The 112,639-nt window shown below is 63.2% G+C and carries 109 protein-coding genes, 1 tRNA gene and 1 pseudogene (1 of these 111 running past the window's edge); 40 read left to right on the top strand and 71 right to left on the bottom strand.

The features are described from left to right. A protein-coding gene (locus tag JV551A3_RS08455) for a hypothetical protein (protein WP_133970876.1) crosses the window boundary here: on the bottom strand, window positions 1–45 show its beginning. Its footprint begins 393 nt before the window's first position; 45 of the gene's 438 nt are visible here — the first part of the coding sequence; it begins with the start codon at window positions 43–45; the stop codon falls past the left edge of the window. Window positions 46–155: 110 nt separating this feature from the next. On the opposite strand from JV551A3_RS08455, the gene JV551A3_RS08450 reads away from it, so the two are divergent. Beyond that, the gene (locus tag JV551A3_RS08450; protein ID WP_133970875.1) at window positions 156–596 is read left to right on the top strand and encodes a universal stress protein; all 441 of its coding nucleotides are present in this window, start codon (window positions 156–158) and stop codon (window positions 594–596) included. 125 nt (window positions 597–721) lie between these two features. Here JV551A3_RS08450 and JV551A3_RS08440 read toward each other — a convergent pair whose 3' ends face one another. Continuing rightward, window positions 722–2,650 (bottom strand): ATP-binding cassette domain-containing protein, encoded by a 1,929-nt coding sequence (locus JV551A3_RS08440; RefSeq protein WP_114171999.1) that lies wholly within the window; start codon window positions 2,648–2,650, stop codon window positions 722–724. 221 nt (window positions 2,651–2,871) lie between these two features. On the opposite strand from JV551A3_RS08440, the gene JV551A3_RS08435 reads away from it, so the two are divergent. Further along, window positions 2,872–4,797 carry a transglycosylase SLT domain-containing protein gene (locus tag JV551A3_RS08435; RefSeq protein WP_112252129.1) on the top strand — a complete coding sequence of 642 codons (1,926 nt, stop codon included), beginning with the start codon at window positions 2,872–2,874 and terminating at the stop codon, window positions 4,795–4,797. Between the two features lie 129 nt (window positions 4,798–4,926). Here the strand turns inward: JV551A3_RS08435 and JV551A3_RS08430 are convergent, their stop codons facing one another. Both JV551A3_RS08430 and JV551A3_RS08425 read right to left on the bottom strand, forming a co-directional pair. Beyond that, complete coding sequence (locus tag JV551A3_RS08430; RefSeq protein WP_133970874.1) at window positions 4,927–5,730, bottom strand: MOSC domain-containing protein; 804 nt, start codon at window positions 5,728–5,730, stop codon at window positions 4,927–4,929. Window positions 5,731–5,786: 56 nt separating this feature from the next. Further along, a complete protein-coding gene (locus JV551A3_RS08425; protein ID WP_133970873.1) occupies window positions 5,787–6,722 on the bottom strand; it encodes a chemotaxis protein CheV in 936 nt (311 codons plus the stop codon). 350 nt (window positions 6,723–7,072) lie between these two features. Here JV551A3_RS08425 and JV551A3_RS08420 point away from each other — a divergent pair, with 350 nt between their 5' ends. The 3 genes from JV551A3_RS08420 (at window position 7,073) to JV551A3_RS08410 (ending at window position 9,503) form a co-directional block, all read left to right on the top strand. Beyond that, window positions 7,073–7,582: a histidine kinase gene (locus tag JV551A3_RS08420; protein WP_133970968.1), complete on the top strand. Its 510-nt coding sequence runs from the start codon at window positions 7,073–7,075 to the stop codon at window positions 7,580–7,582. 375 nt (window positions 7,583–7,957) lie between these two features. After that, window positions 7,958–8,854: a sensor histidine kinase gene (locus JV551A3_RS08415; RefSeq protein WP_133970872.1), complete on the top strand. Its 897-nt coding sequence runs from the start codon at window positions 7,958–7,960 to the stop codon at window positions 8,852–8,854. After that, a complete protein-coding gene (locus tag JV551A3_RS08410) occupies window positions 8,844–9,503 on the top strand; it encodes a response regulator (RefSeq protein WP_112252124.1) in 660 nt (219 codons plus the stop codon). Before JV551A3_RS08415 ends, JV551A3_RS08410 begins: the two co-directional genes overlap by 11 nt. On the opposite strand, the gene yegS is transcribed toward JV551A3_RS08410, so the two are convergent. Further along, window positions 9,487–10,374, bottom strand: coding sequence for a lipid kinase YegS (yegS, locus tag JV551A3_RS08405; RefSeq protein WP_133970871.1), 888 nt, complete (start codon window positions 10,372–10,374; stop codon window positions 9,487–9,489). The two genes, JV551A3_RS08410 and yegS, sit on opposite strands and share 17 nt — an antisense overlap. A 387-nt stretch (window positions 10,375–10,761) precedes the next feature. Between yegS and JV551A3_RS08400 the strand changes: the two genes are divergently transcribed. Further along, window positions 10,762–11,988, top strand: coding sequence for a glycosyltransferase family 4 protein (locus JV551A3_RS08400; protein ID WP_133970870.1), 1,227 nt, complete (start codon window positions 10,762–10,764; stop codon window positions 11,986–11,988). Window positions 11,989–11,997: 9 nt separating this feature from the next. On the opposite strand, the gene JV551A3_RS08395 is transcribed toward JV551A3_RS08400, so the two are convergent. Together JV551A3_RS08395 and moaB are read right to left on the bottom strand one after the other, a co-directional pair. Next, a complete protein-coding gene (locus JV551A3_RS08395) occupies window positions 11,998–13,185 on the bottom strand; it encodes a molybdopterin molybdotransferase MoeA (RefSeq protein ID WP_133970967.1) in 1,188 nt (395 codons plus the stop codon). 22 nt (window positions 13,186–13,207) lie between these two features. Continuing rightward, window positions 13,208–13,747, bottom strand: coding sequence for a molybdenum cofactor biosynthesis protein B (moaB, locus tag JV551A3_RS08390; RefSeq protein ID WP_025338313.1), 540 nt, complete (start codon window positions 13,745–13,747; stop codon window positions 13,208–13,210). A 188-nt stretch (window positions 13,748–13,935) separates the two neighbouring features. Here moaB and JV551A3_RS08385 point away from each other — a divergent pair, with 188 nt between their 5' ends. Next, the gene (locus JV551A3_RS08385) at window positions 13,936–14,157 is read left to right on the top strand and encodes a YgdI/YgdR family lipoprotein (protein WP_025338312.1); all 222 of its coding nucleotides are present in this window, start codon (window positions 13,936–13,938) and stop codon (window positions 14,155–14,157) included. Between the two features lie 80 nt (window positions 14,158–14,237). Further along, a tRNA-Pro gene (locus JV551A3_RS08380) sits at window positions 14,238–14,314 on the top strand. 190 nt (window positions 14,315–14,504) lie between these two features. On the opposite strand, the gene mqo is transcribed toward JV551A3_RS08380, so the two are convergent. From mqo to JV551A3_RS08365, 4 genes and pseudogenes are all read right to left on the bottom strand, one after another. Then, window positions 14,505–16,079, bottom strand: a complete 1,575-nt coding sequence (gene mqo / locus JV551A3_RS08375; protein WP_133978568.1) for a malate dehydrogenase (quinone) — start codon at window positions 16,077–16,079, stop codon at window positions 14,505–14,507. 307 nt (window positions 16,080–16,386) lie between these two features. Continuing rightward, entirely contained in the window at window positions 16,387–17,091 is a 705-nt protein-coding gene (locus tag JV551A3_RS31350) for a methyl-accepting chemotaxis protein (RefSeq protein WP_372239047.1), read from the bottom strand. 228 nt (window positions 17,092–17,319) lie between these two features. Further along, window positions 17,320–17,430 (bottom strand): annotated as a pseudogene (locus tag JV551A3_RS31345) (hypothetical protein); the annotation flags it as partial. Between the two features lie 760 nt (window positions 17,431–18,190). Next, the gene (locus tag JV551A3_RS08365) at window positions 18,191–19,954 is read right to left on the bottom strand and encodes an ABC transporter transmembrane domain-containing protein (RefSeq protein ID WP_133970867.1); all 1,764 of its coding nucleotides are present in this window, start codon (window positions 19,952–19,954) and stop codon (window positions 18,191–18,193) included. A 212-nt stretch (window positions 19,955–20,166) separates the two neighbouring features. Between JV551A3_RS08365 and JV551A3_RS30630 the strand changes: the two genes are divergently transcribed. After that, window positions 20,167–20,340 carry a PA1571 family protein gene (locus JV551A3_RS30630; RefSeq protein ID WP_166674232.1) on the top strand — a complete coding sequence of 58 codons (174 nt, stop codon included), beginning with the start codon at window positions 20,167–20,169 and terminating at the stop codon, window positions 20,338–20,340. A gap of 112 nt (window positions 20,341–20,452) precedes the next feature. Here the strand turns inward: JV551A3_RS30630 and pdxB are convergent, their stop codons facing one another. Beyond that, on the bottom strand, window positions 20,453–21,595 hold the full coding sequence (pdxB, locus tag JV551A3_RS08360) for a 4-phosphoerythronate dehydrogenase PdxB (protein WP_133970866.1): 1,143 nt from the start codon (window positions 21,593–21,595) through the stop codon (window positions 20,453–20,455). Window positions 21,596–21,655: 60 nt separating this feature from the next. Continuing rightward, complete coding sequence (tusA, locus tag JV551A3_RS08355) at window positions 21,656–21,898, bottom strand: sulfurtransferase TusA (protein WP_016500764.1); 243 nt, start codon at window positions 21,896–21,898, stop codon at window positions 21,656–21,658. A 206-nt stretch (window positions 21,899–22,104) separates the two neighbouring features. On the opposite strand from tusA, the gene JV551A3_RS08350 reads away from it, so the two are divergent. The 3 genes from JV551A3_RS08350 (at window position 22,105) to JV551A3_RS08335 (ending at window position 25,467) form a co-directional block, all read left to right on the top strand. Next, window positions 22,105–22,509 carry a hypothetical protein gene (locus tag JV551A3_RS08350; protein WP_133978566.1) on the top strand — a complete coding sequence of 135 codons (405 nt, stop codon included), beginning with the start codon at window positions 22,105–22,107 and terminating at the stop codon, window positions 22,507–22,509. 82 nt (window positions 22,510–22,591) lie between these two features. Beyond that, window positions 22,592–23,773: an integrase core domain-containing protein gene (locus JV551A3_RS08345; protein ID WP_133978564.1), complete on the top strand. Its 1,182-nt coding sequence runs from the start codon at window positions 22,592–22,594 to the stop codon at window positions 23,771–23,773. Between the two features lie 386 nt (window positions 23,774–24,159). After that, window positions 24,160–25,467, top strand: coding sequence for a PQQ-dependent sugar dehydrogenase (locus JV551A3_RS08335; RefSeq protein ID WP_133970575.1), 1,308 nt, complete (start codon window positions 24,160–24,162; stop codon window positions 25,465–25,467). Window positions 25,468–25,512: 45 nt separating this feature from the next. On the opposite strand, the gene JV551A3_RS08330 is transcribed toward JV551A3_RS08335, so the two are convergent. The 5 genes from JV551A3_RS08330 to JV551A3_RS08310 form a co-directional block, all read right to left on the bottom strand. Further along, the gene (locus JV551A3_RS08330) at window positions 25,513–26,046 is read right to left on the bottom strand and encodes a C40 family peptidase (RefSeq protein WP_013971371.1); all 534 of its coding nucleotides are present in this window, start codon (window positions 26,044–26,046) and stop codon (window positions 25,513–25,515) included. 139 nt (window positions 26,047–26,185) lie between these two features. Beyond that, entirely contained in the window at window positions 26,186–26,839 is a 654-nt protein-coding gene (locus JV551A3_RS08325) for a C40 family peptidase (protein WP_133970574.1), read from the bottom strand. A gap of 127 nt (window positions 26,840–26,966) precedes the next feature. Then, the gene (hda, locus tag JV551A3_RS08320) at window positions 26,967–27,674 is read right to left on the bottom strand and encodes a DnaA regulatory inactivator Hda (protein ID WP_112251127.1); all 708 of its coding nucleotides are present in this window, start codon (window positions 27,672–27,674) and stop codon (window positions 26,967–26,969) included. A 307-nt stretch (window positions 27,675–27,981) separates the two neighbouring features. After that, window positions 27,982–29,055 carry an AI-2E family transporter gene (locus JV551A3_RS08315; RefSeq protein ID WP_133970573.1) on the bottom strand — a complete coding sequence of 358 codons (1,074 nt, stop codon included), beginning with the start codon at window positions 29,053–29,055 and terminating at the stop codon, window positions 27,982–27,984. Between the two features lie 12 nt (window positions 29,056–29,067). Then, complete coding sequence (locus JV551A3_RS08310) at window positions 29,068–30,135, bottom strand: DUF2066 domain-containing protein (protein WP_133970572.1); 1,068 nt, start codon at window positions 30,133–30,135, stop codon at window positions 29,068–29,070. A 617-nt stretch (window positions 30,136–30,752) separates the two neighbouring features. Here JV551A3_RS08310 and purM point away from each other — a divergent pair. From purM to JV551A3_RS08290, 4 genes are all read left to right on the top strand, one after another. Beyond that, the gene (gene purM / locus JV551A3_RS08305) at window positions 30,753–31,811 is read left to right on the top strand and encodes a phosphoribosylformylglycinamidine cyclo-ligase (RefSeq protein ID WP_087501448.1); all 1,059 of its coding nucleotides are present in this window, start codon (window positions 30,753–30,755) and stop codon (window positions 31,809–31,811) included. Continuing rightward, window positions 31,811–32,464, top strand: a complete 654-nt coding sequence (purN, locus tag JV551A3_RS08300; RefSeq protein ID WP_133970571.1) for a phosphoribosylglycinamide formyltransferase — start codon at window positions 31,811–31,813, stop codon at window positions 32,462–32,464. The genes purM and purN overlap by 1 nt, the downstream gene beginning before the upstream one ends. An 8-nt stretch (window positions 32,465–32,472) precedes the next feature. Then, a complete protein-coding gene (locus JV551A3_RS08295) occupies window positions 32,473–33,183 on the top strand; it encodes a DUF3108 domain-containing protein (RefSeq protein WP_133970570.1) in 711 nt (236 codons plus the stop codon). Between the two features lie 321 nt (window positions 33,184–33,504). Then, window positions 33,505–33,687: a hypothetical protein gene (locus JV551A3_RS08290; RefSeq protein WP_133970569.1), complete on the top strand. Its 183-nt coding sequence runs from the start codon at window positions 33,505–33,507 to the stop codon at window positions 33,685–33,687. 45 nt (window positions 33,688–33,732) lie between these two features. Here the strand turns inward: JV551A3_RS08290 and JV551A3_RS08285 are convergent, their stop codons facing one another. The 7 genes from JV551A3_RS08285 to JV551A3_RS08255 all read right to left on the bottom strand — a co-directional run bounded on the left by JV551A3_RS08285 (window position 33,733) and on the right by JV551A3_RS08255 (window position 42,194). Next, a complete protein-coding gene (locus JV551A3_RS08285; RefSeq protein WP_112251119.1) occupies window positions 33,733–34,272 on the bottom strand; it encodes a DUF2058 domain-containing protein in 540 nt (179 codons plus the stop codon). Between the two features lie 26 nt (window positions 34,273–34,298). Continuing rightward, a complete protein-coding gene (gene mazG / locus JV551A3_RS08280) occupies window positions 34,299–35,132 on the bottom strand; it encodes a nucleoside triphosphate pyrophosphohydrolase (RefSeq protein WP_133970568.1) in 834 nt (277 codons plus the stop codon). 124 nt (window positions 35,133–35,256) lie between these two features. Next, a complete protein-coding gene (gene relA / locus JV551A3_RS08275; RefSeq protein WP_133970567.1) occupies window positions 35,257–37,497 on the bottom strand; it encodes a GTP diphosphokinase in 2,241 nt (746 codons plus the stop codon). A gap of 96 nt (window positions 37,498–37,593) precedes the next feature. After that, complete coding sequence (gene rlmD, locus JV551A3_RS08270) at window positions 37,594–38,952, bottom strand: 23S rRNA (uracil(1939)-C(5))-methyltransferase RlmD (RefSeq protein ID WP_133970566.1); 1,359 nt, start codon at window positions 38,950–38,952, stop codon at window positions 37,594–37,596. Next, on the bottom strand, window positions 38,953–39,852 hold the full coding sequence (gene cysM, locus JV551A3_RS08265) for a cysteine synthase CysM (RefSeq protein ID WP_023662461.1): 900 nt from the start codon (window positions 39,850–39,852) through the stop codon (window positions 38,953–38,955). It abuts the gene before it with no gap. A gap of 236 nt (window positions 39,853–40,088) precedes the next feature. Continuing rightward, window positions 40,089–41,471: a sensor histidine kinase gene (locus JV551A3_RS08260; RefSeq protein ID WP_133978561.1), complete on the bottom strand. Its 1,383-nt coding sequence runs from the start codon at window positions 41,469–41,471 to the stop codon at window positions 40,089–40,091. Between the two features lie 3 nt (window positions 41,472–41,474). After that, window positions 41,475–42,194 carry a response regulator transcription factor gene (locus tag JV551A3_RS08255; protein ID WP_133970564.1) on the bottom strand — a complete coding sequence of 240 codons (720 nt, stop codon included), beginning with the start codon at window positions 42,192–42,194 and terminating at the stop codon, window positions 41,475–41,477. A 193-nt stretch (window positions 42,195–42,387) separates the two neighbouring features. On the opposite strand from JV551A3_RS08255, the gene JV551A3_RS08250 reads away from it, so the two are divergent. From JV551A3_RS08250 to JV551A3_RS08235, 4 genes are all read left to right on the top strand, one after another. After that, window positions 42,388–45,144: a response regulator gene (locus JV551A3_RS08250; RefSeq protein ID WP_133970563.1), complete on the top strand. Its 2,757-nt coding sequence runs from the start codon at window positions 42,388–42,390 to the stop codon at window positions 45,142–45,144. Window positions 45,145–45,339: 195 nt separating this feature from the next. Then, window positions 45,340–46,329 carry a 2-hydroxyacid dehydrogenase gene (locus JV551A3_RS08245; RefSeq protein WP_133970562.1) on the top strand — a complete coding sequence of 330 codons (990 nt, stop codon included), beginning with the start codon at window positions 45,340–45,342 and terminating at the stop codon, window positions 46,327–46,329. A 31-nt stretch (window positions 46,330–46,360) separates the two neighbouring features. After that, window positions 46,361–46,798 carry a hypothetical protein gene (locus JV551A3_RS08240; protein ID WP_133970561.1) on the top strand — a complete coding sequence of 146 codons (438 nt, stop codon included), beginning with the start codon at window positions 46,361–46,363 and terminating at the stop codon, window positions 46,796–46,798. Next, window positions 46,795–47,199 carry an META domain-containing protein gene (locus JV551A3_RS08235; protein WP_112251099.1) on the top strand — a complete coding sequence of 135 codons (405 nt, stop codon included), beginning with the start codon at window positions 46,795–46,797 and terminating at the stop codon, window positions 47,197–47,199. The genes JV551A3_RS08240 and JV551A3_RS08235 overlap by 4 nt, the downstream gene beginning before the upstream one ends. A gap of 120 nt (window positions 47,200–47,319) precedes the next feature. Here the strand turns inward: JV551A3_RS08235 and JV551A3_RS08230 are convergent, their stop codons facing one another. After that, window positions 47,320–47,784, bottom strand: coding sequence for a TlpA disulfide reductase family protein (locus JV551A3_RS08230; RefSeq protein WP_133970560.1), 465 nt, complete (start codon window positions 47,782–47,784; stop codon window positions 47,320–47,322). Between the two features lie 85 nt (window positions 47,785–47,869). Between JV551A3_RS08230 and arsC the strand changes: the two genes are divergently transcribed. The 3 genes from arsC to JV551A3_RS08215 are packed head-to-tail and all read left to right on the top strand — an operon-like array spanning window position 47,870 to window position 49,231. Then, window positions 47,870–48,223 carry an arsenate reductase (glutaredoxin) gene (arsC, locus tag JV551A3_RS08225; RefSeq protein ID WP_112251095.1) on the top strand — a complete coding sequence of 118 codons (354 nt, stop codon included), beginning with the start codon at window positions 47,870–47,872 and terminating at the stop codon, window positions 48,221–48,223. Then, a complete protein-coding gene (gene wrbA, locus JV551A3_RS08220; protein ID WP_025338005.1) occupies window positions 48,220–48,825 on the top strand; it encodes an NAD(P)H:quinone oxidoreductase in 606 nt (201 codons plus the stop codon). Before arsC ends, wrbA begins: the two co-directional genes overlap by 4 nt. Then, entirely contained in the window at window positions 48,818–49,231 is a 414-nt protein-coding gene (locus JV551A3_RS08215) for a DUF2069 domain-containing protein (RefSeq protein ID WP_133970559.1), read from the top strand. The genes wrbA and JV551A3_RS08215 overlap by 8 nt, the downstream gene beginning before the upstream one ends. A 115-nt stretch (window positions 49,232–49,346) precedes the next feature. Here the strand turns inward: JV551A3_RS08215 and JV551A3_RS08210 are convergent, their stop codons facing one another. Both JV551A3_RS08210 and ttcA read right to left on the bottom strand, forming a co-directional pair. Further along, a complete protein-coding gene (locus JV551A3_RS08210) occupies window positions 49,347–50,018 on the bottom strand; it encodes a DNA-3-methyladenine glycosylase I (RefSeq protein WP_133970558.1) in 672 nt (223 codons plus the stop codon). 4 nt (window positions 50,019–50,022) lie between these two features. Then, window positions 50,023–50,847, bottom strand: coding sequence for a tRNA 2-thiocytidine(32) synthetase TtcA (gene ttcA / locus JV551A3_RS08205; RefSeq protein WP_012270926.1), 825 nt, complete (start codon window positions 50,845–50,847; stop codon window positions 50,023–50,025). A 262-nt stretch (window positions 50,848–51,109) separates the two neighbouring features. Here ttcA and JV551A3_RS08200 point away from each other — a divergent pair, with 262 nt between their 5' ends. Together JV551A3_RS08200 and JV551A3_RS08195 are read left to right on the top strand one after the other, a co-directional pair. Then, window positions 51,110–51,709: a Yip1 family protein gene (locus JV551A3_RS08200; RefSeq protein WP_012270925.1), complete on the top strand. Its 600-nt coding sequence runs from the start codon at window positions 51,110–51,112 to the stop codon at window positions 51,707–51,709. Window positions 51,710–51,842: 133 nt separating this feature from the next. Continuing rightward, on the top strand, window positions 51,843–52,337 hold the full coding sequence (locus JV551A3_RS08195; RefSeq protein WP_112251091.1) for a SprT family zinc-dependent metalloprotease: 495 nt from the start codon (window positions 51,843–51,845) through the stop codon (window positions 52,335–52,337). Window positions 52,338–52,524: 187 nt separating this feature from the next. Here the strand turns inward: JV551A3_RS08195 and fpr are convergent, their stop codons facing one another. Then, window positions 52,525–53,304 (bottom strand): ferredoxin-NADP reductase, encoded by a 780-nt coding sequence (gene fpr, locus JV551A3_RS08190; protein ID WP_079229370.1) that lies wholly within the window; start codon window positions 53,302–53,304, stop codon window positions 52,525–52,527. A gap of 121 nt (window positions 53,305–53,425) precedes the next feature. Between fpr and finR the strand changes: the two genes are divergently transcribed. Then, window positions 53,426–54,352 carry a LysR family transcriptional regulator FinR gene (finR, locus tag JV551A3_RS08185; RefSeq protein WP_133970557.1) on the top strand — a complete coding sequence of 309 codons (927 nt, stop codon included), beginning with the start codon at window positions 53,426–53,428 and terminating at the stop codon, window positions 54,350–54,352. On the opposite strand, the gene JV551A3_RS08180 is transcribed toward finR, so the two are convergent. The 4 genes from JV551A3_RS08180 to JV551A3_RS08165 all read right to left on the bottom strand — a co-directional run bounded on the left by JV551A3_RS08180 (window position 54,349) and on the right by JV551A3_RS08165 (window position 56,576). Beyond that, window positions 54,349–54,714 carry a diacylglycerol kinase gene (locus JV551A3_RS08180; protein WP_004375479.1) on the bottom strand — a complete coding sequence of 122 codons (366 nt, stop codon included), beginning with the start codon at window positions 54,712–54,714 and terminating at the stop codon, window positions 54,349–54,351. The two genes, finR and JV551A3_RS08180, sit on opposite strands and share 4 nt — an antisense overlap. 73 nt (window positions 54,715–54,787) lie before the next feature. Beyond that, a complete protein-coding gene (gene erdR / locus JV551A3_RS08175; protein WP_112251088.1) occupies window positions 54,788–55,438 on the bottom strand; it encodes a response regulator transcription factor ErdR in 651 nt (216 codons plus the stop codon). A gap of 78 nt (window positions 55,439–55,516) precedes the next feature. Beyond that, window positions 55,517–56,227, bottom strand: coding sequence for a tRNA-uridine aminocarboxypropyltransferase (locus tag JV551A3_RS08170; protein WP_133970556.1), 711 nt, complete (start codon window positions 56,225–56,227; stop codon window positions 55,517–55,519). A 163-nt stretch (window positions 56,228–56,390) separates the two neighbouring features. Further along, window positions 56,391–56,576, bottom strand: a complete 186-nt coding sequence (locus JV551A3_RS08165; protein WP_133978559.1) for a hypothetical protein — start codon at window positions 56,574–56,576, stop codon at window positions 56,391–56,393. Between JV551A3_RS08165 and JV551A3_RS08160 the strand changes: the two genes are divergently transcribed. Next, window positions 56,575–56,994 carry a quorum-sensing-regulated virulence factor family protein gene (locus tag JV551A3_RS08160; protein WP_112251085.1) on the top strand — a complete coding sequence of 140 codons (420 nt, stop codon included), beginning with the start codon at window positions 56,575–56,577 and terminating at the stop codon, window positions 56,992–56,994. The genes JV551A3_RS08165 and JV551A3_RS08160 overlap by 2 nt on opposite strands. A gap of 12 nt (window positions 56,995–57,006) precedes the next feature. Here JV551A3_RS08160 and JV551A3_RS08155 read toward each other — a convergent pair whose 3' ends face one another. Then, on the bottom strand, window positions 57,007–57,216 hold the full coding sequence (locus JV551A3_RS08155; protein ID WP_133970554.1) for a hypothetical protein: 210 nt from the start codon (window positions 57,214–57,216) through the stop codon (window positions 57,007–57,009). Window positions 57,217–57,377: 161 nt separating this feature from the next. Between JV551A3_RS08155 and JV551A3_RS08150 the strand changes: the two genes are divergently transcribed. Next, window positions 57,378–58,496 carry an LOG family protein gene (locus JV551A3_RS08150; RefSeq protein ID WP_133970553.1) on the top strand — a complete coding sequence of 373 codons (1,119 nt, stop codon included), beginning with the start codon at window positions 57,378–57,380 and terminating at the stop codon, window positions 58,494–58,496. Between the two features lie 204 nt (window positions 58,497–58,700). On the opposite strand, the gene recX is transcribed toward JV551A3_RS08150, so the two are convergent. From recX to JV551A3_RS08125, 4 genes are all read right to left on the bottom strand, one after another. Continuing rightward, entirely contained in the window at window positions 58,701–59,171 is a 471-nt protein-coding gene (gene recX / locus JV551A3_RS08140; RefSeq protein WP_085619270.1) for a recombination regulator RecX, read from the bottom strand. A 21-nt stretch (window positions 59,172–59,192) separates the two neighbouring features. Next, window positions 59,193–60,260 carry a recombinase RecA gene (recA, locus tag JV551A3_RS08135; protein WP_015269214.1) on the bottom strand — a complete coding sequence of 356 codons (1,068 nt, stop codon included), beginning with the start codon at window positions 60,258–60,260 and terminating at the stop codon, window positions 59,193–59,195. A 103-nt stretch (window positions 60,261–60,363) separates the two neighbouring features. Further along, window positions 60,364–60,846, bottom strand: coding sequence for a CinA family protein (locus JV551A3_RS08130; protein WP_133970551.1), 483 nt, complete (start codon window positions 60,844–60,846; stop codon window positions 60,364–60,366). A gap of 381 nt (window positions 60,847–61,227) precedes the next feature. Then, the gene (locus tag JV551A3_RS08125) at window positions 61,228–61,881 is read right to left on the bottom strand and encodes a glycosyltransferase family 25 protein (protein ID WP_133970550.1); all 654 of its coding nucleotides are present in this window, start codon (window positions 61,879–61,881) and stop codon (window positions 61,228–61,230) included. A gap of 302 nt (window positions 61,882–62,183) precedes the next feature. Between JV551A3_RS08125 and mutS the strand changes: the two genes are divergently transcribed. Together mutS and fdxA are read left to right on the top strand one after the other, a co-directional pair. Continuing rightward, window positions 62,184–64,757, top strand: a complete 2,574-nt coding sequence (gene mutS / locus JV551A3_RS08120; RefSeq protein WP_166674221.1) for a DNA mismatch repair protein MutS — start codon at window positions 62,184–62,186, stop codon at window positions 64,755–64,757. Between the two features lie 140 nt (window positions 64,758–64,897). Further along, window positions 64,898–65,221 carry a ferredoxin FdxA gene (gene fdxA / locus JV551A3_RS08115; RefSeq protein WP_004375459.1) on the top strand — a complete coding sequence of 108 codons (324 nt, stop codon included), beginning with the start codon at window positions 64,898–64,900 and terminating at the stop codon, window positions 65,219–65,221. Between the two features lie 638 nt (window positions 65,222–65,859). Here the strand turns inward: fdxA and rpoS are convergent. The 8 genes from rpoS to JV551A3_RS08075 form a co-directional block, all read right to left on the bottom strand. Continuing rightward, entirely contained in the window at window positions 65,860–66,867 is a 1,008-nt protein-coding gene (gene rpoS, locus JV551A3_RS08110; RefSeq protein ID WP_013971277.1) for an RNA polymerase sigma factor RpoS, read from the bottom strand. 108 nt (window positions 66,868–66,975) lie between these two features. Then, complete coding sequence (locus JV551A3_RS08105) at window positions 66,976–67,833, bottom strand: peptidoglycan DD-metalloendopeptidase family protein (protein WP_112251071.1); 858 nt, start codon at window positions 67,831–67,833, stop codon at window positions 66,976–66,978. A 220-nt stretch (window positions 67,834–68,053) separates the two neighbouring features. Then, entirely contained in the window at window positions 68,054–68,692 is a 639-nt protein-coding gene (locus tag JV551A3_RS08100; protein WP_015269209.1) for a protein-L-isoaspartate(D-aspartate) O-methyltransferase, read from the bottom strand. A 35-nt stretch (window positions 68,693–68,727) separates the two neighbouring features. After that, window positions 68,728–69,477, bottom strand: coding sequence for a 5'/3'-nucleotidase SurE (gene surE, locus JV551A3_RS08095; protein ID WP_085626450.1), 750 nt, complete (start codon window positions 69,475–69,477; stop codon window positions 68,728–68,730). Continuing rightward, window positions 69,465–70,523, bottom strand: a complete 1,059-nt coding sequence (gene truD / locus JV551A3_RS08090; protein WP_085593278.1) for a tRNA pseudouridine(13) synthase TruD — start codon at window positions 70,521–70,523, stop codon at window positions 69,465–69,467. The genes surE and truD overlap by 13 nt, the downstream gene beginning before the upstream one ends. Then, window positions 70,520–70,993 carry a 2-C-methyl-D-erythritol 2,4-cyclodiphosphate synthase gene (gene ispF / locus JV551A3_RS08085; protein WP_015269207.1) on the bottom strand — a complete coding sequence of 158 codons (474 nt, stop codon included), beginning with the start codon at window positions 70,991–70,993 and terminating at the stop codon, window positions 70,520–70,522. Before ispF ends, truD begins: the two co-directional genes overlap by 4 nt. Window positions 70,994–71,194: 201 nt before the next feature. Further along, the gene (gene fghA, locus JV551A3_RS08080) at window positions 71,195–72,049 is read right to left on the bottom strand and encodes an S-formylglutathione hydrolase (protein WP_133970549.1); all 855 of its coding nucleotides are present in this window, start codon (window positions 72,047–72,049) and stop codon (window positions 71,195–71,197) included. An 8-nt stretch (window positions 72,050–72,057) separates the two neighbouring features. Next, entirely contained in the window at window positions 72,058–73,170 is a 1,113-nt protein-coding gene (locus tag JV551A3_RS08075) for an S-(hydroxymethyl)glutathione dehydrogenase/class III alcohol dehydrogenase (RefSeq protein WP_016712915.1), read from the bottom strand. A 107-nt stretch (window positions 73,171–73,277) separates the two neighbouring features. Between JV551A3_RS08075 and JV551A3_RS08070 the strand changes: the two genes are divergently transcribed. Next, complete coding sequence (locus JV551A3_RS08070; protein ID WP_133970548.1) at window positions 73,278–74,174, top strand: LysR substrate-binding domain-containing protein; 897 nt, start codon at window positions 73,278–73,280, stop codon at window positions 74,172–74,174. A gap of 132 nt (window positions 74,175–74,306) precedes the next feature. On the opposite strand, the gene ispD is transcribed toward JV551A3_RS08070, so the two are convergent. The 23 genes from ispD to rpsB form a co-directional block, all read right to left on the bottom strand. Continuing rightward, on the bottom strand, window positions 74,307–75,014 hold the full coding sequence (gene ispD, locus JV551A3_RS08065; protein ID WP_085619276.1) for a 2-C-methyl-D-erythritol 4-phosphate cytidylyltransferase: 708 nt from the start codon (window positions 75,012–75,014) through the stop codon (window positions 74,307–74,309). Next, a complete protein-coding gene (gene ftsB / locus JV551A3_RS08060; protein ID WP_004375443.1) occupies window positions 75,011–75,292 on the bottom strand; it encodes a cell division protein FtsB in 282 nt (93 codons plus the stop codon). The genes ispD and ftsB overlap by 4 nt, the downstream gene beginning before the upstream one ends. 168 nt (window positions 75,293–75,460) lie before the next feature. Continuing rightward, window positions 75,461–76,750, bottom strand: a complete 1,290-nt coding sequence (eno, locus tag JV551A3_RS08055; protein ID WP_025337986.1) for a phosphopyruvate hydratase — start codon at window positions 76,748–76,750, stop codon at window positions 75,461–75,463. Window positions 76,751–76,903: 153 nt separating this feature from the next. Then, entirely contained in the window at window positions 76,904–77,749 is an 846-nt protein-coding gene (gene kdsA / locus JV551A3_RS08050) for a 3-deoxy-8-phosphooctulonate synthase (protein ID WP_019097123.1), read from the bottom strand. Between the two features lie 3 nt (window positions 77,750–77,752). Continuing rightward, window positions 77,753–79,381: a CTP synthase gene (locus tag JV551A3_RS08045; protein WP_112251065.1), complete on the bottom strand. Its 1,629-nt coding sequence runs from the start codon at window positions 79,379–79,381 to the stop codon at window positions 77,753–77,755. Window positions 79,382–79,650: 269 nt separating this feature from the next. Beyond that, window positions 79,651–80,934 carry a tRNA lysidine(34) synthetase TilS gene (gene tilS / locus JV551A3_RS08040; protein ID WP_133970547.1) on the bottom strand — a complete coding sequence of 428 codons (1,284 nt, stop codon included), beginning with the start codon at window positions 80,932–80,934 and terminating at the stop codon, window positions 79,651–79,653. Between the two features lie 141 nt (window positions 80,935–81,075). Beyond that, on the bottom strand, window positions 81,076–82,023 hold the full coding sequence (locus JV551A3_RS08030; RefSeq protein ID WP_133970546.1) for an acetyl-CoA carboxylase carboxyltransferase subunit alpha: 948 nt from the start codon (window positions 82,021–82,023) through the stop codon (window positions 81,076–81,078). 107 nt (window positions 82,024–82,130) lie between these two features. After that, window positions 82,131–85,655 (bottom strand): DNA polymerase III subunit alpha, encoded by a 3,525-nt coding sequence (gene dnaE, locus JV551A3_RS08025; protein ID WP_133970545.1) that lies wholly within the window; start codon window positions 85,653–85,655, stop codon window positions 82,131–82,133. Window positions 85,656–85,842: 187 nt separating this feature from the next. Beyond that, entirely contained in the window at window positions 85,843–86,466 is a 624-nt protein-coding gene (rnhB, locus tag JV551A3_RS08020; RefSeq protein WP_133970544.1) for a ribonuclease HII, read from the bottom strand. Between the two features lies 1 nt (window position 86,467). After that, window positions 86,468–87,595 (bottom strand): lipid-A-disaccharide synthase, encoded by a 1,128-nt coding sequence (gene lpxB, locus JV551A3_RS08015; RefSeq protein WP_133970543.1) that lies wholly within the window; start codon window positions 87,593–87,595, stop codon window positions 86,468–86,470. Window position 87,596: 1 nt separating this feature from the next. Continuing rightward, complete coding sequence (lpxA, locus tag JV551A3_RS08010) at window positions 87,597–88,373, bottom strand: acyl-ACP--UDP-N-acetylglucosamine O-acyltransferase (protein WP_112251055.1); 777 nt, start codon at window positions 88,371–88,373, stop codon at window positions 87,597–87,599. After that, complete coding sequence (gene fabZ, locus JV551A3_RS08005) at window positions 88,370–88,810, bottom strand: 3-hydroxyacyl-ACP dehydratase FabZ (protein ID WP_028634990.1); 441 nt, start codon at window positions 88,808–88,810, stop codon at window positions 88,370–88,372. The genes lpxA and fabZ overlap by 4 nt, the downstream gene beginning before the upstream one ends. A gap of 114 nt (window positions 88,811–88,924) precedes the next feature. Further along, window positions 88,925–89,980, bottom strand: a complete 1,056-nt coding sequence (gene lpxD, locus JV551A3_RS08000) for a UDP-3-O-(3-hydroxymyristoyl)glucosamine N-acyltransferase (protein ID WP_133970542.1) — start codon at window positions 89,978–89,980, stop codon at window positions 88,925–88,927. A gap of 1 nt (window position 89,981) precedes the next feature. After that, window positions 89,982–90,485 (bottom strand): OmpH/Skp family outer membrane protein, encoded by a 504-nt coding sequence (locus JV551A3_RS07995; protein ID WP_112251053.1) that lies wholly within the window; start codon window positions 90,483–90,485, stop codon window positions 89,982–89,984. Window positions 90,486–90,529: 44 nt separating this feature from the next. Next, complete coding sequence (gene bamA / locus JV551A3_RS07990) at window positions 90,530–92,890, bottom strand: outer membrane protein assembly factor BamA (RefSeq protein WP_112251051.1); 2,361 nt, start codon at window positions 92,888–92,890, stop codon at window positions 90,530–90,532. 75 nt (window positions 92,891–92,965) lie between these two features. Next, window positions 92,966–94,318 carry an RIP metalloprotease RseP gene (gene rseP / locus JV551A3_RS07985; protein ID WP_133970541.1) on the bottom strand — a complete coding sequence of 451 codons (1,353 nt, stop codon included), beginning with the start codon at window positions 94,316–94,318 and terminating at the stop codon, window positions 92,966–92,968. Between the two features lie 71 nt (window positions 94,319–94,389). Beyond that, complete coding sequence (gene ispC, locus JV551A3_RS07980) at window positions 94,390–95,580, bottom strand: 1-deoxy-D-xylulose-5-phosphate reductoisomerase (protein WP_133970540.1); 1,191 nt, start codon at window positions 95,578–95,580, stop codon at window positions 94,390–94,392. Beyond that, window positions 95,577–96,392: a phosphatidate cytidylyltransferase gene (locus JV551A3_RS07975; protein ID WP_133970539.1), complete on the bottom strand. Its 816-nt coding sequence runs from the start codon at window positions 96,390–96,392 to the stop codon at window positions 95,577–95,579. Before JV551A3_RS07975 ends, ispC begins: the two co-directional genes overlap by 4 nt. Continuing rightward, window positions 96,392–97,147: a polyprenyl diphosphate synthase gene (uppS, locus tag JV551A3_RS07970; protein WP_015269194.1), complete on the bottom strand. Its 756-nt coding sequence runs from the start codon at window positions 97,145–97,147 to the stop codon at window positions 96,392–96,394. The genes JV551A3_RS07975 and uppS overlap by 1 nt, the downstream gene beginning before the upstream one ends. A gap of 15 nt (window positions 97,148–97,162) precedes the next feature. Continuing rightward, window positions 97,163–97,720, bottom strand: a complete 558-nt coding sequence (gene frr, locus JV551A3_RS07965; RefSeq protein ID WP_013971251.1) for a ribosome recycling factor — start codon at window positions 97,718–97,720, stop codon at window positions 97,163–97,165. Continuing rightward, window positions 97,717–98,460 carry a UMP kinase gene (pyrH, locus tag JV551A3_RS07960; protein ID WP_056796398.1) on the bottom strand — a complete coding sequence of 248 codons (744 nt, stop codon included), beginning with the start codon at window positions 98,458–98,460 and terminating at the stop codon, window positions 97,717–97,719. The genes frr and pyrH overlap by 4 nt, the downstream gene beginning before the upstream one ends. A 180-nt stretch (window positions 98,461–98,640) precedes the next feature. Beyond that, a complete protein-coding gene (gene tsf, locus JV551A3_RS07955; protein ID WP_112251043.1) occupies window positions 98,641–99,504 on the bottom strand; it encodes a translation elongation factor Ts in 864 nt (287 codons plus the stop codon). Window positions 99,505–99,690: 186 nt separating this feature from the next. Continuing rightward, window positions 99,691–100,428 carry a 30S ribosomal protein S2 gene (gene rpsB / locus JV551A3_RS07950; RefSeq protein WP_003252287.1) on the bottom strand — a complete coding sequence of 246 codons (738 nt, stop codon included), beginning with the start codon at window positions 100,426–100,428 and terminating at the stop codon, window positions 99,691–99,693. A 412-nt stretch (window positions 100,429–100,840) separates the two neighbouring features. On the opposite strand from rpsB, the gene map reads away from it, so the two are divergent. From map to dapC, 3 genes are read left to right on the top strand one after another with little or no spacing between them, the layout of a single operon-like run. After that, complete coding sequence (map, locus tag JV551A3_RS07945) at window positions 100,841–101,623, top strand: type I methionyl aminopeptidase (RefSeq protein ID WP_133970538.1); 783 nt, start codon at window positions 100,841–100,843, stop codon at window positions 101,621–101,623. Between the two features lie 41 nt (window positions 101,624–101,664). Continuing rightward, on the top strand, window positions 101,665–104,367 hold the full coding sequence (locus tag JV551A3_RS07940; protein ID WP_133970537.1) for a [protein-PII] uridylyltransferase: 2,703 nt from the start codon (window positions 101,665–101,667) through the stop codon (window positions 104,365–104,367). 30 nt (window positions 104,368–104,397) lie between these two features. Continuing rightward, window positions 104,398–105,594: a succinyldiaminopimelate transaminase gene (gene dapC / locus JV551A3_RS07935; RefSeq protein ID WP_133978557.1), complete on the top strand. Its 1,197-nt coding sequence runs from the start codon at window positions 104,398–104,400 to the stop codon at window positions 105,592–105,594. Between the two features lie 301 nt (window positions 105,595–105,895). On the opposite strand, the gene JV551A3_RS07930 is transcribed toward dapC, so the two are convergent. Beyond that, entirely contained in the window at window positions 105,896–107,542 is a 1,647-nt protein-coding gene (locus JV551A3_RS07930) for a Na+/H+ antiporter (protein WP_133978555.1), read from the bottom strand. Between the two features lie 248 nt (window positions 107,543–107,790). On the opposite strand from JV551A3_RS07930, the gene JV551A3_RS07925 reads away from it, so the two are divergent. The 6 genes from JV551A3_RS07925 (at window position 107,791) to JV551A3_RS07900 (ending at window position 111,610) form a co-directional block, all read left to right on the top strand. Continuing rightward, complete coding sequence (locus tag JV551A3_RS07925; RefSeq protein ID WP_133970534.1) at window positions 107,791–108,069, top strand: type II toxin-antitoxin system RelE/ParE family toxin; 279 nt, start codon at window positions 107,791–107,793, stop codon at window positions 108,067–108,069. 8 nt (window positions 108,070–108,077) lie between these two features. Next, entirely contained in the window at window positions 108,078–108,377 is a 300-nt protein-coding gene (gene graA, locus JV551A3_RS07920; protein ID WP_133970533.1) for a type II toxin-antitoxin system antitoxin GraA, read from the top strand. Window positions 108,378–108,502: 125 nt separating this feature from the next. Continuing rightward, entirely contained in the window at window positions 108,503–108,850 is a 348-nt protein-coding gene (locus JV551A3_RS07915; protein WP_025337970.1) for an ArsC family reductase, read from the top strand. A gap of 31 nt (window positions 108,851–108,881) precedes the next feature. Continuing rightward, window positions 108,882–109,916 carry a 2,3,4,5-tetrahydropyridine-2,6-dicarboxylate N-succinyltransferase gene (gene dapD, locus JV551A3_RS07910; protein ID WP_025337969.1) on the top strand — a complete coding sequence of 345 codons (1,035 nt, stop codon included), beginning with the start codon at window positions 108,882–108,884 and terminating at the stop codon, window positions 109,914–109,916. Window positions 109,917–109,997: 81 nt separating this feature from the next. Continuing rightward, window positions 109,998–111,203, top strand: a complete 1,206-nt coding sequence (locus JV551A3_RS07905; RefSeq protein WP_133970532.1) for a cysteine desulfurase — start codon at window positions 109,998–110,000, stop codon at window positions 111,201–111,203. Next, entirely contained in the window at window positions 111,200–111,610 is a 411-nt protein-coding gene (locus JV551A3_RS07900; protein WP_085618290.1) for a SufE family protein, read from the top strand. The genes JV551A3_RS07905 and JV551A3_RS07900 overlap by 4 nt, the downstream gene beginning before the upstream one ends. 111 nt (window positions 111,611–111,721) lie before the next feature. On the opposite strand, the gene tcdA is transcribed toward JV551A3_RS07900, so the two are convergent. Further along, window positions 111,722–112,531 carry a tRNA cyclic N6-threonylcarbamoyladenosine(37) synthase TcdA gene (tcdA, locus tag JV551A3_RS07890; protein WP_166674220.1) on the bottom strand — a complete coding sequence of 270 codons (810 nt, stop codon included), beginning with the start codon at window positions 112,529–112,531 and terminating at the stop codon, window positions 111,722–111,724. Between the last annotated feature and the right edge of the window lie 108 nt (window positions 112,532–112,639).

Raw genomic sequence — 112,639 nt, 5'->3', positions numbered from 1 at the left:
GCTGAGAATCAGCGCGAGGATTGACACCACCAGCAATACCGTCATATCTGTAGTTCCCATAAAACGTTGCAAATGAGCTGGTTAGCCATTTTTCACGGAAGACCCGCCCGAAAGCGACCATACTTCTTCTATCGCGATTGTCAGGAGTTCCGCTCATGTCCTACGAACATCTTCTGGTCGCCGTCGACCTGACCGAAGAATGCGACCCGGTGATCAAACGTGCCATGGCGCTGGCTGCACCGTCGAATGCCAAGGTTTCACTGGTACACATCGTCGAGCCGATGGCCATGGCATTCGGTGGTGATGTGCCAATGGACCTGTCGCAGCTGCAACAGCAGCAGTTCGACCAGGCCAAGGAGCGCATGGACCGGCTGTTCAACAAATACCCGGACATCCACCGCGGCGACTCGCACCTGACCTATGGCCAGCCGCGCCAGGAAATCCATCAGCTGGCCAAGGATCAGAAGTGCGACCTGATCGTGGTCGGCAGCCATGGCCGTCACGGCCTGGCGTTGCTGCTGGGCTCCACGGCCAATGACGTGCTGCATGGTGCACCGTGCGATGTGCTGGCGGTGCGCTTGCTGAAGAAAGAATGATTTGATCTGTACCGGCCTCTTCGCGGGTAAACCCGCTCCCACAGGTACCGCACAGACCTGAAAATCTGTGGGGGACCTGTGGGAGCGGGTTTACCCGCGAAGAGGCCGGGCCAGGCTAACGCCGGTCAGCCTTCCAGCTCGGCCCAGCGCTCCACCAGCACATCCAGCTCCGCCTGCAGCTTCTCGATCTTCGCCAGCACCGCCGAAGTTTCTGCAATCGGCCGCTGATAGAAGCCCGCCGCATTCACTTCTTCCTGGGCCTCGGCCATGCGCTGTTCCAGCGCGTCGATCTGCCCTGGCAGCATCTCCAGCTCGCGCTGCAGCTTGTAGCTGAGCTTCTTCTTCGATGCTTCTTCCGCCACCGGCGCAGCCACTGGCGCCGGCTTGGCCTCGACCTTCTCCACCACCGCGCTGTTGAGCGCAGACTTGCCGCCCTTGCTTTCGGTCACGCCCAGCAGCTTCGGCGAACCGCCCTGGCGAATCCAGTCCTCGTAACCACCGACGTACTCGCGCACCTTGCCCTCGCCTTCGAACACCAGGGTGCTGGTGACGACGTTGTCGAGGAACGCCCGGTCGTGGCTGACGATCAGCACGGTGCCCTTGTAGTTGGACAGTACTTCCTCGAGCAGCTCGAGGGTTTCCACATCCAGGTCGTTGGTCGGTTCGTCGAGCACCAGCAGGTTGGCCGGCTTGCTGAACAGCTTGGCCAGCAGCAGCCGCGCGCGCTCGCCACCCGACAGCGCCTTAACCGGCGTACGGGCGCGCTGGGGGCTGAACAAGAAGTCACCGAGGTAACTCAGCACATGGCGGTTCTGGCCGTCGATCTCGATGAAATCGCGGCCTTCGGCCAGGTTGTCGATCACGGTCTTTTCCAGCTCGAGCTGGTGGCGCATCTGGTCGAAATAGGCCACTTCCAGCTTGGTGCCGCGCTCGACCTTGCCGCTGGTCGGCTCCAGGTCGCCAAGCATCAGCTTGAGCAGGGTGGTCTTGCCGGTACCGTTGGCGCCCAGCAGGCCGATGCGATCCTCACGCTGCAGGACCATGGAGAAATCCTTGACCAGCATCGGCCCCTCAGGGTGATGGAAGCTGACGTTTTCCAGCACCATCACCTGCTTGCCGGACTTTTCCGCCGCCTCGATCTGGATGTTGGCCTTGCCCTGGCGCTCGCGGCGTTCGCTGCGCTCCACGCGCAGCGCCTTGAGCGCACGCACGCGGCCTTCGTTGCGGGTACGACGGGCCTTGATGCCCTGACGGATCCACACCTCTTCCTGGGCCAGGCGCTTGTCGAACAGCGCGTTGGCGGTTTCCTCGGCGGCCAGCGCGGCCTCCTTGTGCACCAGGAAGCTGGCGTAGTCGCCGTTCCAGTCGATCAGCCCGCCGCGGTCCAGCTCGAGGATGCGGGTGGCCAGGTTCTGCAGGAAGGAACGGTCGTGGGTGATGAACAGCACGGCGCCGTTGAAGCTGCGCAGGGCCTCTTCGAGCCAGGCGATGGCACCGATGTCCAAGTGGTTGGTCGGCTCGTCGAGCAGCAGCAGGTCGGGCTCCGACACCAGCGCCTGGGCCAGCAGCACGCGGCGGCGCCAGCCACCGGACAGCTCGGCCAGGGTCTTGTCGGCCGGCAGCTGCAGGCGGCTGAGGGTGCTTTCCACCACTTGCTGCAGGCGCCAGCCGTCACGGGCTTCCAGCTCGTGCTGGACATGCATGAGTTTTTCCAGGTCTTCATCGCCCTGGATGTTCAGGCTCAGGTGATGGAACTGCGCCAGCAACTCGCCCACGCCATCCAGGCCTGCGGCCACCACGTCGAACACCGTGCGCTCGTCGGCCACCGGCAGCTCCTGCGGCAGCTCGCCGATCTTCAGGCCCGGGGCACGCCAGATTTCGCCGTCGTCGCCTTTTTGCTCGCCCTTGACCAGGCGCAGCATGCTCGACTTGCCGGTGCCGTTGCGGCCGATGATGCACACCCGCTCGCCACGAGCGATCTGCCAGGACACGTGGTCCAGCAGCGGCATGGCACCGAATGCGAGGGACACATCGCTGAATTTGAGCAGGGTCATGTTGGTCTCCATAAATCGGGCGCGCATTCTACCTGACTTGGCCTGCGACGGCATCCGCCTGACCAGCCGGCGAAGGCTTTGCGACATCCGGTCGAACTTAATATCCGGATACAAGCACAGTGCTTTCACCCGCCGCCGGCAAACAGCTAAGCTAAGGCAATAGCTTCCATCAGTGCTGGCTCCGCCGTCACTTCCCCATGGTTCAACTGCCCGGACGTATCATGCGCAGCCGCCTGTTACAAATTGCTTCCTGCCTGCTGCTCAGCGCTGCCACCTGCGCCGCGCAGGCCGCCGACCTTACCCTGCAACGTCAGTACTATGACGAGGCCAAGCGTGCACTGGCCAAGGGCGACAAAGGCCCCTACCTGCGCTATGCCCAGGCCCTCAGCGACTACCCGCTGACGCCCTATCTGGCCTACGACGAACTCACCGCCCGCCTGAAAACCGCCAGCAACCAGGAAATCGAAGGCTTCCTCGCCAAGCATGGCGACCTGCCCCAGGCCAACTGGATGAAACTGCGCTGGTTGCGCTGGCTGGCCGAACGTGGCGAATGGAACACCTTCGTCAAGTACTACGACCCCAAGCTCAACTTCACCGAACTGGACTGCCTCAACGGCCAGTACCAGCTCAGCCACGGCCTGCGCGCCGAGGGCTTTGCCACGGCCGACAAATTGTGGAACGTCGGCAAGTCGCAACCGGCCACCTGCGACACGCTGTTCGGCATGTGGGCGGCCGAGGGCCAGCTGACCGAGGCCAAGCGCTGGCAACGCACCAAGCTGGCGACCCAGGCGCGCAACTACGGCCTGGCCAACAACCTGGTCAAGACCCTGACCACCCTCGCCCCGCAGGGGCGCCTGCTGGTCGATGTGGCGCAGAAACCCGAGCTGCTCAACCAGCCGTCGCGCTTCACCCCGGTCAACGAAGCCATGTCCGATGTGGTCAGCCTGGGCCTGCGCCGCCTGGCCCGGCAGGACCCTGAGCGGGCCATGGCGCTGCTCGACGACTACGCCCAGCGCATGCACTTTTCCCGTGACGAGAAGGTGGCCATCGCCCGCGAAATCGGCCTGACCCTGGCGCGCCGCTACGACCCGCGCGCACTCGACCTGATGACCCGCTACGACCCCGAACTGCGTGACAACACCGTCAGCGAATGGCGCCTGCGCCTGCTGCTGCGCCTGGGCCGTTGGGAAGACGCCTATGAGCTGACCCGCCGCCTGCCCCAGGACCTGGCCAGCAGCAGCCGCTGGAAGTACTGGCAGGCGCGCAGCCTGGAGCTGGCGCAGCCGAACAATCCACAGGTCCCGCTGCTGTACAAGACCGTGGCGCGCGAGCGTGACTTCTACGGCTTCCTCGCCGCCGACCGGGCACAAACCCCTTACCAGCTGAACAACAAGCCGCTGGTGCTCAGCCCACAGTTGGTCAACAAGGTACGCAACACCCCAGGCATTCGCCGTGCCCTGGAGTTCCACGCCCGCGGCCAGATCGTCGAAGGCCGCCGCGAGTGGTACCACGTCAGCCGCCACTTCAGCCGCGACGAAATGGTCGCCCAGGCACGCCTGGGCTACGACCTGCGCTGGTACTTCCCGGCCATTCGCACCATCAGCCAGGCGCAGTACTGGGACGACCTGGACATTCGCTTCCCGATGGCCCATCGCGACACCTTGGTGCGCGAGGCCAAGGTCCGCGGCCTGCATTCGAGCTGGGTATTCGCCATTACCCGCCAGGAAAGCGCATTCATGGAGGATGCCCGCTCCCCGGTAGGTGCCAGCGGCCTGATGCAGTTGATGCCGGCCACGGCCAAGGAAACCGCGCGCAAGTTCAGCATTCCGCTGGCATCACCGGCGCAAGTGCTCAACCCGGACAAGAACATCCAGCTGGGCGCTGCCTACCTGAGCCAGGTGCACAGCCAATTCAACGGCAACCGGGTGCTCGCCTCGGCAGCCTACAACGCCGGGCCCGGGCGGGTGCGGCAGTGGCTCAAAGGCGCCAAGCACCTGAGCTTCGATGTGTGGGTGGAGTCGATCCCGTTCGATGAAACGCGCCAGTACGTGCAGAACGTGCTGTCGTATTCGGTGATCTACGGGCAGAAGCTGAACTCGCCGCAGCCGCTGGTGGATTGGCATGAGCGGTACTTCGATGACATGTGATTGCTACTGAGCCTGTGCCGGCCTTTTCGCGGGTAAACCCGCTCCCACAGGGTCCTCACATTTCTTGAGGGGAGTGGAGTACCTGTGGGAGCGGGCAAGCCCGCGAAAGGGCCGGCACAGACAATACAGCTATTCCAGAATCTCGACCTGCATCCCTACCTCCAGCCACCCGCTGCCATCCACCGCCAGGTTCTGCCCGAACAGCACATCCCCTTCCCTTTCGCGGAAGGTCCTGAGAGTGGCCATCGGCTCACGGTCCTCGCTGCGCTCGCCAGTAGCCGGGTCGATAGTGGTGAAGATGCAGCGCACACTGGGCTTGAGCACGCGAAACTCCAGGCTGCCGATACGAATCCGCTTCCAGCCATCTTCTGCAAACGGCTCGCCCCCCTGCACAACCAGGTTGGGCCGAAAGCGCAGCATCTCCATGGGCCGGCCGACACGCCGGTCGAGTTCATCCAGCGAACCCTGGCCGATGAGCAACAGTGGAAAACCGTCCGGAAACGCCGCCCGGTCACTGTTGAAGCCATAGCCATTGGGCAGATAACGCGCACGCTGCTCCGGGCAATGCACCAGGCGCACGGCCTTGCCCAGCAACTGGCTCAGCCAGGCCGCCGCCGCATCGCCCGCATCCGGCACTCGCAAGGTGTCGCGCCAGATGGTCACACCACGCAGGGCGTCATCGGCAGGTGGCACAGGCACTCGCAACGGTGCCTGCCCAGGCGCTTCCAGCAGCAACTGGCCGCTGTCATCATCACTTGCCTTGATCTGGCCCAGCTGAGGCCAGGCGCGCTGGGTAAGGAAGCGTCCGTTTTCTTCCTCCACCACCATCCAGCGCCGGTCGCCCTGCAACCCCAGCAACCCCACCGGTGATGCCTGCAGGCGTTGCGCCTGCCCCGACTTCACCGGGTACCGATACAGCTCACTGAGAAACATCCCTGCCGCCTCGCGTCATGCCAAAACGCCAAGCTTATACCCAGCAGGGGCCGGGATCACGCGGTAGCGACATCCAGCAACAGGCGTTGCTTGACCACTTCGACCAGGCGATCGGGCTGGAACTTGGACAGGAAGTTGTCGCAGCCCACCTTCTTCACCATCGATTCGTTGAAACTACCCGACAGCGAGGTGTGCAACACCACGTACAGCTGGCGCAAACGGGCATCGCCACGGATCTCGGTGGTCAACCGGTAGCCGTCCATTTCCGGCATCTCGGCGTCGGTGAACACCATCAGCAGCTTCTCGCACACGTTCTCGCCTGCATCGGCCCACCCCTTGAGCAGGCGCAGCGCCTTCAAGCCATCACTGGCCACGTGCAGTTTCACGCCCAGCTGGGACAGGGTGTCGCGCAATTGCGCAAGGGCCACGCTGGAGTCGTCCACCAGCAGCACTTCGCGGCCGCGAGCCCGGGCCAGCACCGGGTCGGCGAGCTTGTCGCCGGAAACCCGGGCGTTGTACGGCACGATCTCGGCCAGCACCTTTTCCACATCGATCACTTCCACCAGCTTGTCATCGACCTTGGTGATGGCCGTCAGGTAGTGCTGGCGTCCGGCGCTGGACGGCGGCGGCATGATCGCTTCCCAGTTCATGTTGACGATGCGGTCGACACCGCCCACCAGGAAGGCCTGCACCGAGCGGTTGTACTCGGTGACGATGATGGTGCTGTCCGGCCCCGGCTGCAGCGGGCGCATGCCGATCGCCTGGGACAGGTCGATCACCGGCAGGGTCTGGCCGCGCAGGTTGACCACACCGCAGACGAAAGCGTGGCGCTGGGGCATCAGGGTCAGCTTGGGCAGTTGCAGCACTTCCTGCACCTTGAACACGTTGATCGCGAACAGCTGGCGGCCGGCCAGGCGAAACATCAGGATTTCCAGGCGGTTCTCACCCACCAGTTGCGTGCGTTGGTCTACCGTGTCGAGAATGCCAGCCATTGGAAAGCCCCCAGGCTTGAGTCGGAAAAAGTGAAATCATCTACCCTGTATCGGCGGCTTCACCCACACCTTGACCCTTTCGGGAAAATGCCGTGAAGGCAATTGATATCACTTTACCATCATGCTTTACTGCGAGAAGCGCAGGTTATTGAGCGGAACGGCAAAAGTTCCCCACCTGAGCCCCTTATCAGGGAAACCCTTAGCCACAATCGGGCGCAACCTGATGTTCGCGATATCCTTTAGCCATTAATGTGACGCCATTCTCATTGCATGAATGGAGTCAGGCTTTTGTTAGCTATCGTTTTGGCGTGCCCGTCCCCTGCGCCTGCCCCACGCGCGGGTGCATCATGATGGACAGCGCCTTGTCGTTCGATACCGCCCTGCAGGGGTTCCTGCTGGATGCCCAGGTCCTGCTGACCCAGGCCCAGGAATGCCTGCAGCACCTGGAACTGATCGACAACGACCCGGATGCTTGCCACTGCCTGGACAATGCCCTCGACAACCTCGCTCGACAGGCCGCACACCTGGGCCTGCGCGAAGTGGCCCACTACACGACCGCCCTGCAGCAGCTGCTGGCACCGGCCTGCCAGGGCGGTTGCCTGCAGCGCGAAGCCCTGCCCGCGTTAGAGGCCTGCCTGACCTTGCTGGCCTGGCAGCTGGAATTGGTCGACCCTTGCACCGGGCGGCTCAACCTGGACATTGGCGAGCAGCTGGTGCTGCTGGGTGAACTGGCCAAGGCCGTGCAGCAACCGTTCGCACAACCCTGCACGTCCTGCAAGGAGCACGGCAGCGTGTGCATGCACCCGCATTCCGAGACGGCAGGCAGCACGCACTCCGGCCGCTCATCCAGCACCTATTGAACTGGCGCAAGATGCAGCCGGGCCCGTTTACTCAAGCCCACTCTGGTCGTACTTGGAAAGTTCCAGAAGTTTTCCAGGTTGCCATGGGCCAAGTTGAATCAACAGCGCGCAAGTTGCATGGCAAGTGCCTGTTGTGTGATCAAGCCGAGTGGCACATTGCTACCCTTCAGCGCCCGCCCCGCAAGCGTTTCATAGCGTTTCCCGACCGCGACCAATGCACTGCGAAGTGGTAATATGCGCCCCCACTAACGCTTGCACCCTGCAACAAGGTGGCAAGATCACGTGCTCGAAAGTAAATAGCAAGTACTGCTACAAAGCCTCTGACATGGATAGTGCAAGGCCTCCATCAGCAATACTTCAGTGGCTCCCCTACCTATGTTTCCACACTTGAAGACTTCCTTGCGGTGCTGCTCCCGCGCCACCCTGCTGCGCTGGGCGACGGTCGGGCTGTGCGTGGCCTCGCTGGTCGCCAACCTGATGCTGTACCTGGCCGACCAGGCGATTCCGGCCAGCCTGCTGGTGCTGCAGCTGGCCGCCACGCTGGGCGCAGCCGTGCACCTGGCCCTGGGCGCCAGGTCGATCAACCTGCGTCCGGCGGAACTGGCCGAGCGCATGCTCAAGGTCCAGGAGGACGAGCGCCAGCACCTGAGCCGGGAACTGCACGACGACATCGGCCAGCTGCTCACCGCCGCCAAGCTGCAGCTGCAGTGGCTGCAAAAGCGCATGCCCGATGAGCTTCAAGGCCACTGCGACGCCCTGCGCAGCACGCTGGATGACACGTTGAGCAACGTGCGCGATGTCTCCGCCCTGCTCAACCCACGGCAGTTGGCCAGCCTGGGCCTGGAAGCCAGCCTGCGCGCGCACCTGGTGCGCACCCTGGGCAACAGCGGCGTGCACTGGAGCCTGGCGTGCAACCAGCGCCTGGGGGGCATCGACGAAGCGGTGGCCATGGCGGTGTTCCGCATTACCCAGGAAGCCGTGACCAACATGCTGCGCCACGCCCAGGCACGCAACCTGGTAGTCCGCCTGCAGCGCACCCCCGAGGGGTTGGCGTTGTCGATCCACGACGATGGCCGCGGCTTCGTGCCCGCCAGGCAACCGGCCGAAGCAGGTCAACGGGGCCTGGCCGGCATGCAGGAGCGGGTAACCGCGTTACGGGGCAGCCTGGACATCACCAGCCAGCTCGGCCTGGGCACGCACATCGAGGCGATGTTCCCATGGCCACCGCGCACCCAGCAACGCGCCAGGAGTACTGCTACCCATGACCTGTAAACTGCTGCTGGTAGACGACCACTCGCTGATCCGCGCCGGGGTGCGCGCGCTGGTCTGCGACATCCCCGGCTATGACGTGATCGGCGAAGCCGACGACGGCAGCCAGTTGCTCGAACAGGTGCGCACGCTGACGCCGGACATCGTCTTGCTGGACATCTCCATGCGCTCGACCAGCGGCCTGGACGCCCTCACCCAACTGCGCGCCAGCGGCAGCACCTGCAAAGTGCTGATCCTGTCGATGCACACCGACCCGGACCTGATCATGCGCGCCCTGGAAAGCGGCGCCCACGGCTACTTGCTCAAGGACACCAGCGCCACCGAACTGGAGCAGGCCCTGGCGGCGGTGCGCAACGGCGAACGCTACCTCAGCCCAGCCATCGCCCATACGGTCATCAACCAGGCACTGCAGCACAACAGGCAGGGCAAGCAACCCGCTGGCGAGCGGCATAACCTCACGGCGCGGCAGCTGGAAATCCTGCGCCTGATCGTGCGCGGCAAGTCCACCCGGGAAATCGCCACCGGCTTGGGCCTGTCGATCAAGACAGTGGAAACCCACCGCTCGCAAGTCATGAAACGCCTGCAGATCCATGACGTGGCCGGCCTGGTGCTGTTCGCCGTGCGCGAGAAAATCATCAGCCTGGACGACTGAGCAACGGCGACCCGTCTGGCAGGTGCAGGCGCAGTGCAGCGCGCCTGGCCTGGAAGCGCAACGTGTCGGCCTGCACCGGCTCGCCATCGAGGTTGATGTCCAGCCCCTGCGAGCACTTGATATCGACCCAAGGCAACCGGGCCCTGACGAACAGCCCGTTACCGGCCAACAGCTCACGCAGCGCCCCAACCATCTCCTGTGGTGCCGGCAGGATGGCGATGTCGAGCAAGCCGTCGTCCACCAGGGCTTCGGGGCATAGCACCTGCCCACCCCCGGCCTGGCGGCCATTGCCGATCCCCAGCGCCAGCAGGTCACCCTGCCATTCGAAGCCCGGCCCTTGCAGCTCCACCGAGGCTGCCTGCAGTTCGCTGAAGCGCGACAACCCGGTGAACAGGTAGGCGGCCCCGCCCAGCACCTTCTTCAGGTCTTCGGAGGTATTGGCCGTGACCTGGCTGCCAAAACCGCCGGTGGCCATGTTGAGGAACAACTGGTCGCCGGCCTGGCCCAGGTCTATCGGTTTTGCGGGTATGTTCAGCAAGGCCAGGGCGGTGGCAGGCTCCAGGGGTATGCCGGCGGCCTTGGCAAAATCGTTGGCCGTGCCCAGCGGCAACAACGCCAGGCTGGCCTCGGTACCGGCCAGCCCCATGGCCTCGGCGACATCACGCAGCGTGCCATCCCCGCCTCCGGCGACGATATGGCCGTAACCGGCGGCCAACGCCTCGGTGACCAGGCGCTGGGCATCACCGGCCTCCCAGGTGACCCGCACATCCAGCACCCAGCCGCTGTCGCGCAAGCCATGCACGGCACTGCGCAAGTCTTCGTTCATGGCCTGCTTGCCATGCAGGATCAGCATTGCCTTGCGCCCTTGCATGTGTGCGCCTCCGTGAAGTGATCAACCCAGATCTCGACCCTTTGCAATCGCGGATCGTTGCATGCGTCCCAAAAAATAGCAGGCCAACGCGGTCGATTGTAGGAGCGGCCTTGTGTCGCGACAGGGCCGCAGCGCGGCCCCGGCAATGTGCGCGGCGAAGCTGAAAACGTGGGGCCGCTTCGCGCTCCTGTCGCGACACAAGGCCGCTCCTACAATTGATCGCGCTTGACCGACAAGCGTTGGCCTGTCTTTTCCCCACACCTGACAATGCCCGGCTATGCTCAGCAGATACGTTTTCTTGCCATGGACGCGCCCCGGCAGTGGTTTCACCACTGCCGCCAAAGGGCGCGTCTTGCTATCCGCAGCCTTTAGCGAGGATTTCGGGTCATGCGCATTCTCTGGACACTGCCATATCTGCCCTGGCCGACCACCAGCGGCAGCAAGACCCGGCAATACCACCTGATACGCGCACTGGCCCAGCGGGGCCACCGGATTACCCTGCTGGTGCAATCGAAGATGCCCCTCGGCGATGCCGCCCGCGATGCCCTGGAACCGCTACTGGAACGCCTGATCGTGCTACCCCGCCGCCCTCTGCACAGCCCGCTCAACCTGCTGGCCTCGCCAATCATCGCCTACCCCATGCGGGCAATCATCAATGGCCTGGCTCCTTGCCTGCGGCACCGCTTCGAGCAATTGCTGGACGAGCCCTGGGATGTGATCCAGATCGAGCACAGCTACAGTTTCCAGCCCTTCGAAAAGGCCCTGCAGGCACGCGGACTGCCATACATGCTCAGCGAGCACACCCTGGAATCGGTGATGGGTGGCGCCAGCCACGATCGCCTGCCGCTGTGGCTGCGCCCGCTCAATGCCTTCGACCGCTGGCGCTATCGACGCTGGGAGCAGCGGGTATTGCGCCAACCCACCGAACTGGTGGCGGTCAGCGCCCACGATGCCGAGCTGATCGCGCAGATCAGCGGGCGCCCGGTGAACGTGGTGGTCAATGGCGTGGACTGTGATTTCTATCAGCACGTGCAACCTGCGCTACACAGCCAGCGCCTGCTGTTCGTTGGCAACTTCGAGTATGGCGCCAACCTGGAGGCCATCGAATGGGCGCTGGAAGACATCATGCCGCAGGTCTGGATGAGCAACCCGGCAGTGCGCCTGGCGATCGCCGGGCATGCCATGCCGGCCAGCTGGAAACTGCACTGGAGCGACCCGCGCATCGAATGGTTCGGCTACCGCCCAGACCTGCGTGAACTGCAGCGGCGTTCGGCACTGTTCTTCGCACCGCTGCGCTATGCCGGTGGCTCCAAGGTGAAAATCCTCGAAGCGATGGCCGCCGGCTTGCCGGTGATCACCACCGACAAAGGTGTTTCAGGCCTGGCTGCGAACAACGGTGAGCACTACCTGGGCAGCGGGGATGGCGACCAGCTGGCCCTGCTGATCACCCAGTTGCTCAACCAGCCCTGGCGCATGAGCCAGTTGAGCGATGCCGGGCGCCAGTTCGCCCGCCAGCGCCACGACTGGAGCGTGGCCGCCCAGCAACTGGAGAACGTGCACATGCGCCTGGCTCAGGCGGCACCAGTCGCGGCCGTGCCGCTGGCCAGTGCCTGACCGATCCGCTCAGCCAAGCAGTTCGCTGAACGGGATGAACGGCACGCTGTCACCCTGCTTCGGCGTACTGCCTTCACGAACTTCGACCAGCCCATCGGCCCAGGCCGCACTGCGCAGCACGCCAGAACTCTGGTTCTTGTAGATGCGCACCTGCCCTTGTTCGATGCGGGCGCGCAGGTATTCGCGGCGCGTGCCGGGCTTGGGCCAGTCAAAGCCGGCCGGCATGTCGAAGCGCAACGGCGTGACATCGGTCACGCCCTGACGCCGCAACAGGTAGGGTCGTGTCAGCAGGCCGAAGGTGACCAGGGTCGAGGCCGGGTTACCCGGCAGGCCGATTACCGGCACACCCTGGAAGTGGCCGAAGGTCAGCGGCTTGCCCGGCTTGATCGCCAGCTTCCACAAGGCCAGCTCGCCAGCTTCGCGCAGGGCGGCGCCGAGGTAGTCGGCCTCGCCTACCGAGACACCGCCGGTGGACAGGATCAGGTCGACATCGCCCAGTTCGGCCAGGCAGGTGCGGGTGCGTGCCAGGTCATCCGGCAGGATGCCCGCATCGACCACGTCGCAGCCCAGCCGCTGCAACCAGCTCACCAGCAGCCGACGGTTGCTGTTGTAGATCTGCCCCGGCCCCAACGGCAGGCCGGGTTCGACCAGTTCGTCACCGGTGGACAGCACCGCTACCCGCACCTTGCGCACCACATCCAGGCGGCCGTGGCCCAAGGTCGCGGCCAGGCCCAGCTCGATCGGCCCCAGCCGGGTGCCGGCGCTCATCACCTGTTCGCCCTTGCGGGTTTCCTGGCCCTGAGGACGAATGTTCTGCCCGGTCTTCAGCGCTTCGAGAAAACGTACCCGGCCATCCTCCGTCACTTCGGTGTTTTCCTGCATCTCGACGCAGTCGGCACCTTCGGGCAGCGGTGCCCCGGTGAAGATGCGCGCACAGGTGCCCGGTTGCAGCGGCTGCGGCGCATGGCCGGCAAAAATCCGCTGGCTGACCGGCAGTGGTTCGCCCTGCCAGTCGGCCAGGCGCAAGGCGTAACCATCCATGGCGCTGTTCGGCCAAGGCGGCAGGTCGAGCGAGGCCACCAGGTCGGTGGCCAGCACTCGGCCCTCGGCCTCGGCCAGTGGCAGGTTTTCGGTGTCGCGGATCGGTGCCGCCTCGGCCAATGCCAGCAGCTGCTCCAGGGCCTGTTCCACCGGCATCAGCGGCCGGGCCTGGCGCACCTCAGCCACGGCTGTCGCAGGCCGCTGCCTGCTTCAGGTGCGGCACGAAGTTGCACGGGCGATGGCGGGCATCCAACTGCTCGGCGAGGATACCGTCCCAACCAGTGCGCACCGCGTTGGTCGAACCCGGCAGGCAGCACACCAGGGTACCGTTGGCCAGCCCGGCCAGGGCGCGCGACTGCACGGTGGAGGTGCCGATGTCGGCCACGGAAATCTGCCGGAACAGTTCGCCAAAGCCTTCTACCTGCTTGTCCAGCAGGCAGGCCACGGCCTCGGGCGTACTGTCGCGACCGGTAAAGCCCGTGCCGCCGGTGATCAGCACCACCTGCACGCTGTCATCGGCAATCCAGGTGGCGACTTGGGCGCGAATCTTGTACAGGTCGTCTTTGAGCAGCACACGCTCGGCCAGGCGATGGCCAGCTGCGCTCAGCCGGTCGACGAACAGCTGGCCGGAGGTATCGGTGTCGAAGGTACGTGTGTCGCTGACCGTGAGCACGGCGATGTTCAACGGCACGAAGGGGGTATCTGCCTTGGCTTTCATGGGGGTCCGTCACAACAGGATGGGATGGCCGCAGTTATAACACAGCGCGCGCCCATCACAGCGTGACGCCCATGGCCCTTGCCCTCGATCAATGCCACGGTTTTGCCGCTATGCTGCACTGTAGACGGAACTTGCGTGGACGCCCTGCGTCTTAATGTCATCTAGCACCATCGCACTGGAGAAACACGATGATTCAACGGACCCTACCCGCCTTCCTGCTCGCCTTGGGCCTGGGCGCCCTCGCTGGCTGCGCATCGCCAACCGTCATTACCCTGAACGACGGTCGCGAAATCCAGGCCACCGACACACCGAAGTTCGATGAAGACTCGGGCTTCTACGAATTCGAGCAGCTGGACGGCAAGCGCACGCGCCTGAACAAGGACCAGATCCGCACCGTGAAAGAGCTCTGATCGCAGCCTGTTTTTTGCAAAGGCCCTTTCAACAACAAGGGCTTGCGTGCAAAAAAAGTATGCAGTAGGATTTCTTTCATCGGAGTGTAGCGCAGCCAGGTAGCGCGTCTCGTTCGGGACGAGAAGGCCGCAGGTTCGAATCCTGTCTCTCCGACCAGATCCTCATCAAAAAGCCCGCCTTGTGCGGGCTTTTTGTTGTGCATTGAAAAGTCCCTGTAGGAGCGGCCTTGTGTCGCGATGGGCCGCAAAGCGGCCCCAGATCCCGGCATCGCTGCACCTATCGCCGGGGCTGCTTCGCAGCCCTCTCGCGACGCAAGGCCGCTCCTACAAAGGGCTGCGTCAACCGGTCATAACGCGTGCTCAGCCTCCACAGGCACATACAGCAACTGCAGGCGCTCGCTGCTCCATGCCCGGGTCTGGTTGGTCAGCGCCAGGTTGTTGTTCAGCTTCTGTCCATAGCTCGGCACGATTTCCTTGAGCCTGGCCTGCCAGGCTGGCGACTGGATACGGTCCTTGAAGGTCTTTTCCAGCACGGTCAGCATGATCGGCGCCGCGGTCGAGGCGCCCGGCGAAGCGCCCAGCAATGCAGCGATGCTGCCGTCCTGCGCCGCCACCACTTCAGTACCGAACTGCAGCACACCGCCCAGTACCGGGTCCTTCTTGATCACCTGCACCCGCTGGCCGGCCTGCAACAGCTTCCAGTCTTCGTTCTTGGCGTTGGGGAAATACTCGCGCAGCGCGTTCATGCGGTCATCGAAACTGAGCATCAACTGCCCCATCAGGTAGGTGCTGAGGTCGATGTTGTCGATACCGGCATTGACCATCGGCAGCACGTTGTGGCTGTTCAGCGAGGCGAACATGTCCAGCAGCGAGCCGTGCTTGAGGTACTTGGTGGAGAAGGTCGCGAACGGGCCGAACAACAGCACCTGCTTGCCATCGATCATCCGCGTGTCCAGGTGTGGTACCGACATCGGCGGTGCACCGACCGAGGCCTTGCCGTACAGTTTGGCCTGGTGGCGGGCGACCAGGTCGGGGTTGTCGGTCATCAGGAACTGGCCACCGACCGGGAAGCCGGCATAGCCTTCGGCTTCGGGGATGCCCGACTTCTGCAGCAGCTTCAGCGCACCACCACCGGCACCGATGAAAACGAAGCGCGCGTTGACGAGCTTTTCCTCGCCGCCGTTGGCCAGGTCGGCCACCCGCACACGCCAGGTGCCGTCATCGTTGCGCACGATATCGCGCACTTCATGGCGCAGGTTCAGCGACACATTGGGGTTGCGGGTCATCGCCGCGAACAACTGGCGGGTGATTTCGCCAAAGTTAACGTCGGTACCGATGGCCATGCGCGTGGCGGCAATTTTCTGCTCCGGGTCACGGCCTTCCATCACCAGCGGTGCCCATTTGCGGATCTGCTCGTGGTCTTCGGAAATTTCCATGCCGCGGAACAGCGAGCTGTGCTGCAAGGCGTCGACGCGCTTGTGCAGGAAGGCAACGTTGTCATCACCCCACACAAAGCTCATGTGCGGCACGTTGTTGATGAACGACTTCGGGTTGCTCAGCACGCCCTGTTCGACCTGGTAAGCCCAGAACTGCTTGGAAACCTCGAACTGCTCGTTGACCCCCACGGCTTTGCTGATGTCGATGCTGCCGTCCTTGCCGACGCTGGTGTAGTTCAGCTCACAGAACGCGGAGTGGCCGGTACCGGCGTTGTTCCAGGCGTTGGAGCTTTCTTCGGCTACCTGGTCCAGGCGTTCGTAGACGTCGACCTTCCAGGAAGGCTCCAGTTCGGTGAGGTAGGTGCCCAGGCTGGCACTCATGATGCCACCGCCAATCAGCAACACGTCGACGGTCTTTTCCGGCTCCGCGGGTTTGGAGCAGCCGATGACGCCCAGGCAGAGGAACGTCAGCAGGAATTTCTTCATTGATGTTATCCAGTTGTTGTGTACACGCGCGGCGCCTTGAGCAGGGAACGTGCCAACTGGGGTTGGGGCAGTGAATACAGGGGGCAGGTGACGGCCAGGATGGCGAAAAACCGCCAGAGGCCATGGAATGAAGCAGTGGAAGTGGCGGGTTTCCCCAGTAGCCAACCTGGCGCCGCACCGTTGTGGGAGCGGCCTTGTGTCGCGAAAGGGCCGCGCAGCGGCCCCAGGATATCAGCGTCCGTGCAGAGATTGCCGGGGCCGCTTTGCGGCCCTTTCGCGACACAAGGCCGCTCCCACAAGAGCAGCGTCAGGCGGTAAGGCGGGAGGTGACTTCGCCCAGCTGCCCCGACAACCCATGCAGGCGCTGCCCCGCCTGTTCGGTATGCTGCACCGCCTGCTGATTGGCCGTGGCGATGCGGGTGATTTCGATCAGGTTGCGCGAAATGTCCTCCGCCACGCTGGTCTGTTCTTCTGCCGCCGTGGCGATCTGCCGATTCATGTCGCGGATCGCCTCCACCGCCAGGGTGATGCGCTGCAGCATCTGCCCGGCCTGCTGCACCTGCTCGGCACCTTCCTCACTGCGCTGCTGGCCGCTTTCGATGGCCTTGACCGCCTCCACCGCCCCCGACTGCACCGCTTCGATGATCTGGTGGATTTCGGCAATCGACGCCGCCGTGCGCTGGGCCAGGCTGCGCACTTCATCGGCAACGACGGCAAAACCACGCCCGGCCTCGCCGGCACGGGCTGCTTCGATGGCCGCGTTGAGCGCCAGCAGGTTGGTCTGCTCGGCAATGCCGCGGATCACTTCGAGCACTTTGCCAATGCGTGTGCTGTCATGCTCCAGATCGCGAATCACCGCCGCCGTGCCGGCAATTTCGCGGTTGACCACGCCGATGATGTCGATGGTCTGCTGCATCACCTGCTCGCCCGCCTGGGCACTGTGGTCGGCGTCGTCCGCCGCGCGAGCGGCCTCGGCGGCGTGGCGGGCGACTTCCTGGGCGGTGGCGGACATCTCGTGCATGGCCGTGGCCACCTGGTCGGTGCGCTGGAACTGGTCGTGGGTACCACGGGCCATGTCACCGGCAATGCTGCGCAACTGGCCGCTGGCGCCTTCCAGTTCCTGGGCGTTGTCCTGCAGCCGGCCTACCGTGTCGGCGAGAAAGTCGCGCAGGGTGTTGGCGGCCCGCGCCAGGCGGCCCAGTTCGTCCTCGCGGCGGCTGTCTACCCGGGCGGCAAAGCGGCCCTGGCTAAGCTGCGCGACATACTCGATCAACTGGCGGATCGGCTCGATCAGGCTGCGGTTGACCAGCCACAGGCTGAGCAGCCCCACCAACACGGCTGAAGCCAGCATCACCAGCAGGCCCAGCCATACCGTGCGTTCGGCGCCAGCACTGAGGCTGGCGGCATGCTGACGGGCTTCGGCACGCAGTTGCTCGACCAGTTCGCTCATCTGCGCGCTGGCAGCACGGTCCACACCTTTTACCGCCTGGTCGCCAGCCACCGGATCGCCGCCTGCCGCCAGGAATGCCTGGCGCCCCTGCGCATAGGCCTGGCCCAGTTGTCGGTGGCTGTCACGCAGTTGCTGCAGCGGCGCTTCAAGCCTGGCGTCGCTGCTGTCGATCAATTGCCCGAGCAGTTGCTGCACCTGCTGCTCGCGAGCCTGGAACTGCTGCCAGTACTTGTCCATGTCAGCCGGCTGGCGCCCGCGCAACAGCACGTTCTTCCACTCCTGCACCTGGATCTTGAACTGCAGGTTGGCTTCGTCGATCAATTGCGAGGCCCGCAGCGGCCCGTCAACCAGCTCGGCGTAGCCGCGCACGCTGGAAGAGAGGAACTGGAAGCACACCAGGGCGATCAGCAACATCGCCACTAGACTGCCACCGAGCAGTGAGAGAATTTGCACTCTGAGGGATTTACGCAGCATCTTGGATCTCGGAAAACAGGAGGAAGACCGGGGGCCGCGCAAGCAATAGGGTGCAACGCAGCCCGGTTGCTGGCAGGCCAAAAAAAGGCTGCCATCAAGCAATGGCAGCCAGGTCGAGCACTTACGCAACAGTTGAGCTAGATACTCTCAGGCAAATACTACAGAAATGTTACAACGCCACTACAAGCTACCCCGTGGTGAACTGCAAGGCTGCCAGCCGGGCATACAGCGGGCTCTCTTCGATCAACTGGCGATGCGTCCCCACTGCCACCAGCCGGCCCTTGTCGATGACCGCGATACGGTCGGCATGCTGCACTGTAGCCAGGCGATGGGCGATCACCAGGGTGGTGCGCCCGGCCATCAGGCTGGGCAGCGCCTGCTGGATCAGGTGTTCGCTTTGTGCGTCTAGTGCGCTGGTGGCTTCATCCAGCAACAGGATCGGCGCATCGACCAGCAATGCACGGGCGATGGCCAGGCGCTGCCGCTGCCCGCCGGACAGGCCGATGCCACCCTCGCCCAGCGGTGTCTGGTAGCCCTGCGGCAATTGCCGGATGAATGCGTCGGCATGGGCACCCCGGGCCGCTGCCTCGACCTCGGCCAGGGTCGCCCCGGGCCTGCCATAACGGATGTTGGCCTCGACCGTGCCGCGAAACAGCGAGGGGTTCTGTGCCACCAGGGCGAACTGCTGGCGCAGTTGTTCGGGGTCGAGCTCGGTGATAGCCCGGCCATCGAGCAGGATGCGCCCTTGCTGAGGGTCATAGAAGCGCAGCAACAAATCGAACAAGGTCGACTTGCCCGCCCCCGAGGGGCCCACCAGCGCCACGGTCTGCCCCGGCTCGATGGCCAGGCTCAGGCCATCGACAGCCGCCACCGACGGCCGTGACGGGTAGGCGAACACCAACTGCTGCAACTCGATACGCCCGCTGGCCCGCTGCTGGGGCAGCGCCTGCGCCACAGCGGGCGGCAGGATCGCACTGCGTGCAGCCAACAGTTCGGCAATGCGCTCGGCCGCGCCCGCCGCTCGCTGCAACTCGCCGATCACCTCGCTGAGTGTGCCGAAGGCACTGCCGACGATCAGGCTGTAGAACACGAAGGCAGCCAGTTCGCCTGCGGAAATGCGCCCGGCGATCACGTCCATGCCGCCGACCCACAACATCACCCCCACCGCTCCCAGTACCAGCACGATCACCAGGGTGATAAGCCAGGCACGCTGGGCAATCCGCTGCCGGGCCACGGCAAACGCCGCTTCGACCGTGTCGGCGAACAGTTCGCGGTCATGCGGCTGGTGGTTGTAGGCCTGCACGGTCTTGATCTGCCCGAGGGTCTCGGCCACATAGCTGCCCACATCGGCCACCCGGTCCTGGCTCTGCCGCGACAGGCTGCGTACCCGGCGACCGAACAGCAGGATCGGCGCCAGCACCAGCGGCAGGGCCACCACCACGATACTGGTGAGCTTGGGGTTGGTGATGAACAGCAACACCACGCCACCGATGACCATCAGTGCGTTGCGCAGGAACATCGACAACGAAGAGCCGATTACCGATTGCAACAAGGTGGTGTCGGCGGTCAACCGCGACTGGATCTCGGAGCTGCGGTTGTCTTCGAAAAAACCAGGATGCAAGCCGATCAGGTGGTCGAACACGGCCCGACGGATATCGGCCACGCAGCGCTCGCCGATCCACGACACCAGGTAGAAGCGGCTGAAGGTACCCACCGCCAAAGCCACCACCAGCAACAGGAACAGGCCAATGGTCTGGTTGAGCTGATGCGCGGAGCGGGTCATGAAGCCCTGGTCCACCAGCAGGCGGATGCCCTGGCCCATGGACAGGGTGATGGCGGCGGTGACTACCAGGGCCAGCAAGGCCAGCAGCACCTGCCGACGGTATGGGCGGACAAACTGCCAACCCAGGCGCAAGGCGCGGCGTTGACGCGGGGAAACCGATTCGGGCATGGCGCTGACCACGATAGAGGGAAACCGCAGCCTATCACTCATCCACGCCTGTGGAACCCTTGCCGGGTTGCTATAGCCTATCGGTCTAACCAAGCTATGGAGCTTTACTGCCGTTTCTGTTGGACTGTGCCTGCCGTGACCCTGCGGGCACTGTCACAGGCCAGTCACGGCACAGGGTTAACCTGCGCTTGAACCTGATGAGGAGACAATACATGAGCTTGCAGCATGGCAGCGACAACCAGAAGCCCCGGACCACCCCACCGCCGCAGGTGTGCGGTTCGATCATCGATGCCCAGGGGCGCGAAGTACCGATCACCGAGCAGATGATCCAGCAGGCCTGCAAGGCCCTGGAAGAAAGCCGGGTCGAGCGCGTACGCAAAGGTTGATCGGCGAATTCTTGCAACCCGGCGCTTGCGCCGGGTTTTTATTTGCCTGAATCCTGTGCTGGCCCTTTCGCGGGTAAACCCGCGAAGAGGCCGGCACAGCTTCAACAGGCTGTCAGACCAACACCCCACCCAAGGCACTGACCAGCTGCGCCAACTGCGGCGATTCCCCGCGCAAGCGCACCGCCAGCCCTTCGATCTCACGCCGTGGCGGGTACTGCTTGCGCAATTGGTCGAACGCTGCACGCTGTTGCTGCGGGTCGTCGCTGAGGCTGCGACGGAAATCTGCATCGTCGCGGCGTGGGTCGTACACCGCGCGGCACAAGGTGGCCAAGGCCCAGGCCGGGTCGGTGCTGGCATCCAGCTCGATCTGCGCCAGCGGCGGCCGCGGTAGCAGGTCGGCCAGTTGCACCTGTTCATCGACACCGAGGAAGCGGCACAGCGCCTGGTAGATCTGCGCCGTACCACGCTGGCGGCCGTCGAGGCTGTAGCCGGCAATGTGCGGCGAAGCCAGTGTGCACAGGTCGGCCAGTTGCAGGTCGACTTGCGGCTCGCCTTCCCACACATCCAGCACTGCATGCACATCTTCGCGGTCCAGCAGCAGTTCGCGCAGGGCCGCGTTGTCTACTACCGGGCCACGGCTGGCATTGACCAGCCAGGCACCCGGGCGCAACTGCGCCAGCTGCGCCTGACCTAGCAGGTGCCAGGTCGGGTGCTCGCCGCCACGCTGCAAGGGGGTGTGCAGACTGATGACATCGCATTGTTGCAGGATGGTTTCGAGGCTGACGTAGTCGCCGCCCTCGGCGGCCTGGCGCAGCGGGTCGCATACCAGTACCTTCCAGCCCAGGCCGTGCAGCACCCGCACCAGGCGGCCACCCACCTCGCCCGCGCCGACCACGCCATATACGCGCTCAGGCAGTGCCACGCCATCCAGTTCGGCCAGAGTCAGCAGGCTACCCAGCACGTAATCGACCACACCGCGGGCATTGCAGCCCGGTGCGCTGCTCCAGTGGATGCCGGCTTCGGCAAAGTAGTCCAGGTCGAGGTGGTCGGTGCCGATGGTGCAGGTGCCGACAAACCGTACGCGGCTGCCTTCGAGCAACTGGCGGTCGACCTTGGTCACCGAGCGCACCAGCAGGATGTCGGCGTCCCTTACGCTGGCGGCATCGAGGCTTCGGCCGGGGTAACGGCGGATTTCACCGAAACCCTGGAAGAAGGCATCGAGCAGCGGGATGTTCTCGTCTGCAACTATCAGCATGGCGCTCTCCTGTCTGGGGAACGCAGTGTAGGCGCAACGCCGGGCGTGTTCCAGAGCGGCTCAGTCGGCTTTCTTGCGGATCCAGTACAGGAAGGTACCGGCGTCTTCCTGCTGCTGCAGCAGTTCGTGGCCGAGGAAGTTGCAGAACTTGGGGATGTCGCGGCGGGTCGAGGGATCGGTGGCGATGACCTTGAGCAGGCCACCAGCGGCCAGATCGCGCACATGCTGGTGCAGCATCATCACCGGTTCCGGGCAGTTCAGTCCGGTGGCGTCGAGGATGGCGTCGGGGGTGAAATCGGTCATGGGGCACTCCGCAAATGATCGCTATTGTCGCGCATCGCGCGACAAGGTCCAAGCACCGCCCGTGAAGACGCTGAGCCTTGCTCTCGCTCTCGCTCTTGATCTTGATCTTGATCTTGATCTTGATCTTGATCTTGATCTTGATCTTGATCTTGATCTTCGCGACTTCAGGAGGCCGAGCAGAGGTCTTGCGGAGGGAGGTGACGGGCATGGATGCCCGTCAAGCGCTGAGGCCCCATGGATGGGGCCTGCAGCGCGTACTCCCGGGAGCAAGACCGGCGCGAGGGAACCCCGGAGCGCAGCGCAGGGGCCGGATGATGGGAGCGCAGCGTTTTTTGGTTACTTTTTGCCGCGTTTGGCAAAAAGTGACTCGCCGTAAGGGCGAAAAGGTGAGTATGCGTCGCCATCATAAATGGACTATGCGCGATATCAAGACCAGTACTTTTCCGCTCTTCAGCTCTTCAGCTCTTCAGCTCTTCGCCTTCAAGCGTGGGCATCAACAACAAGGTCAACATTCATTTTCGAAGGTGGCGCTTAATCACCTTTCCGCCCTTACGGCGGGTCACTTTTTGTCAAACGCGACAAAAAGTAACCAAAAAACGCTGCGGGTATGACTCACCCACATGGGTTACAAATCAGTTCACGCACATAGGTAACAGTCTTTAACTGGCAAGGTCGGTTTTCGAGGATCTGACCATGCCGTGGCGAGAGCTAACACCTATGGACCTGAAAATGCTTTTCATCGCCGACTACCTGCAGGGGCCGCCTAGCTTCAGCGCCCTGTGTGAAGCCTACGAGATCAGTCGAAAGACCGGCTACAAATGGGTCGAGCGATACGAGAAAGAGGGCCCCGCAGGCTTGGAGGAACGCAGCCGACGCCGGTTGACCCAGGACTGGGTTGTACCCGTCGCGGTCCGCGAGACCATTGTGGAACTGCGCGGTCAGGGGGAGACGGTACCTGGGCCAAAAAAAATCCAGGCAGCGTTGCAGGAGCGCTTTCCTGATCAGGCTCCACCCTCAAAGACCGCAATCTACAACATCCTCAAGAAAGCCGAACTGATTAAGCCGCGGCGCCTACGTCAGCGCGTGGCCATCTATCCCAAGCCACTGGAAAAAGCGGAGTCGCCCAATCAGCTGTTCAGTGCGGACTACAAGGGCCAGTTCCTCACGGGGTCAGGTGTCTGGTGCTATCCGTTGACGATCATGGATCACGCCAGTCGCTTCTTGCTTGCCTGTCACAGCATGGCGAACACGAACTTCCTGGAAACGCAGGCGGTATTCACTGAGGTATTCCGTGAAAATGGGCTACCTGAGCGTATCCGAACCGACAACGGCGTACCGTTCGCCAGCAAAGGACGCGCAGGTCTTTCCCAACTGTCGATCTGGTGGCTGCGTCTGGGCATCATTCCCGAGCGCATCGCACCTGGTAGGCCTGAGCAGAATGGCAGGCATGAACGCATGCATCGGACACTCAAGAGCACGCTTCCATCGCCACCGGCAGTGGCAGTGGCATGGGAGGCTCAACAACGGCACTTTGATCGGTTTCGGCAGCATTACAATTACGAACGGTTGCACGAAGCCTTGAAACAAAGAACGCCGGCGTCCTGTTATCACCCATCACCGCGCCCATTCCCTGAAAAGCTACCTGAGATGACTTATCCCAGCCATATCGAGAGCTTGCCAATTGACGGTTGCGGCATCGTCAGCCGCCGTGGCTTGAGGATCTATGTAGGTTACGTGCTGAAGCATCAGACCATTGGGCTGGAGCAAATTGGAGACGGGCTCTGGGATGTTATTTTCGGTCCAATCGTCCTCGGTAGGATCGATGTGCGTGATGCCATTGATGGCTATGTGACGCTGAAAGTGTCACCTATGTGAGTGAACTTTTATGTAACCCATGTGGGTGACCCGTACATGGCTCCTATCATCCGGCCCCTCCGCTGCGCTCCGGGGTTCCCTCGCTACGGGCCTGCTCCCGGGAGTACGCGCTGCAGGCCCCATCCATGGGGCCTCAGCGCTTGACGGGCATCCATGCCCGTCACCTCCCTCCGCAGTCCCTTCGCTCGGCCTCCTGAAGTCGCAATCGGCGGCGCTTGAACTATCGCGCGCTTAGAAGCAAAAGCAAAAGCAACGGCAACGGCAACGGCAACGGCAACGGCAACGGCAACGGCAACGGCAACGGCAACGGCAGTTGGATGGTTCCGGGAACCTGGCGAATGCCGCCGACCTCTCAATTCATAGGCCCTGTTAGGAGGACGCCGCCCATGAAACACCTGACGCCTTGGTTATTGGCCGCCAGCCTGACTGCCTGCGGCGAAACCGCCCTGCTGAATGTACTCGACGGCAGTGGCCCAACCCCCCAGTTGCCCGATCCAGTCAAGACTACCCTCCCCACCGTGAATATCGCCCCGGCAGTGGGCTGGCCAAAGGACGACAAGCCCGAGGCAGCACCAGGCACTCAGGTGAAAGCGTTCGCTAGCGGACTGGACCACCCTCGCTGGCTTTACCTGTTGCCCAACGGCGACGTCCTGGTGGCCGAAACCAATGCCCCGCCCAAGCCCGAAGATGGCAAGGGCCTGCGCGGCTGGGTCATGAAGAAGGTAATGAAGCGGGCAGGTGCAGGCGTGCCCAGCGCCAACCGCATTACCCTGCTGCGTGACGCCGACCACGACGGCGTGGCAGAAATCCGCACAACCTTCATCGAAGACCTCAACTCACCGTTCGGCATGGCCCTGGTCGGCAAGGACCTCTACATCGCCAACACCGACAAGCTGCTGCGCTTTCACTACGAGCCCGGTGCCATGCAAATTCGCAATGAAGGCCAGCCGGTAGTCGAGTTGCCAGGCGGGCCGCTCAACCACCACTGGACCAAGAACGTGATCGCCAGCCCCGATGGCAAGAAGCTTTTCGTGACGGTCGGCTCCAACAGCAACGTAGGCGAAAACGGTCTGGAAAAGGAACAGGGGCGCGCCGCGATCTGGGAAGTTGACCCAGCCAGCGGCCAGCACCGCCTGTTCGCCACCGGCCTGCGCAACCCAAACGGCCTGGCCTGGGAGCCACACAGCGGTGCGTTGTGGACGGCAGTCAACGAGCGTGACGAGATCGGCAGCGATCTGGTGCCGGACTACATCACCTCCGTGAAGGACGGCGGTTTCTATGGCTGGCCCTACAGCTACTATGGCAGGCATGTGGACGAGCGCGTGCAACCGCCAGCGCCTGACAAAGTGGCCCAGGCGCTGGTACCCGACTATGCCGTGGGCCCACACACGGCTTCGCTGGGGCTGGCATTCGCCGAACCGAATGGGCTACCACCGCCGTTCGAACAAGGGGCGTTCGTGGGCCAGCATGGGTCGTGGAACCGCAAGCCGCACAGTGGCTACAAGGTGATTTTCGTGCCGTTCGACCCATCAGGAAAACCCTCGGGCAAGCCTGTGGACCTGCTTACCGGGTTTCTGGATGAGCATGGCAAGGCCAAGGGCCGCCCGGTCGGGGTAATCAATGATGGGCGTGGCGGTGTGCTGGTAGCCGATGATGTCGGCAATGTGGTCTGGCGGGTGAGCAAGGCGCTGTGAGCCCGCACTGCCAACAGGATTGGGGCCGCTTTGCGGCCCTTGCATTCAGGGGTTCTGCGCCAGATGCCCTTGCGGGATGACGCGCTTGGCCTGCAGGTAAGCCTTGGCCCAGTAGCTGTTGGACAGGTAGTCCAGGCGCACCGTGCCGCCGCTGGAAGGTGCATGCACGAAGCGCCCTTCCCCGACATAAATGCCAGCATGGCTGACCTGCGAGCCACCACTGGTGGCGAAGAACACCAGGTCACCGGACTGCAGCGACTTCGCATCCACGGTCGGTGCGCGCATGACGATCATCTCACGCGTAGAACGCGGCAGGCTTATGCCAGCAGCATCACGGTAAACGTACTTGATCAGGCCACTGCAATCGAAACCGGAGTCCGGCGTGTTGCCACCCCAGCGATAAGGCGTGCCCACCAGGCCGATAGCACGCATCAGCACGTCATCGGCAATCGGCGAAGGGCTGGGTTGGCTATAGGTTACCTGTGGCTGTACCACAGGGGCCGGCGCAGGCGCACGGCTGGAGCAGGCAGCCAGCAAGGCTGCCAGGGAGAGAAATGCGAAGCGCGCCATCTTTACCATGGCCAGAACATCCTGTCTGAGTCCGCTGGGCCGCAGCCGAAAAGAGTTGAGAATTTAGATTAGACGTTTTCTATAAATGCGCACGGCGGCCAGCTTTTTTCAAAGCATCGCCGCCGTGGCAGGATATATCATTTTGCTATCAGTTGCGCGCGATATTGGTGGTCGGCGCCATGGCCAAGGCACGCTTGGCTTCGATGAAGGTCTTGCTCCAGTAGCGATCACCGAGACTGTCGATGCGCACACCACCGCTGCGGCGGCTGCTGGAGTGGATGAACTGGTTGTCACCCAGGTAGATACCGGCATGGCTGACGCGGCCGCGGCCATTGGTGCTGAAGAACAGCAGGTCACCTGGCTTGAGCTTGTTGCGGGCAACTTTTGGCGCATCGACGTTGATCATTTCACGCGTGGAACGCGGCAGGGTCACGCCTGCTTCTTCGCGGAACAGGTAGCCGATGAACCCACTGCAGTCGAAGCCGGACTTCTCCGAGGTACCACCGAAGCGGTAGCGGGTGCCGATCAACGACATGCCGCGCTCGAGAATGCTGTCAGCCAGCGCTGGCAGCTGGTAAGGCTTGCTGCTGGAGAAAGACTGCAGGTCATCTTCGGTGGCCAGCTCTTCCGGCTCGCCGAATACCGACGAGGACGAGGCTTTGGCCTTGAACGCCGATTGTGCGGCGATCGGGGAGTGATCCTGGGGCTGCGGCTCTGAATGAGATGCTGGGCCTTGGGCCGCGCAGCCAAAAAGCAGGGTCACGAGTGCGAGTGGCACGAGGGGTGCGAAGCGCTTCAGCATGGGCACGACCGTGTCTGTAATCCTTTAGAAGGGTGAAACTATGCCCTCTATCATGGCCATTTGCAAATTTTATCGAAAAAGATGTGACTTTTTTGTTTTGCCGCTCTGGCCCAACGTTTTCAGGGGCTTACCAACCCAGGGTTTCCTTGAGGAAAGGAATGGTGAGCTTGCGTTGCGCCTGCAACGAGGCCTGGTCGAGGCGTTCGAGCAGGTCGAACAGCGCACTCATGCTGCGTGCGCCGCGGGTGAGGATGAAGTGGCCGACTTCATCGGTGAGGTGCAAGCCACGGCGCGATGCACGCAGTTGCAGGGCGCGCAGCTTGTCTTCGTCGGACAGGCCACGCATCTGAAACACCAGGGCCAGGGTCAGCCGCGACTTCAGGTCGGGCAGCTTGATCGGCAGTTCGCGCGGCGATGCCGAAGCAGCCAGCAGCAGGCGCCGGCCACTGTCACGCAGGCGGTTGAACAGGTGGAACATGGCCTCTTCCCAGTCAGCCTTGCCGGCGATCACGTGCAGGTCATCGATGCACACCAGTTCGTACTGGGCCAAGTAGTCGAGCAGCCCTACGCCACGATCGAGCAATTGCGCGAGCGGCAGGTAGACGGCGGGTTCGCCGCGTTGCTGGAAGCGATGGGTGGCAGCCTGTAGCAGGTGGGAACGGCCAACACCTTGCTTGCCCCACAGGTAGATAAGGCTCTCGGTCCAGCCGGCGTCGGCTTCGCATAACCGCTCGACGTAGCCCAATGCCGCAGCATTGGCGCCCGGATAGTAGTTGATGAAGGTGGCGTCATCGCGCAGGCGCACACCCAGGGGCAACTGGATCGGTGGTTTCATGCTCGCGGGCGGTCGACAGGACCGCAGGGGGCCTTTGGTGAACAATCTGCAAAGTCTATACCCGCAGCGCGGGGCGCACAATCACGGCAGCGGATAGCCCAAGTAAAATCAACAGGTTGCGCTGATTGGAGCTGCTTGGCAACTTTGTGGGAGCGGCCTTGTGTCGCGAAAGGGCTGCGCAGCAGCCCCTGGGTTTCAGCGGTGCTGCACCATTTTTGGGGCTGCTGCGCAGCCCTTTCGCGACACAAGGCCGCTCCCACAGGTCCGCGCCGGATTCAAGGCATGCGCAGTATCAGAGCACCGAGGATCACAACTCCGGGTCGATATCCCCAGCATACAGGTCCGATTCCTTGTACAGGTCATGCACATGTCGCAGCAGCACCATGATCACCGCCGCCACCGGCAGCGCCAGCAATACCCCGGTAAAGCCGAACAGCTCACCGCCGGCCAGGATCGCGAAAATCACCGCCACCGGGTGCAGGCCGATACGATCGCCGACCAGCAGCGGGGTCAGCACCATGCCTTCCAGCGCCTGGCCGACCATGAACACCGCGACGATGGCCAGCATCGGGTACAGATCGCCACCAAACTGGAACAGGCCAGCCACCAGGGCCGCGCCGATGCCGATGATGAAGCCCATGTAAGGCACGATGGCCGCCAGCCCTGCGAGCATGCCGATCAGCAGGCCCAGTTCCAGCCCCACCAGCATCAGACCCGCCGAGTAGATGATGCCCAGCGCCACCATCACCAGCAGCTGCCCACGCACGAACGCGCCCAGCACTTCGTGGCACTCTCCTGCCAGGCCGAGCACTTGCGCCTCACGCTGACGCGGCAACAGGTTGCGCAGCTTGCCCATCATCAGGTCCCAATCTCGCAGCAGGTAGAAGCCCACCACCGGGATCAGCACCATGTTGGCCAGCCAGGCCATCAACGCCAGGCCCGAGGCGGTGGCATGGGACAGCAGCACACCGACGATATCGGTGGTCTGGCCCATGTGCGTGCTGATGGCGGCCTTGATCTTGTCGAACTTCCAGAAGCCGTCAGCCAGGCCCAGGCGGCTCTGCACCCAGGGCAGCGCCACGTGCTCGAGCCAGTCGAGCATCTGCGGCGCCAGCTCGTACAGGCGCACCAGCTGCTTGGCCAGCATCGGTATCAGCACCAACAGCAAGGCCAGCAGCACCAGGGTGAACAGGCCGAACACCACGACTACGCCCCAAGTGCGCGACAGCCCCAGGCGCTCCAGGCGGTCGACCAGCGGGTCGGCCAGGTAGGCCAGCAGAATGCCGACCAGAAACGGGGTAAGAATGTTGTGCAGGCTGTAAAGCAGCACGGCGACCAGCAGGGCAACGCCCAGCCAGATCCAACGACGCATGTCGGTCACGGTGTGCTCCCCTTACCAGCGAAAACGCAGACCGTCGAACGGCTTGGGTGCTGGCTGGGCCGGCACTGGTTGCCCGGCCCCGGCAGCGTCTGCCGGCGCTGGAGGCGCCTGCACTGCGGGCGCCTGCTCTACCGGTACTTCCTGCAGCTTGGCCAGGCCAAGCTGGGCGCGCAGTTGTTCGCGGTTGGCGGTCACGTCGTAGGTCAGGGTGCTGCCCTCGGCCATTTGCAAGCGCGGGCCAAAGGGTTCAAGCACGCGGGCCAGTTCGGCGTAGCGCTGCAGGTTCATCCCCTGCACTTGCACCTGCAACTGGCTGCTGGCACCTGGGCGAGTGACGTAGCGCGGCGCCAATCGGCTGCTGAGCGCCAGCATCACGGCGTCGGCCAGCGCTGCCGGGTCGGCACCCTCGGCAGTACCTTGCTCACTCTGGTCGCCCAGCCACAGCTGCCACTTGCCCTGCCACTTGCCGTCGGTTTCCCGGGCATGCACCGCCAGCAAGGCATCGGCGCCGTAGCGCCCCGAGGCTTCGCGCAGCGCCCCAGGGTCGCTGCCTTCGATCTGCTCGGCATTGGCCACAAGTTGCTCCTGCAGGTCGGCCAGCGGCAGGCGCAACGGCAAGCCACGGTGCTGGGCGGCACGGCGCAGGGGTTGGGCGCTGGCCTGGCCGTCACCGACCAGGTTGCTGCCTTCGACACTGTCGTTCAGCCACCAGCCGAGGATCGAGGGGCGGTTGCTGCCCCACAAGGCCAGGCCGGCCTTGCGCAAGGCCCGTTCGGTACTGCCAGGGTCGAACTCGACCAGCACCGATTCGGGTGGCCCTGCTTCGCTGGCGACCTGGTTGATGATTTGCTGCGGGTCCTTGCGCAGCGCGGCCAATGCCGGGCTTTGCGCCGCCTTGGGGTCGCCGGTCAGGCGCGTTACCAAGGTATCGAGGGCCTGGGTGGTAGCCGCGGCACGGGCCTCGGCGCCCTGCCCGGTGACCGGCTCGCGCACCTGATAAAGGCCGGAGACATTTTCAGCCTGGGCAGTGGCCGAGATCAGGGCCAGGCAACCGACTGCCAGAATATTGAAGAAACGCATGGAGGATTCCTGTCCACTTACCGCAATGCCTATACCTTATACATGGGGGCGCAAGGTAACCAGTCGCGAGGATGAAAGATTGGGTGCGGAGATTGGCGGGGAGATGTGAAGGGTCTGACAGGTGTTCGCCGCAACAGGTTCAGCGCCTGCGCGTGTATGACGCAGCCCTTGTGGCGCCTGCGAGATCGAGCGCCGCCCGCGCGGCGCTTCGCAGCACAAGGCTGCTCCTACATCTGTTTCGGGCCAGTAACGCCTGTGCCAGCGCACGCGACCGCCTTGTTTGCCCGGCACGATATCGCGGTGGACGCCAAGGGGCCGCGCGCCTTTGCCTCAGGAATAATTGGCCCGAAACAGATGTAGGAGCAGCCTTGTGCTGCGAAGCGCCGCGCGGGCGGCGCTCGATCTCACAGGCGCCACACCTCTCATGGCGAACACCCCCAACTTTTTACCCATTTTCATGCCCTGCCCGTCGGCCTGAGGATGGCCGCTGCCCGGCAACCCTGATAAAATCGCGCGCCTTCACAGACCACTGACGTTTCAGGCAGCCGCCGCTTACCAGCCGGCCTTGGCCGTCATGGTCGTTTTTAAGAATCCCTCCCTCCTAAAGGCCTGGATCAATGAGCAAGCAACCCTCCCTGAGCTACAAGGACGCCGGTGTAGACATCGACGCCGGCGAAGCACTGGTCGAACGCATCAAGGGCGTGGCAAAACGCACCGCACGCCCTGAAGTCATGGGTGGCCTGGGCGGCTTCGGCGCCCTCTGCGAGATCCCGGCCGGCTACAAGCAGCCGGTGCTGGTCTCCGGCACCGACGGCGTCGGCACCAAGCTGCGCCTGGCACTGAACCTGAACAAGCACGACAGCATCGGCCAGGACCTGGTCGCCATGTGCGTCAACGACCTGGTAGTGTGCGGCGCCGAGCCGCTGTTCTTCCTCGACTACTATGCCACCGGCAAACTGAACGTCGACGTGGCCGCCACCGTGGTCACCGGCATCGGTGCCGGTTGCGAACTGGCCGGTTGCTCGCTGGTCGGTGGTGAAACCGCCGAAATGCCTGGCATGTACGAAGGCGAAGACTACGACCTGGCAGGCTTCTGCGTCGGCGTGGTGGAAAAGGCCGAGATCATCGACGGCTCCAAGGTTGCCACCGGCGACGCACTGATCGCCCTGCCGTCCTCGGGCCCGCACTCCAACGGCTACTCGCTGATCCGCAAGATCCTCGAAGTGTCCGCTACCGACATCGAGAACACCCAGCTGGGCGGCAAGCCGTTGACCGACCTGCTGATGGCGCCGACCCGCATCTACGTCAAGCCGCTGCTGCAGCTGATCAAGAACACCGGCGCGGTCAAAGCCATGGCCCACATCACCGGTGGCGGCCTGCTGGACAACATCCCGCGCGTATTGCCGGCCAACGCCCAGGCAGTCATCGACGTGGCCAGCTGGCAGCGCCCGGCAGTGTTCGACTTCCTGCAGGAAAAAGGCAACGTCGACGAGCATGAAATGCACCGCGTACTGAACTGCGGCGTCGGCATGGTCATCTGCGTGGCCCAGGATCAGGTAGAAGCTGCCCTGAACGAACTGCGCGCCGCTGGCGAGCAGCCATGGGTGATCGGCCACATCGCCGAAGCCGCCGAGGGCGCTGCCCAGGTCGAGCTGCAGAACCTCAAGGCACACTGATGCCAAGCAAGACCTGCAATGTAGTGGTACTGCTGTCGGGCTCCGGCAGCAACCTGCAAGCCCTGATCGACAGTTGCCAAGACCAGGACAGCCCGGTGCGCATCCGTGCGGTGGTTTCCAACCGCGCCGATGCCTACGGCCTGCAACGCGCCGCGGCGGCCGGTATCGACAGCGTCGTGCTCGAGCACACCCAGTTCGACGGCCGTGAAGCCTTCGATGCCGCGCTGATGGCGCGCATCGACGGTTTCGCCCCGGACCTGGTAGTGCTGGCCGGCTTCATGCGTATCCTCAGTGGCGACTTCGTGCGCCACTATCAGGGCCGCCTGCTCAACATCCACCCGTCGCTGCTGCCCAAGTACAAGGGCTTGCATACCCACCGCCGGGCGCTGGAGGCAGGCGACGCCGAGCACGGCTGCAGCGTACACTTCGTGACTGAGGAACTCGATGGCGGCCCATTGGTCGTACAGGCTGTGGTACCGGTGGTGCCCGACGACACCGTCGAAAGCCTGGCCCAGCGGGTTCACCGCCAGGAACACCTGATTTACCCGCTGGCGGTGCGCTGGTTCGCCGAAGGGCGCTTGCGCCTTGGCGAACAGGGTGCATTACTGGATGGCCAGCCCCTGGCGGCCAGCGGTCACTTGATTCGATCCTAGGAGAATTTATGCGTCGCGCCCTGCTCTTGGCTCTCGCCGTGCTCGCCCTGCCCCTCCAGGCAGCTGATCTGAAGCCTTTCTCGGCCAGCTATACCGCAGACTGGAAGCAACTGCCCATGAGCGGCACCGCCGAGCGCAGCCTGGTCAAGAATGCCAACGGTACCTGGGACCTTAACTTCAAGGCTTCCATGATGATCGCCAGCCTGACCGAGCAAAGCACCCTGCGCCTGGACAACGACACCCTGCTGCCGCAGAAGTACCACTTCGAGCGTGGTGGCCTGGGCAAGGCCAAGAAGGTCGACCTGACCTTCGACTGGAACAGCAAGAAGGTCACCGGCAGCGACCGTGGCGACGCCATCAGCCTGCCGCTGAACCGTGGCGTGCTGGACAAATCGTCCTACCAGTTGGCCCTGCAGCATGATGTGGCCGCTGGCAAAAAGAGCATGACCTACCAGGTGGTCGACGGTGACGAGATCGACACCTACGACTTCCGCGTGCTGGGCACCGAAAAGGTCACCACCAAGACCGGCCAGGTCGATGCGGTGAAGGTCGAGCGCGTGCGCGACCCAAGCCAGAGCAAGCGCATCACCGAGCTGTGGTTCGCCAAGGACTGGGACTACCTGCTGGTGCAACTGCGCCAGGTCGAGACCGATGGCAAGGAATACGTGATCGTGCTGCAGGATGGCACGGTGGATGGCAAGCTGGTGAAGGGCAACTGAGCCAGCGCTGCCAGTAGCACCCGAAGCCCCGCCTTGTGCGGGGCTTTTTTCTGACCTCTCAAAGCTCCTGCGATTCCTGTGGGAGCGGCCTTGTGTCGCGAAAGGGTCGCGCAGCGGCCCCCAGGATCCCTGACCTGACTCAAGATTGTCGGGGCCGCTCTGCGGCCCTTTCGCGACACAAGGCCGCTCCCACGCTTGACCGCGCTCCGGCTTCCATGAAACTTGTTTCATCCCAGTTTTATTTACTTAGCCTGCTAACAAACTCTATAAAGAGGGTGTGCGACACAGTGTCGCAGCCAACTGAAGCAGTGGAGTTTAACGATGACAGTCCAAGTAACCGAACGCGACGAATCGAAAATGTCCCACGAAGGCCTGGCCGCTGGCGTGCGGATCTGGGATGTGCACCAACAGGGCCAACTGGTGGGAATGTTCCACAACGAACATGACGCGCACCAGTACCGTACAGAGCTGGAAGACCTGGAAAACCAGCGCGCCACGCAATGACCCCATCTTCAAATGAAAAACCCCGCCTAGGCGGGGTTTTCATGGTTACCACATCAGATCATCCGGGATCTTGTAGGCCGCGTACGGGTCGTCTTCGTCCGCTTCCTCGACATGGGTGTTCAGCAGCAGGATGCGGCTTGGGTCGCGCTCCTGGATCTTCACCGCCGCTTCACGCGGGATGACTTCGTAACCACCGGCATGCGCCACCACAGCCAGCGCGCCATTGCTCAGCTTGGTCCGCATCAGGGCATTGACGGCAATGCGCTTGACCTTCTTGTCGTCGACGAAGTTGTAGTAGTCCTCGGTGCTCAGCTTCGGCAGGCGAGTCGCTTCGATCAACTGCTTGATCTGCGCGGCGCGGGCTTTCTGCTCGGCTTTTTCCTGCTGCTGGCGGTTCAGTTCCTGGTCACGCTTGGCTTTCTCGGCCATGGCTTCCTTGGCCAGGCGCTGTTGGGTGTCGTCCACCTCGACCTGGCCTTTGTGCTCCAGGCGTTTCTGTTTCTTCTCGGCCTTGTTGGCCTGGGAAACCTGTTTCTGGTTGACCAGACCGGCTTTGAGCAGTTGGTCGCGAAGGGAAAGGCTCATGAATGTTCACTCACTTATGCAACAGCTCAGCTGCAGCTGGGCAGGTTCTTTTCCTGACGTTTGGCTTCGCCCCAAAGGGCGTCCAGTTCGTCAAGGTTACAATCTTCGATGGATCGCCCACTGTCGCGCAATGCCTGTTCGATGAAGCGGAAACGCCGCTCGAACTTGCGATTGGCACGGCGCAAGGCGTGTTCCGGGTCCTGCTTGAGGTGACGGGCCAGGTTGACGGCGGCGAACAGCAGGTCGCCGACTTCATCCTCGAGCGCATCGGCATCGCCATCGGCCATGGCTTGCAGCACTTCGTCCAGCTCTTCGCGGACCTTGTCCAGCACCGGCAATGCCGCAGGCCAGTCGAAACCGACCGTGGCCGCGCGCTTTTGCAGTTTGGCTGCCCGCGACAACGCCGGCAATGCCGCTGGTACGTCGTCGAGCAACGACAGCTGTTCGGGCTGGCTCTTTTCCGCGCGCTCTTCAGCCTTGATTTCTTCCCAGCGTGACTTGACCTGGGCCTCGCTCAGGCTGGGGGTGTCCACCGGCGCGTACAGCTCGCCGGTGGGGAATACATGCGGATGCCGGCGAATGAGCTTGCGGGTGATGCTGTCGACCACGCCGTCGAACTCGAAACGCCCCTCCTCGCGGGCCAGCTGGCTGTAGTAGACCACCTGGAACAGCAGGTCGCCGAGCTCACCTTGCAGGTGCTCGAAGTCGCCGCGCTCGATGGCGTCGGCAACCTCGTAGGCCTCTTCGATGGTGTGCGGGACGATGCTCGCGTAGTTCTGCTTCAGGTCCCACGGGCAGCCGTACTGCGGGTCGCGCAGGCGGGCCATGAGGTGCAGCAGGTCGTCGAGGGTGTAGGTCATGTAAGCAGGTCCTTCGGCGATGGCTTCTTCGCGGGTGAACCCGCTCCCACAGGAAAAGTGCACATTTGAAGACTTGCACCATCCCTGTGGGAGCGGGTTTACCCGCGAAGCAGGCGCCGCGGTCTCAAGGGGTACGATTACGCCGCGTCTCGATGATGTTCGGCAACTGCGAGATCCGCCCCAGCAGGCGCCCCAGCGCGTCCAGGCCCGGAATCTCGATGGTCAGCGACATCAGCGCGGTGTTGTCTTCCTTGTTCGAGCGGGTGTTCACCGCCAGCACGTTGATCTTCTCGTTCAGCAGCACTTGTGACACATCACGCAGCAAGCCCGGGCGGTCATAGGCACGGATGACGATGTCGACCGGATAAGTCTGCACAGGGATCGGCCCCCAGCTGACCTGGATCATGCGCTCCGGTTCCTTGCCCGCCAACTGCAGCACCGAGGCGCAGTCCTGGCGGTGGATGCTAACGCCGCGGCCCTGAGTGATGTAGCCGACGATGGCGTCGCCCGGCAGCGGCTGGCAGCAGCCGGCCATCTGCGTCAGCAGGTTGCCGACACCCTGGATCTGGATGTCACCACGCTTGCCGGTACGCGGCCCGGTAGGCTTGCGCGGTACCAGTTCGATCTGCTCGATGCGCTCGGGCTCCAGCAACTGCTGGGCGGCGTTGACCAGGTGCGCCAGGCGCAGGTCGCCGGCACCGAGCGAGGCAAACATGTCCTCGGCGGTCTTGACGTTGGTCTTCTCGGCCAGGCGCTCGAAATCCACCTGCGGCAGGCCCAGGCGGCTGAGCTCGCGTTCAAGCAAGGTCTTGCCGGCGGCGACGTTCTGGTCACGAGCCTGCAGCTTGAACCAGTGCACGATCTTGGCCCGCGCCCGCGAAGTGGTGACGTAGCCCAGGTTGGAGTTCAACCAGTCACGGCTGGGGTTGCCGTGCTTGCTGGTAATGATCTCGACCTGCTCGCCGGTCTGCAGGCTGTAGTTGAGCGGTACGATGCGCCCGTTGATCTTGGCGCCGCGGCAGTTGTGGCCGATTTCGGTGTGCACGCGGTAGGCGAAGTCCAGCGGCGTGGCACCCTTTGGCAAGTCGATGGCGTGGCCGTCCGGGGTGAACACATAAACCCGGTCCGGCTCGATGTCGACCCGCAACTGCTCGGCCAGGCCACCGATGTCGCCCAGCTCTTCGTGCCACTCCAGCACCTGGCGCAGCCAGGAGATCTTCTCTTCGTAATGGTTGGAACTGGGCTTGACGTCGGTGCCCTTGTAGCGCCAGTGGGCGCAAACCCCAAGCTCGGCTTCCTCGTGCATGCCGTGGGTACGGATCTGCACTTCCAGCACCTTGCCCTCGGGGCCGATCACCGCGGTGTGCAGCGAGCGATAGCCGTTCTCCTTGGGGTTGGCGATGTAGTCGTCGAACTCCTTGGGGATGTGCCGCCACAGGGTATGCACGATGCCCAGCGCGGTGTAGCAGTCGCGGATTTCCGGCACCAGCACGCGTACCGCGCGCACGTCGTAGATCTGGCTGAATTCCAGGCCTTTGCGCTGCATCTTGCGCCAGATCGAATAGATATGTTTCGCCCGGCCGCTGATGTCAGCGTTGACGCCAGTGGCCAGCAACTCGTTCTGCAGCTGGTTCATCACCTCGCTGATGAAACGCTCGCGGTCCAGGCGACGCTCGTGCAGCAGCTTGGCGATCTGTTTGTACTGGTCGGGTTCGAGGTAGCGGAAGGACAGGTCTTCCAGCTCCCACTTGATGTGGCCGATACCCAGACGGTGCGCCAGCGGCGCATAGATATCGAACACCTCGCGCGCGACACGCAGGCGTTTCTCGTCGTCGGCTGCCTTGACCGCACGAATCGCGCAGGTGCGCTCGGCCAGCTTGATCAGCGCCACGCGCACATCGTCGACCATGGCCACGAGCATCTTGCGCAGGTTCTCGACCTGCGCCTGCGAGCCCAGCACCAGCGACTGGCGCGGGCTGAGGCTGGCGCTGATGGCGGCCATGCGCAGCACCCCGTCGATCAGCTTGGACACCACCGGGCCAAAGCGCTGGCTGACCTCGGCCAGCGTCACCTTGCCCTCGCGCACCGAGCGGTAGATGACCGCCGCCACCAGGGAATCCTGGTCGAGCTTGAGGTCGGCGAGGATTTCAGCGATCTCCAGGCCCGCCTGGAAGCTGGACGTACCGTCCGCCCAGGAATGCTTGGCCGGGTTGCCCTTTTTCTCGACCTCATGGGCAAACTCGCAGGCCTCTTTCAACGCTGCGCGATCCAGTGCCGAATCGACGCTTACCACATGGTCCAACCATGCTTCGAGATTGATACTGCCGTCGGTGTTGACCGGCTGGTGCACTCTCACCTGTACCATCTTTGTTTTACCTTTCCATACAGCACACCACTCGGGTGCGCTGGCGATCACCGTGCGGCCACCATTCCGTGGAGACCGCACCAAGGGGCCAGTCAGCTAGCCCGCTTCGAATAACGCCATGGCCTCGACATGCGCCGTCTGAGGAAACATGTCGAGAATCCCGGCCCTTTTTAACCGGTACCCCTGGCCGACCAGTACCTGGGCGTCTCGCGCCAGCGTGGCCGGGTTGCACGATACATAGACCAGCCTTCTGGCCTTGAGGCGGGCGATGCCTTGCACCACCTCGAAAGCACCGTCGCGCGGTGGATCCAAGAGTACCGCAGAAAAGCCCTCGGCGGCCCATCCGGCGCCCGCCAAAGGCTGCGATAAATCGGCCTGAAAAAACCGTGCGTTATGCACATTGTTGTTCCGGGCATTGGCCGCGGCCCGATCGACCATGGCCTGCACGCCTTCCACTGCCACCACCTCGCGCGCCTGACGGGCCAGCGGCAAGGCGAAGTTGCCCAGGCCGCAGAACAGGTCCAGCACGCGCTCGTCGGCCTGGGGTGCGAGCCAGGCCAGGGCCTGCTCGATCATCGCCGTGTTGACCTGGGCATTTACCTGCACGAAGTCACCTGGGCGCCAGGCCAGTTCCAGCTGCCAGGGCGCCAGGGCAAAACCCAACTGGGCGGCCGGGTCCACTGGCGCCGGCTCTCCTTCGCCCTGCAGCCACAGCTGGGCGTTGGCCTGCTCGCAGAACGCCTGCAGCCTGGCCAGGTCTTCCGTGGGCAACGGCGCGACATGGCGCACCAGCAGCGCCTCGGCAGTACCGCTGAACAGTTCCACATGGCCCAGCGCCTGAGGCTTGCTCAGCGAGCGCAGTACGGTCGGCAAGTGGCGCAGAATCGATTGCAAGGGCTGTACCAGCACCGCGCAATCGTCGATGGCAATGATGTCCTGACTGGCTTCGGCACGGAAACCGACCTCCAGCTGGCGCGCCTTGACGTCCCAGCGCACGGCCACGCGGGCGCGGCGTCGGTAGCCGAACTCGGGCCCGCTCAGCGGTGCTGCCCACTCCTCGGGCTGCACGCCGGCCACCCGCTGCAGCTGTTCGGCCAGCGTGCGCTGCTTGAGCGCCAGCTGTGCTTCGTGCGGCAGGTGCTGCAGGTTGCAGCCTCCGCAGCGCTCGTAATAACGGCACGGAGCCTGACGGCGTTCGGGGCTGGCCTGCAGCAGGCGCTCCAGGCGGGCCTCGACCACTTTGCCACGGGCATTGAGCACCCGCGCCTCTACAGCCTCGCCGGCCAGGGCGCCACTGACGAACCAGGTGCGCCCTTCGTGGAAGGCAATGCCCCGGCCATCACCGGCCAGGCGCTCGATTTCCAGGCGCTGTTTCTTGCCCACCGGGACCTGGGGGCTGCGGTTGCCGCCGGCCGGCTGAAAGCGCAGGCCGCTGTTGCTTTTCTTCTTGGACATTTAGCTCGGGTCGAACAGGCCGGTGGACAGGTAACGGTCGCCGCGATCGCAGATGATCGCGACCATCGTCGCATTTTCCACCTCGCGGGACAGACGCAGCATGGCTGCAACTGCACCACCGGAAGACACACCGCAGAAAATGCCCTCTTCACGGGCAAGGCGGCGGGTGGTTTCCTCGGCTTCCTGCTGCGACATGTCGACCACGCGGTCGACGCGGCTGGCATCGAAGATTTTCGGCAGGTATTCCTCGGGCCAGCGGCGGATGCCTGGAATGGCCGAACCTTCCATTGGTTGCAGACCGATGATCTGTACCGCCGGGTTCTGTTCCTTGAGGTACTGCGAGCAGCCCATGATGGTACCGGTGGTACCCATGGAGCTGACGAAATGGGTGATGGTGCCCTGGGTCTGCTGCCAGATCTCGGGGCCAGTGCTGTTGTAGTGAGCGATGGGGTTGTCGCCGTTGGCGAACTGGTCCAGTACCAGGCCACGGCCTTCGGCCTGCAGCTTCTCGGCCAGGTCACGGGCGCCTTCCATGCCCTCTTCCTTGGTCACCAGGATCAGCTCGGCGCCGTAGGCGGTCATGGCGGCCTTGCGCTCGGCGGTGGAGTTGTCGGGCATGATCAGGATCATCTTGTAGCCCTTGATCGCCGCAGCCATCGCCAGGGCGATGCCGGTGTTGCCGGAGGTGGCCTCGATCAGAGTATCGCCGGGCTTGATCTGGCCGCGCAGTTCGGCGCGGGTGATCATCGACAGTGCCGGGCGGTCCTTTACCGAGCCGGCGGGATTGTTACCTTCGAGCTTGAGCAGGAGGGTGTTACTGGTTTCGCCAGCAATACGCTGCAGGCGAACCAGGGGCGTATTGCCGACGCAATCGGCGATGGTTGGGTACTGCAGGGTCATGGCGTATTTCACAATCCGGACGGCAGGGGTGCCTATCATACCGGCAAACCCTTCTCGGCCATATCACGCAATCTGTGGTGAATATAGCTACAAGCTATATATGGGCCTAGCATGTAAGCACGGCCTTTGTAGGAGCGGCCTTGTGTCGCGATGGGGCGCGCAGCGGCCCCGGCAAAATATGCTGCGAAGCTGAAACCAAGGGCCGCTGCGCGCCCCATCGCGACACAAGGCCGCTCCTACAGGGACCGCGTTAAATTCAAGCGCTGTGGTGAGGCCGGCACATGTAATGGCAAGCGCATCCACAACCGCAGCCCGCGCTTGCCATTCTCCGCCCACAAGGTGCCGCCCTGGCGCTGGATGGCACTACGGGCAATGCTCAGCCCCAGGCCGAAACCGCCATCACCGGGCCGCGAACCGTCCAGCCGCGAGAACGGCGCAAAAATCCGCTCCAGGTCTTCTTCAGCCACGCCACCACCCTCGTCTTCCAGCCACAACCTCCAGTACCCGCCTTCACGTTGCCCACCGAGGCGCACCACACCATCGGCCGGCGAATGACGAATGGCGTTGCGCAACAGGTTTTCCAGCGCCTGGGCCAGGTGGTTGAGGTTACCCTGCACCCAGCAGTCGGCCGGCACTTCGCAGCGCAGCCGCGCCAGCGACCAGCCGCTTTCATAGCTGGCATTCTCGGCCAGCAGCTCCCACAGCGCCTGCACCTCGATCGGCTCCAGGTTCATCGGCGCACGTTCGGCGTCCTGCCAGGCCAGTTGCAGGGTGTCCTCGACCAGTTGCTGCATGCAGTCCACCTCCCGCGTCAGGCGTTCACGCAGGCGTTGCAGGTCGGACTCGCCATCGCAGGCCACACGCAGCCGGCTCAGTGGCGTTCGCATTTCGTGGGAAAGGTCACGCAGCAACTGCTGCTGCATGGTTACCGTGCCCTGCAGCCGCTCGGCCATCTGGTCGAAGGCTCGGGCCAGTTCGCCCAGCTCGTCATGCCGGGCGATGGTGCGTGGGTCGAGGCGCGCCGACAGCTGGTCGGCGCGCCAGGCATTGGCCTGCTCGCGCAACTGGTTCAATGGCACGATCAGCATGCGGTAAAGACCCACGCACAACAGCAGGGTGAACAGGCCGGGGATGATGCCGTTGGTGACGATGCGCCACAGCATGCGGTATTGGCCGGGGTTGAAGCGCTGCGGCAGTTCGATCACCAGCATGCCCTGCTCCGGTGCTCCCGGGAACGGGATACGCAACCATGGCTGATCGACACTGCGCCGGCTCATCGGCCAGTCGACACCACGCAGGCGGGTGAGCCGCTGCATGATCTGCGGGTCGAGGCTGGCGCTGTCCAGCGGCCGCAGGTTGAGGTCGAGCACGCCAACCCAGCCGCGTTCGCGCTGGTGCATCGCCGTCACCCACCTGTCCAGCCCCGCCCGCCCGCCACTGCGCCAGGCCTGCTCGGCTTCGGCAGCATAGCCACGCAAGGCCTGCCGCGCCGGCTCCGAGAGGAAAGCGTTCTGGGTTTCCATGTGTCGGCCCCAGGTGTAGCTGAGGCCGATCATCAGCAGGCAGAACCCCACCAACAGGATGGCCAGCTTCCAGAACAGCGAATGGCGGTCGAGCATGGGTCACTCCGCCTCGCTGGCGCTGAGTACGTAGCCCTTGCCCCACACGGTGCGGATCTGCCGTTCGTGATAGCCGATGCCCTTGAGCTTGCGACGGATCTGGCTGACGTGCATGTCCAGGCTGCGGTCATGCCGCGAATAGCCTCGCTGCAGCACTTGCTGGTAGAGGAACGGCTTGCTCAGCACTTCGTCGAGGTTGCGGTTGAGGATGTCGAGCAGGCGGAATTCGCTGGGGGTCAGCCCGGCCAGGCGACCATCCAGGCGCACGTCGCACAGTCCCTCGTCGTATTGCAGTTCGCCACTGGCGGCATGCGCCTGCGGGGCTTGATGGCGCCGCTCGAGGGCAACGCGACGCAGGATGGCTTCGATGCGTACCTGCAGCTCGGCCATGCTGAACGGTTTGGGCAGATAGTCGTCGGCACCTCGCTGGAAACCGCTGATGCGGTCGGCCTCGGCACCCAGCGCCGACATCAGGATCACCGGCGTGGCGCTACGCTTGCGCAACTGCGCCAGGGCATCCAGACCGTTGAGCCCGGGCAGCAGGATGTCCATGAGCACCACATCGAAAGCCTGGCGGCCTGCCGTTTCCAGGCCCTCCAATCCATTGCGGCACCACGTCACCTGGAAACCACCGCGCTGCAGCTCTTCGTGCAGGTAGGCACCGAGAACGGGGTCATCCTCGATGGCAAGGATGTTGGAGTTGTGAATAGCTACAGGATTCATTGGCAACTGCCATGCATTCTCAATTGCGTGATTATTGAGTATCCAGCGCCTGCCAGGCAACCGCCCTGCGACCAATGCCCCTGCAAGGGCGCAAAACACATACTAAAGAGGTGCAATAGCACGGCAGGCGGAGTAACTTCCCGGCTTGGCCGTCATTGCTTGACGGTGACCAGGCACATGACAGGAGGCGAGTGTGCTCGATCGCTTGGGAATTCGCAGCCGGGTCCTGCTGCTGGCTCTGCTGCCGGCCGGCCTGATGGCCCTGGTGCTGGGTAGTTACTTCACCTGGCTGCAACAGAACGACCTGCGCACCCAGCTGCTGCAACGCGGCAAGATGATCGCCGAGCAACTGGCGCCGCTGGCCGCGCCTGCCATGGCCAAACTGGCACCGGCGCAACTGGAGCGTATTGCCGCGCAAACCCTGGAGCAGGCGGATGTGCGCGCGGTCGCCTTCCTGGCCCCGGACCGCACGCGCCTGGCCCACGCCGGCCCGAGCATGCTCAACCAGCCGCCCAGCGGCGGCACCGGCACCCAACTGCTGCAACGCAGCGGCAATGACGCCACCCGCTACCTGATGCCGGTGTTCGGCCACCATCGCGACCTGGCCACCGATGCCGTGCCGGCCGAAACCGAACGCCTGCTGGGTTGGGTCGAGATCGAGCTGTCCCACGACGGCACCCTGCTGCGCGGCTACCGCAACCTGTTCACCAGCCTGCTGCTGATTCTCGCCTGCCTGGTGCTCAGCGGCTTGCTGGCACTGCGCATGAGCCGCACCATCAACGACCCGATCAAGCGCATCAAGCACGCGGTCAACCAGCTCAAGGACGGCCACCTCGAGGAACGCCTGCCGGCCATGGGCAGCCATGAACTGGACGAGCTGGCGCGCGGCATCAACCGCATGGCCGAAACCCTGCACAACGCCCACGAAGAGCTGCAACACAGCATCGACCAGGCCACCGAGGACGTGCGCCAGAACCTGGAAACCATCGAGATCCAGAACATCGAGCTGGACATGGCGCGCAAGGAGGCCCTGGAGGCCAGCCGCATCAAGTCGGAATTCCTGGCCAACATGAGCCACGAAATCCGCACCCCGCTCAACGGCATCCTCGGTTTCACCCACCTGCTGCAGAAAAGCGAGCTGACACCACGCCAGCTGGACTACCTGAGCACCATCGAGAAGTCCGCCGACAACCTGCTCGGGATCATCAACGAGATCCTCGATTTCTCCAAGATCGAGGCCGGCAAGCTGGTGCTCGACAGCATCCCCTTCAACCTGCGCGACCTGATCCAGGACACCCTGACCATCCTCGCTCCCGCTGCCCACGCCAAGCAGCTGGAGCTACTCAGCCTGATCTACCGCGATACCCCGTCGTCGCTGATCGGCGACCCGTTGCGGCTCAAGCAGATCCTTACCAACCTGGTCAGCAACGCCATCAAGTTCACCCGCGAGGGCACCATCGTCGTGCGCGCCATGCTCGAAGACGAGCACGAAGACAGTGCGCAACTGCGCATCAGCGTGCAGGACACCGGCATCGGCCTGTCGCCGCAGGATGTGCGTACGCTGTTCCAGGCGTTCAGCCAGGCCGACAACTCGCTGGCCCGCCAGCCTGGCGGCACTGGCCTGGGGCTGGTGATTTCCAAGCGTCTGATCGAACAGATGGGTGGCGAAATCGGCGTCGACAGCACCCCGGGCGAGGGTTCGCAGTTCTGGATCAGCCTCAACCTGCCCAAGGCCCACGACGGTGTCGAGGACCTGCCGCTGCAACCGCTGCTGGGCCGCCGCGCAGCCATCGTCGACGGCCACGAACTGGCGCGCCAGGCGTTGGAACACCAGCTGGAGGACTGCGGCCTCAGTGTCAGCCTGTTCCCCACCTTCGACCAGCTGCTGCAGGGCGTGCAAGCTGCCAGCCAGGCCGGCCTGCCATTCGACTTCGCCGTGCTCGGGGCCAACCTTGGCAACCTGTCGCCCGAGCAGCTGGGCCATTACCACCAGCAGCTCGAACGCTACCATTGCCAGTGCGTGGTGCTGTGCCCGACCACCGAGCAGGCGCTTTACCATCCGTACCTGCCCAACGGCCATGGCCAGTTGCTGTCCAAGCCGACCTGCACGCGCAAACTGCGCCGCCTGTTGCTGGAACTGCTACAACCGCGCCGCCCGCAGGGCGAGGTGAACAGCGTCAACGGCCAGCGCCAGCCGAAAATCCTCTGCGTCGACGACAACCCCGCCAACCTGTTGCTGGTGCAGACCCTGCTCGAGGATATGGGCGCCGAGGTGCTGGCCGTCGACAACGGCTATGCGGCGGTGCAGGCGGTGCAGGACGAGCCGTTCGACCTGGTGCTGATGGACGTGCAGATGCCGGGCATGGACGGCCGCGCCTGCACCGAGCAGATCCGCCTGTGGGAAAACACCCAAAGCAGCAACCCTCTGCCGATCGTCGCCCTCACCGCCCACGCCATGGCCAACGAAAAACGCGCGTTGCTGCACGGTGGCATGGACGACTACCTGACCAAGCCGATCAGCGAACGGCAACTGGCCCAGGTGGTGATGAAATGGACCGGCCTGAGCCTGGGCGCACCACAGCAGGAACGCCTGGCCGAGCAACTGGACAACGGCGATGACCTGAAGGTGCTGGACCCCGAGGAAGGCCTGCGCCTGGCCGCCGGCAAAGCAGACCTGGCGGCCGATATGCTGAGCATGCTGCTGACCTCGCTGGAAGCCGACCGCGAAGCCATACGCGCAGCCCGCGAGGCCGACGACCGCAACGGCCTGATCGAACAGGTACACCGCCTGAACGGCGCTTCGCGTTATTGCGGCGTGCCGCAGTTGCGGGCCGCGTGCCAGCGCAGCGAAACCTTGCTCAAGCAGGAAAACCCGCTGGCACAACAGGCACTGGATGAACTGGATGCGGCGATCAACCGCCTGGCTGCCCAGGCCAGATTGAGCGCCTGAAACCCGAGCACATTCTTTGTAGGAGCAGCCTTGTGTTGCGAAGAGGCCGGTGCAGGCGCCATTGATGTATCGCCTGTGCCGACCTCTTCGCAGCACAAGGCTGCTCCTACAAAAAAATGACCTGGCCGGCATGGATCAATAGCGGGCAGACATCGCTGGCTACAATCCCCAGACCACTGCAAAGGAAGCCCCACCATGCGCGCCCTGTTGTTCAGCAGCCAGCACTACGACCAGGAAAGCTTCACCCGGGCCGCCAGCGGCACAACCCTGGACCTGCACTTCCAGCCCGCCCGCCTGACCCTCGACACCGCTGCCCTGGCCGATGGCTACGAGGTGGTCTGCGCCTTCATCAATGACGAACTCGACGCCCAGGTGCTGCAGCGCCTGGCCACAGGCGGCACACGCCTGGTCGCCCTGCGTTCGGCCGGCTACAACCATGTCGACCTGGCCACTGCCCAACGCCTGGGCCTGACCGTGGTGCGCGTACCGGCCTATTCACCGCACGCCGTGGCCGAACACGCCGTGGCGCTGATCCTGGCCCTGAACCGGCGCCTGCACCGGGCCTACAACCGCACCCGCGAGGGTGACTTCACCCTGCACGGGCTTACCGGTTTCGACCTGCATGGCAAGACCGTCGGGGTGGTTGGTACCGGCCAGATCGGCACCGCGTTCGCCCGCATCATGGCCGGTTTCGGCTGCCAGTTGCTGGCCTATGACCCCTACCCCAACCCGGAGCTGCTGGCCCTGGGCGCGCGCTACCTGCCATTGCCCGAGTTGCTGCGCGAAGCCCGCGTCATCAGCCTGCACTGCCCGCTGACCGAGCACACCCGGCACCTGATCAATGCACAAAGCCTGGCCCAGTTGCAGCCCGGCGCCATGCTGATCAATACCGGCCGCGGCGCGCTGGTCGACACTCCGGCGCTGATCGACGCGCTGAAGAGCGGCCAGCTCGGCTACCTGGGCCTGGACGTCTACGAAGAAGAAGCCCAGCTGTTCTTCGAGGACCGCTCCGACTTGCCTCTACAGGACGACGTACTGGCCCGCCTGTTGACCTTCCCCAACGTGATCATCACCGCCCATCAGGCGTTTCTCACCCACGAGGCACTGGATGCCATCGCCGCGACCACGCTGGACAACATCAACCGCTGGGCGGCAGGCAATCCACAGAATCTGGTGATGGGTTAGTGCTAGGATACGCGGCATTTCTGGAGGACCCATGGTCGAGCACGATTTCCGCTACACCCTTTTCAACCCGCAACACACGCTTATCGAGTGCCGCGCCCTGGTGCCGGGCCGCTATCAGGTCACCGGCAACGGCGGCTCGATGCACATAGGCGACACCCTGCTGGTCACCCTCAAAGGCAGCAAGGACTTGTCCATGCGCCTGACAGTGGAGAGCGTGCGCCACCTGATCAACCCGCGCGGCCAGTGGGTTGCCGTGGCCAGCGGCCCAGTGTTCAACGAGCTGGAAATCCTCACCTGGCAGGTCGCGTGCGACAGCTGCGACGCCGTGCTGGACTTCGAGTTCGCGGTGGACGCCAAGCTGGGCAAGAAAGCCCGCCAGCCTGCCGCCAGCGCGCGCGTAGCTGAGCTGGACTGGGCCAGCCGTGGCGAAAAACACTTGTGCCCGCGTTGCCAGGAGAGCGCCGAGTGAAGAATCTGCTGACCGGCGTGCTGATTGCCAGCGGCCTGCTCGGCTGCGCCGCGGAACCTTCCAAACTGCAGCAGGAGCGCAGCTACGTGCTGGAGTGGATTGGCGAGCGACCACTGATCGATTACAGCCACCTGACCCTGACCCTGGCCAGCGATGGCCGTGCCTATGGCAACGGCGGCTGCAACCACTGGTTCGCGCCGTACACACTGGACGGCGAGCACCTTAGTTTCGGCAAGGTCGGCAAGACCCGCAAGCTCTGCGCACCGGCGTTGATGGAGCAGGAAAAGCGCTTCCTGCAGGCGCTGGAAACGGTGCAGCGCTGGGATGTGTCGCCTATCGAGCAGGTGCGTTTCTGGCCGGCCGAAGGCAAGCCGCTGCGCTTCTGGCCTGAGGAAGGCTGAGGATCATTGGGGGGCCGCTTTGCGGCCCATCGCGACACAAGGCCGCTCCTACAGGAGATCGCATCACCCTGTAGGAGCGGCCTTGTGTCGCGATGGGCTGCAATGCAGCCCCAAAATGCATCAGGCGCCCTTCAAGGCCTTGATCTTGGCCTGCAGCCCTTCCAGGGTCTGCTCGCCCATCAGCTGCTCCCGCACCTTGCCCTTGTCATCGATGATGTAGGTAACCGGCAATGCCTCGCTACGTGGCAAGTCATAGCGTTCGGCCGGGTCCTGCGCCAATACGGTGAAAGCGATGCCCAGGGTTTCGGCAGCCTGCTTGAGCTCCTGCCCCTGCAAGCCGTCGAAGTTCACCCCCACCACCTTGATACCGTCGGCCGCCCACTGCTTGGCTGCCGCGTTCAGTTCAGGGATTTCGGTACGGCACGGTCCGCACCATTCGGCCCAGTAATTGAGCACCAGCCAGTGCCCATCGAGTTGTTCGGCCTTAATCGTATTACCGTGTTGGTCCACGCCATAATCGGCACCGCAACCACCGAGCAACAGGCTCGCGGTGATGGCCAGTACTGCTGCCAGACGCCTTGCCATGGGTCAATCCTTCTCGAGTTTTAAAGCAAATTGGTCAGTCGCTGCGGTTAGAATAGCCGCCACACCCTGCTGGATGCGACCCGACATGACCGACCTCACGCTCTATCATAACCCGCGCTGCTCGAAATCCCGCGGCGCCCTGGAACTGCTCGAAGCTCGCGGCCTGGCGCCGACCGTCGTTCGCTACCTCGAGACCCCGCCCGACGCCGCCACCCTGAAGGCCCTGCTCGGCAAGCTGGGCATCGCCCCGCGCCAGCTGCTGCGTACCGGAGAGGACGAGTACAAGGAGCTCAACCTGGCCGACCCGGCGCTGACCGACGCACAACTGATCGAGGCCATGGCCCGCCACCCCAAACTGATCGAGCGGCCGATCCTGGTCGCCGGTGACAAGGCCGTGGTTGGCCGCCCGCCCGAGAAAGTACTGGAGATCCTGCCGTGAGCCAGCCCTATATCCTGGTGCTGTATTACAGCCGCCATGGTTCGACCAGCGAGATGGCCCGGCACATCGCCCGCGGCATCGAGCTGGCCGGCATGGAAGCCCGCCTGCGCACGGTGCCGGCGATTTCCACCGAGTGCGAAGCGGTGGCCCCGGACATCCCGGCCAGTGGCGCGCTGTACGCCACCCTGGACGACCTGCGCCACTGCGCCGGCCTGGTACTGGGCAGCCCGACCCGCTTCGGCAACATGGCGGCGCCGCTCAAGTATTTCCTGGATGGTACCAGCAGCCTGTGGCTGGGCGGTGAACTGGTCGGCAAGCCGGCAGGCGTTTTCACCTCCACTGCCAGCCTGCACGGCGGGCAGGAAACCACTCTGCTGTCGATGATGCTGCCCCTGATGCACCACGGCATGCTGGTGATGGGCCTGCCGTACAGCGAATCGGCACTGCTCGAGACCCGTGGTGGCGGCACCCCGTATGGCGCCAGCCATCATGCTGGCGCCGATGGCAAGCGCGAGCTCGACCAGCACGAGATCGCCCTGTGCCGCGCCCTTGGCCAACGCCTGGCGACCACCGCCAAGGCCCTGGAGGCCGCACGTGGCTAAGAAGCCCAAGGTGTTGCCGGCGCTGGAATGGTTGGCACCGCGCCTGCGCCTGACGCGGGCGCTGAGCCTGGCGTTCTTCTTCGGCTTGATCGCCCTGCTGGTAGTGAACAACCTGTGGTTCGCCAACCTGCACGGGGCGCGGGTCGAGGTGATCCTGGCAATCGAACTGGTGCCGTTGCTGCTGTTGCTGCCGGGCATGCTGACCGGCAGCGCCCGGGCACATGCCTGGACCTGCTTCGTGGTGAATATCTATTTCATCAAGGGCGTGCTGGCGGCGTTCGACCCGGCGCGGGCGGTATTTGGCTGGGTAGAAGTGCTGGTGAGCCTGGGGCTGTTCATTGCCGGGCTGCTGTATGTGCGCTGGAAGTTCCAGCATGAGCGGCGCATGGCGGGCGAAGGGGCGTAAATTCTGGGGCCGCTTTGCGGCCCTTTCGCGACACAAGGCCGCTCCTACAGGGTATCGCGTATTCCTGTAGGAGCGGCCTTGTGTCGCGATTGGGCTGCAAAGCAGCCCCAAGATCTCAATGGTTGACGGTATGCGCCAGCATCACCGACAACTGGCACAGCGGCCGCCCACTCTCTGCATGCCACTGGTTGAAAGCCTGCTGCACCAAGGCCAGGTCCCGCTGGCTGGTCGGCGGCTTGTCGATCACCTTCTGCGCAATCAACGCCGCAGCCATGTCATCGGTAGGGATGAACGTGTCCTTGCCGACCATGCGCAAGAAGCGCGGTGCCGACAACCCGCCCAGCTGGTTACCATGCTTGGCCAGGTACTTCCACAAGCCGACGATGTCGGTCACCGGCCAGTCGGCGATGAACGCACCAAAGCTGCCCTTCTCCTTCGCGATATCAAGCACCATCTGCGCATTGCGCGGCACGCTCTTGAGCTTGCCCAGGTGGCGGATGATGCGCTCGTCGTGCATGAGCCGTTCGAGGTGTTCGGCGCCCATCAACACCACCTTCTCCGGGTCGAAGCCGAAGAACACCTGCTCGAACGCCGGCCACTTGGCATCCACCAGGCTGTGCTTGAGCCCGGCGCGGAACACGCGCAGGGCCAAGGTCGACAGGTAGCGGTCGTCACTGATATCACGCAGCTGCGCCGGCGTGCGCGGCTGCGGCAGGAAGGCTTCCAGGGCCTGGGCCGAGCCGAAGCGGTTCAGGCAGTATTCGTGCAACCACTGGTAATCGCGCATGGGCTCAGATGTTCAGCACGTCAAGGAAACGCGGGGTGGCGTTTTCGTCGATCTTCAGGCTGGTGAAATCGAACAGGTTGCGGTCGGCCAGCTGCGACGGTGCAACGTTCTGCAAGGCGCGGAAGATGCTCTCGGTACGCCCCGGGTGCTTGCGTTCCCACTCCACCAGCATGTCCTTGACCACCTGGCGCTGCAGGTTTTCCTGCGAGCCGCACAGGTTGCACGGGATGATCGGGAATTCCTTCATGTCCGAGTAGGCCTGGATGTCCTTCTCGCTGCAGTAGGCCAGCGGGCGGATCACCACGTTGCGGCCATCGTCGGCGCGCAGCTTCGGCGGCATGCCCTTGAGCGCGCCGTTGAAGAACATGTTGAGGAAGAAGGTTTCGACGATATCGTCGCGGTGGTGCCCCAGCGCCATCTTGGTCGCGCCGATTTCGTCGGCAAAGGTGTACAGGGTGCCACGGCGCAGGCGCGAACACAGCGAGCAGGTGGTCTTGCCCTCGGGGACCAGCTCCTTGACCACAGAATAGGTGTCCTTCTCGACGATGTGGTACTCGACGCCCAGTTCCTTGAGGTAGGCCGGCAGCACATGCTCGGGGAACCCCGGCTGCTTCTGGTCCATGTTCACCGCAACGATCTCGAACTTGATCGGTGCCACCTTCTGCAGGTGCAACAGAACGTCGAGCATGGTGTAGCTGTCCTTGCCGCCGGACAGGCAGACCATGACCTTGTCGCCATCCTCGATCATGTTGTAGTCGGTGATGGCTTCGCCGGCGAGACGACGCAGGCGTTTTTGCAGTTTGTTCTGGTTGACCGAGAGGGTGCCCATAGCGCTTGGATCCGCGAGGTGTGACAAAAGCCGGCTATTTTACGCACAAACGCGGCGGCGCTGTAGGCATTCCGATAAAGACTTCATCGTAATCAACAGCGCGCCTTACAGCGCAATTTGCTCTAAAAAGCACGGTTTATGCCGGTAACGGCTTCCTATACTGCGACATAAGGCCACATTACCGCTTGCTTCGGTGTTCCGGCCTGGCGCCGCTTGCGCTCCATCTGGGGGGCGTTTGGCAACATTGAGAGGAGTGATCGGCATGATTCATCACGTTGTGGGGCTGTTTACCCATCCCGACCAGGAATGGCGGGAAATTCGTGGCGAAGAAGAAACCATCAGCCACATGTACCTGACGCATACCCTGATCCTGGCTGCGATCCCCGCCATTTCGGCGTTCATCGGTACCACCCAGGTCGGCTGGGTGATCGGCGACCGGCCAGCGGTGATGCTGACCATGGAAAGCGCCATCTGGATGAGCATCATGTCGTACCTGGCGATGCTTGCCGGGGTGGCGGTAATGGGGGCGTTCATCCACTGGATGGCCCGCACCTACGATGCCAACCCGTCAATGGCACAGTGCATCGCCTTTGCCACCTACACCGCCACCCCGTTGTTCATCGGTGGCCTGGCGGCGCTGTACCCGCACCTGTGGCTGGGCATGCTGATCGGCACTGCCGCCATCTGCTACACGGTGTACCTGCTGTACGTCGGCTTGCCGACGTTCATGAACATACCGTCTGACGAAGGCTTCCTGTTCTCCAGCTCGGTGCTGGCGGTAGGCCTTGTGGTACTGGTGGCGATCATGGCCGCCACGGTGATCATCTGGGGACTGGGCGTGGGGCCCGTCTACACCAACTAGAAACAGACCCGACCAACACTGGGGCATCAAACCTGGGGCCGCCGCAAGGCGGCCTCTGGCTGTGCGCTGACCGGTGGCTCGGCAGCTTGCCCGGGGTTGCGGCATAATGCCCGGTCAGGAGAACCACCCCGCCATGCCCGAGCTGCTCAGACAACGCGTCGAAACCTGTTACCAGCAAGCTGAAACCTTCTTCAAACGCCCCTTCCCGCGCCCGGAGGTCAGCTTCAAGCTGCGCGGGCAAAAAGCCGGTGTCGCCCACCTGCACCAGAACCTGCTGCGCTTCAACCTGCAGCTTTACCGCGAGAACCAGGAAGACTTCCTGCGCCAGACCGTGGCCCATGAAGTGGCGCACCTGGTGGCCCACCAGCTGTTCGGCGACCGTATTCAGGCCCATGGCGAGGAGTGGCAGCTGATCATGCGCGGGGTGTATGAACTGCCGCCCAACCGTTGCCACAACTACGAAGTGCAACGGCGCGTGGTGACCCGCTACATCTACCGCTGCCCATGCCCGCAGAGCGACTTCCCATTTACCGCGCAGCGGCACAAGCTGGTGCGCCAGGGGCGGCGTTACCTGTGCAAGCGGTGTCGGGAGATATTGGTGTACAGCGGCGAGACGCGCGTGGAATAGATTGTGTCTTGCCTGTTCCGGCCCCTTCGCGGGTAAACCCGCTCCCACAGGGACACCACTGACGTCAGGCCTTGTGCTATCCCTGTGGGAGCGGGTTTACCCGCGAAGAGGCCAGTGTTGGCGACACATGAATCACAGGCACAAGAAAGGCGACCCTAGGGTCGCCTTCTTTGCATCAGCCTGCGCCTTACTTCTCGACGAAGGCACGCTCGATCAGGTAGTCACCCGGCTCGCGCATGCGCGGGGAGACCTTCAGACCGAAGCTGTCCAGCACTTCGCTGGTCTCGTCGAGCATGCTCGGGCTGCCGCAGATCATCGCGCGATCGTCCTCCGGGTTGATCGGTGGCAGGCCGATGTCGCTGAACAGCTTGCCGCTGCGCATCAGGTCGGTCAGGCGGCCTTGGTTTTCGAACGGTTCACGGGTAACGGTCGGGTAGTAGATCAGCTTGTCGCGAACCGACTCGCCGAAGAATTCGTTCTGCGGCAGGTGCTCGGTGATGAACTCGCGGTAGGCCACTTCGTTCACGTAGCGCACACCGTGCACCAAAATCACTTTCTCGAAGCGCTCGTAGGTTTCCGGGTCCTGGATGACACTCATGAACGGCGCCAGGCCAGTGCCGGTGCTCAACAGGTACAGGTGCTTGCCCGGTTTCAGGTCGTCGAGAACCAGGGTACCGGTAGGCTTCTTGCTGATGATGATCTCGTCGCCTTCCTTCAGGTGCTGCAGCTGCGAGGTCAGCGGACCGTCCGGCACCTTGATGCTGAAGAACTCCAGGTGCTCTTCCCAGTTCGGCGAAGCGATGGAATAGGCGCGCATGAGCGGACGGCCGTTGTCCTGTTGCAGGCCGATCATCACGAACTGACCGTTCTCGAAGCGCAGGCCCGGGTCACGGGTGCACTTGAAGCTGAACAGGGTGTCGTTCCAGTGGTGCACACTGAGGACACGTTCGTGGTTCATGTTGCTCATTTAATGGGGCTCCTGAAGAAAGACGCGGCGCGCGCAAGACGCGCAGTTGCGCGATAGTTTAGGGGCAGCGACAATATCTGTTAACTGGATTATCAAGATATGTGTTATCGGTTATATAGATATGCGATTTACACTTCGTCAGCTGCAAGTCTTCGTTGCCGTGGCCCAGCACCAGAGCGTTTCGCGCGCCGCCAGTGTGCTGGCCTTGTCGCAGTCGGCCGCCAGCACCTCGATCACCGAGCTTGAGCGCCAGTCCAGCTGCCAGCTGTTCGACCGCGCCGGCAAGCGCCTGAGCCTCAACGCCCTGGGCCAGCAACTGTTGCCGCAGGCCGTGGCCCTGCTCGACCAGGCCAAGGAAATCGAAGACCTGCTCAACGGCAAGTCCGGTTTCGGCTCGCTGGCGGTCGGCGCCACGCTGACCATCGGCAACTACCTGGCCACCTTGTTGATCGGCAGCTTCATGCAGGTGCACCCGGAAAGCCAGGTGAAGCTGCACGTACAGAACACTGCGCATATCGTGCAACAGGTGGCGCATTACGAAATTGATCTGGGTCTGATCGAAGGTGATTGCAACCACCCGGACCTGGAAGTGCAGCCCTGGGTCGAGGACGAACTGGTGGTGTTCTGCGCGCCGCAGCACCCGCTGGCCAAGGCGGGCCGCGCCGATGTACAGACCTTGTCTCAGGAAGCGTGGATCCTGCGCGAACAGGGCTCAGGCACGCGCCTGACCTTCGACCAGGCCATGCGCCACCACCGCACCAACCTCAACATCCGCCTGGAGCTGGAACACACCGAAGCGATCAAGCGCGCGGTGGAGTCGGGCCTGGGCATCGGCTGCATCTCGCGCCTGGCTCTGCGTGACGCCTTCCGCCGCGGCAGCCTGGTGCCGGTGGAAACCCCGGAGCTGGACCTGATGCGCCAGTTCTACTTCATCTGGCACAAACAGAAGTACCAGACGTCGGCCATGCGCGAATTTCTCGAACTGTGCCGCAACTTCACTGCGGGCTTCACACGCAGTGACGAGATCGTGTTGCCACCGATCGCTTAAAGCAGAATCACGCCCCACACCAGCGCCACCATGGTCAGTGCCACCAGTTGCGCGGCGCTGCCCATGTCCTTGGCGTTTTTCGACAGTGGGTGGCGCTCGAGCGAAATGCGGTCGATGGCTGCCTCCACCGCCGAGTTGAACAGTTCGACGATCAAGCCCAACAGGCACACGGCGATCATGATCGCCCGCTCCGCACGGCTGACCGGTAGCCAGAAAGCGATCGGGACCAGCAGCACATTGAGCAGTACCAGCTGGCGGAACGCGGCCTCGCCCTTGAAAGCGGCGCGCAGGCCGTCCAGCGAATAGCCGGCGGCGTTGAAGATACGTTTGAGGCCGGTCTGGCCCTTGAATGGCGATGTCATGTATGTCACTTCACAACGGAAAGGCCAGCAGACTAGACCGGCACGGGTCAAAAAAGCGTGAAGCCACACGCACTCAGCTGCTGGCAACCGATTCAAGTTGTTGCAGCAGCAACGCCGCCTGGGTCCGGGTACGCACACCCAGCTTGCGGAAGATCGCGGTCACGTGGGCCTTGATGGTCGCTTCCGAAACGCTCAGCTCATAGGCGATCTGCTTGTTCAGCAGGCCTTCACAGACCATGGTCAGTACGCGGAACTGCTGTGGCGTGAGGCTGGCCAGCCCTTCGCTGGCGGCCTTGGCCTCGGCCGAGACATCGACCTTTTCGAACGCCTGTGGCGGCCACCAGACCTCGCCATCGAGCACTTTGCGCACCGCATCCTGAATAACTTCCAGGGTGCTGGACTTGGGAATGAAGCCACTGGCACCAAACTCGCGGGACTTGACCACCACTGCGGCCTCTTCCTGCGCCGATACCATCACCACGGGTATCTGCGGGTATTGCCCGCGCAGCAGCACCAGCCCGGAAAAACCATAGGCACCCGGCATGTTCAAGTCCAGCAACACCAGGTCCCAGTCGGCTTTTTCGCTCAGGCGGGTTTCCAGTTCGGCAATGCTGGCGACTTCAACCAGGCGTACATCCGGGCCCAGGCCGAGGGTAACGGCCTGGCGCAAGGCGCCACGGAACAGCGGGTGGTCATCGGCAATCAGGATTTCGTAAGTGGCCATCGATCTGGGGATCCTGTTCTGTGTCGGGCACTCGGGTAAGGGTCATTATGAACCAAAGCAGGGGTTGTGCCCCTTGGACTATAGGAAGGTATGCAAACGCTGGTGGGTGTCGTCCTGCTCGTCCAGCGGCAGGCGCCGCTTGCCGCTCAGGTAATGCAGGCTGAACACATCCAGGTAGGCGTCCAGCGCCTGCGAGGCCTGGGTATCGCCAGCCAGGTCCAGGCACATGGCCGCGACTTCCGCAGTGCAGAAGTGATCATCGCGCTTGGAGCGGCGCAGCCGGTAGCGGGACATCTGCTCGGCCTGCAGGCTCAACACCGGGAAGCGGTCAAGGTATGGGCTTTTGCGGAACATCTTGCGCGCTTCGGTCCAGGTGGCATCCAGCAGGATGAACAGCGGGCGCTTGCCCGGCTCGCGTACCACTTCGCTGACTACTCGCTCCTGGGCAACGAATTCGCCGGGAAAGACGATATAGGGCTGCCAATGCGGATCGTCCAGCAACGCCAGCAAGCCTTCGTCGACCGAAGTGCGCAGCCAGCCAAAGGCCGAGGTGTCCTGGATCAGGTCGGCGATCAGCCAGCCGGTATTGGTGGGCTTGAGCGGCTCGGTGTCATGCATCAGCAGGCACACGCCGGACTCGGCCTGCACCCGAGGCTTCCAGGCGCACAGGCAATGAGTGGCAATGACCCGGCAGTCGGGGCAGCGCTCGGCACGCGAACCACGGGCGATGAAAGGCTTGTTGCTGCGCGCCAGGCGTTCGGCGCGCAGGCGCGCTACCGCATGGCTCATGCCGGCAGGCCTCTGGACAGGTTGGGAATGGACACAAGGATGACTCGGAGAAAACTAAGGGCGCCAGTCTATCAGAACAGGGGCCAATTGCTGTGCAGGTGGCGGCGCGGTCTTTATAATCGCTGTTTTACCCAGCCTCGCGCCTGCGCGCTTCTGGGGCTGCTCAGCCCATCGCCGGCAAGCCCGCTCCCACCTCGATTGCATTGCCTTGGGCCATGTGCAATCCCTGTGGGAGCTTGCCGGCGATGGGCCGCACGGCGGCCCCATTTGCAGCCAAAGTGCGGTTGTCACGGAACGCCGTCGACCCGCGCATGTCAAAGCGCCAGTCATCGAACCAGGAGAGATTCATGCTGCGCCGTATCGTCCCCGCCCTGAGCCTGTTGCTCGCCCTGCCCCTGGCAGCCCAGGCGGCTTCCAAGCAGGAATACGACCTGAACAACATGCTGCAGAAGGTTGCCAAAGAGAGCAGTGTCGGCACCCCGCGAGCCATCAACGAGGACATCCTCGACCAGGGTTACACGGTGGAAGGCAAGGCACTGGTCAACCACCTGAGCGTTCGCCAGGAGCATGCTGCGCGCATGCAGGCCAACCCCGATCAGGTACGCAGCCAGCTGGGTGACAGCGTCTGCCGCAACAGCGGTTTCCGCAACCTGATGTCCAAAGGCGCGGTGATGGTCTACCGCTTCACGGTCTACAAGACCAACCAACCGATCATGGACCAGGCGTTCGACAACGCCAGCTGCGTCGCAGGCAACAAGAAGAAGTAACCACTTCGATCGCTACGCTTTCTCGTCCTCACGGGCGCGCCAGTGCCCTTCAGCGGCATCGGCGCGCATCTCTGCCAGCAGCGCCTGCAAGTAGCGCGACTGGCATTCCAGCCCCGACAGCCTGCGCCGGCACTCGGCTTCCAGGCTCAGGTGATGCACCAGGGCCGCATTCTCCAGCTGCTGGTAAAGCTGCCGGTCCACTTCGATGATCAAGCGATGCATAACGCCACCTCCTGCATCGACACGTTTCGCTTTACCCAGTTAACCAAACCCGCATCCCCCGTGGCTGCATGCCGACGGGCGGCGATGCCGAACACCCCGGCACGATTGAGCGCAAGGGTCTAGATTGAGGTCAGAGGTATTGGTGCAGAAGGAGACGTTGCATGCCTTACCAATCGAGTGAACTGCTGTTCAGCCACTTCCGCGACAACAACATCGACCTGAGCAACATCGACGCACAACTGCAACTGGTAGCACCGAACAGCCCCAACCTGCCGCTGTACCGCGACATGATGCTGACCATCCTGCGCATGGCCCATGACGACACCGACCGCTGGAGCGCCAAGATCACCCTGCAGGCGCTGCGCGAACTGGACCATTCGTTCCGCACCCTGGAACGTTACAAGGGCCGGCGCAAGGTGACCGTGTTCGGCTCGGCGCGCACCCCGCTGGAACACCCGATGTACGCCCTGGCCCGCGAACTGGGCGCCACCCTGGCACGCTCCGACCTGATGGTCATCACCGGTGCCGGCGGCGGCATCATGGCGGCAGCCCACGAAGGCGCCGGCAGCGACCACAGCCTGGGTTTCAACATCACCCTGCCCTTCGAGCAACATGCCAACCCCACGGTGGATGGCACCGACAAGCTGCTGCCGTTCCATTTTTTCTTCATCCGCAAGCTGTTCTTCGTCAAGGAGGCCGATGCCCTGGTGCTGTGCCCGGGTGGTTTCGGCACTTTGGATGAAGCGCTGGAGGTGTTGACCCTGATCCAGACCGGCAAGAGCCCGCTGGTACCGGTGGTGCTGCTGGACTCACCAGGTGGCAGCTTCTGGCGCGACTGCCTGGATTTCATCAGCCGGCAACTGGAGGAAAACCGCTACATCCTGCCAAGCGACCTGAAACTGCTGCGCCTGGTGTACAGCGCTGACGAGGCAGTGGAGGAAATCAACCAGTTCTACAGTAACTACCACTCCAGCCGCTGGCTGAAGAGCCAGTTCGTGATCCGCATGCATCACCCGCTCAGCGAGGCGGCGCTGTATGACATCCAGGAAGGCTTTGCCGACTTGCGTCTGAGTGGCAAGTATCACCAGCAACCTGATAGCAGTGCCGAGCACGAAGTGGGCAATTTCAGTCACCTGACCCGTTTGTCATTTGCCTTCAATGGTCGGGATCAAGGCCGGCTTCGTGAACTGGTGGACTTCATCAACCTGCCGGAGAACTGGGCCAAGCCGCAGCCCATGCATACCACGCAGCGGGCCAGGGAGGCGTTGAAGGTCAGTTGATCGTGACATTAGTCCGCGCATCCTGTGGGAGCGGGCTCATCGAGGCGTCGAACCGCCGCGAAGAATCCAACGCGGTGTATGGCACCGGCTGCGCCGGTGTTCGCGGGCTTGCCCGCTCCCACAGGAGCGACGCACTGTCTGATACATCGCCTCAAACCTGTGGGAGCGGGCAAGCCCGCGAAGGGCCGCAAAGCGGCCCAGTCTTCAGTAGTCGTCGATATCCCGCCCACTGAGCAAGCGGCCGATCATGTCCATGGGGAAACCCCGGTACGCCAGAAAACGGGTCTGCTGGGCACGGCTGCGGGGATCTTGCGGGCGTTGACCAGCAAACTTGCGCTGCCATACGTCACGCATGCGCTCGCCCCAGTCCACCTCGCTCTCGCGCAGCGCCTGCTCGATATCAGCACGCGCCAAACCGCGCTGGCCTAGCTCTTCGCGAATACGCGCAGGGCCATAGCCGGAGCTGGAACGGTACCGGATGAAACTTTCGAGGTAGCGGGCTTCGCTAAGCAGCCCTTCTTCGGCGAGCCGGTCGAGTTCAGGCTCGATAAGCTCGTCCGAAGCGCCGCGCTGACGCAACTTGCGCGTCAGCTCGACGCGACCGTGCTCACGTCGCGCGAGCAGGTCCATGGCTGTCCGCCGGATGGCGACGGGAGTGTCGAGTACGGCGGACATGATCGGCTATCTACCGCGCAATCAATAACCGGCGTCTGCGTCGGCCATGTCATCGGCATCGGCTTCAGCAGCAGCAGCCTTACCAGCAGCCGCAACAGCCCCAGAAGTCAGCAGCTTCTCACGAATCTGCTTCTCGATCTCGGCACCAATAGCCGGGTTCTCAGCCAGGTACTTGGCAGCGTTGGCTTTGCCTTGACCGATCTTGTTGCCTTGGTAGGCGTACCAGGCACCGGACTTCTCGACCAGACCCTGGGAAACACCCAGGTCAATGATCTCGCCGTTACGGTAGATACCCTTGCCGTAGAGGATCTGGAACTCGGCCTGACGGAATGGTGGCGAAACCTTGTTCTTGACGATCTTGACGCGGGTTTCGCTACCGACCACCTCGTCGCCTTCCTTGACCGCGCCGGTGCGGCGAATATCCAGACGCACCGAAGCGTAGAACTTCAGGGCGTTACCACCGGTGGTGGTTTCCGGGCTGCCGAACATCACACCGATCTTCATACGGATCTGGTTGATGAAGATGACCAGGCAGTTGGCGTTCTTGATGTTACCGGTGATCTTGCGCAGCGCCTGGGACATCAGGCGCGCCTGCAGGCCCACGTGCATGTCGCCCATCTCGCCTTCGATCTCGGCCTTCGGTACCAGGGCGGCCACGGAGTCGACGATGATCACGTCGACAGCGTTGGAACGCACCAGCATGTCGGTGATTTCCAGGGCCTGTTCGCCGGTGTCCGGCTGCGAGACCAGCAGGTCGTCGACGTTTACGCCCAGCTTGCCGGCGTACTCGGGGTCGAGGGCGTGTTCGGCGTCGACGAAGGCGCAGGTGGCGCCGTTCTTCTGGGCTTCGGCGATGACCGACAGAGTCAGTGTGGTCTTACCCGACGATTCCGGGCCGTAGATCTCGACGATACGGCCTTTTGGCAGGCCGCCGATGCCCAGGGCGATGTCCAGGCCCAGCGAGCCGGTGGAGATGGCAGGGATAGCCTGGCGCTCGTGGTCGCCCATGCGCATGACGGCGCCCTTGCCGAATTGGCGTTCGATCTGACCCAGGGCCGCAGCCAAGGCGCGCTTCTTGTTGTCGTCCATTGAAATCCTCACGTGTTCGACTTGGCCCTGACGGCCGGAATACCTGTATAAGTAGCCAGTATTATTCCACAGGCAAGCGCCCGCGCAAACCCCTGTCGTCGATTTACTCGGCACCAAGCTGTAACAAGCCGTCTAATGCGGCGATCACCGTCTGTCGGCGCACCGCCTCGCGGTCGCCGTCGAACTGGCGCCGCTCGCTGAACACATGGTTGCCGTCGCCCCAGGCCAACCACACGGTCCCCACTGGTTTGGCAGGCGAACCACCGTCTGGCCCGGCCACGCCGCTCACTGCCACGGCAAAGCGCGCACCGCTGGCGGCCTGGGCACCGCGGACCATCGCTTCGACCACTTCCTGGCTTACCGCGCCAACCTGGCCGAACAACGCTGCGGGCACTCCCAGCTGACGGGTTTTCTGGGTATTGGAATAGGTCACGTAACCGGCCTCGAACCAGGCCGAGCTGCCGGGCACACGGGTTATGGCCTCGGCGATGCCGCCACCGGTGCAGGATTCGGCGGTGGTCACCTGCGCGTTGAAGCGGCGCAGGTGCTCACCCAGGCGGATGGCAAGCGTGGTGATCGGGTCCATGTCGGGCTCCTTGAAGACTGCCTTCTACCCTAGCATTTTGGGGATGAGGGATGGGCATCGGACGGCGCGCGGGACCTGGGGGAGTTCGCCTTGAGGTTTTTATCGCCCATGAGATCGAGCGCCGCCCGCGCGGCGCTTCGCAGCACAAGGCTGCTCCTACATCTGTTTCGGGCCAGTAACGCCTGTGCCAATTCAAGCGACCGCCTTGTTTACCCGGCACGATATCGAGGTGGACGCCCTGGGGCCGCGCACTTTCGTCTCAGGAATAACTGGCCCGAAACAAATGTAGGAGCAGCCTTGTGCTGCGAAGCGCCGCGCGGGCGGCGCTCGATCTCACAGGCGCCAAACCTCTCAAGGCATGCACCTGAAGCCCACGCCAAATCAGAAACTCAGCCGAAGCACGGTCCGCCAGATGTTCTTCATCGGTGAACGACGATGCTTGGCCCAGTTGCGCTCCCACCACTCGTCCTCATTGCGCACCACCTGTTCCAGGTCGCTACCGGCCACGGCGGCGGCGTGCTGGCGGAACATCATGGGGAATACGCAATGCTGGCGGATCCGGTGCTTGACCACCACATCCACCGGTGTGCCATCGTAGGGCGTCTGTGCGAGGATCCGGCAGCCCTCGCGCGACAGCACATAAGCATGCAGCGCCACCACCCGCCCGCGGGCGATGAACGGGAACCAGGTCAGCCAGGTTCGCCCCATGGAGTAACCCAGATGCAAGGCCTCGAAGGACCGTTTCTGCATGAAGCGATTTACCCAGCGCACTTGCGAAGGCTTGAACTCATAAGCCTTGGCATCGTCTTCGAAGATCAGGATTCGATCGAGGCCGTTGTCCAGCGCATGACGGGCCAGTTGCTGATGGGACTCGTAGCAACCGCGCTTGGGGTCGCTGTTTTTCTCGACGACATGAAAGTGCACTTCATTGTCGAGTTGTCGCCCGATGGTTTCGCTGAACAGCGCGCGCCGGTCGACGCGGGTGTCGAGGGAAATACAAAAAACCGCATCTACATCAAAACGAACTGCGCTCACTGCACTAATCAACCTGTTGCAATAACTTTCTATTGGGCCGCAGGCCACCGCGAATGCGTCAGGCAAGCCATCCCTGATGGGCAAGAGCGCGCAATTCTCCATGGCAGCACGGTGCTGTCAACCTGCCTTCAATGCAACCCTGCGCGCTTGCCAGACATGCAGGTACTGCCTGCCGGGTAGCCGTGTTAACCTATGCGGCTTGAAAAATCCGGTGGGTCTCGGCGTCGCGCATGCAACACAGAACGCCCCAATTTGCCCCACAATATTGAGACCTACTTTTTAAGCCCTTGATGAATAAAGCAATCTCCGATTTCTCCGCACACACCCCAATGATGCAGCAGTACTGGAAGCTGAAGAACCAGCACCCGGACCAGCTGATGTTCTACCGCATGGGCGACTTCTACGAGATCTTCTACGAAGATGCGAAAAAAGCCGCAAAACTGCTGGACATCACGCTGACCGCGCGCGGTCAGTCGGCCGGCCAGTCCATCCCGATGTGCGGGATTCCGTTCCATTCGCTGGAAGGCTACCTGGCCAAGCTGGTCAAGCTCGGCGAATCGGTGGTGATCTGCGAGCAGATTGGCGACCCCGCCACCAGCAAGGGCCCGGTGGAACGCCAGGTGGTGCGTATCATCACCCCCGGTACGGTCAGCGACGAGGCCCTGCTCGACGAACGTCGCGACAACCTGATTGCCGCGCTGCTCGGTGACGAGCGCCTGTTCGGCCTGGCCGTACTGGACATCACCAGCGGCAATTTCAGCGTGCAGGAGATCAAGGGCTGGGAAAACCTGTTGGCCGAGCTCGAGCGCCTGAACCCGGTCGAGCTGCTGATCCCCGACGACTGGCCGCGCGACCTGCCTGCCGAAAAACGCCCGGGTGCCCGTCGCCGTGCGCCATGGGACTTCGACCGCGACTCGGCGCGCAAGGCCCTGTGCCAGCAGTTCGCGACCAAGGACCTCAAGGGCTTTGGCTGCGACAAGCTGACCCTGGCCATCGGCGCCGCCGGTTGCCTGCTGATCTACGCCAAGGAAACCCAGCGCACCGCCCTGCCGCACCTGCGCAGCCTGCGCCACGAACGCCTGGACGACACGGTTATCCTCGACGGCGCCAGCCGCCGCAACCTGGAGCTGGACATCAACCTGGCCGGCGGCCGCGACAACACCCTGCAGTCGGTGATCGACCGCTGCCAGACCGCCATGGCCAGCCGTTTGCTGAGCCGCTGGTTGAACCGCCCGTTGCGCGACCTCAAGGTGCTGCAGGCACGCCAGGACTCGATCCGTTGCCTGCTCGACGGCTACCGCTTCGAGAAGCTGCAGCCGCAGCTCAAGGAAATCGGCGATATCGAGCGGATTCTCGCCCGTATCGGCCTGCGCAACGCCCGCCCACGCGACCTGGCACGCCTGCGCGACGCCTTGGGCGCGCTGCCCGAGCTGCAGAACGCCATGGCCGAGCTGGAGGCGCCGCACCTGGCCCGCCTGGCCGCCATTACCGGCACCTACCCCGAACTGGCCAGCCTGCTGGAGCGGGCGATCATCGACAACCCGCCGGCGGTGATCCGCGATGGCGGCGTGCTCAAGGCCGGCTATGACAACGAACTGGACGAGCTGCTTGCGATCAGCGAGAACGCCGGCCAGTTCCTGATCGACCTGGAAGCCCGGGAAAAGGCCCGCACCGGCCTGGCCAACCTCAAGGTCGGCTACAACCGGGTGCATGGCTACTTCATCGAGCTGCCGACCAAGCAGGCCGAGCAGGCCCCGGGCGACTACATCCGCCGTCAGACCCTGAAAGGCGCCGAGCGCTTCATCACCCCGGAACTTAAGGCGTTCGAGGACAAGGCGCTGTCGGCCAAGAGCCGCGCCCTGGCCCGCGAGAAGATGCTCTACGATGCCTTGCTGGAAACCCTGATCAGCCACCTGGCGCCGCTGCAGGACAGCGCCGCGGCCCTGGCCGAACTGGACGTACTCAGCAATCTGGCCGAACGTGCGCTGAACCTGGACCTGAACTGCCCGCGCTTCGTCGACGAGCCGTGCCTGCGTATCGAGCAGGGCCGTCACCCGGTGGTGGAACAGGTATTGACCACACCGTTCGTGGCCAACGACCTGGGCCTGGACAACAGCACGCGCATGCTGATCATCACCGGCCCGAACATGGGCGGTAAGTCTACCTACATGCGCCAGACCGCCCTGATCGTGCTGCTTGCGCACATCGGCAGCTTCGTACCGGCGGCCAGCTGCGAGCTGTCGCTGGTCGACCGCATCTTTACCCGCATCGGCTCCAGTGACGACCTGGCCGGCGGCCGCTCGACCTTCATGGTCGAGATGAGCGAAACCGCCAATATCCTGCACAACGCCACCGACCGCAGCCTGGTGCTGATGGACGAAGTGGGCCGCGGCACCAGCACCTTCGACGGCCTGTCGCTGGCCTGGGCCGCCGCCGAGCGCCTGGCCCAGCTGCGTGCCTACACACTGTTCGCCACGCACTACTTCGAGCTCACCGTGCTGCCGGAAAGCGAGCCGCTGGTGGCCAACGTGCACCTGAACGCCACCGAGCACAACGAACGCATCGTGTTCCTGCACCACGTGCTGCCTGGCCCCGCCAGCCAGAGCTACGGCCTGGCCGTGGCGCAGCTGGCCGGCGTGCCGACGGCCGTCATCCAGCGTGCCCGTGAACATCTGGCGAGGCTGGAAACCACCAGCCTTGCGCATGAACAGCCCCCGGCCCAAAAGGCCAAGGACGTGCCACAGGTCCCGCACCAGAGCGACCTGTTCGCCAGCCTTCCACACCCGGCCATCGAGAAGCTGGGCAAGCTGCAGCTGGACGATATGACCCCGCGTCAAGCTATCGAAATGCTATATCAACTAAAGAACCTGTTATAACGGCGCCCACTACAAGCTGGTAGAATCCGCCGCGGTTTGCTGGTGCTGCAGGTTATTAGCCTGGCCTGCAGCCACATGCCCGTAAACCGCGCGGCCCTGAGAGGAAGGGCCGCCGCCGTCGCCTGAGGAGAGAATTAGAAATGACCTTCGTCGTCACCGACAACTGCATCAAATGCAAATACACCGACTGCGTGGAAGTCTGCCCGGTGGACTGCTTCTACGAAGGCCCGAACTTCCTGGTCATCCATCCGGACGAGTGCATCGACTGCGCCCTGTGCGAGCCGGAGTGCCCAGCGCAAGCCATCTTCTCGGAAGACGAAGTGCCAGCGGGCATGGAAAACTTCATCGAGCTGAACGCCGAACTGGCGGAAATCTGGCCGAACATTACCGAGCGTAAGGACGCCCTTCCGGACGCTGAAGAGTGGGACGGCAAGACTGGCAAGATTGCAGACCTGGAGCGCTAATAGCGTCCGGACACGAAAAAGGCCCCTTGGGGCCTTTTTTGTTTTCTGCAGGCAAAAAAAAGGGGCGGTTTGACCCGCCCACATTTTTTCCGTAGTCCCTGCTTGTCCCAAACATCATCCTGATGAAATCGCTTCTTGCGACGTCCTTGGCTTTCCTCCTGAAAGCCTGTGCATGTCCCTGTGCACAGTTCGAATACTAGCGACTTGCGCCGGGCGGGCAACCGCCAAACCTCACAGGGTGTTGCAGGTGACACATTTCCTCACAGCTGAATAAGCCATGGTTTTCAATGAGTTGGGAAAACGCAGGTGCTGGATACGACAATGATTTACTGAAGCATACATAGAAGGCTTACAAAACAAGTAAGCAAAGGCTTACACGCGATGTTACTGGGGTGGCGCGGTACACATTTGATATTGGTTTTGCCTGGGCGATTTTGGGGCTGCTTTGCAGCCCATCGCGACACAAGGCCGCTCCTACAGAGGACCGCGATCGCCTGCATGATCGCGCCCCCTGTAGGAGCGGCCTAGTGTCGCGAAAGGGGCGCAAAGCGCCCCCGGCAATCTTGAGGGGAAACCCCTGGTCGCCACATACAAAAACGCCCCGAGATCATCGGGGCGTTTGACATTACAAACCTTCGTTACTGGAACAATGACTCACTGGAAAGGCCGTTCTTCTCGAGGATCTCACGCAAACGCTTGAGCCCCTCGACCTGTATCTGCCGTACCCGCTCACGGGTCAGGCCGATCTCCAGGCCGACATCTTCCAGGGTGCTGCTTTCATGCCCGCGCAGGCCAAAGCGGCGCACCACCACTTCACGCTGCTTGTCGGTCAACTCACCCAGCCATTGGTCGATGCTCTGCGACAGGTCGTCATCCTGCAGCAGTTCGCACGGGTCGGTCGGGCGGTCGTCGGTCAGGGTATCGAGCAGGGTCTTGTCCGAGTCCGGGCCGAGCGACACATCCACCGAAGACACCCGCTCGTTCAGGCCCAGCATGCGCTTGACCTCGGCGACCGGCTTCTCCAGCAGCGTGGCGATTTCTTCTGGCGAGGGTTCGTGGTCCAGTTTCTGGGTCAGCTCGCGCGCGGCGCGCAGGTAGACGTTCAGCTCCTTGACCACGTGGATCGGCAGGCGAATGGTGCGGGTCTGGTTCATGATTGCCCGCTCGATGGTCTGGCGAATCCACCAGGTCGCATAGGTCGAGAACCGGAAACCACGCTCCGGGTCGAACTTCTCGACTGCACGGATCAGGCCCAGGTTGCCCTCCTCGATCAGGTCGAGCAGCGACAGGCCGCGGTTCACGTAACGACGGGCAATTTTTACAACCAGGCGCAGGTTGCTTTCGATCATGCGCTTGCGGCCGGCAGGGTCGCCCTTTTGCGACAGGCGCGCAAAGTGCACTTCCTCTTCCGGCGAAAGCAGAGGCGAGAATCCGATCTCGTTGAGATACAGCTGGGTGGCATCGAGCGCCCGGCTGTAATCGATGTACTTGTGTTGCTTGAGCGAAGAGCCCGACTTGGCCCTCGTCCGAACCGAAGATACAGCAGGTTCGTCTGACACCACATCCGTTTCCAAAACGATACCCGTCTCCATCAGAAGTAGGTCATCGTCGATGTCAAACTCCGGCACTTCTTTACTGAGAGCCATTGTTATAGTCCTTTGCTGAGTTCGAACTCAGACTCGAGCGGCACCTGTCTCCCTGGCAGCGCTGGAGCCTGTCCCCTCTACATCACAGGAACAGGCCGGGCCCAACGGTCAACGACGTGGCAGGAACTGGAGCGGATCGACGGGTTTGCCCTGGCGGCGAATCTCGAAATGCAGCTTCACCCGATCAGTGCCCGTGGACCCCATTTCAGCAATCGACTGCCCTGCCTTGACCTGCTGCCCCTCCCGAACCAACAGCCTGCGGTTATGGCCGTAGGCACTGACGTAGGTATCGCTGTGCTTGATGATGATCAGTTCGCCGTAGCCCCTCAAGCCACTCCCGGCGTACACCACCGAACCATCAGACGCAGCAAAAACAGGCTGTCCCAAATCACCGGCGATATCAATGCCTTTATTCAAACTACCGTTTGAAGCGAATTTTCCAATCAGCACGCCATTGGCAGGCCAGGTCCAGCCACCTACTGCGCGCTCTGCGGCAGGCACCGTGGCAACCACCGGGGCGCTGCTGGAGGCTGTCGGCGTGGCCGGCCTGGTGGTGCTGGCAGGGGGTGTGCTGGTACTGCCCACAGGCCGCCGGATGACCGTGGTCTTGCTCGACGAAGACGGGCTGGACACCACCGTGGTGCTGCCGGTAGAGCCGCTGCTGAAACGAATCGCTTGCCCCGGGCGAATGGTGTAAGGCGCCGCGATGCCGTTGCGCGCAGCCAGCTCCTTGTAGTCCCAGCCATAACGGAAGGCGATGGAGAACAGCGTATCGCCAGGCTTGACGATGTATTGCCCGGTGGTTACAGCCGGGCGCTTGGGCACGGTGTTATTGCGGTCGACCACCCGCGCGCTGTTGCTGCTGGTGCTAGAGCAACCCACCAGTAGCGTGCCCATGGCCAGTGCAATCACCAGAAGCGTGAAACCCGACCCGTCCTTGCGCTGCCGAATGACTGTGTGACCCACCCGCGCTCCCCTCATGGTGCCGAAAACGATATGAAGACAAGAAATGCAATATTGTTGCAATTATAACCAAGCCCGCCCGCATTGGCAGGGTGGGTGAAAGACTGCTGCAAAGCCTTGGTACACGCAGTGCGCTGGCGCTTCACCCCGCCAGATAGACAGGGCGTTGCTGCAAGAATTCGGTGCTGGCGCAAAAATATCGCGCGGCTCGAACCAGCCGTGTTCAGGCCAGCGGGCCGTTGAGCAGCGGTACGAAGCGCACGGCCCCCAGCACACGGCGAGAGAATCCATGCTCCTCGCGCACGATCAGCATCAGCTGCTGGGTTTCACCGGCCGGCCCTACCGGAATCACCATACGGCCACCGGGTGCCAGCTGGTCAAGCAGTGCCTGCGGCACTTCCGGCGCCACGGCGGTGACGATGATGCCATTGTACGGCGCCAGCGCCGGCCAGCCTTCACAACCGTCGCCCCAGCGGAACACCACGTTGCGCAGGTTCAGCTCCACCAGGCGCTCCTTGGCCCGGTCCTGCAGCACCTTGATGCGTTCCACCGAGAACACCCGCTCGACCAGTTGGGCCAGGATTGCCGTCTGGTAGCCCGAACCGGTGCCGATCTCCAGCACCTTGTCCAGCGGCCCGGCCTCGAGCAGCAGCTCGCTCATGTGGGCAACCATGAATGGTTGCGAGATGGTCTGGTTGTGGCCGATCGGCAGCGCCGTGTCTTCGTAGGCGCGATGCGCCAGCGCCTCGTCGACGAACAGGTGGCGCGGGGTACGACGGATCACGTCGAGCACCTTGGTGTTCGAAACGCCCTCCTCGCACAGGCGCTGGATCAGCCGCTCCCGGGTACGCTGGGAGGTCATGCCGATGCCACGCCGCAGCATATCGTCCTCGCGCATCAGAGCAGGCCCTCCAGCCAACCGTCGAGCTGCTCGAAGGCATCACTGAAGGTGCGGTCGAGCTGCAGCGGAGTGATCGATACATAGCCCTGCATCACCGCGTGGAAGTCGGTACCTGGCCCACCGTCCTCGGCATCCCCGGCCACGGCGATCCAGTAACCTTCCTTGCCGCGCGGGTTGACCACCTTGGTCGGCGCCGCCGCGCGCGCCCGGTGACCGAGGCGGGTGAGCTGAATGCCACGAATGTGCTCCAGCGGCAGGTTGGGGATGTTGACGTTGAGCACGGTGCGCGGCGGCAAGGCCAGACGCGACTGCGCCTCGACCAGGCGGCGGGCGATATGGGCCGCGGTCGGCAGGTTGTCCGGCTGGCGCGACAACAAAGAAAACGCCAGCGAGGTACCACCGAGAAAACGGCCTTCCAGCGCGGCCGCGACCGTGCCCGAATAGAGCACGTCGTCGCCCAGGTTGGCACCGAGGTTGATCCCCGACACGACCATGTCCGGCGTCTGTGGCAACAGCCCATTGAGCCCCAGGTGCACGCAGTCGGTCGGCGTGCCGTTGAGGCTGATGAAGCCATTGGCCAAGGTCTGCGGGTGCAGTGGCCGGTCCAGCGTCAGCGAACTGCTGGCGCCGCTCTTGTCTTGATCCGGGGCAATAACCACGCACTCGGCGTAATCCGCCAGCGCAGCGTGCAGCGCGGCGATGCCGGGTGCGGTAACACCGTCGTCGTTCGAAATCAGAATACGCATGAGCTGTCCGTCTGCCCCGCCGACACCAGATCCACGACTTCGCGCACCACCACGGTGGCGAAGCATCCGGCCGGAAGGACGAATTCCAGTTGCAGGATATCAGGCTCGGGATAATGCCACGTAAGACCGCCAATAGGGAGCCGCAGAATACGTCGTTCGTGATCCATGCCCGCCAAGGCCAGCCACTGGCAAAGTGCCGGCTGCCGTGCGGCGATCGCATCCTCTTGTTGCGCAGTACTTCCCGTAGCCGGCGAATCGCCTGCCCCCCACAGCGGGCCGGTTGGATGCAGGTCAAGGATCGCCAGCCGAGGATCGGAACATTCCGACTCCCCAGCGGGAAAGAAGCTACGACTGGTGGTGAACGCCAACAGGTCGCCCACCTGGGCACGCGCCCAGCTGCCGTCGGCAACACGGGCGGCCAGCACCTGGTTGAACAGGTAGCTGCGCCCGGCCGAGAGCAACCGCGAACGCACGTTGCGCTGTTCGGGCAAGGCCTTGCGTGCGGCCCAATCGAGGGCGTCGTGAACGTTACCACCACCGTGACCGAAGCGCTGAGTGCCGAAATAATTCGGTACACCGTGCTGCTTGAGCTGTTCCAGCCGCGCATCCACGGCCTGATGATCGGCAGCCAGGGCAGTCAGGCGCAGCGTGAAGCCGTTGGCCGAATGCGCGCCGCGCTGCAGCTTGCGCTGGTGTCGCACCTGCTTGAGCACACGCAGGCTGGCATCCTCGGCACGTGACAGGTCCGGGTCGGCCTTGCCTGGCAGGTGCAGGCTGAACCACTGGCGGGTCAGGGCCTGGCGGTCCTTGAGGCCGGCGTAGCTGATCGTGCGCACCGGCACCCCAGCGGCACGGGCCAGGCGGCGGGCCGCCTCCTCGGTGTTCAGGTCACGCTTTTCGACCCACAGCCACAGGTGCTCGCCCTGGCCCGACAGCGGGATGTCCAGTACTTCGTCGACCTGGAAATCTTCGGCCACCGCCTTGAGGACGGCGGTACCCAGTGGTTCGCCCGATGCGCGCGGGCCCAGCAGTTCCAGTTCGGTCATGCTGGCAGCAGCAGGGCTACCGAATGCACGGCGATGCCCTCCTCGCGGCCGGTGAAGCCCAGCTTCTCGGTAGTGGTAGCCTTGACGTTGACCTGGTCGAGCTCGACCTGCAGGTCTTCGGCGATCAGCTTGCGCATGGTTTCGATGTGGGGGGCCATCTTCGGCGCCTGGGCGACGATGGTGGCGTCGATGTTGCCGACTTTCCAGCCCTTGGCCTGGACGATGCCGACCACATGGCGCAACAGCACGCGGCTGTCGGCGCCCTTGAACTGCGGGTCGGTGTCGGGAAAGTGCTTGCCGATGTCTCCCAGCGCTGCCGCGCCTAGCAAGGCATCGCTCAGGGCGTGCAGCAACACGTCGCCATCGGAGTGGGCCAGGAGGCCGTATTTGTGGGGGATACGCACCCCGCCCAGGGTAATGAAATCACCGTCGCAGAAACGGTGCACATCGTAGCCATGGCCAATACGCATAGAAAAACGCCCTGAATGAGTCAGGGCGTGATTCTACCTGCTTTAGCTGCCATTGGGGCCGTCGTTGTAGGAGCAGCCTTGTGCTGCGAATGGGCCGCAAAGCGGCCCCGGCAATATCGGCGATAGTGTTGGACCCAGGGTCTGCTTCGCAGCCCATTCGCAGCACAAGGCTGCTCCTACGGGCGATCGCGCAGTTACCCCTTACACCCGCCCCAGCGCCACTGCATGATGACGCAAGTGCTCCTCGATGAAGCTGGCAATGAAGTAATAGCTGTGGTCATAGCCAGGCTGCAGGCGCAGGGTCAGTTCATGGCCACCTTTGCGTGCCGCCTGCTCCAGGGCTTCAGGCTTGAGCTGCTTTTCCAGGAAGTCGTCGCGGTCGCCCTGGTCCACCAGCAACGGCGGGCATTTGCCGGCCGGGGTCTCGGCCAGCAACACGCTGGCATCCCACTCGCGCCAGCGCGCACGGTCTTCACCCAGGTAGCGGCTGAAGGCTTTCTCGCCCCAGGGGCAATCCATCGGGTTGCTGATCGGCGAGAACGCCGACACCGAACGGTAGCGCCCCGGGTTGCGCAAGGCGCACACCAACGCGCCATGCCCACCCATGGAGTGGCCACTGATGCTGCGCTCGCCCGAGGCCGGGAAATGCGCTTCGATCAACGCGGGCAACTCCTCCACCACATAGTCGTGCATGCGGTAGTGCTGGGCCCAAGGCTGCTGAGTGGCATTGAGATAGAAGCCGGCCCCCAGGCCGAAGTCCCAGGCGCCGTCCGGGTCGCCCGGCACCTGCTCGCCACGCGGGCTGGTGTCGGGGGCGACGATGATCAACCCAAGCTCCGCGGCCAGGCGCTGGGCGCCAGCCTTCTGCATGAAGTTCTCGTCGGTGCAGGTGAGGCCGCTGAGCCAGTACAGCACCGGCAGCTTCTCGCCCTGTTCAGCCTGCGGTGGCAGGTAGACGGCGAACACCATGTCGCAACCCAGCACCTTGGAGTGATGCCGGTAACGCTTATGCCAGCCGCCAAAGCTCTTCTGGCAGGAGATGTTATCCAGGCTCATGGCAAACCTCAGAAGTGGATCACGCTGCGAATGCTCTTGCCTTCGTGCATCAGGTCGAAGGCCTTGTTGATGTCTTCCAGGCCCATGGTGTGGGTGATGAAGGTATCCAGCGGGATCTCGCCTTTCTCGGACATCTCCACGTAGCTTGGCAGCTCGCTGCGGCCACGTACGCCACCGAACGCCGAACCACGCCATACGCGGCCGGTCACCAACTGGAACGGACGAGTGGCGATTTCCTGGCCGGCACCGGCCACGCCGATGATCACCGACTCACCCCAGCCCTTGTGGCAGCACTCCAGCGCAGCACGCATCAGTTGCACGTTGCCGATGCACTCGAAGGAGAAGTCCACGCCGCCGTCGGTGAGGTCGACGATCACTTCCTGGATCGGGCGGTCGTAGTCTTTCGGGTTGATGCAGTCAGTGGCACCCAGTTGACGGGCGATTTCGAACTTGGCCGGGTTGATGTCGATGGCAATGATGCGCGACGCCTTGGCTTTGACCGCACCGATCACTGCCGACAGGCCGATGCCGCCCAGGCCGAAGATGGCCACGGTGTCACCCGGCTTGACCTTGGCGGTGTTGAGCACTGCGCCAATACCAGTGGTGACGCCACAACCCAGCAGGCAGACCTTTTCCAGCGGCGCTTCTTTCTGGATCTTGGCCACGGAGATTTCCGGCAGCACGGTGTACTCGGAGAAGGTCGAGGTACCCATGTAGTGGAACAGCTGCTGGCCCTTGTAGGAGAAGCGCGTGGTGCCGTCCGGCATCAGGCCCTTGCCCTGGGTGGCGCGGATGGCCTGGCACAGGTTGGTCTTGCCCGAGAGGCAGAACTTGCACTTGCCGCATTCCGGGGTGTACAGCGGGATGACGTGATCACCTACGGCGACCGAGGTGACGCCCTCGCCTACCGCCTCGACGATCGCGCCACCTTCGTGGCCGAGGATCGACGGGAAGATGCCCTCCGGGTCGGCGCCCGACAGGGTATAGGCGTCGGTGTGGCAGACACCGCTGGCGACCACGCGCAGCAGCACTTCACCGGCCTTGGGCATGGCCACGTCGACTTCGACGATTTCCAGGGGTTTCTTGGCCTCGAAGGCTACGGCAGCACGGGACTTGATCATCAAAGGTCTCCAGACAGAGGGTCGATTCAGTCTGGCAGTGTAATTCACCGCCTTTTGATGAATAATCCGGCCAAAGACAAAACATTATTGCCATACAGGGATAATCAATGAGCAGCCGCTGGGAAGGCATCGACGAGTTTGTCGCCGTGGCCGAGTCAGGCCAGTTCACCGCGGCCGCCGAGCGCCTGGGGGTTTCCTCGTCGCATATCAGCCGGCAGATTGCCCGCCTGGAGGAACGGCTACAGACGCGCCTGCTATATCGCAGCACCCGGCGGGTGACCCTGAGCGAGGCCGGGCAAACATTTCTGCAGCACTGCCAGCGCCTGCAGGATGGCCGCGAGGAAGCCCTGCGCGCCATGGGCGACCTGGCCAGCGAGCCCAAGGGGTTGCTGCGCATGACCTGCGCGGTGGCCTATGGCGAGCGCTTCATCGTGCCGCTGGTGACACGGTTCATGGCGCTTTATCCGCAACTGCGGGTGGATGTGGAACTTAGCAACCACACCCTCGACTTGGTGCATGAAGGCATGGACCTGGCCATCCGCCTCGGCCGTTTGGCCGACTCGCGACTGGTGGCAACCCGCCTGGCGCCACGGCGCATGTACCTGTGCGCCTCGCCGGCTTACCTGGAACGTTATGGCCGGCCGCACAGCCTGTCGGAGCTGGCGCGGCACAATTGCCTGGTGGGCAGTTCGGACTTGTGGGCGCTGCAGCAGGACGGCCGCGAGATCAGCCAGCGAGTACAGGGCAACTGGCGTTGCAACAGCGGGCAGGCGGTGCTGGACGCGGCGCTGCAGGGCATGGGGTTGTGCCAGCTGCCGGACTATTACGTGCTGGAGCACTTGAACAGTGGCGCGCTGGTGTCGTTGCTGGAGGCGCACCAGCCACCGAACACGGCGGTGTGGGCACTGTATCCGCAGCAGCGGCACCTGTCGCCGAAGGTGCGGCGGCTGGTGGATTACCTGAAGGAAGGGTTGGCGGGGTTGCCGGAGTATCGGCTGGGCTGAAGAGAAGCGTTGGCTGTGCCGGCCCTTTCGCGGGTAAACCCGCTCCCACAGGTACTGCATGAACCCTAAGGGATGCGCGGTCCCTGTGGGAGCGGGTTTACCCGCGAAGAGGCCGGTACAGTAGGAAGATGTTCAGCGGCGCCCTGCCCAGCGCTGGCGCAACCACTCCAGGTCTTCCGGCCGGGTCACCTTGATGTTGTCGCTGCGCCCTTCGACCAGCCGTGGCGCCTGGCCAGACCACTCGATGGCGGAGGACTCGTCGGTCACCAGCACATCCGACACCAGGCACTCGGCCAGCGCCCGATGCAACGCCCCCAGGCGGAACATCTGCGGCGTATAGGCCTGCCAGATGGTGCTGCGGTCTACGGTAGCGCCCACCCGGCCATCGGCATCGGCGCGCTTGAGGGTATCGCGCGCCGGCACCGCCAGCAGGCCACCCACCGGGTCGTCCGCCAGCTCCGACAACAGCTTGTCCAGGTCGCTGCGCGCCAGGTTTGGTCGCGCGGCATCATGCACCAGCACCCAGTCACTGTCCGCGGCCCCTTGGGCATGCAGCATCAGCAAGGCATTGAGCACCGAGTCGGCACGTTCGCGGCCACCCGCTGCGCGCTGGATGCGTGGGTCGCTGGCGCAGCGCAGGCGAGGCCAGTACGGGTCATCTTCGGCAATGCTGACCACCACGCCCTTGAGCATCGGGTGGCCAAGAAAACAGTCGAGGCTGTGCTCGAGAATGGTCTGCCCAGCCAGCTCCAGGTACTGCTTGGGGCGGTCGGCAGCCATACGGGCGCCTACGCCCGCAGCAGGAATCACGGCCCAGAAGGCCGGTAAGGTTTCGATCATTTCTGTGGCAACTGGAAGAGGGTTTCGCCCTCTTTGACCATTCCCAATTCGTGGCGAGCCCGCTCTTCAACGGTCTCCATGCCTTTTTTCAGCTCCAGCACTTCGGCATCGAGCACGCGATTGCGCTCGAGCAAGCGCTCGTTTTCGGCATGCTGCTCGGCAATCTGCTGCTTCAGCTCGGTCACTTGCGCCAGGCTGCCGTTACCCACCCACAGGCGGTACTGCAGGCCACCCAGTAGCAGTAGCAGGACGAGGAACAACCAATAGGGACTGCGCATCACGTTATCCAGATTAAAAAGGCTGCCCGGGTATTTTTACTTCGGGGCCTCGAATAGCACGAAGCCTGGCCGAGGCCAGGCTTCGTCGACAGAAACCCGTTGAAATGTAGGAAAGAACAGTACGAACGTTCCTACAACTCCGGCTGCTGTCTTTTTACCATCTCTTGCTTAGCCGCGAAACTCGGCACGACCGCGGTAAACCGCTTTGGCACCCAGTTGCTCTTCGATGCGCAGCAGCTGGTTGTACTTGGAAACGCGGTCGGAACGGCACAGCGAGCCAGTCTTGATCTGGCCAGCAGCGGTACCCACGGCCAGGTCGGCAATGGTCGAGTCTTCGGTTTCACCGGAACGGTGCGAAATCACCGCGGTGTAACCAGCAGCCTTGGCCATCTGGATGGCCTCCAGGGTTTCGGTCAGCGAGCCGATCTGGTTGAACTTGATCAGGATCGAGTTACCGATGCCCTTCTCGATGCCTTCCTTGAGGATCTTGGTGTTGGTCACGAACAGGTCATCGCCAACCAGCTGCACCTTGGTGCCGATCTTGTCGGTGAGGATCTTCCAGCCAGCCCAGTCGGACTCGTCGAGGCCATCTTCGATCGAGATGATCGGGAAGCGCTCGGTCAGGCCTTTCAGGTACTCGGCGAAGCCTTCGGCGTCGAACGACTTGCCTTCGCCAGACAGGTTGTACTTGCCGTCTTCGTAGAACTCGGAAGCCGCGCAGTCCAGGGCCAGGGTCACGTCGGTGCCCAGCTTGTAGCCGGCTTTCTCGACGGCTTCGGCGATGGCGCCCAGGGCGTCTTCGTTGGAAGCCAGGTTAGGAGCGAAACCACCTTCGTCACCAACGGCGGTGTTCAGGCCACGGGCCTTCAGCACGGCTTTGAGGTGGTGGAAGATTTCGGTACCCATGCGCAGGCCGTCGGAGAAGGTCTTGGCGCCAACCGGCTGAACCATGAACTCCTGGATATCGACGTTGTTGTCGGCGTGCTCGCCACCGTTGATGATGTTCATCATCGGTACCGGCATCGAGTACTGGCCCGGGGTGCCGTTCAGGTTGGCGATGTGCGCGTACAGCGGCAGGTCCTGGTCCTGGGCAGCGGCCTTGGCGGCAGCCAGGGACACGGCCAGGATGGCGTTGGCGCCCAGCTTGGCCTTGTTCTCGGTACCGTCCAGTTCGATCATGGCGCGGTCCAGGCCCTTCTGGTCGGCAGGGTCCTTGCCCAGCAGCAGGTCACGGATCGGGCCGTTGATGTTGGCGACGGCCTTCAGCACGCCTTTGCCCAGGTAACGGCTCTTGTCGCCATCACGCAGCTCCAGCGCTTCGCGCGAGCCAGTGGAAGCACCGGACGGCGCGCAAGCGCTGCCGATGATGCCGTTGTCGAGCAGTACATCGGCTTCCACGGTGGGGTTGCCACGCGAATCGAGAACTTCACGACCTTTGATGTCGACGATTTTTGCCATTGTTGTAAGCACTCCAGAATTGACGAAAACAACTTAGCTTAGGAAATTCTTGCCGTTCACCGGGCGGACATGCAGTGGGCAGGCCGGGTGAAGGGAACCCCTGACCGGCTGGTCAGGGGTGGATCGGACGGTACTTTACCCGAGAATCGAGCTTTACGCGGTTTCTACCGTCGGAAAACTTTTCACCAGGTCGTCCAGTTGCTTGAGCTGGGCCAGGAACGGCTCCAGTTTGTCCAGGCGCAGGGCACATGGGCCATCGCACTTGGCATTGTCCGGATCGGGGTGGGCTTCGAGGAACAGCCCGGCCAGGCCCTGGCTCATGCCAGCCTTGGCCAGGTCGGTGACCTGGGCACGGCGGCCACCGGCGGAGTCGGCGCGACCACCCGGCATTTGCAGGGCGTGGGTCACGTCGAAGAACACCGGGTACTCGAACTGCTTCATGATGCCGAAGCCGAGCATGTCCACCACCAGGTTGTTGTAGCCGAAGCTCGAACCACGCTCGCAGAGGATCAACTGGTCGTTACCGGCCTCCTCGCACTTGGCCAGGATGTGCTTCATTTCCTGGGGTGCGAGGAACTGGGCCTTCTTGATGTTGATCACCGCGCCGGTCTTGGCCATGGCCACCACCAGGTCGGTCTGCCGCGAAAGGAAGGCCGGCAGCTGGATGATGTCGCACACCTTGGCTACAGGCTCGGCCTGGTAGGGCTCGTGCACGTCGGTGATGACCGGCACGTTGAAGGTGCGCTTGATCTCTTCGAAGATCTTCAGCCCTTCTTCCATGCCCGGGCCACGGTACGAGGTTACCGACGAACGGTTGGCCTTGTCGAAGCTGGCCTTGAACACGTACGGGATACCGAGCTTCTCGGTCACCCGCACGTACTCCTCGCAGACCTTCATTGCCAGGTCACGGGACTCCAGGACGTTCATGCCGCCGAACAGGACGAACGGCTTGTCGTTGGCGATCTCGATGTTACCGACGCGAATGATCTTCTGGGTCATTGATCAGGCCTTGTTCTTCTGAGCCAGGGCTGCCTTGACGAAGCCGCTGAACAGCGGGTGGCCGTCACGCGGGGTCGAGGTGAATTCCGGGTGGAACTGGCAGGCGACGAACCATGGGTGGTCCTTGGACTCGACCACTTCCACCAGCGCACCGTCTTCGGAACGGCCGGAAACCACCAGGCCAGCGTCGACCAGTTGCGGCAGCAGGTTGTTGTTCACTTCGTAGCGGTGACGGTGACGCTCGGTGATCACGTCTTTGCCGTAGCAGTCGTGCACCTTGGAACCGGCGGCCAGCTGGCAGTCCTGTGCGCCCAGGCGCATGGTGCCACCCAGGTCGGAGGCTTCGTTGCGGGTTTCGACGGCACCGGTGGCATCGGCCCACTCGGTGATCAGGCCGACTACCGGGTGGCCGCTGTTGCGGTCGAACTCGGTGGAGTTGGCGTCTTTCCAGCCCATCACGTTACGGGCGAATTCGATCACGGCCACCTGCATGCCCAGGCAGATACCCAGGTATGGCACCTTGTTCTCACGGGCGTATTGCACCGCGGTGATCTTGCCTTCCACGCCGCGCAGGCCGAAACCGCCCGGCACCAGGATGGCATCGGCGCCTTCGAGCAGGCTGGTGCCCTGGTTCTCGATGTCTTCCGAGTCGATGTAGCGCAGGTTGACCTTGGTGCGGTTGGTGATGCCGGCGTGGCTCATCGCTTCGATCAGCGACTTGTACGCGTCCAGCAGCTCCATGTACTTGCCGACCATGGCGATGGTCACTTCGTGCTCGGGGTTGAGCTTGGCATCGACCACCTTGTCCCATTCGGACAGGTCGGCGCCATTGCACTGCAGGCCGAAACGCTCGACGACGAAGTCGTCCAGGCCCTGTGCGTGCAGCACGCCCGGGATCTTGTAGATGGTGTCGACGTCTTCCAGCGAAATCACCGCACGCTCTTCAACGTTGGTGAACAGCGCGATCTTGCGACGCGACGAGGCATCGACCGGGTGGTCGGAGCGGCAGATCAGCACGTCAGGCTGCAGACCGATGGAACGCAGCTCCTTCACCGAATGCTGGGTTGGCTTGGTCTTGGTCTCGCCAGCGGTGGCGATGTACGGAACCAGGGTCAGGTGCATCAGCATGGCGCGCTTGGAGCCCACTTCGACGCGCAGCTGGCGGATGGCCTCGAGGAACGGCTGCGACTCGATGTCACCCACGGTACCGCCGATTTCCACCAGGGCCACGTCGGCATCGCCGGCGCCCTTGATGATGCGACGCTTGATCTCGTCGGTGATGTGCGGGATGACCTGGATGGTCGCACCCAGATAATCACCACGGCGCTCTTTACGCAGCACGTGCTCGTAGATGCGGCCGGTGGTGAAGTTGTTGTTCTGGGTCATGGTGGTGCGGATGAACCGCTCGTAGTGGCCCAGGTCGAGGTCGGTCTCGGCGCCATCGTGGGTGACGAACACTTCACCGTGCTGGAACGGGCTCATGGTGCCCGGATCGACGTTGATGTACGGATCCAGCTTGAGCATGGTGACCTTCAGGCCCCGCGCTTCCAGGATGGCCGCCAGGGAAGCCGAGGCAATGCCTTTCCCCAATGAAGAAACAACACCGCCCGTGACGAATATGTAGCGCGTCATGAAAAACCCTAGAAGTCTGCGTTAAGGCGGCCAGCGCCGCCGGAGAAAGCGAAGGAAGGCCGAAGCCCCCGATCACCTGCGTCAATCACAGTGCATCTCGAAAAACTGCCGCGTCTGTACAGACCAGGGGTATCCCCGGCATGGAGCTCGCTCGTCATTTTCAGAATCAGCCCAGCAAAAAACTGCTTGGTAATCGGCAACTCCTGTGTTTTCGCGGAACCCACAGAAGCTGTATCAAGAAGGGAGGGTAGTCTACCCGAATGTACACTTCAGCTCAAACCTTGCGCGTTCGTCGGCAACTGCCAGCACAGCTGGCAATCAGCCTGCACCAGCCCGGGCAGGTTGGCCACCGCCAGCAGGCGCTCGCCCTGGTACAGCAATGGCAGGCGCGGGCGCAGGAAATGCGGTACCTGCTGTTCGTTGAGCAGGCGCTTTAGGTCGCGTCGGCCGCGGCCGGGGACATCGAGCACTTCACCGCCCTGGCGGTAGGCAATGCGCAAACCGTCCAGCGGCGCTGCGCCAACAAGACGCACACTGCCGTTACCCGGCAACAGCAAAGGCTCGGCGGGATCGGCCCAGGCCAGTTCGCCGACGGGCAGTTGCAGCCAGTCTCCGCTCAACCACCAGATACGCCCATGACTGCGCAGCAGTTGCCCATCGGCAAGGCGCCAGGCGGGCTGGGCGTCGGCTGCGGCATCGCGCAGGTCCGCCCAGCCGGCCCAGTGCCGGGCATCGGGCAGGCGGGCCCGACGGCTCAGCCAGTATTGCAGGGCATTGCGCTGACGGGCCGGCGACAGCGCCACCAGGGTAGTCAGGTCGAGGGAGTCCAGCCCCGGCCAGGCGACCGGCCCGCCCTCCTCCGCGAGCGCCAGGTCATCCTCGGCCAGCTCGTCCAGCAGCCCCTGGGCTTCGCCCAGATGCTCGGCGGCGCGGGCCAGGTTCTGGCTGGCCTGCGGCCAACGTTGCCGAAGTAGCGGAAACACCTCGCTGCGCAGGTAGTTGCGGGCGAATTGTGTGTCAGCGTTTGACGGATCTTCGATCCAGGCCAGCCCATTGGCCTGGGCGTGGTCCTGGAGTTGCTGGCGAGAGCAGCCCAGCAATGGCCTGACCAAGCTGCCCTGCCCTAGCACCCGCTGCCCCGGCATCGCTGCCAGGCCACGCAGGCCTGCGCCGCGCAGCAGGCGGAACAGCAGGGTTTCGGCCTGGTCGTCGCGGTGCTGGCCGGTGAACAGGATGTCGCCTGGGCCCAACACTTGGCGGAAGGCGGCATAGCGGGCGTCGCGGGCGGCCTGTTCAAGGCTGGCGCCGGGGCTGACCTGGACGTGGATGACCTGGAGTTCGATGCCGAGATTGTCACAGACGGTCTGGCAGTGGGCAGGCCAGGCGTCGGCGGCGGACTGCAGGCCATGGTGGACGTGGATGGCGCGCAATGGAGGGGATGCGTGATTGCGGGCGTGGTCGGCCAGCAGGTGCAGGAGGACGGTGGAGTCGAGGCCGCCGGAAAAGGCGATGTACCAGGCTGGGGCGCTGAGCCAGGGGGTGAGGTTGATCATCGAACCCGCACTCCATTCGAGAATGCATTCGCGGGTGAACCCGCTCCCACAGGGATCGCGCCGTTCCAGAGGGCTGCGCAGTACCTGTGGGAGCGGGTTCACCCGCGAACACCGGCGAAGCCGGTGCCATTCATCTCGCTATCAGAGGCCGTAGCTCATCAGGCGATCGTAACGGCGGGCCAGCAGTGCGTCATGGTCGAGCTTGCCGAGCATGTCCAGCTGCTGCACCAGGTCGGCACGGATGCTTTCCGACATCTTCGCCGGGTCACGGTGGGCGCCGCCCAGCGGCTCCTGAATGACCTTGTCGACAATGTTCAGGCTCTTCAGACGCTCGGCAGTGATGCCCATGGCCTCGGCTGCGTCGGCTGCCTTGTCGGCGGTTTTCCACAGGATCGAGGCGCAGCCTTCCGGCGAGATCACCGAGTACGTGGAGTACTGCAGCATGTTCAACTGGTCGCACACGCCGATGGCCAGCGCACCGCCGGAACCACCCTCACCGATGACGGTGGCGATGATCGGGGTTTTCAGGCGCGCCATCACGCGCAGGTTCCAGGCGATGGCCTCGCTCTGGTTGCGCTCTTCGGCGTCGATGCCCGGGTAGGCACCCGGGGTGTCGATGAAGGTCAGGATCGGCATCTTGAAACGCTCGGCCATTTCCATCAGGCGGCAGGCCTTGCGGTAGCCTTCAGGGCGCGGCATGCCGAAGTTGCGGCGTACCTTCTCGCGCACTTCACGACCCTTCTGGTGGCCGATGACCATGACCGGCTTGCCTTCCAGGCGCGCGGTACCACCGACGATGGCAGCGTCGTCGGAGAAGTGACGGTCACCATGCAGCTCTTCGAACTCGGTGAAGATGTGCTCCAGGTAGTCCAGGGTGTAAGGACGACGCGGGTGACGGGCCAGGCGGGCGATCTGCCAGCTGGTCAGGTTGCCGAAGATGCTTTCGGTCAGGGTGTTGCTCTTGTCTTGCAGACGGGCAATTTCATCGCTGATGTTCAGCGAGTTGTCGTTGCCTACCAGGCGCAGGCCTTCGATCTTGGCTTGCAGGTCGGCAATCGGCTGTTCGAAATCGAGAAAATTCGGGTTCATAGTCATCCGTCTTGGGTCTACGGCCAGGCGGCCGGCCGGTTGATCCGTTTGGCGCCCTACCTTAAGGGATCAGGCGCATTCAGGTCGAGATTAAATTTTTTGTCGGTTCAACGATATTGCAGGAAGACGTTCTCACGCCCGAACTGGTCACGCAGCGCCTGAATCAGCCCATCGGCCGGGTCGATCGCCCACTGCTCGCCGAACTGCAGCATGGCCTTGGCGTCGCTGCCGGTGTACTCGAGGGTGATCGGGCAGGCGCCGCGGTGGCGGGTAATCAGCTCGCCCAGCCACTTCAGCCGGTCGCCCTTGAGCGCTTCGTGTGCCACCTTCAGGCGCAGGCTTTCGGCCAGCTTGGTGCGCGCATCCTCCATGGTCATCACCTGCTTCACCCGCAGGCGCAGGCCACCGGAGAAATCGTCGTTGCTGACCTCGCCTTCGACAACCACCATGGCATCGGTCTGCAGCAAGGACTGTGCCGCCATGAAGGCATCGGCGAACAGCGACGCCTCGATGCGCCCGGAACGGTCGTCCAGGGTGACGAAGCCCATCTTGTCGCCCTTCTTGTTCTTCATCACCCGCAGCGCAATGATCATGCCGGCGATGGTCTGAGTCTCGCGTGACGGCTTGAGGTCGATGATGCGCTGGCGGGCAAAGCGGCGAATCTCGGTCTCGTACTCGTCGATCGGATGGCCGGTGAGGTACAGGCCAAGGGTATCCTTCTCGCCCTTCAGGCGTTCCTTGAGGGTGAGTTCGCGCACCTTGCGGTGGTTGGCGTAGACGTCGGCATCCGCCTCTTCGAACATGCCGCCGAACAGGTCGACGTGGCCACTGTCAGCGGTGTGGGCGGCCTGCTCGGCAGACTTGATGGCCTCGCCCAGCGCCGAGAGCAAGGTTGCCCGGTTGATGTCGATGTTGGCCTGGTAGGCCTTGATCTCGTCATGGAAGTGCGGGCCCAGGCGGTCCAGCGCGCCACTGCGGATCAGCGCGTCGAGGGTACGCTTGTTGACCCGCTTGAGGTCGATGCGCTCACAGAAATCGAACAGGTCCTTGAACGGGCCACCCTGCGCGCGGGCCTCGACGATGGCCTCCACCGGGCCTTCGCCGACGCCCTTGATGGCACCCAGGCCGTAGACGATGCGCCCGTCGTTGTTCACGGTGAACTTGAAGTCGGAGAAGTTCACGTCCGGCGCGTCGAGGCGCAGCTTCATGTTGCGCACTTCTTCGACCAGCACCACCACCTTGTCGGTGTTGTGCATATCCGCCGACAACACCGCAGCCATGAACGCCGCCGGGTGGTGGGTTTTCAGCCAGGCAGTCTGGTACGACACCAGGCCATAGGCGGCGGAGTGGGATTTGTTGAAGCCGTAGCCGGCGAACTTTTCCACCAGGTCGAAGATGTTACCGGCCAGGTCTGCATCGATATTGTTGTTGGCACAACCTTCGATGAAACCACCGCGCTGCTTGGCCATCTCCTCGGGCTTCTTCTTACCCATCGCACGGCGCAGCATGTCGGCGCCGCCGAGGGTGTAGCCAGCCATCACCTGGGCGATCTGCATCACCTGTTCCTGGTACAGGATGATGCCGTAGGTCGGTGCGAGCACCGGTTTCAGGCCTTCGTACTGGTAGTCAGGATGAGGGTAGGCGAGCTCGGCGCGGCCGTGCTTGCGGTTGATGAAGTCGTCCACCATGCCCGACTGCAGCGGGCCCGGGCGGAACAGCGCCACCAGTGCGATAAGGTCTTCCAGGCAGTCGGGCTTGAGCTTCTTGATCAGCTCTTTCATGCCCCGCGATTCAAGCTGGAACACCGCCGTGGTTTCGGCCTTCTGCAACAGCTCGTAGGTCTTGCGGTCGTCCAGCGGGATGAAGTCGATGTTCACATCGGGCAGGTTCTTCTTGGCCTGCTCGCGGTTGATGATCTCCATCGCCCACTTGATGATGGTCAGGGTGCGCAGGCCGAGGAAGTCGAACTTCACCAGGCCGGCAGCCTCGACGTCATCCTTGTCGAACTGGGTTACCAGGCCGCCGCCCTCTTCGTCACAGGCGATCGGCGAAAAGTCGGTGAGCTTGGTCGGGGCGATGACCACGCCACCGGCGTGCTTGCCGGTACCGCGGGTCACGCCCTCGAGCTTCAGGGCCATGTCCCAGATCTCGCGGGCGTCTTCGTCGCCCTTGAGGAAGTCGCGCAGGATCTCCTCCTGCTCGTAGGCCTTCTCCAGGGTCATGCCCACTTCGAACGGGATCATCTTCGACAGGCGGTCGGCCAGGCCGTAGGACTTGCCCTGCACCCGCGCCACGTCTCGCACCACCGCCTTCGCCGCCATGGTACCGAAGGTGATGATCTGGCTGACCGCGTTACGGCCATAGGCTTCGGCCACATAGTCGATCACCCGGTCCCGGCCATCCATGCAGAAGTCGACGTCGAAGTCGGGCATGGAAATACGTTCAGGGTTGAGGAAACGTTCGAACAGCAGGTCGTAGGCGAGCGGGTCGAGGTCGGTGATCTTCAGCACGTAGGCCACCAGCGAGCCGGCACCCGACCCTCGGCCCGGGCCGACCGGCACGCCGTTGTTCTTGGCCCACTTGATGAAGTCCATGACGATCAGGAAGTAACCGGGGAAGCCCATCTGGATGATGATGTCCAGCTCGAACTTCAGGCGGTCGAGATAGACCTGGCGCTTTTCTTCGTAATCGGGCGTGGTCTCTTTCGGCCACAGCACTGCCAGGCGCTCTTCCAGGCCTTCGTGGGACACATGCCGCAGGTAGTCATCGATGCCCATGCCGTTGGGGGTGGGGAAGTCGGGCAGGAAGTACTTGCCCAGCTGCACCTGGATGTTGCAGCGCTTGGCGATCTCGACGGTGTTGGCGATGGCGTCGGGCAGGTCGCTGAACAGCTCGGTCATTTCCTCGGCCGACTTCAGGTACTGCTGGTCGCTGTACATCCTTGGCCGGCGCGGGTCGTCGAGGGTCCAGCCCTCACCGATGCACACGCGGGTTTCGTGAGCATCGAAGTCCGACTGCTTGATGAAGCGCACATCGTTGGTTGCCACCAGCGGAGCGCCGAGCTTGTCGGCCAACGCCACGGCGGCGTGCACGTACTCCTCGTCGCGGGCGCGGTTGGTGCGCTGCACTTCGACATAGAAGCGCTCGGGGAACATGCCCATCCAGTCACGCAGCAAGGCCTCGGCCTCATCGCCCTTGCCGGCCAGCAAGGCCATGCCGATGTCCCCTTCCTTGCCGGCGGACAGGGCGATCAGGCCCTCGCTGGCTGGGGCGATCCATTCACGCTGAAGGATGACCAGGCCGTTGCGCTGGCCATCGGTCCAGCCGCGCGAGATCAGCTCGGTGAGGTTGCGGTAGCCCTTGGGGTTCATGGCCAGGAAGCAGATGCGCGACAGCGGTGCTTCCGGATCGGCAGCGGCCAGCCAAAGGTCGGCGCCGCAGATCGGCTTGATGCCGGCGCCCATGGCGGTCTTGTAGAACTTGACCAGCGAGCACATGTTGCTCTGGTCGGTGATCGCCACCGCCGGCATGTTCATCCCGGCCAGTGCCTTGGCCAGCGGCTTGATCCGCACCAGGCCGTCGACCAGCGAGAATTCGGAGTGGACGCGCAGGTGAACGAAGGGAACCGACATGGAAGATCCTGTAGCAGTGCTGAACGACAAGGGCGGGATTGTAGCTTAAATGCGAGGGGGTTTTGGGGCTGCTTTGCAGCCCATCGCGGGCACGCCCGCTCCCACAGGGATATCATCGCCCTCAGGCACGGCGCTATACCCGTGGGAGCGGGCGTGCCCGCGAAGGGCCGCAAGGCGGCCCCAGAGGTCAGATCAGGGAGTCGGTGACGCCTTCACGCGCATCCCACGCCGCCCGCACCGGGGCAAAGGAACGCCGATGAATGGGCGTCGGCCCCAACCGTGCCAACGCCTCGAGGTGCACCGGGGTCGGGTACCCCTTGTGGCCGCCAATGCCGTAACCCGGATAGATCAGCTCGAACGCGCTCATCTCTCGGTCGCGGGTCACCTTGGCCAGGATCGACGCCGCCGCAATGGCCGGCACCTGGCTATCCCCCTTGACTACCGGCGATGCCGGTACGGCCAGTTTCGGGCAGCGGTTACCGTCAATCAGGGCCAGCTTCGGTGTAATGTGCAGGCCTTCCACCGCGCGCTGCATCGCCAACATGGTGGCATGCAGGATGTTCAGGCGGTCGATTTCATCGACCTCGGCGCGGGCGATGCAGAAGCTCAGGGCCTTTTCGCAGATTTCATCGAACAGCGCCTCGCGCCTGGCTTCGGTGAGCTTCTTCGAATCGTTCAGGCCAAGGATCGGGCGCGCCGGGTCGAGGATCACCGCTGCGGTCACCACCGCGCCGCACAGCGGGCCACGGCCCACTTCGTCGACGCCGGCGACCAGGTCCTCGACCAGGTTGAAGTCCAGTCCAATTTGCATGTCAGCGGTCCTTGAGCAACGCCAGTACCGCCTCGGCCGCCTGGTTGGAGGCGTCACGGCGCAGGGTGCGGTGAATTTCGTCAAAACGTTCGGTCTGCTGGCTGCCATCGGCTACCAAAGGCGCCAGGGTGCTGGCCAGGGCTTCGCTGGTGGCGGCGTCCTGCAGCAGTTCGGGTACCAACGCCCGCTGGGCCAGTAGGTTCGGCAACGAAACGTAGGGGCTCTTTACCAGCCGTTTGAGAATCCAGTAGGTAAGAGGCGCCAGGCGATAGGCCACAACCATCGGCCGCTTGTACAGCAGCGCTTCGAGGGTGGCGGTACCCGAGGCGATCAGCACCGCGTCACAGGCCGCCAGGGCCTGGTGCGAGTGGCCATCGAGCAGGGTCAGCGGCAGCTCGCGCCCTTCAAGCATCTGCTCGACCTGGGCGCGCCGTGCGGCGTTGGCACAAGGCAGCACGAAACGCACGCCTGGCACCTGCTGGCGCAGCCGTTCGGCCGCATCCAGGAACAGCGCCCCCAGGCGCCCGACTTCGCCGCCACGACTACCCGGCATCAGCGCCACCACCGGCCCTTCACCCAGGCCAAGCGCGGCACGCGCCGCCGGGCGGTCGGCTTCGAGCGGGATGGTATCGGCCAACGGATGGCCGACGAAACGCACAGGCACGCCCTGCTCTTCATAGAACCGCGCCTCGAATGGCAACAGCGTCAGCATCAGGTCGCAGCCTTCGCGAATCTTCAGCACACGCTTCTGCCGCCAGGCCCAGACCGACGGGCTGACGTAGTGCACGGTCTTGATCCCGGCCTGACGCAGTTTCAGTTCGATGTTGAGGGTGAAGTCGGGGGCATCGATGCCGATGAACACATCGGGCTTTTCGCCGATCAAGGTCTCGATCAGCAGCTTGCGGCGCTTGAGCAGCTCACGCAGACGCCCCAGCACTTCGACCAGGCCCATGACGGCCAGACGTTCCATGGGGAAATAGGATTGCAGGCCTTCGGCTTCCATCAAGGGGCCGCCAACGCCGATGAACCGAACGTCGGGGTGGCGGGCCTTGATGGCACGCATCAAGCCGGAACCCAGAATGTCGCCGCTGGCCTCACCTGCGACCAAGGCTACGCAAAGCTGGGCCATGTCAGCGCGTGATGCCGCGGGCGGAGTTCACGATCGACTGACGGAACAGCTCGACCTCAGGGTGTTGCGCGGCCAGTTCAGTCAGTTCCTTGAGCGCGTCTTCGACGGTCAGGCCTTGGCGATAGACAATCTTGTAGCAACGGCGCAGCACGTGAATAACCTCATCGCTGAAACCCCGACGGCGCATGCCTTCGAAGTTCATGCTGCGGGCTTCGGCCGGGCTGCCGAACACGGTGACGAAGGCCGGGACGTCCTTGCCGATAGCCGTGCCCATGCCGGAAAACGCATGGGCACCGATATGGCAGTACTGGTGCACGAGGGTATAACCGGACAGGATCGCCCAGTCACCCACGTGCACATGGCCGGCCAGGGCGGTGTTGTTGACCAGGATGCAGTGGTTGCCGATGACGCTGTCGTGGCCGATGTGGGCATAGGCCATGATCAGGTTGTGGTCGCCCACAGTAGTTTCCGCACGGTCCTGAACGGTACCGCGGTGAATGGTCACCCCTTCGCGGAACACATTGTGGTCACCGATGACCAGACGCGTTGGCTCACCCTTGTACTTGAGGTCCGGGGTGTCTTCGCCGATCGAGGAAAACTGAAAGATACGGTTGTGCTTGCCGATGCGGGTAGGACCTTTGAGCACAACATGCGGGCCGATAACGGTGCCCTCCCCGATCTCTACATCAGGGCCAACGATCGACCAAGGGCCGACCTCGACGCCATCGGCCAGTTTGGCCGAGGGATCGATAATGGCCCGAGGATCAATCGAATTCATAGGGAGCGTTCCGCGCAGGTGATTTCTGCCGAGCAAACCGGCTTGCCGTCGACCAGGGCGCGGCATTCGAACTTCCAGATCATGCTCTTGCGGCTGAGAAACTTGGCTTCCAGCACCAGCTGATCACCCGGCAGCACCGGCTGACGGAAGCGCAGTTTGTCGGAGCCGACAAAGTAGTACAGGGTGCCATCGGCCGGCTTGGCATCAAGCATCTTGAAGCCAAGGATGCCGGCCGCCTGGGCCATGGCTTCGATGATCAGAACGCCCGGCATGATCGGGTGCGCCGGGAAGTGGCCATTGAAGAACGGCTCGTTGATGCTGACATTCTTGTAGGCACGAATGCTCTGGGCCTCGTAGTCCAGATCCGTCACTCGGTCCACCAGCAGGAACGGGTAACGGTGAGGCAGGTATTCGCGAATCTCGTTGATGTCCATCATTTCGGGGGGGAAGCCTGTAATAAGAATAGGGAGCGCAGGTGCTGACCACACGCTCCTTTTGCAGTCCAAAGAGGAGCCAGCTAGCGACTGTTCACTCTTGCTCAGGGAATGGTATCAGCCTTCTGATGTCGGCTGGCCACCTGAGGTCACGGTATCGACGCGTTTTTCCAGCTGCTGGAGACGCTTGGCCATGTCGTCCAGGTGGCGGATACGCGCGGCGCTCTTGCGCCATTCAGCCAGTGGCTGCATGGCAGTGCCGGAAGAATAGGCACCCGGTTCGGTGATCGAACGGGTCACCATGGTCATCCCCGACACGAAAACGTTATCACAGACATCGATATGACCCACCATGCCGACACCTCCGGCAATGGTGCAATGCTTGCCGATGCGCGTGCTGCCGGAAATTCCGACGCAGGCGGCCATGGCCGTATGCTCACCGATCTGCACGTTGTGGGCGATCTGGATCTGGTTGTCGAGCTTGACCCCGTCAGCGATCCGCGTATCCGACAGCGCACCGCGATCGACCGCAGTGTTGACACCGATCTCCACGTCGTCGCCGATGGTCACGCCACCAATCTGGGCGATCTTGCGCCACACGCCCTTCTCGTTGGCAAAGCCGAAGCCTTCACCGCCGATCACCGCACCCGACTGGATGACCACGCGCTTGCCGATGGTCACATCATGGTACAGAGTGACTCGTGGGGCCAGCCAGCCACCCTCACCGATCACGCAACGGGCACCGACCACGCAGTGTGCACCCACGCTGACATTGGCCGCGATGCGCGCACCGCTTTCGATGACAGCAAACGGCCCGATGCTGGCGCTGGCATCCACCTGCGCGTCCTCGGCCACCACGGCGCTGGGATGAATACCCGCCACAGCCTTTGGTTTGGGGTCGAACAAGTGGGAAATGCGCGCGTAGGCCAGGTACGGGTCGGCGACGATCAGCGCATTGCCGGCAAAGCCTTCGGCGTCCGCCGCCTTCAGTAGCACTGCGGCCGCCTGGCTGCTATCCAGGAATTTGCGGTACTGCGGATTGGCGAGGAAGCTCAACTGACCTAGGCCAGCCTCCTGCAAGGTGGCCAGCCCGGTAATCTGCAGCGCCTCGGGCCCCTTGAGGGTGGCGCCGAGGGCCTCGGCCAACTGGCCTAGCGTCATGGTCACGGTCATATCAACGGGCTTGGTTCATGCGCTCGATGACTTGGCGGGTGATGTCGTACTGCGGTTTGACATCGATGACCGCGCCACGCTCGAGTACCAGGTCGTAACCGCCTTTCTTGATCACTTCCTCGACAGCGCCATCCAGCTTCGGCTTCAGCTGCTTGAGCATGTCGCGGTCAGCAACGGCCTTGGCTTCGTTCAGTTCCTTGGACTGGAACTGGAAGTCACGGGCTTTTTGCTTGAACTCGAGCTCCAGGCGCTCACGCTCCTGCTGCTGCATCTTGTCGCCGCCCTTGATCAGACGGTCCTGGATGCCCTTGGCGCTGCTTTCCAGGCTTTTCAGCTTGGTCAGTTGCGGGCCGAACTTCTTCTCGGCATCTACGGCGTATTTCTTGGCCGCGTCAGATTCCAGCAGGGCCATCTGATAGTTCAGGACGGCAACCTTCATTTCGGCGAAAGCCGGGGTGGCGACCAGCGCCGCGGCCATTACGGCCAGTTGGGTCAACTTACGCACGATGCACTCCTGGATAAACCGTTGTCATTAAGCGAGGGCCGACCTCAGAAGGTCTGGCCCAGAGAGAATTGGAACACCTGGGTGTCGGCATCGTCCGGCTTCTTGACCGGCATTGCCAGGCTGAAGCTCAGCGGGCCCAGTGCGGTGATCCAGGTCACGCCCAGGCCGACCGAACTGGCCATGCCCGAGAAACCGACCTTCTCGCAATCAGGCTGGTTGCCGCAATTGGTGTCGAACACGTTACCCACGTCCCAGAACACGGAGGTGCGCAGCGAGCGCTGGTCCTTGACGAACGGCAGCGGGAACAGCAGCTCGACACCACCTTGTACCAGCACGTTGCCACCAAACGGCAACGGATCCTGGTCCGGGTCGGCGATGGTGCCTGGCTTGCCACCGTTGGCCTCGCCGCGGCTTGGGGTACTGCGTGGGCCCAGGCTGCTGTCCTTGAAGCCACGGACGGAGTTGAAGCCACCCGCGAAGTAGTTCTCGTAGAACGGCAGGCCCGAGGTGCTGCCATAACCGTCACCATAACCCAGCTCGGTATGCAGGCGCAGGGTGTAGTCGTTGGTGATCGGCTTGAACAGCTGGCCGCGGTAGTCGAGCTTGAAGAACGACAGGTCGCTGCCCGGGATGGTGGATTCCAGGGTCAGGCTCTGGGAGTGACCGCGGGTTGCCAGCACGCCCTTGTTCAGGGTCGATTCCGACCAGCCGATCGAGGCCTTGAAATTCAGGAAGTTGTCGCCTTCCTCTTCGAGGAAATCGAAGATCTCGTCAACGGTGTACTTACCGGTCTTGATCTTGTCCTGTTGCACGCTCAGGCCATAGGTCAGGCGCGAGGTCTCGCTGATCGGGTAACCGAGGCTGACGCCCGCACCGTAGCTGTCCACCGCGTAGCTGGCCACGTCGACGTCGAGGTCGTCGTAGTCGGTGCTGCGGTAGAAGGCGTTGTAGCCCAGGCTCACGCCATCGGCAGTGAAGTAGGGGTCAACGAAACCGAAGTTGTAGCGGGTCTGGTATTCCGAACGGGTCAGGCCGATGGACACCTTGTTACCGGTACCGAGGAAGTTGCTCTGGCTGATCGAGCCACCGAGGATCAGGCCGGCGCTCTGGGCGAAACCGACACTGGCGGTGATCGAGCCGGAGGCCTGCTCCTCGACGCTGTAGTTGACGTCGACCTGGTCGTCGGTGCCCGGCACCGGCGGGGTCTCGACGTTCACTTCCTTGAAGAAGCCCAGGCGTTCCAGACGGGTCTTGGACTGGTCGATCAGATAGGTCGAGGCCCAGCCGCCTTCCATCTGGCGCATTTCGCGACGCAGCACTTCGTCTTCGGTCTTGGTGTTGCCGCGGTAGTTGATGCGGTTGACGTAGGCACGCTTGCCCGGGTCGACCACGAACATGATGTCGACGGTATGGTCTTCATCGTTCGGCTGCGGCACGCCGTTGACGTTGGCGAAGGTGTAGCCTTCGTTACCGAGGCGGCGGGTGATCAGCTCGGAGGTGCTGGTCATCACCTTGCGCGAGAACACTTGGCCAGGCTGCACCAGCAGCAGCGACTTGACCTGGTCTTCCGGCACCTTCAGGTCACCGGACAGCTTCACGTCGCGGACGGTGTACTTCTCGCCTTCGTTGATGTTGACGGTGATGTAGACGTGTTTCTTGTCCGGCGTGATGGACACCTGGGTGGAGGCGATGTCCATGTTGATGTAGCCGCGGTCCAGGTAGTAAGAACGCAGGCGCTCCAGGTCACCGGAGAGCTTTTCGCGGGCGTACTTGTCGTCGTTCTTGAAGAACGACAGCCAGTTGGTGGTCTTCAGCTCGAACAGCTGCGCCAGGGTCTCGTCGTCGAACACGTTGTTGCCAACGACGTTGATGTGCTGGATGGCGGCGACGGTGCCTTCGTTGATCTTGATCTTCAGCGCCACGCGGTTGCGCGGTTGCGGCACCACCTCGGCGTCGACCTCGGCCGAGTAGCGGCCCTGGGCCACGTACTGACGCTGCAGCTCGTTACGCACGCCTTCGAGGGTGGCACGCTGGAAGATCTCGCCTTCGGCCAGGCCGGATTGCTTCAGGCCCTTCATCAGGTCTTCGGTGCTGATCGCCTTGTTGCCTTCGATCTCGATGCTCGACACCGACGGGCGCTCGACCACGTTGATGATCAGGACATTGCCATCGCGGTTCAGCTGAATGTCCTGGAAGAAACCGGTCTTGAACAGGGAACGGGTCGACTCCACCAGGCGGCGGTCGTCGGCCTGGTCGCCGACGTTCAGCGGCAAGGCACCGAAGACACTGCCGGCGGAAACCCGCTGCAGGCCGTTGACGCGGATATCGGAGATGGTGAAGGACTCGGCGTGAACTTCAGCGATCATCAGTGCGGACATGACCGCAGTTAGCAGCAGACGTTTCATGAAGTCCTTTTATTCCAACTGGCAATAAACAGCCCGCCGCGACAAAACGGCAGGTTTCGCAATTGAGCGAAGCTTTTATAGTCGACCCAGATCGTTGATCAGGGCGAGCAACATCACCCCTATGACCAAACTGATACCGATCTGGACCCCCCAACCTTGCACCCGATCCGACAGCGGACGACCGCGCGCCCACTCGACCAGGTAAAACAGCAAATGCCCCCCATCCAGAACCGGGATGGGCAGCAGGTTAAGAACCCCCAGGCTTATGCTCAGATAGGCCAGGAAATTCAGGAAATCCCCCACGCCGGACTGGGCTGAAGCGCCCGCCACTTTAGCAATGGTTATCGGTCCGCTCAAGTTTTTTACCGAGAGCTCTCCGAACAGCATTTTCTTCAGCGATTCAAGGGTCAGGACACTCATGTTCCAGGTGCGTGACAAGCCCTCGCCCACCGCATCCAGCGGGCCGTAGCTGACTTCGCGGAGCATGTTGGCGGGCCATTCGCCACCTTTTACCCCGGCGCCAAGATAGCCGCCGGCCGCCTTGCCCTCGCCCTTGCGAGCCAGGGTTACCGGGACCTCCAGCGAAGCACCATCGCGTTCGACACGCACCATGACCTTGGCTTGTGGACGAGCCCGCACGGCATCGACCACCTGCTGCCATTCGCTCACCGCCACGCCATCGAGGGCCAGCAGCTTGTCACCGGTTTTCAGGCCCGCAGCGGCAGCCGGCCCCTTCGGATCGATTTCAGCCAACACTGGCACGATTGCCGGGCGCCAAGGGTGCAGCCCCAGGGACTGGATCGGGTCCGGTTCGTCGGCGCCCTTGAGCCAGCTGTCCAGCTTCACCTGCAATTGGCGCTCGGCGCTGGCACCCTCTTCGCGCACGCCAACTTGCAGGGTGCCGCTCTCACCCAGGCGGCGAACCAGTTGAAGGTTGACCGCAGACCAACCATTGGTCGGCTTGCCGTCGATGGAGACGATTTCCTGACCTGCGGTCAGGCCTGCCGATGCTGCCAGGCTGCCAGTATCGACCGCACCGATCACCGGGCGGATCTGCTGGGTGCCCAGCATCGCCAGTACCCAGAAGAACAGGATGGCCAGCAGGAAATTGGCAACCGGGCCCGCCGCGACAATGGCGATGCGCTGGCGCACGGACTTGCGGTTGAACGAGTGCTCGACAAGCGCCGGCGGCACATCGCCTTCGCGCTCGTCGAGCATCTTGACGTAGCCACCCAACGGGATCGCCGCGATCACGAACTCGGTGCCGTGGCGGTCATGCCAGCGCAACAGCGGCGTGCCAAAGCCCACCGAGAAACGCAGCACCTTGACACCGCAGCGGCGCGCCACCCAGAAGTGGCCGAATTCATGGAAAGTGACCAGTACACCCAAGGCTACGAGGGTGCCGATAATCATGTAGAGCGCTGTCATATCCATCTCCGAATGATGTTCAGCGGGCTGGCATCATGCCCAGCCCCCTCGTGAACCGTGGCGGGCCAGCATCAGCGACCGTGACGCCTCAGCCACTCACGGGAAAGCTCCCGGGCACGCTGGTCGGCGGCGAACACCGCGTCCAGCGACGGCAGCGGTACGACGGGCTCCTGATCGAGCACCTGTTCGATCATACCCGCGATCTCGGGGAAGCGGATACGCCGCTGGAGAAATGCCTCGACCGCGACCTCGTTGGCCGCATTGAGCACGGCCGGTGCGCTGTTGCCGGCCTCGGCAGCCTGCCGCGCCAGGCGCAGGCAAGGGAAGCGCTGTTCGTCGGGCGCCTGGAAATCCAGACGGGCGATGGCGAACAGGTCCAGCGGCGCCACCCCGGAATCGATCCGCTCGGGCCAGGCCAGGGCGTTGGCAATGGGCGTGCGCATGTCCGGGTTACCCAGCTGCGCCAGCACCGAACCGTCCACGTAGTCCACCAGGGAGTGGATCACGCTCTGCGGGTGCACCACCACTTCGACCTTGGCTGGTGCGGCATCGAACAGCCAGCAGGCCTCGATCAGCTCCAGGCCCTTGTTCATCATGCTGGCCGAATCCACGGAAATCTTGCGCCCCATGGACCAGTTGGGGTGCGCGCAGGCCTGTTCCGGGGTAACGTCCAGCAGCGCCTCGACCGGGGTCTCGCGGAATGGGCCGCCGGAGGCGGTGAGCAGGATCCGGCGTACGCCGACGGCACTCAGGCCGCGCGCATAGTCGCCGGGCATGCACTGGAAGATCGCATTGTGCTCGCTGTCGATCGGCAGCAGCACGGCACCACTGCGCCGCACCGCTTCCATGAACAGCGCGCCGGACATCACCAGCGCCTCCTTGTTGGCCAGCAACACCTTCTTGCCCGCCTCGACCGCCGCCAGGGTCGGGCGCAGGCCGGCGGCGCCGACGATGGCCGCCATCACCACGTCCACTTCCGACGCAGAAGCTACCTGGCACAACCCGGCCTCGCCTTCCAGCACCTCGGTGGCGCAACCCGCCGCAGCCAGGCTGTGGCGCAGTCGGGTGGCCGCCTCGCCGCTCGGTACCACGGCGAACGCCGGGCGATGGCGCACGCACAGGGCCTGCAACTCATCGATACGCGAATAGCCACTCAGGGCGAACACCTGGTAGCGGTCAGGATGGCGGGCGATGACGTCCAGCGTGCTCAGGCCAATGGAACCGGTGGCCCCGAGCACGGTAATACGCTGCGCAAGACTCACATCACACCCCATTCGGCAGCCCACAGCAGCACGGCGAAAATCGGGATCGCCGCAGTCAGGCTGTCGATGCGGTCGAGCACCCCACCATGGCCGGGCAACAGGTTGCTGCTGTCCTTGATGCCGGAACGGCGCTTGAACATGCTTTCGGTCAGGTCTCCGACCACCGAAGACATGACCACCAGCGCGGCACTCAGCAGGCCCAACAGGATCTGGCCAAAGCCCCAGTCGCGACTGATGCCGACCACCAGGGTAATCACCAGGCTGACCGCCAGGCCGCCATACACGCCTTCCCAGCTCTTGCCTGGGCTGACCTGAGGCGCCAGCTTGCGCTTGCCGAAGGCACGGCCGGAGAAGTACGCGCCAATATCAGCAGCCCACACCAGCACCATGACCGACAGGATCAGCCAGTTACCCAACGGCCAGTGCTTGAGCAGCACCAGCCCCTGCCAGGCCGGCAGCAAGACCAGCAGGCCGATCAGCAACCGGCAGGCGGCACTGGCCCACAGCTCGCTGCTGCGCGGATAGGTAAGCACCAGCCAGGTGGCCAACCCCCACCAGATCACCGCAGCGCCCAGCACCCAGGGCGCCAGCTCCGGAAGGATGTACAGCAGCATCAGCGCTCCGGCGACGACCGCGGCATAGGCGATGCGCAGCGGCTGGGCCATGAGCCCGGCCAGACGCGCCCACTCCCAGGCGCCGAGGGTCACCACGAAGCCGATGAACAGGGCGAAATCCCCACCGTTTAGCAGGAAGAAGCCACCCAGCGCGATCGGCAGCAGGATCAGCGCGGTAATGATGCGTTGTTTAAGCATTAAGCACGAGCTCCAGCCTCGACCTGCTCGCTGGTCTTACCGAAGCGGCGCTGGCGCGAAGCGAAATCGGCCAGGGCGTTGCGCATGGCCTCGTGTTTGAAGTCCGGCCAGTAGAGGTCGGAGAAGTACAGCTCGGCGTAGGCCAGCTGCCACAACAGGAAGTTGCTGATGCGGTGCTCGCCACCGGTGCGGATACACAGGTCCGGCAGCGGCAACTCGCCGGTTGCCAGGCAGGTCTGCAGCAGGCCCGGAGTGATGTCTTCCGGGCGCAGGTGCCCGGCTTGCACTTCCCGCGCCAGCCGCTGGGCGGCTTGGGCGATGTCCCACTGGCCACCGTAGTTTGCCGCGATCTGCAGGATGAAACGGTTGTTGCCCGCGGTCAGCGCCTCGGCTTCGCGCATGGCGGCCTGCAGCTCCGGATGGAAACGCGAACGGTCACCGATGATACGCAGGCTGATGTTGTTCTCGTTGAGGCGCTTGGCCTCGCGCCGCAGGGCCGAGAAGAACAGCTCCATCAGCGCACCGACCTCTTCGGCGGGACGCTGCCAGTTCTCGCTGGAGAAAGCGAACAGGGTCAGTACCTCGACCCCGGACTCGGCACAGACTTCGATGACCGCGCGAACGGCGTCGACACCCGCCTTGTGCCCGGCAACGCCGGGCAACAGGCGTTTTTTCGCCCAGCGGTTGTTGCCATCCATGATGATCGCGACATGACGCGGCACCGAGGACGGCGCCGCTGGCTTGGTCTTTTCCATTAAAAAACCCCGGCCTTAGACGGCCATCAGGTCCTTTTCCTTGGCTTTGAAGGCGGCATCGACCTCGGCAACATACTTGTCGGTCAGCTTCTGGATTTCGTCAGCGGCGCGACGCTCTTCGTCTTCGCTGATTTCCTTGTCCTTGGTCAGCTTCTTCAAGTCGGCCAGGGCGTCACGGCGCACGTTGCGCACGGCCACCTTGGCATCCTCGGCAACGCCGCTGGCCTGCTTGGTGTAGCCCTTGCGGGTTTCCTCGGTCAGGGCCGGCATCGGCACACGGATGGTGGTACCGGCGCTGGACGGGTTCAGGCCCAGGTCGGAGGTGAGGATGGCCTTCTCGATGGCGGCGCTGAGGTTCTTGTCGTGAGCGACGATCTTCAGGGTGCGGGCATCTTCGACGGTGATCGCGGCTACCTGGTTAAGCGGCATCTCGCTACCCCAGGCCGTGACCTTGACGCTGTCCAGGATGCTCGGGTGGGCGCGACCGGTGCGGATTGCCGCCAGGTTGCGAGCCAGGGCCTCAAGGGACTTGGTCATGCGCTCCTGCGCGTCTTTCTTGATGTCGTTGATCATGCTTGGCCTTCCTCGATCAGAGTGCCTTCAGCGCCACCCACCACGATGTTCAGCAGGGCGCCAGGCTTGTTCATGTTGAATACCCGCAATGGCATCTTGTGGTCACGGCACAGGCAGATTGCGGTCAGGTCCATCACGCCCAGCTTGCGATCCAGGACCTCGTCGTAGGTCAGGTGATCGAACTTCTCGGCATGTGGGTCCTTGAATGGATCGGCAGTGTACACACCATCGACCTTGGTCGCTTTCAGCACCACGTCGGCATCGATTTCGATGGCGCGCAGGCAGGCCGCGGAGTCGGTAGTGAAGAACGGGTTGCCGGTACCGGCGGAGAAAATTACCACATCCCCGGAGTTGAGGTGACGAATAGCTTTGCGACGATCGTAATGATCGGTGACACCGACCATGGAAATGGCCGACATGACCAGGGCCGGGATGTTCGAGCGCTCGAGCGCGTCGCGCATGGCCAGGGCGTTCATCACGGTGGCCAGCATGCCCATGTGGTCACCGGTGACACGGTCCATGCCGGCTGCGCTGAGCGCGGCGCCGCGGAACAGGTTACCACCGCCGATCACCAGGCCGACCTGGACACCGATCCCTACCAGCTGGCCAACTTCGAGGGCCATGCGATCCAGCACTTTCGGGTCGATCCCGAAGTCTTCCGAGCCCATCAGGGCCTCGCCGCTAAGTTTGAGCAAAATGCGTTTATAGCGAGGTTGGCGACCACTCACCTGCTGAGCCATTGCGAGTCTCTCCTGCGGCGTACTTTTAGAAAATTCGTGCGGGCTGTTTGCAGCCAGCTAACTGTAGCGTGGCACCGCTTCGGTGCCAGCGGCGATGGGCCTTATAAACCCTTCGCCGTTTTGACAAAGAGGCTGCGCGCGTGAGCGGGCAGCCTCTTTGGGGCGACAGACGGGGCTGTCTTACTGCTTGGCAGCAGCGACCTGAGCGGCAACTTCAGCAGCGAAGTCGTCGACTGGCTTCTCGATGCCTTCGCCTACCTTGAAGTAGGTGAAGGAAACGATTTCAGCACCGGCTTTCTTGGCCAGCTCGCCAACCTTGACTTCCGGGTTCATGACGAAGGCTTGCTCGACCAGCGAGGCTTCGGCCAGGAACTTCGAGATACGACCCTTGATCATGTTCTCGACGATGTTTTCCGGCTTGCCGGCGATCTTGTCAGCGTTCAGCTGCAGGAAGACACCCTTCTCGCGCTCGATGGCTTCGGCCGAAACTTCCGACGGCAGCAGGAACTCCGGGTTCGAAGCTGCAACGTGCATGGCGATGTTCTTGGCCAGATCGACGTCACCGCCTTTCAGGACAACGGCAGCGCCGATCTTGTTGCCGTGCAGGTAGGCACCGACAACGTCACCTTCAACGCGCACCAGGCGACGGATGTTGACGTTCTCGCCGCACTTGGCAACCAGGGCTTCACGAGCAGCTTCGCGCGAGGCGATCAGCGGAGCGGCGTCGGTCAGCTTCTGGGCGAAAGCTTCTTCGATGCTTTCGGCAACGAAGTTCTTGAAGTCATCTTGCAGGGCCAGGAAGTCGGTCTGCGAGTTCACTTCGAGCAGGACGGCGGATTTACCGTCGGTCTTGACGGCGATAGCGCCTTCAGCAGCGACGTTGCCAGCCTTTTTGGCGGCCTTGATGGCGCCCGAGGCACGCATGTCGTCAATGGCTTTTTCGATGTCGCCGTCGGCCTTTTCCAGGGCCTTCTTGCAATCCATCATGCCTTCGCCGGTACGCTCGCGCAGTTCTTTGACCAGCGCTGCAGTAATTGCTGCCATTTCAAAATCCTCTTGGAAAGTTTTTCAACCATTCCACCCGTTCGTCACGGGCGTTCAATTCTGCGAATCCGCTGTGTTTATCTCAGCTGACCCATGATGCGGGGCCGATGCTGACAGCAGGATTTCAAGGTGGCAAAAAGGGGGCAGAGCCCCCTTTTTGCGTGCCAAGTCGACGCTAGCGTCTAATTACTCGGCAGCAGGTGCAGCCGCTTCTTCAGCGTAAACTTCGGTGCCGCCGGCAACGTTGTTGCGGCCGCGGATGACTGCGTCAGCCATCGAAGTCATGTACAGCTCGATAGCGCGGATGGCGTCATCGTTACCTGGGATGATGTAGTCAACACCTTCCGGGCTGCTGTTGGTATCGACAACGCCGATAACCGGGATGCCCAGCTTGTTGGCTTCGGTGATCGCGATGCGCTCGTGATCAACGTCGATAACGAACAGAGCGTCTGGCAGACCACCCATGTCCTTGATGCCGCCCAGGCTGCGATCCAGTTTTTCCAGGTCGCGGGAGCGCATCAGGGCTTCTTTCTTGGTCAGCTTGGCGAAAGTGCCGTCTTCGGCCTGGGTTTCCAGGTCGCGCAGACGCTTGATCGAAGCGCGGATGGTCTTGTAGTTGGTCAGCATGCCGCCCAACCAACGGTGGTCAACGTACGGCGAACCGCAACGAGCAGCTTGCTCGGCGACGATCTTGCCGGCGGAACGCTTGGTGCCGACGAACAGGATCTTGTTCTTGCCCTGGGCCAGGCGCTCTACGAACGACAGAGCGTCGTTGAACATTGGCAGGGTTTTTTCCAGGTTGACGATGTGGATCTTGTTACGCGCGCCGAAAATGTACTTGCCCATTTTCGGGTTCCAGTAACGGGTCTGGTGGCCGAAGTGCACACCGGCCTTCAGCATATCGCGCATGTTGACTTGGGACATGATAGTTCCTTGATAAGTCGGGTTGGGCCTCCACGTATCCCAATGACCAACCCGCGAATTCTGCAACTCGGGGCACCCAGGTCATCGTGTCGACACGTGTGTGGGTTAATGCTGACGGGGTCATCCCCGAAAGCGGCGCATTTTATACCACAGACCGCGGCCGAACGGAACCCGGATACCATTGCGTCCGTCAGCGGCTTTTGCAGCACCCCGCCAAACAGGCCAGAATGCTTTCCATGGATGACAGCTTCAACAAGGGTAACCCGATTCGTGTAGGAGCTGGCTTGCCGGCGATGGACTGCGCAGCAGTCCCAATTCTCCATCCGCATGCCGACCGATCGGCGCCCTGCTCTGCTAGAATCCGGCCTTTCCCGTTTGTTCGCGCCGTGCACGGCGCCGTAGAGAGCCTGTAATGACCGTCACCATCAAGACTGCAGAAGACATCGAGAAGATGCGCATCGCCGGCCGCCTGGCCGCCGAGGTGCTGGAAATGATCGAGGAACACGTCAAGCCCGGTATCACCACCGAAGAGCTGGACCGCCTGTGCCACGACTACATCGTCAACGTCCAGCAGGCCATTCCGGCACCGCTCAACTACAAGGGCTACCCGAAGTCGATCTGCACCTCGATCAACCATGTGGTCTGCCACGGCATCCCCAACGACAAGCCGCTCAAGGATGGTGACACGCTGAACATCGACGTCACCGTGATCAAGGACGGCTACCACGGCGACACCAGCCGCATGTTCCACGTCGGCACCGTGCCAGTATGGGCCGAGCGCCTGTCCAAGGTCACTCAGGAATGCATGTACAAGGCCATCGAACTGGTCAAGCCGGGCTGCCGCCTGGGCGATATCGGCGAAGTGATCCAGAAGCACGCTGAAAAGAACGGCTTCTCGGTGGTGCGCGAGTTCTGCGGCCACGGTATCGGCAAGGTGTTCCACGAAGAGCCGCAGATCCTGCACTACGGCCGCGCCGGCACCGGCATGGAGCTGAAGGAAGGCATGACCTTCACCATCGAGCCGATGATCAACCAGGGCAAGGCCGATACCAAGGTGCTGGGCGACGGCTGGACCGCCATCACCAAGGACCGCAAGCTCTCGGCCCAGTGGGAGCACACCCTGGTGGTGACTGCGACCGGCTACGAGATCTTCACCCTGCGCAAGGACGACACCATCCCGCGCACCTCGGCCTGACCGCACTCCCACAGGCCACTCCACGACAGGAACGTGACGCGATGCCCCAGGTGGACCCCGAGCTGTTCGACCGCGGCCAGTTCCAGGCGGAACTGGCCCTCAAGGCGAGCCCCATCGCCGCCTTCAAGAAAGCCATCCGCCAGGCCGGCGAGGTGCTCGACAAGCGTTTCCGCAGTGGGAACGAAATTCGCCCGCTGATCGAGGCCCGCGCCTGGCTCGTCGACAACATCCTGCAACAGGCCTGGAACCAGTTCGACTGGGGCGACCAGAGCGGCATCGCCCTGGTCGCGGTGGGCGGTTACGGGCGCGGTGAGCTGCACCCGCATTCGGACATCGACCTGCTGATCCTGCTGGGTGCCGCCGAACACGAGCAGTACCGCGATGCCATCGAACGGTTTCTCACCCTGCTGTGGGACATCGGCCTGGAAGTGGGCCAGAGCGTGCGTACCGTCGACGAGTGCGCAGAGCAGGCCCGTGCCGACCTGACGGTCATCACCAACCTAATTGAAAGCCGCACCATTGCCGGCCCCGAGGCGCTGCGCCAGCGCATGCTGGAAGTGACCAGCACTGCGCATATGTGGCCGAGCAAGGACTTCTTCCTGGCCAAGCGGGCTGAACTCAAGGCCCGCCACCACAAGTACAACGACACCGAGTACAACCTCGAACCCAATGTGAAAGGTTCACCCGGTGGCCTGCGCGACATCCAGACAGTGCTGTGGGTGGCCCGCCGCCAGTATGGCACCCTCAACCTGCACGCGCTGGCCGGCGAAGGTTTCCTGCTGGAAAGCGAGAACGAGCTGTTGGCCTCGTCCCAGGACTTCCTGTGGAGGGTGCGCTACGCCCTGCACATGCTGGCCGGGCGCGCCGAGGACCGCCTGCTGTTCGACCACCAGCGCAGCATCGCCGCGCTGCTGGGCTACAGCGACGACAACCCCAAGCGGGCGATCGAGCAGTTCATGCAGCAGTACTACCGGGTGGTGATGAGCATCAGCCAGTTGTGCGACCTGATCATCCAGCACTTTGAGGAAGTCATCCTCGCCGATGACGACAGCGGCACTACCCAGCCGCTGAATGCGCGCTTCCGCCTGCATGACGGCTATATAGAAGCGGCCAGGCCGAACGTGTTCAGGCGCACACCGTTCGCCATGCTGGAAATCTTCGTGCTGATGGCCCAGCACCCCGAGATCAAGGGCGTACGTGCCGATACGGTGCGGCTGCTGCGCGAGCACCGGCACCTGATCGACGACACCTTCCGCACCGATATCCGCAACACCAGCCTGTTCATCGAGCTGTTCAAGTGCGAAATCGGCATCCACCGCAACCTGCGGCGGATGAACCGCTACGGCATCCTCGGCCGCTACTTGCCCGAGTTCGGCCTGATTGTCGGGCAAATGCAGCACGACCTGTTCCACATCTATACGGTCGATGCGCACACCCTCAACCTCATCAAGCACCTGCGCAAGCTTCAATACACGCCGGTGTCCGAGAAATTCCCGCTGGCCAGCAAGCTCATGGGCCGCCTGCCCAAGCCCGAGCTGATCTACCTGGCCGGCCTGTACCACGACATCGGCAAGGGCCGCCAGGGCGACCATTCCGAGCTGGGCGCGGTGGATGCGCAGAAGTTCTGCGAACGCCACCAGTTGCCGGCCTGGGACAGCCGGTTGATCGTCTGGCTGGTGCAGAACCACCTGGTGATGTCGACCACCGCCCAGCGCAAGGACTTGTCCGACCCTCAGGTGATCAACGATTTTGCCCTGCACGTGGGCGACGAGACACGCCTGGACTACCTGTACGTGCTGACCGTGGCCGATATCAACGCCACCAACCCCAGCCTGTGGAACTCGTGGCGGGCAAGCCTGCTGCGCCAGCTGTACACCGAGACCAAGCGCGCCCTGCGCCGTGGCCTGGAAAACCCGCTGGACCGCGAAGAGCAGATTCGCCAGACCCAATCGGCGGCGCTGGATATCCTGGTGCGCGAAGGCACCGACCCGGACGACGTCGAGCAACTGTGGTCGCAGCTGGGCGATGATTACTTCCTCAAGCACACCGCCGCCGACGTGGCATGGCACAGTGACGCGATTCTCCAGCAGCCGGCCGATGGCGGGCCGCTGGTGCTGATCAAGGAAACCACCCAACGCGAATTCGAGGGTGGCACGCAGATCTTCATCTATGCCCCCGACCAGCACGACTTCTTTGCCGTGACGGTGGCGGCCATGTCGCAGCTGAACCTGAACATTCATGACGCGCGGATCATCACTTCGAGCAGCCAGTTCACCCTCGACACCTACATTGTCCTGGACAACGATGGCGGCTCGATCGGCGACAACCCGCAGCGGGTCAAGCAGATTCGCGATGGCCTGACCGAAGCGCTGCGCAACCCCGAGGATTACCCGACCATCATCCAGCGTCGGGTACCGCGCCAGCTCAAACACTTCGACTTCCCGCCACAGGTGACCATCCTCAACGATGCCCAGCGACCGGTAACCATCCTCGAAATCACTGCGCCCGACCGCCCAGGCCTACTGGCCCGGCTGGGGCGGATCTTCCTGGAGTTCGACCTGTCGCTGCAGAACGCCAAGATCGCCACCCTTGGCGAGCGGGTGGAAGACGTGTTCTTCATCACCGATGCCGACAACCAGCCGCTGTCCGACCCTCAGCTGTGCAGCCGGCTGCAGGAGGCCATCGTCCAGCAGCTGCAGGCCGGCCAGGCCAGCGATGCCAGCCCTACCCGCGTGACCTTTTAACGACTAGACGATTGACGAGACCTTGCGCCGATGAACCATGCCTTGACCCAGCTTCAGCCCTACCCGTTCGAGAAACTCCGCGCCCTGCTGGGTAGCGTTGCACCTGCGGCGGACAAGCGCGCCATCGCCTTGTCGATCGGTGAGCCGAAGCACGAATCGCCGGCGTTCGTTGCCCAGGCCATGGCCGACAACCTCGACAAGCTGGCAGTGTACCCAAGCACCATCGGCCTGCCTGCCCTGCGCCAGGCCATCGGCCAGTGGTGCGAGCGGCGCTTCGGCGTACCGGCCGGCTGGCTGAACGCCGACCGCCACATCCTGCCGGTCAACGGCACCCGCGAAGCGTTGTTCGCCTTCACCCAGGCCGTGGTCAACCGCGCCGATGACGGCCTGGTGGTCAGCCCCAACCCGTTCTATCAGATCTACGAAGGCGCAGCGCTGCTGGCCGGTGCCACCCCGCACTATCTGCCGTGCCTGGAAAGCAACGGTTTCAACCCCGACTTCGACGCCGTGCCGGCTGAAGTGTGGAAGCGTTGCCAGATCCTGTTCCTGTGCTCGCCGGGCAACCCCACCGGCGCATTGGTGCCGATGACCACACTGAAGAAGCTGATTGCCCTGGCCGACGAGCATGACTTCGTGATTGCCGCCGACGAGTGCTACAGCGAGCTGTACTTCGACGAGGATGCCCCACCACCAGGCCTGCTGACTGCCTGTGCGGAACTGGGCCGCAGCGACTTCAAGCGCTGCGTGGTATTCCACAGCCTGTCCAAGCGCTCCAACCTGCCGGGCCTGCGCTCCGGCTTCGTCGCCGGTGACGCCGAGATCATCAAGCCGTTCCTGCTGTACCGTACCTACCACGGCTGCGCGATGCCGGTACAAACCCAGCTGGCCAGCATTGCTGCGTGGCAGGACGAGGCGCATGTACGCGAGAACCGCGACCAGTACCGCGCCAAGTACGATGCCGTGCTGGATATCCTGCAGCCGGTGCTGGATGTGCAGCGCCCGGATGGCAGCTTTTACCTGTGGGCCAAGGTACCCGGCGGCGATGCCGAATTCACCCGCGACTTGTTCGAGGCCCAGCATGTGACGGTGGTGCCGGGGTCGTACCTGTCGCGTGAAGTGGATGGCGTGAACCCGGGTGCCGGGCGTGTGCGCATGGCACTGGTTGCACCGCTGGCCGAGTGCATCGAGGCGGCGGAGCGAATTCGCGCATTTCTGCAGAACCGCTAATTGGCTTAGGGGGCGCTTTGCGCCCCTTTCGCCGGCAAGCCAGCTCCCACCTTGACCGCGCTGCCCTCAAGACTTGCGCAGTACCTGTGGGAGCGGGCAAGCCCGCGAAACAGACGACGCGGTGGATGGCACGGGCTTCGCCCGTGTTCGCGGGCGCGCCCGCTCCCACAGGGATCGCGCCAGCTTTTAGAAATTGAGCAAGACAGTTGCTCCCACCTTGACCGCATCAACTTCAAGCCCTGTGCAGTCCCTGTGGGAGCTGGCTTGCCGGCGAAAGGGCCGCAAAGCGGCCCCCCGCTGTCTACCTGACTGACCCCAGGTTTGCCTCACTCAGATCCAGCTCACCCAGCACCTGCCGCACCACTTCATCCCCCACCTGATGCTTGCGATGCAGCTCGTACAGTTCCAACCGCTGCGCCCGCAGCGCCCGCAAGCGCAAACGCCGCTCCAGCAGGTCCATCTGCTCGGCCAGCGCCTTGGCCTCGGCGGTGTCGTTGTAGCTGTCCAGCTCATCGCGGTATTCCGCCATCAAGCGCGCCTTCAACTCGGTCGCCAGGGTCGCCTGCGCGGCATCCTGCGGCGCATTGCTGTCGATCACTTCCTCGGCCTCCAGCGCATGGATCGCCGCCTCGGCCGTGCGTCGCCACGCCTCCTGCACCTCCTGATGCAGCCGCTCATCCGGGCTTTTGGTAATACCGCGCAGCAAAATCGGTAACGCGATACAGGCGCTGATCAACGACAGCAGGATCACCCCGGCCGCAATGAAAATCAGCAGGTCACGCTCCGGGAAGGCCTTGCCCGCCCCTATCAGCAGCGGGATCGACATCACGCCGGCCAGGGTCACCGCACCGCGCACACCGCCCAGGGTCAGCAACCAGCAGGAACGCGCCGTCGGCATCAGCACCAGCGCGGGCTTGCCGCGCCAGCGGCGTACCACACCGATCGAGCGCCAGATGCTCTGCACCCAGATGAACCGCAACAAGATCAGCGCGGCAAAGATCGCCACTACGTCCAGGCAGCGGTAGGCCAGGGTCGGCCACACAGTCGCTTCGTGGCTGACCACCGCCTTGATGATGTCTGGCAGCTGCAGGCCCAGCAGCAGGAAGATCAGGCCGTTGAAAGCGAACTCCAGCAGCGACCACACGCTGCGGTTGAGCAGGCGCGTGCTGGTCTGCCGTGGCAGCAGGTCGAGCCAACTCTGCATCATGCCGGCCGCCACCGCCGAAAGGATGCCCGACACGCCCAGGCGCTCGGCCAGCACGTAGGCGGCGAACGGCAGCAGCAACATGAACACCACGTGGGTGGCCGGGTCGTCCCAGCCGCGAGCGATCATCCATGCCCGCAGGCGGCCGATCAGCCAGCTCAGGGCCACGCCCACCGCCAGGCCGCCCAGGGCGACCAGAACGAAGCTGAAACTTGCATCCGTCAGCGAGAACACCCCGGTGATCGCCGCCGCCAGGGCAAACTTGAAGGTCACCAGGCCCGAGGCATCGTTCATCAGGGCCTCGCCCTGGAGCATGTGCATCAGCGGGGTGGGCAGCCGGTCCTGGGTGATGGCCGAAACCGCCACGGCGTCGGTCGGCGACAGCACTGCGGCCAGGGCGAAGGCCACTGGCAGCGGGATGCTCGGCAGCAACCAGTGAATGAAGTAACCGGCACCGACCACGGTAAACAGCACAAGGCCCACGGCCAGCGCCACCACCGGCCCACGAATGCGCCACAACTCGCGCTTGGGAATGCGCCAGCCGTCGGCGAACAGCAGCGGCGGCAGGAACAGGAACAGGAACAGCTCGGGGTCCAGTGCCACATGCAGGCCCAGTGTCGGCCAAGCGAGCAAGGCGCCGGCGGCTATCTGCACCAGCGGCAATGGCAGCGGAATCATGCGGCCGACCAGCTTCGACACGCTAACCAGCGTCAGCAGGATGAGAACGGTATAGGCGGACTGCATCCGGGAAAGCTTCCTTTGTGAACCAGAGACGACAACAGGGCGAAACATCGCCATTGAAACAATATGTTAGCGGCGATGGGCGATTCAGGGCCGCTGCACGATAGTCGCAGGTGGTTGGGGAATATGTAACATGATGATACCCAGCAATCGTGACTGACGTTGGCGAGCATCGTGCGCTAGCCAGGCTTGAACTGCTGAAATACCGCCGTATAATCATCCTTAACGAATAACGTTAAGCATTCAGCATCATGATTCGAAGCTTTAGCTGTGCCGACACGGAAGCACTTTTTACTCATGGAAAGACACGGCGTTGGTCAGATATCAAGTCAGTTGCGGAACGCAAACTGGCCATGCTCGAGGCCGCAACAGAGCTGCGAGACCTTCGGTCGCCACCTGGCAACCGTCTCGAGGCATTGAGCGGCAACCGTGCCGGCCAGCACAGTATCCGTGTCAATGACCAATGGCGCCTGTGCTTTACCTGGACCGACAACGGGCCGATTAACGTTGAAATTGTCGATTACCACTGAGGTGCACCATGCTCAAGAACGGTATGCGTCCGATTCATCCCGGAGAGGTCCTGCGTGAGGACTTCCAGAAAGAAATGGGTTTCAGCGCCGCGGCACTGGCCCGGGCGCTAGGCGTTGCCACGCCAACCGTCAACAACATCCTGCGTGAACGGGGCGGTGTTTCCGCCGACATGGCGCTGCGCCTGTCCATCTGCCTGGACACCACCCCCGAGTTCTGGCTCAACCTGCAGACCGCCTTCGATCTGCGCACCGCCGAACAGCAACACGGTGATGAGATCTTCGGTTCGGTACAGCGCCTGGTCGCTTGAGACACACCCTGATCACTAAACATGGGCGCCACGGGCGTGGCGCCGCGTGGATCGTTCCCGCATAATCCCGCGACTGAAATCGGAAAACGGAGAGATTGGGGCAACCTGTGACCCCAATGCACACAATGACCTACACGCTCTACGGCATCAAAGCCTGTGACACCATGAAAAAGGCGCGTACCTGGCTCGAAGACCAGGCCATCGCCTACGAATTCCACGACTACAAGGCCCAAGGCATCGATCGTGACAGCCTGAATCGCTGGTGCGACGAACACGGCTGGGAAGTCATCCTCAACCGTGCCGGCACCACCTTCCGCAAGCTGGACGACGCCAGCAAGGCCGACCTCGACCAGGCCAAGGCCGTCGAGTTGATGCTGGCCCAGCCGTCGATGATCAAGCGCCCGGTGCTAGACCTTGGCGCGCGTACCCTGGTCGGCTTCAAGCCCGACCTGTATGCCGCTGCCCTGGCCTGAGCCGCTACCCTATTTCGCACGAGGTAATCACATGTCCAATACCCTGTTCAGCCTGGCCTTCGGTGTCGGCTCCCAGAACCGCCAGGGCGCCTGGCTGGAAGTGTTCTACGCACAACCGCTGCTCAACCCGAGCGCCGAACTGGTCGCTGCAGTAGCCCCGGTTCTCGGTTACCAAGGTGGCAACCAGGCCATCGCCTTCAGCAACGCCCAGGCCGCGCAACTGGCCGAAGCCGTGAAAGGCGTGGATGCCGCCCAGGCCGCCCTGCTGACCCGCCTGGCTGAAAGCCACAAGCCGCTGGTCGCCACCCTGCTGGCCGAAGACGCCGCGCTGACCTCGACCCCAGAGGCCTACCTCAAGCTGCACCTGCTGTCGCACCGCCTGGTCAAGCCACACGGCGTGAGCCTGGCCGGCATCTTCCCGCTGCTGCCGAACGTGGCCTGGACCAACCAGGGCGCGGTCGACCTGGCCGAACTCGCCGAACTGCAACTGGAAGCGCGCCTGAAGGGCGAGCTGCTGGAAGTGTTCTCGGTGGACAAGTTCCCGAAAATGACCGACTACGTGGTCCCGGCCGGCGTGCGTATCGCCGACACCGCCCGTGTGCGCCTGGGCGCCTACATCGGCGAAGGCACCACCATCATGCACGAAGGCTTCGTCAACTTTAACGCTGGCACCGAAGGCCCGGGCATGATCGAAGGCCGCGTTTCCGCTGGCGTATTCGTCGGCAAGGGCTCGGACCTGGGCGGCGGCTGCTCGACCATGGGCACCCTGTCCGGTGGCGGCAACATCGTCATCAAGGTTGGCGAAGGCTGCCTGATCGGCGCCAACGCCGGTATCGGCATTCCGCTGGGCGACCGCAACACCGTCGAAGCCGGCCTGTACATCACCGCCGGTACCAAGGTGAACCTGCTGGACGAGAACAACCAGCTGGTCAAGGTGGTCAAGGCCCGCGACCTGGCCGGCCAGACCGACCTGCTGTTCCGCCGCAACTCGTTGAACGGCGCGGTGGAATGCAAGACCCACAAGTCGGCCATCGAGCTGAACGAGGCGCTGCACGCGCACAACTGAGAACCCTCGGCGGTTTGAAGTGTTAAGATCGGGTCTGGCGCCAAGGTGCCAGACCCGATTTTCATTCCAGGCCCCGCGACCATGTTCCAGCCCTCCCCCTGGCGTGCCGATTTTCCCGCGATCGCCGCCCTGCAACGGCAGCACCAGACCTACTTGGACAGCGCCGCCACCACCCAGAAGCCGCAAGCCTTGCTCGATGCCCTGAGCCATTACTACGGCCATGGCGCGGCCAACGTGCACCGTGCCCAGCACTTGCCCGGCGCACTGGCAACCCAGGCCTTCGAAACCAGTCGTGACAAGGTTGCCGCCTGGCTAAATGCCGCAGACTCGCGGCAGATCATCTTCACCCACGGTGCTACCTCGGCGCTGAACTTGCTGGCCTACGGCCTGGAGCACCGCTTCGAGGCCGGTGACGAAATTGCCGTCAGCGCCCTGGAGCACCATGCCAACCTGCTGCCCTGGCAACAGTTGGCGCGCCGGCGCAACCTGCGCCTGGTGGTGCTGCCGCTGGATGCCCATGGCCGCATCGACCTGGACCAGGCGCTGCAACTGATCGGCCCGCGCACCCGGGTGCTGGCGGTGAGCCAGCTGTCCAACGTGCTGGGCACTTGGCAACCGCTACCAGCGCTGCTGGCCCATGCCCGCTCCCAAGGCGCGTTGACCGTGGTCGACGGTGCCCAGGGCGTGGTGCATGGCCGCCATGATGTTCAGCAACTTGGCTGCGACTTCTATGTTTTCTCCAGCCACAAGCTGTACGGCCCGGAAGGCGTTGGCGTGCTGTACGGCCGCAGCCAGGCGCTGGACCTGCTGCACCACTGGCAGTTCGGCGGCGAGATGGTGCAACTGGCCGAGTACCACAGCGCCAGCTTCCGCCCGGCACCGCTGGGGTTCGAGGCCGGTACGCCGCCGATCGCCGGAGTGATCGGCCTGGGGGCGACCCTGGACTACCTGGCAAGCCTCGATGCCCAGGCACTCGAAGCCCATGAAACCAGCCTGCACCAGCATCTGCTGCGCGGCCTGGCGGACCGCGATGGGGTGCGTATCCTCGGCAACCCACAGGCGGCCCTTGCCAGTTTCGTCATTGAAGGCGTGCACAACGCCGACATCGCTCACCTGCTGACCGAGCAAGGCATTGCCGTGCGTGCCGGGCATCACTGTGCCATGCCGCTGCTGAAGGGTTTGGGCCTGGAGGGCGCGATCCGCGTGTCATTGGGGCTATATAACGATAGCGATGACTTGCAGCGTTTCTTCGCGGCGCTGGATCAAGGCCTGGAGCTGTTGCGATGACGCTGCCCGATCAGGCGCGCCAGGCGCTGGAAGCTTTCGAGCAGGGCAAGGGTTGGGAACAGCGTGCGCGGCTGCTGATGCAGTGGGGCGACCGGCTGGAACCGCTGGCTGACAGCGAAAAGACCGAGGCTAACCGCGTGCATGGCTGCGAAAGCCTGGTATGGCTGGTGGCCGAGCAGGTCGAGGGCTTGTGGCGGTTCAAGGCCAGCAGCGATGCACGCCTGTTGCGCGGGCTGCTGGCGTTGTTGCTGGTGCGGGTGCAGGGGTTGGCCAGCGAAGAGCTCGCCGGGCTCGATCTGCGTGAGTGGTTCACTCAGCTGGGCCTGGAGCGTCAGCTTTCGCCGTCGCGCAGCAATGGGCTGCATGCGGTGTTGCAGCGGATGGCGGAGCTGGCGTCCAACCGTTGAATCGGTGCTGGCTTCTTCGCGGGCTCGCCCGCTCCCACAGGACTTTCACCTTTCTTGAGAGAAATGCAGTACCTGTGGGAGCGGGCAAGCCCGCGAAGAAGCCCATGCGGTCTATTCAGGCTTGACCCGCTCCGAAGGCCGTCGTGCCCCGGCCACCAGTTTTTCCACCGCCTTGCTCGCCGCCACCATGCCAAAGGTCGCGGTCACCATCATCACCGCGCCAAAGCCACCCGAGCAGTCCAGCCGCACGCCCTCGCCCACGAAGCTTTTCTGCAGGCAAACGCTGCCATCGCCCTTGGGGTAGCGCAGCTGTTCGCTGGAGAACACGCATGGCACACCATAGTTGCGGCTGACATTGCGCGAGAAGTTGTAGTCGCGGCGCAAGGTGGAACGCACCCGCGAGGCCAGCGGGTCGTTGAAGGTCTTGTTCAGGTCGGCGATCTGGATCTGGGTCGGGTCGATCTGCCCACCGGCGCCACCGGTGGTGACGATGGCGATCTTGCGTCGCCGGCACCAGGCGATCAGCGCCGCCTTGGCCATGACGCTGTCGATACAGTCGATCACACAGTCGAGGTTCTCGGTGATGTATTCGACCATGGTGTCGCGGGTGACGAAGTCGGCCACTGCATGCACCGTGCACGCCGGGTTGATCGCCCGCAGTCGCTCGGCCATGACCTCGACCTTGGGCCGCCCCACCTGCCCTTCCAGGGCATGGGCCTGGCGGTTGGTGTTGCTGACACACACGTCGTCGAGGTCGAACAGCGTGATCTCGCCCACGCCACTGCGTGCCAGCGCTTCCGCCGCCCACGAGCCTACCCCGCCTATACCGACCACGGCCACATGGGCCTGGCCCAGACGGTGCAGCCCCTGGTCGCCATACAGCCGGGCAACGCCGGCGAAGCGTGGATCTTCTGTGCTCATGTTCATACCCCAAAAAACCGGCGCGCATTATATGCCAGCGGGCCCATGGCCTGCATCGTTAGGAAAGAGACTACCAACCCTGCTTTAATGTCCTATCACTTCGACACA

Source organism: Pseudomonas inefficax (genome assembly GCF_900277125.1).
Lineage (GTDB): Bacteria > Pseudomonadota > Gammaproteobacteria > Pseudomonadales > Pseudomonadaceae > Aquipseudomonas > Aquipseudomonas inefficax.
The sequence above is the reverse complement of the archived record's forward strand: the minus strand, read 5'-3'. Positions and strand labels throughout refer to the sequence as shown.

Coding starts and splice junctions, on each gene's coding strand:
- JV551A3_RS08450 (WP_133970875.1), top strand. CDS start 156: ATGTCCTACGAACATCTTCTGGTCGCCGTCGACCTGACCGAAGAATGC.
- JV551A3_RS08440 (WP_114171999.1), bottom strand. CDS start 2,650: ATGACCCTGCTCAAATTCAGCGATGTGTCCCTCGCATTCGGTGCCATG.
- JV551A3_RS08435 (WP_112252129.1), top strand. CDS start 2,872: ATGCGCAGCCGCCTGTTACAAATTGCTTCCTGCCTGCTGCTCAGCGCT.
- JV551A3_RS08430 (WP_133970874.1), bottom strand. CDS start 5,730: ATGTTTCTCAGTGAGCTGTATCGGTACCCGGTGAAGTCGGGGCAGGCG.
- JV551A3_RS08425 (WP_133970873.1), bottom strand. CDS start 6,722: ATGGCTGGCATTCTCGACACGGTAGACCAACGCACGCAACTGGTGGGT.
- JV551A3_RS08420 (WP_133970968.1), top strand. CDS start 7,073: ATGGACAGCGCCTTGTCGTTCGATACCGCCCTGCAGGGGTTCCTGCTG.
- JV551A3_RS08415 (WP_133970872.1), top strand. CDS start 7,958: ATGTTTCCACACTTGAAGACTTCCTTGCGGTGCTGCTCCCGCGCCACC.
- JV551A3_RS08410 (WP_112252124.1), top strand. CDS start 8,844: ATGACCTGTAAACTGCTGCTGGTAGACGACCACTCGCTGATCCGCGCC.
- yegS (WP_133970871.1), bottom strand. CDS start 10,374: ATGCAAGGGCGCAAGGCAATGCTGATCCTGCATGGCAAGCAGGCCATG.
- JV551A3_RS08400 (WP_133970870.1), top strand. CDS start 10,762: ATGCGCATTCTCTGGACACTGCCATATCTGCCCTGGCCGACCACCAGC.
- JV551A3_RS08395 (WP_133970967.1), bottom strand. CDS start 13,185: ATGCCGGTGGAACAGGCCCTGGAGCAGCTGCTGGCATTGGCCGAGGCG.
- moaB (WP_025338313.1), bottom strand. CDS start 13,747: ATGAAAGCCAAGGCAGATACCCCCTTCGTGCCGTTGAACATCGCCGTG.
- JV551A3_RS08385 (WP_025338312.1), top strand. CDS start 13,936: ATGATTCAACGGACCCTACCCGCCTTCCTGCTCGCCTTGGGCCTGGGC.
- mqo (WP_133978568.1), bottom strand. CDS start 16,079: ATGAAGAAATTCCTGCTGACGTTCCTCTGCCTGGGCGTCATCGGCTGC.
- JV551A3_RS31350 (WP_372239047.1), bottom strand. CDS start 17,091: ATGTCCGCCACCGCCCAGGAAGTCGCCCGCCACGCCGCCGAGGCCGCT.
- JV551A3_RS08365 (WP_133970867.1), bottom strand. CDS start 19,954: ATGCCCGAATCGGTTTCCCCGCGTCAACGCCGCGCCTTGCGCCTGGGT.
- JV551A3_RS30630 (WP_166674232.1), top strand. CDS start 20,167: ATGAGCTTGCAGCATGGCAGCGACAACCAGAAGCCCCGGACCACCCCA.
- pdxB (WP_133970866.1), bottom strand. CDS start 21,595: ATGCTGATAGTTGCAGACGAGAACATCCCGCTGCTCGATGCCTTCTTC.
- tusA (WP_016500764.1), bottom strand. CDS start 21,898: ATGACCGATTTCACCCCCGACGCCATCCTCGACGCCACCGGACTGAAC.
- JV551A3_RS08350 (WP_133978566.1), top strand. CDS start 22,105: ATGGATGCCCGTCAAGCGCTGAGGCCCCATGGATGGGGCCTGCAGCGC.
- JV551A3_RS08345 (WP_133978564.1), top strand. CDS start 22,592: ATGCCGTGGCGAGAGCTAACACCTATGGACCTGAAAATGCTTTTCATC.
- JV551A3_RS08335 (WP_133970575.1), top strand. CDS start 24,160: ATGAAACACCTGACGCCTTGGTTATTGGCCGCCAGCCTGACTGCCTGC.
- JV551A3_RS08330 (WP_013971371.1), bottom strand. CDS start 26,046: ATGGTAAAGATGGCGCGCTTCGCATTTCTCTCCCTGGCAGCCTTGCTG.
- JV551A3_RS08325 (WP_133970574.1), bottom strand. CDS start 26,839: ATGCTGAAGCGCTTCGCACCCCTCGTGCCACTCGCACTCGTGACCCTG.
- hda (WP_112251127.1), bottom strand. CDS start 27,674: ATGAAACCACCGATCCAGTTGCCCCTGGGTGTGCGCCTGCGCGATGAC.
- JV551A3_RS08310 (WP_133970572.1), bottom strand. CDS start 30,135: ATGCGTTTCTTCAATATTCTGGCAGTCGGTTGCCTGGCCCTGATCTCG.
- purM (WP_087501448.1), top strand. CDS start 30,753: ATGAGCAAGCAACCCTCCCTGAGCTACAAGGACGCCGGTGTAGACATC.
- purN (WP_133970571.1), top strand. CDS start 31,811: ATGCCAAGCAAGACCTGCAATGTAGTGGTACTGCTGTCGGGCTCCGGC.
- JV551A3_RS08295 (WP_133970570.1), top strand. CDS start 32,473: ATGCGTCGCGCCCTGCTCTTGGCTCTCGCCGTGCTCGCCCTGCCCCTC.
- JV551A3_RS08290 (WP_133970569.1), top strand. CDS start 33,505: ATGACAGTCCAAGTAACCGAACGCGACGAATCGAAAATGTCCCACGAA.
- JV551A3_RS08285 (WP_112251119.1), bottom strand. CDS start 34,272: ATGAGCCTTTCCCTTCGCGACCAACTGCTCAAAGCCGGTCTGGTCAAC.
- mazG (WP_133970568.1), bottom strand. CDS start 35,132: ATGACCTACACCCTCGACGACCTGCTGCACCTCATGGCCCGCCTGCGC.
- relA (WP_133970567.1), bottom strand. CDS start 37,497: ATGGTACAGGTGAGAGTGCACCAGCCGGTCAACACCGACGGCAGTATC.
- rlmD (WP_133970566.1), bottom strand. CDS start 38,952: ATGTCCAAGAAGAAAAGCAACAGCGGCCTGCGCTTTCAGCCGGCCGGC.
- cysM (WP_023662461.1), bottom strand. CDS start 39,852: ATGACCCTGCAGTACCCAACCATCGCCGATTGCGTCGGCAATACGCCC.
- JV551A3_RS08260 (WP_133978561.1), bottom strand. CDS start 41,471: ATGCTCGACCGCCATTCGCTGTTCTGGAAGCTGGCCATCCTGTTGGTG.
- JV551A3_RS08255 (WP_133970564.1), bottom strand. CDS start 42,194: ATGAATCCTGTAGCTATTCACAACTCCAACATCCTTGCCATCGAGGAT.
- JV551A3_RS08245 (WP_133970562.1), top strand. CDS start 45,340: ATGCGCGCCCTGTTGTTCAGCAGCCAGCACTACGACCAGGAAAGCTTC.
- JV551A3_RS08240 (WP_133970561.1), top strand. CDS start 46,361: ATGGTCGAGCACGATTTCCGCTACACCCTTTTCAACCCGCAACACACG.
- JV551A3_RS08230 (WP_133970560.1), bottom strand. CDS start 47,784: ATGGCAAGGCGTCTGGCAGCAGTACTGGCCATCACCGCGAGCCTGTTG.
- arsC (WP_112251095.1), top strand. CDS start 47,870: ATGACCGACCTCACGCTCTATCATAACCCGCGCTGCTCGAAATCCCGC.
- JV551A3_RS08210 (WP_133970558.1), bottom strand. CDS start 50,018: ATGCGCGATTACCAGTGGTTGCACGAATACTGCCTGAACCGCTTCGGC.
- ttcA (WP_012270926.1), bottom strand. CDS start 50,847: ATGGGCACCCTCTCGGTCAACCAGAACAAACTGCAAAAACGCCTGCGT.
- JV551A3_RS08200 (WP_012270925.1), top strand. CDS start 51,110: ATGATTCATCACGTTGTGGGGCTGTTTACCCATCCCGACCAGGAATGG.
- JV551A3_RS08195 (WP_112251091.1), top strand. CDS start 51,843: ATGCCCGAGCTGCTCAGACAACGCGTCGAAACCTGTTACCAGCAAGCT.
- fpr (WP_079229370.1), bottom strand. CDS start 53,304: ATGAGCAACATGAACCACGAACGTGTCCTCAGTGTGCACCACTGGAAC.
- finR (WP_133970557.1), top strand. CDS start 53,426: ATGCGATTTACACTTCGTCAGCTGCAAGTCTTCGTTGCCGTGGCCCAG.
- JV551A3_RS08180 (WP_004375479.1), bottom strand. CDS start 54,714: ATGACATCGCCATTCAAGGGCCAGACCGGCCTCAAACGTATCTTCAAC.
- erdR (WP_112251088.1), bottom strand. CDS start 55,438: ATGGCCACTTACGAAATCCTGATTGCCGATGACCACCCGCTGTTCCGT.
- JV551A3_RS08170 (WP_133970556.1), bottom strand. CDS start 56,227: ATGAGCCATGCGGTAGCGCGCCTGCGCGCCGAACGCCTGGCGCGCAGC.
- JV551A3_RS08160 (WP_112251085.1), top strand. CDS start 56,575: ATGCTGCGCCGTATCGTCCCCGCCCTGAGCCTGTTGCTCGCCCTGCCC.
- JV551A3_RS08165 (WP_133978559.1), bottom strand. CDS start 56,576: ATGAATCTCTCCTGGTTCGATGACTGGCGCTTTGACATGCGCGGGTCG.
- JV551A3_RS08155 (WP_133970554.1), bottom strand. CDS start 57,216: ATGCATCGCTTGATCATCGAAGTGGACCGGCAGCTTTACCAGCAGCTG.
- JV551A3_RS08150 (WP_133970553.1), top strand. CDS start 57,378: ATGCCTTACCAATCGAGTGAACTGCTGTTCAGCCACTTCCGCGACAAC.
- recX (WP_085619270.1), bottom strand. CDS start 59,171: ATGTCCGCCGTACTCGACACTCCCGTCGCCATCCGGCGGACAGCCATG.
- recA (WP_015269214.1), bottom strand. CDS start 60,260: ATGGACGACAACAAGAAGCGCGCCTTGGCTGCGGCCCTGGGTCAGATC.
- JV551A3_RS08130 (WP_133970551.1), bottom strand. CDS start 60,846: ATGGACCCGATCACCACGCTTGCCATCCGCCTGGGTGAGCACCTGCGC.
- fdxA (WP_004375459.1), top strand. CDS start 64,898: ATGACCTTCGTCGTCACCGACAACTGCATCAAATGCAAATACACCGAC.
- rpoS (WP_013971277.1), bottom strand. CDS start 66,867: ATGGCTCTCAGTAAAGAAGTGCCGGAGTTTGACATCGACGATGACCTA.
- JV551A3_RS08100 (WP_015269209.1), bottom strand. CDS start 68,692: ATGACCTCCCAGCGTACCCGGGAGCGGCTGATCCAGCGCCTGTGCGAG.
- surE (WP_085626450.1), bottom strand. CDS start 69,477: ATGCGTATTCTGATTTCGAACGACGACGGTGTTACCGCACCCGGCATC.
- truD (WP_085593278.1), bottom strand. CDS start 70,523: ATGACCGAACTGGAACTGCTGGGCCCGCGCGCATCGGGCGAACCACTG.
- ispF (WP_015269207.1), bottom strand. CDS start 70,993: ATGCGTATTGGCCATGGCTACGATGTGCACCGTTTCTGCGACGGTGAT.
- fghA (WP_133970549.1), bottom strand. CDS start 72,049: ATGAGCCTGGATAACATCTCCTGCCAGAAGAGCTTTGGCGGCTGGCAT.
- JV551A3_RS08075 (WP_016712915.1), bottom strand. CDS start 73,170: ATGATCAAGTCCCGTGCTGCCGTAGCCTTCGAGGCCAAGAAACCCCTG.
- JV551A3_RS08070 (WP_133970548.1), top strand. CDS start 73,278: ATGAGCAGCCGCTGGGAAGGCATCGACGAGTTTGTCGCCGTGGCCGAG.
- ispD (WP_085619276.1), bottom strand. CDS start 75,014: ATGATCGAAACCTTACCGGCCTTCTGGGCCGTGATTCCTGCTGCGGGC.
- ftsB (WP_004375443.1), bottom strand. CDS start 75,292: ATGCGCAGTCCCTATTGGTTGTTCCTCGTCCTGCTACTGCTACTGGGT.
- eno (WP_025337986.1), bottom strand. CDS start 76,750: ATGGCAAAAATCGTCGACATCAAAGGTCGTGAAGTTCTCGATTCGCGT.
- kdsA (WP_019097123.1), bottom strand. CDS start 77,749: ATGACCCAGAAGATCATTCGCGTCGGTAACATCGAGATCGCCAACGAC.
- JV551A3_RS08045 (WP_112251065.1), bottom strand. CDS start 79,381: ATGACGCGCTACATATTCGTCACGGGCGGTGTTGTTTCTTCATTGGGG.
- tilS (WP_133970547.1), bottom strand. CDS start 80,934: ATGATCAACCTCACCCCCTGGCTCAGCGCCCCAGCCTGGTACATCGCC.
- JV551A3_RS08030 (WP_133970546.1), bottom strand. CDS start 82,023: ATGAACCCGAATTTTCTCGATTTCGAACAGCCGATTGCCGACCTGCAA.
- dnaE (WP_133970545.1), bottom strand. CDS start 85,655: ATGTCGGTTCCCTTCGTTCACCTGCGCGTCCACTCCGAATTCTCGCTG.
- rnhB (WP_133970544.1), bottom strand. CDS start 86,466: ATGCAAATTGGACTGGACTTCAACCTGGTCGAGGACCTGGTCGCCGGC.
- lpxB (WP_133970543.1), bottom strand. CDS start 87,595: ATGGCCCAGCTTTGCGTAGCCTTGGTCGCAGGTGAGGCCAGCGGCGAC.
- lpxA (WP_112251055.1), bottom strand. CDS start 88,373: ATGAATTCGATTGATCCTCGGGCCATTATCGATCCCTCGGCCAAACTG.
- fabZ (WP_028634990.1), bottom strand. CDS start 88,810: ATGATGGACATCAACGAGATTCGCGAATACCTGCCTCACCGTTACCCG.
- lpxD (WP_133970542.1), bottom strand. CDS start 89,980: ATGACCGTGACCATGACGCTAGGCCAGTTGGCCGAGGCCCTCGGCGCC.
- bamA (WP_112251051.1), bottom strand. CDS start 92,890: ATGAAACGTCTGCTGCTAACTGCGGTCATGTCCGCACTGATGATCGCT.
- rseP (WP_133970541.1), bottom strand. CDS start 94,318: ATGACAGCGCTCTACATGATTATCGGCACCCTCGTAGCCTTGGGTGTA.
- JV551A3_RS07975 (WP_133970539.1), bottom strand. CDS start 96,392: ATGCTTAAACAACGCATCATTACCGCGCTGATCCTGCTGCCGATCGCG.
- uppS (WP_015269194.1), bottom strand. CDS start 97,147: ATGGAAAAGACCAAGCCAGCGGCGCCGTCCTCGGTGCCGCGTCATGTC.
- frr (WP_013971251.1), bottom strand. CDS start 97,720: ATGATCAACGACATCAAGAAAGACGCGCAGGAGCGCATGACCAAGTCC.
- pyrH (WP_056796398.1), bottom strand. CDS start 98,460: ATGGCTCAGCAGGTGAGTGGTCGCCAACCTCGCTATAAACGCATTTTG.
- tsf (WP_112251043.1), bottom strand. CDS start 99,504: ATGGCAGCAATTACTGCAGCGCTGGTCAAAGAACTGCGCGAGCGTACC.
- rpsB (WP_003252287.1), bottom strand. CDS start 100,428: ATGTCCCAAGTCAACATGCGCGATATGCTGAAGGCCGGTGTGCACTTC.
- map (WP_133970538.1), top strand. CDS start 100,841: ATGACCGTCACCATCAAGACTGCAGAAGACATCGAGAAGATGCGCATC.
- JV551A3_RS07940 (WP_133970537.1), top strand. CDS start 101,665: ATGCCCCAGGTGGACCCCGAGCTGTTCGACCGCGGCCAGTTCCAGGCG.
- dapC (WP_133978557.1), top strand. CDS start 104,398: ATGAACCATGCCTTGACCCAGCTTCAGCCCTACCCGTTCGAGAAACTC.
- JV551A3_RS07930 (WP_133978555.1), bottom strand. CDS start 107,542: ATGCAGTCCGCCTATACCGTTCTCATCCTGCTGACGCTGGTTAGCGTG.
- JV551A3_RS07925 (WP_133970534.1), top strand. CDS start 107,791: ATGATTCGAAGCTTTAGCTGTGCCGACACGGAAGCACTTTTTACTCAT.
- graA (WP_133970533.1), top strand. CDS start 108,078: ATGCTCAAGAACGGTATGCGTCCGATTCATCCCGGAGAGGTCCTGCGT.
- JV551A3_RS07915 (WP_025337970.1), top strand. CDS start 108,503: ATGACCTACACGCTCTACGGCATCAAAGCCTGTGACACCATGAAAAAG.
- dapD (WP_025337969.1), top strand. CDS start 108,882: ATGTCCAATACCCTGTTCAGCCTGGCCTTCGGTGTCGGCTCCCAGAAC.
- JV551A3_RS07905 (WP_133970532.1), top strand. CDS start 109,998: ATGTTCCAGCCCTCCCCCTGGCGTGCCGATTTTCCCGCGATCGCCGCC.
- JV551A3_RS07900 (WP_085618290.1), top strand. CDS start 111,200: ATGACGCTGCCCGATCAGGCGCGCCAGGCGCTGGAAGCTTTCGAGCAG.
- tcdA (WP_166674220.1), bottom strand. CDS start 112,531: ATGAGCACAGAAGATCCACGCTTCGCCGGCGTTGCCCGGCTGTATGGC.